The organism is Streptomyces tibetensis (assembly GCF_040647715.1).
Taxonomy (GTDB): domain Bacteria; phylum Actinomycetota; class Actinomycetes; order Streptomycetales; family Streptomycetaceae; genus Streptomyces; species Streptomyces tibetensis_A.
This window is the reverse complement of record NZ_JBEZCR010000004.1, coordinates 173,015-285,978: the sequence shown is the minus strand read 5'-3', so window position 1 is coordinate 285,978 and position 112,964 is coordinate 173,015. Positions and strand designations below refer to the sequence as shown.

Below are 112,964 nucleotides of genomic sequence, written 5' to 3'. Positions count from 1 at the left end.
ACCACGTGCGGGACCCGCAGCAGAGCGGCGATGGCGACATGGCGGCGGGTCTGCTCCACCACTCCCTTGCGGGCATCGACGAGGACGACGGCCAGGTCGGCGGTGGAGGTGCCGGTGACCATGTTCCTGGTGTACTGCTCGTGGCCCGGGGAGTCGGCCAGGATGAACCGGCGCCGCTTGGTGGCGAAGTAGCGGTACGCCACGTCGATGGTGATGCCCTGCTCGCGCTCGGCGCGCAGACCGTCGGTCAGCAGTGCGAGGTCCGGGGTGTCCCGGCCGCGGTTGCGTGATGCCTGCTCGAGGGCCTCCAGCTGGTCGGCCAGCACGCTCTTGGAGTCGTACAGAAGCCGTCCGACCAGCGTGGACTTGCCGTCGTCGACGGAGCCCGCGGTGGCGAAGCGCAGCAGAGTGGTGGTGCCCGCCGGCCCTTCGGCCGTCTGCTCGATGGTCGTCCCCATGGCTAGAAGTACCCTTCGCGCTTGCGGTCTTCCATCGCCGCTTCGGAGAGCTTGTCGTCGGCGCGCGTGGCGCCCCGTTCGGTCAGCCGGGTCGCGACGATCTCCGTGATGACCTGCTCGACGGTCCTGGCGTCCGAGTCCACCGCGCCGGTGCAGGACATGTCCCCGACCGTCCGGTAGCGGACCAGGCGCTTCTCCACCGGTTCCGACACGGTGGGTCCGCCCCACTCCCCCGCTGTCAGCCACATCGAGGAGCGCCGGAACACCTCCCGTTCGTGGGCGAAGTAGATCTCCGGCAGCCCGATCCGTTCGCGCTGGACGTACTGCCAGACATCGAGTTCGGTCCAGTTGGACAGCGGGAAGACCCGTACGTGCTCGCCGGGAGCGTGGCGGCCGTTGTAGAGCTGCCACAGCTCGGGGCGCTGACGGCGCGGATCCCACTGCGAGAACTCGTCCCGCAGGGAGAACACGCGCTCCTTGGCCCGCGCCTTCTCCTCGTCCCTGCGTGCGCCGCCGAACACCGCGTCGAAGCGGTGCTGCCGGATCGCCTCGGTCAGCGGGAGGGTCTGGAGCGGGTTCCGGGTCCCGTCGGGTCGTTCGCGCAGGACTCCGCGGTCGATGTAGCCCTGCACGTCGGCCACGAGCAGCCGCAGGCCGTACCGGGCCACCGTCCGGTCCCGGTAGGCGATCACCTCCGGGAAGTTGTGCCCGGTGTCCACGTGCAGCAGCGGGAACGGGACCGGCGCGGGGGCGAACGCCTTCAGCGCCAGGTGCAGCATGACGATGGAGTCCTTGCCGCCGGAGAACAGCAGCACCGGGTTCTCCAGCTCGCCCGCCACCTCACGGATGATGTGCACCGCCTCCGACTCCAGCGCGTCCAGGTGGCTCCAGATCCGCGACACCGGCATGTGCGAGTGCGCTGCGGTCGCCCGCGTCACAACAACCCCCTCACGATCAGCAATGCGTGGAGCATCACGGCGGACTCCTGCACGGTCTGGTTCTGGGTCTCGATGCGCAGGTCCGGGGACTCGGGCACCTCGTAGGGGTCGTCCACCCCTGTCAGACCGGTCAGTTCGCCCGCGGCCTGCCTGGCGTAGAGCCCCTTCACGTCACGCTTCGCGCACACCTCCACGGGTGTGGCGACGTGGACCTCCAGAAACGGCGTCCCGCTCTGTTCGTGGCGCTTGCGCACGGCCTCACGGCTGTCCCGGTACGGGGCGATCACGGGGACCAGGGCGATGATCCGGTTCCGGGCGAGGATCTCGGCGACCAGCCCGATGCGCTGCACGTTCGTGTAGCGGTCCTCGCGGCTGAAGCCGAGGCCGGCGGAGAGGAACGAGCGGATCACGTCACCGTCGAGCACCTCGACGCGGTGTCCGTCGCCGCGTAGCCGTTCGGCGAGCGCGGCGGCGATGGTGGTCTTGCCGGAGCTCGGCAGTCCGGTCAGCCAGACCGTACAACCCTGGTGCAGGACGGCCGTCATACGCCCGCGCCCTCCTCGGCGACCGGCCAGTCGGGGCAGACCCGGGCGAACGCCGCCCGGAACGGCTCGTGCAGCTCCGGTGCACAGACGGCCAGGTCGGGCAGCATCGGATCCGCCCGGTTGTAGCGGGGCACGCTGCCGTCGAGCCTGAGTACGGTGCAGCCGTAGTGGGCGGCGACCGCCGCGGGTGCCGCCGAGTCCCACTCGTACTGGCCGCCGGCGTGCACGTAGAGATCCGCCTCGCCGAGCACGACGGAGGCCGTCTTCGCGCCTGCCGACCCCTGGGGTACGAGGTCTGCGCCCAGTTCCTCGGCCAGACGTGTGACGAACTCAGGCGGCCGGGTGCGGCTGACCAGCATCCTCGGACGCCGCCGGACGGCCGCCCTGGGCGGCACCGGATCGTCGGTGCACAGCACGGTGCCGCGTGCGGGGAGCGCGACGGCTCCCGCCCTCAACCGGCCTTCCTCCCACAGGGCCACGTGCACGGCCCAGTCCTCGCGGCGAGGCTCGGCGAACTCCCGGGTGCCGTCGAGCGGATCGATGATCCAGACCCGGCGCGCGTGCAGACGGCTGCGGTCGTCGGCCGCCTCCTCCGACAGGATCGCGTCGTACGGCCGGTGCCGCTTGAGCAGGTCGGCGAGGACGGACTGGGCACCACGGTCCCCGGCGGCCTTGAGCTCGCGCGGGTCGGTGTCCGGGCCGGCCGCTGCTCTGATCTCCCGCAGCCGCGCACCCGCTTCCTGCGCGCAGGAGCGCGCGAAGGCGTGGTCGTCCTGATGCGCCTCACCCGTGTCGTGTGTGTCAGTGGAACTCATGTGTTCTCCCCGTGCTGGTCGAGCCCGGCCCCGGTTCCGCAAGGCCCTGCGGTCCGAGAACTCGTTGGAGGAAGGTGCGCGTGCGTTCGTGGCGGGGATCGTCGATGACCTGTGACGGCGGGCCCTCCTCGACGATCACCCCGGCGTCCATGAAGACGACACGGTCGGCCACGTCCCGGGCGAAAGCCATCTCGTGAGTGACGACGAGCATCGTCATGCCGTCCTGTCCGAGGTCGCGCATGACGGCGAGTACCTCGCCGACGAGCTCGGGATCCAGGGCGGAGGTCGGCTCGTCGAAGAGCATCACGCTCGGGTTCATCGCCAGCGCCCGGGCGATGGCCACGCGCTGCTGCTGCCCGCCCGACAACTGCGCCGGGTAGGCGTCGGCCTTCTCCGCGACGCCGACGCGGGCCAGGCACTCACGCCCGAGGCGTTCCGACTCGGCCCGGTCCCTCTTCAGGACGCGCCGCTGGGCGATGGTCACGTTTCCCAGCACCGTCAGGTGCGGGAAGAGATGGAACATCTGGAAGACCATCCCCATGCGCCGCCGGGCCGCGTCCAGGTCGGTGTCGGGGTGGTTCAAGCGGACCCCGTCGACCGTGACGACTCCCGATGTGGGCTCCTCGAGCATGTTCACGCAGCGCAGCAGCGTGGACTTGCCCGACCCGGAGGGGCCGATGACGCACACGACCTCGCCCGGCGCGACGCGCAGGTCGACTCCCCTGATGACGTCGAGCCCTCCGTACGACTTGTGCAGTCCGACCACTTCGACGGCTGGTTGAGCCGTGGCCATGCGTCAGCCCCTTTCGGCGCGGCGGCTCTCCAGCCGACGCACAAGGATCCCGAGCGGGACGGTGATGAGGAGGTAGCCGAGGCCGGCCACCACGAGCGGGGTGGAGTCGGCCTGGTCGGCCGCCACGTCGGAGCCGAACTTGGCGAGTTCGGTGGTGGTTGCCGTGACCCCGAGGACGAACGCCAAGGAGGAGTCCTTGAAGAGCAGGACGAGTTCATTGGTCAGTGGCGGCACGACGATGCGCAGGGCCTGCGGCACCACGATCGAGAACATGGCCCGGCTGTGCGACATGCCCAGGCAACGGGCGCTCTCCATCTGCCCCTTGGGCACGGCCTGGATGCCGGCCCGGAAGGTCTCGGCCATGTACGCCGCCGAGACCAGGCCCAGTGCCAGCGCCACCTGCCCGTAGATGTCCCCGGGCAGTGCGAATCCGGGGAAGGCGACGGGGATACCGAAGCCGATGATCAGGAAGATCACCAGCGCCGGCAGTCCCCGGAAGATCTCGATGTAGAGCAGGGCGGTCCAGCGGTGCAGCGGTACGGACGACAGGCGCATCAGGGCCAGCACGAGCCCGAGCAGGAAGCCGAGGACGTAGCCGGAGAGCGTGTAGAGGACGGTGTTGCGCAGCGCCACCGTGAGCAGGTCGGGGAAGGTCTCGCGGGCGACGCCCAGGTCGAGGAAGTGCTCCTGGACGGCGGCCCAGTCGACCTGGAGTCCCACCACGACGACGACGATCACGAACAGGGCGTACTGCACGGTCAGGCTGACGCGTCTGCGGCGGCGCGGGCTGGAACCGGCTGTCGCGGAGGGTGAGGGAGCGGGGTCGAGGGGCAAGGGAGCTGCGGACGTCTTGGCCATGGCTCCCTCAGGAAGTCGCGCTCTGCTCGGGTGGGACACCGAGCCACTTCTGGTGGAGCCGGGCGTAGCTTCCGTCCTGCTTCGCGTCGGCGATCACCTCGTTGATCACCTTGAGCAAGTGCTCACTGCCCTTCTTCTTCACCACGAAGCCGTAGTGCGCTCCGGTGCTGATGGGCTGTCCGGTGGTGAACTGACCGGCCAGTTCGGGCTTCTTGAGCCAGCTGGTGACCACGGGGAGGTCCTGCACGATGACGTCGACGCTCCCCGAGCGCAGGGCGGTGAGCTGCTTGCCGGAGTCCTTGTACTCCTGCGGCTCGATGCCCTTGTCCACCGCGGCCTTCATACTCGTGGTGCCGGTCAGCACGCCGACGCGCAGTTTGCCGGCCTTGGCCTCGTCGAGCGTGCTCACCGGCTTGCCCTTGGGGCTCATCAGGCTGAGTGCCTCGTCGAAGTACGAGTCCGAGAAGGCGACGTTCTTCTTGCGCTCCTCAGTAATGGTGATGCCGGCCGCGGCGACGTCGCACCTGCCGGAGTTGAGCGCCGCGCCGCTGCGGATCGGGTCGAAGTCGATGTCGACGATCTCCTGCTTCACCCCGAGCCGTCGGGCCACCTTGTCCATGAGCGCGATGTCGAAGCCGACGACCTCGCCGTTGCGGGAGAAGGAGAACGGCTCGTAGGGCACGTTGGTGCACACCACGATCTTCCCGGACTTCACCAGTGTGACGTTCTTGACCAGGGGTGCCGCGGTCTTCTCGGTGGCGGTGTCGCCGCAGGAGGCGGTGAGGAGGGCCACCGGCAGCATCGCGCCGACGACGGCCCGGCGGCGTCTGTGGTGAGCCGACGCCGTCACGGCGTCTTCTGCCCTTGCGTGTCGTCGGCATCGACGACTTCCACGTCGAGCTTCTCCGCGAGGGCGCGGGCCACGTCGTGGACGACGGCCGGGTCCTGGCCGGGCTGCCAGGGGTGCCACACGGACAGCAGGCCGGTGAAGTCGAAGCCCTTCTCGCCGGAGACGACGTGCGTGCCGGGCTTGGCCACCGGGAAGTAGGTGCGGAAGTACGGCGAGTGCATGGCCTCGCCCACGCTGTTGCGCACGACACGTCCGTTGCGGTAGACGACCTTGGCGCACACGGTCATCCGGGGTGGCTGCTTCTGGTTCTCCTGGGCGAGGATGTCCTCGACACTCTCGCCGCACGCCGCGCGCAGGAACATGCGCACGAAGTCGATGGCGTAGACGTCCTTGATGTGCCGGTAGACATGGCCGCCGGAGACGCGGATCGAGAACTCGACGACCCGGTAGCGGCCTTCGGCGTCCTGCCGCATCTCGGCGTTGAACAGGCCGTGCTTCACGCCGAGTGCACGGGTGATGCGCGCGGCGATGCCGGCGACCTCGGCCTCGTGCTCCGGGGTCCTGAACGGCAGCGTGTACAGGTCCTCTTCGAAGTGCGGGCCGGTCGAGTGCTTCTTGTTGTGGACGCCGCCGAGGACGAACTGCCCGTCGAGTACGACGCCGTCGAGGGTGATCTCCTCACCCGGCAGGTACTCCTCGAGGACCGCCCAGGACTCCGGGGCGCCGGAGAAGTAGAAGTTGCGGCCGCTCTCGATGTAGCCCTGGATCACCTTGAGGGAGGCCCGCAACCGGTCCACGTCATGGACGAGTTCGACACAGTCGCTGGCGGCGGCCCGGGTCGGCTTGACCATGAGCGGCAGTCCTCGGCCGGTGGCTGCCTCGACGGCCGACTCGATGTCGGTGACAGGGTGGAACCAGACCGACGGGATGTCGTGCTCGGCCAGGAACGTCCGCTGCCGCAGCTTGTCGCGGCAGATGCGGGCGGCCTCCGGGATCGCCCAGTCGAGGCCGAGCTCCGCGTTGGCCTCCTCGACGATCTCGATGTCCGGCTCGATGAAGGTGACGACGGCGGAGGCGCCGCGTTCCCGGGCGGTCTCGACGGCAGCCTTCACGAAGTCACGCTGGTCGGAGTCGTGGGGGAGCCGGCGTACGGAGGCGAAGCGGGGATCGTTCGCCCAGGGCTCCGTGTCGACGGTGAGGAGGTGGGTCCGTATGTCCAGGTCGAGCATGGTCTGAACGTGGTCCGGAGACGTGCTCAGCCCGCGTCTCATGACGAGTACGAGGGTACGTGGCCGACGGGTGACCTTTGTCATGCGGTTTCGGAGCTCCTTGGTTCGGCGTGCGAGGGAACAAGGTGCGCGGGCGGCAGCCCGGGGCGGGGCTCAGGCCGGGTAGCCGTACAGCTGCAGGGCCTTGGCCAGGCGCTCGTGCGCCAGCTGCTCGACCCGGGGGGTGAACGCCTCCCGCCAGCTGCCGATCTGGCCCTTGAAGAAGGAGAACGAGTCCCTGCGGAAGATCCCGTCAGCGGTCTTCTCGGGGTCCGCGTCGGCACCGACGAACTCGATCACACGCCGTACCACGTCGAGCTGGGCATCGGCCGAGCCACCGCCCTGCGGCCCCACCATCTCCTCGAACGATATGTTGCAGACCTTGGGGTGGTTCAGGAGCCAGAGCATCCGCTCATGGTCACCGCTGGCCGGGAAGGCCGGATCCGACAGGGCGTAAAGAAGACGCTCTTCCAGGGAGCCCTTGGCGGCCAGAATGTTGTTGAAGATTTGAAATTCGCTGAAGTTGCCGAACCCCTGGGCGGTCCTCCCGAGCAAGAAGTTCACCATCGACAGGACCATGTCGCGGGGATCGCGGTACATGAAGAGGATCCGCGGTTCTCCGGTTCGGGACCATTCCTCGATGAATTTCCCGTCAACCTTCTTGATGTCCAGTTCCGGAACGATCCAGCAGGTGTTCTCCGGAGTCCAGGAGAAAGGCGTGTCGGAGGTGCGCCGAAAGGCCCGATCGACGGCTTCGGTATGGGTGAGCTGAGCGCCGTAGCGGTTGACCAGAGGCATTCCCAGACGCTGCTGCCAGGCCCAGCCGAGCGCCTCCCACGCCTGGTCGGCGCCGGCCCGGAAGGCCTCTTCACCCTGCCCCTTGAGGGCGTCGGCGGCCTGGTCACCGTGGACCATACGTACGATTCGATCACGCGTCTCGGCACCCAGGACCGGCCGGATTTCCTGCGGAATCCTTGACTGGCCGTAAATCTTGTAGCCGAGAGCCAGCATGAGTTCCTGCACGAGATGGGTGCCGGATTTCATCAGCGAGACAACGACAACTCTTTCCGCCCGCGTGCCGCTGACATCCGGAACCTGTTGCTGCACAGCCATCCCCTCACTTGTCCGCCGATACCCTTGCCTTTTGGCAATCAGCGGACAACTTTGACTCTAATGTTGATCAAATCGTTGCAAGTGCTTGACATCAATGTCAACCAAAGAAACTTCTGCCCCATCCGTCCAGAGCGCCTTTCAGCCAAAGCCGTTTCCCCCCCGACACCCCCTCCAGCCACGCCGCACAGATAAACGCTCGTTATGACGAAAACGGGGCGAACGGGGCAATGGCCTCGGTTCTTGTCGCCGCAGCACCCCCGCGGACGGGCGCAGCTCATAGAATTTACTTTCACTTGGCTGCAGCAAATAAAGGGAAGAGGCAAGTTCCGGGCGGCGGAGAACGGTGCACACTGCAGCTTGCTCGAGCCCTTCGAATGTCCGAGAAGCCTCCGTGCAGGCACATCGGGGAACTCGCAAGGCCGCACGCATGAACAGGAACACCACATGACCAGCCGTGCAGCGGATGTCGTCAAGCAAGTCCCAAGTGCTGACGGGGAGTTCCTCTTGAGCGCACGACTGGCGGGTGAGTACGCTGAGGCGACCGGGGCAGCATGCTCCTGCTCACCCATCTGTGGCCGGACACCGGTCAGGCACCTGCCGTGAGCACAGCCGCCCGGGCCTTCAGGGGCCGACGAGTGGCGCGCCGCGTTCCGGCCCTCCGGCTCGTGTTCCCGCGGCCGCCTCCCCTCTTTCTCCCGGATCCCCACCCGACCTCAAGGACCCCGCCATGCGCCTTGCCCCGTTACCGTCAGTGCCCCTGACCCGGCTGGTCGCAGCAGCGGTGGCCTTGACCGTCGCACTGAGCCTGCTGGCGGGGTGCGGATACGGAAAGAACCGGCCGGTCACGGCCGGCGCGGCGGGAGCTCCCGCCCGGGGCCCCGAACTCTCCGTCGGCACCGTGCGCGTCGGCTATCTGCCCAACCTCACCCATGCCACGGCGCTCGTCGGCCTCGAACGGGGCTTCTTCGCCCGGGAGCTGAAGGGGACGGCCCTCGCTCCCCGCACCTTCAACGCCGGCCCGGCCGTGATCGAGGCCCTCAACGCCGGTTCCCTGGACATCGCGTGGATCGGACCGTCGCCCGCGATCAACGGATACCTGCGGTCGGACGGGGACGCGCTGAGGATCGTGGCGGGCTCCGCCTCCGGCGGCGTTCGGCTCGTGGTGAACCCCGACCGCATTCGCTCCCTGAACGAGGTGAAGGGCAAACGGATCGCCACGCCGCAACTGGGCAACACCCAGGACGTGGCGTTCCTGCACTGGGCGGCGAGCCGGGGATGGAAGATCGACCCGGTGACCGGCCGGGGCGACGTGTCCCTGGTCCGCGCCGACAACCGGGTGACGGTGGACGCCTTCCGCTCCGGCTCCCTGGACGGCGCCTGGGTTCCCGAGCCGACCGCCTCGATCCTGGTCTCGGAGGGGGCGCGCGTGCTGCTGGACGAGGCGGATCTGTGGCCCGGTCGCCGGTTCGTCACGACGAACGTCATCGTCTCGCCGTCATTCCTGGCGAAACACCCGGACGTGGTCGACGCGGTCGTACGGGCGTCCGTCGCCGCCAACACCTGGATCGCCGCCCACCCCGAGGAAGCCAGGGCCGCGGCCGGTGCCCACCTCGAGCGCTTGACGGGGCAGGCGCTTCCCGCATCCGTGCTCGAGGCCGCCTGGCAGGGCATCACGTTCACGAACGACCCGCTGGCCCCGACCCTGCGCGCCCAGGCCCGGCATGCCGCGCGGTTGCACCTGCTCACATCATCGGACTTGACGGGGATCTACGATCTGGGACCGCTCAGGAGGGCGTTGCGCTCGGCGGGGCTTGCGCCGGTCACGGAAGACGCTCCGTGACCCTGAAAAGACCTCCCCGCTTCCCGGGCGGCGCAGCACCGACGGATCACTTCTCGCCCGCGAGGTCGAGACCGTCCGCAACGGCCGGTGCGGACGCCGCTGCGGGCCCGGCGCCCGGCGCGCCGGCCCCCCTCGTGGTGTGGCGCCACGGGCGGGCGACGGGTTGGGACACCGCCTGCCACCACGGCTCCCCGGGGAGCTTTCCGGCCGGCTCGAAGGGCTCGCCCGGCCGGGGGAACGCCACCGCTTGACCGGCCTCCTCGGCGGCGTCCTTCGTCCACTCCCCCGGCTCCGCCCAGGCATGGGTGGCGAGGTTGAAGGTGCCCCAGTGGATCGGCAGCAGCACGCCGTGCGGTGTGCCTCCCTGGAGGTCCAGATGCGCCTGGAGCCCCTCCGCGGGCGTCATGTGGATGTCGGGCCAGAAGTCGGAGTACGCGCCGAGCTGGATCATCGTGGCGTCGAACGGCCCGTGCCCGGCGCCGATCTCCTTGAAGCCCTCGAAGTAGCCCGTGTCGCCGCTGTGGTAGATCCGGTGCCGCTCACCGGCGACGACCCAGGAGGCCCACAGGGTGTGCTGGGTGTTGCGCAGCCCCCGGCCGCAGAAGTGCCGGGCGGGAGTGGCGGTCAGGGTGAGGCCGCCGATCTTCGTCGACTCGTGCCAGTCCAGTTCGCGAAGGCGGCTCTCGGACACGCCCCAGTGCTCCAGGTGCGCGCCGACGCCGAGCGGCACGGCGAACAGCGTGTCCGTGCCCGCGAGTGCCTTGATGGTGGGCATGTCCAGGTGGTCGTAGTGGTCGTGCGAGATGACCACGACGTCGACCGGGCCGAGCGCGGCCAGCGGCAGGGGCACCGGGTGCAGCCGCCTGGGGCCCGCGAAGGAGTACGGGGAGCAGCGCTCGCCCCACACCGGGTCGAACAGGACGCGTGTCCCGTCTATCTCCGCGAGCACGCTGGAGTGCCCCATCCAGGTCAGCCGCAGCCCCGTGGCCGGGGGCCGGGCGATGTCGGCGAGCGTGGTGGCGTGCACCGGCACGGGGCCCCTCGGTCTGCGCCGGGGACGGGTGTCCTTGTCGAAGAAGACCTTCGCGAAGTCCAGGGTCGAACCCGAGGGCCGGATCCGCGCGGGGCCGCCGGGATTCTGGAAGACCCCGTCCCTGAAATGGGGCGATCTGCGGATGCGCGCCATGCGCTCACCGCTCGGATCCGCGCCGAACGCCCCGGGCTGCAGCGCACGGAGCCCGGAGCTCAGGGAACGGAAACCGGCCACGGTACCTCCAGGTGGAGTCGGTCAGGCTTTCCATTATGGTCGGCCCCTCCGACAACAGTGGGGCGCAGGTGTCCCTCCGAACGCCATACTGACCGGTGATTCAGTAACCCGGCGAAGGAGCCCGCATGGCCGCCCCCCTGCTGTCCCTCACCTGGACCGACCACGTCACCGGCCATCAGGGCTTTCTGGTCGTCGACCGGCTGGTGCGCGGCGTCGCCAGCGGCGGTCTGCGGATGCGGGCCGGCTGCACCCTGGAAGAGGTCACCGGCCTGGCTCGCGGCATGACCATGAAGGAGGCGCTGCACTACGACCCCGGCAGCCGCTACGTCCCGCTCGGCGGCGCCAAGGGCGGCATCGACTGCGACCCCAGGGACCCCGGGGCGTACCCGCTGCTGGTGCGGTACCTGCGCGCGATGCGGCCGTACATAGAGAGCTGCTGGACGACGGGCGAGGACCTGGGACTCACCCAGGACCTGGTCGACCGGGCGGCGGCCGAGGCGGGGCTGGTGTCCTCGATCCAGGCCGTGTACCCCCTGCTCGACGACGAGGCCGAGGCCCGGCGGCGGCTCCGGGACGCGTTCGCGGTCGAGGTCGACGGCATCGGTCTGGACGAGCTGGCCGGCGGCTGCGGTGTGGCCGAGGCGACCCTGGCCGCCCTGGACCGAGCGGGTGTGCCGACCACCGGGACCCGGGTCGCCCTCCAGGGCTTCGGCACCATGGGCGGGGCCACCGCGCGTTTCCTCGCGCGCGCCGGGCTGACGGTCGTGGCCGTCGCCGACCTCAAGGGCACGATCGCCGATCCGGGGGGCCTGGACGTCGAGGCGCTGCTCGCGGCCCGGGACGCCCACGGCACGGTGGACCGTTCGGCGTTGCGACCCGGCGACCGCGAACTGCCGGGCGACGCCTGGCTGGCGGCCGACGCGGACGTACTGGTTCCGGCCGCCGTGTCGTACGCGATCGACCCCGGGAACCAGGAGCGGATCAGCGCCCGCTGGGTCGTGGAGGCGGCCAACATGCCCGTACGTCCGGAGGCTGAGCTGCTGCTGGCCGCGCGCGGAGTGACCGTGCTGCCGGACGTCGTGGTGAACTCGGGCACGAACGCCTGGTGGTGGTGGACGCTGTTCGGGGACATCGGCGCCGACGCCGAGGAGGCGCTCGCATACATCCGCCGCTCCATGCGGACGCTGGTCGAGCGGACGCTGGCCCGCGCGCAGGCCGACGGGACGACTCCGCGGTCCGCCGCACACGCGATCGCGGCCGACCGGCTGCCGCTGATCGCGGAGCGGTTCGGCTGGTACCGGTGAGGTGAGGTGCTGTGAGGTGCCCGCCCCGGCCCGACCGGGCCGACTCCCGGCGAGACACCCGCCACCTCCTCGACGGCCGCCGTCGCGGCCCTGCCGGGCAGGCCGAAACGCTCCGTCGAGAGGCTGCCCGGCCGTGGGTAGGGTGACGGCGTGACGAGAGTCCGGTTGAGTGTGGCTCAGCGGCGCGGAGATCTGTTGCGGGCCGCCATCGAGCAGATCGAGTCGAGGGGCGTGGCGGCGGTCCGGATCGCCGACGTGGCCTCGGCGCTCGGCGTGAGCAACGCGCTGGTCCTCTACCACTTCTCTTCGAAGGAGCAGTTGGTCGCCGCCGCGTTCCGGCATGCGGCGGAGGCCGACCTGACGCATCTGCGCAAGCTGCTCGGCCGTCGTTCGCCGGCGCTGCGCCGGCTGCGGTCGGCCGTGCGGTGGTACGCCCCGACCGGGCAGGCCAAGGGCTGGCGGCTGTGGATCGAGGGCTGGGCGGTGGCGCTGCGCGACCCGGCGCTGCGAGAGGTGGCCCAGGATCTCGACCGGCAATGGAAGGCGGCCCTGGCCGAGGTCATCGCGGAGGGCGTGGCCGCCGGTGAGTTCCGCTGCCCCGACCCGGCCGGCACGGCCCTGCGTCTGACCGCCCTCCTCGACGGCCTCGCCGTCCAGCTGACCTCCTACGCCGGTGCGGTACCGCGCGTACGGGCCCAGGAGTGGGTGGAGGAGGCCCTGACCCGCGAGTTGGGCCTGCCCGCAGAGCCGCCGACGCCTTAGTCGGTGCTTTTCGGATCACTCCGGGGGCACGGGCTCACCGGCACCGGCTCTGCGAGCGGCGCAGAGCCGGAAGACCCACACCAGCAGCCACGGCTCCTGTGCGTGCGGGTCGCGCCGGGGCCCCGCCCGGAACGGCCCGCACGTGCAGGAGCCGCACTCACGCCACCGAGGCGATCCGCATCCTGATGTCGTCCGGTGACAGCGCCCCCTTGGCCGTCACGTGGTCGCCCGAGGACTCCCCGCGCAGCCGGCGCCCGATCCACGGCACCAGGAACTCCCGCGCCCAGGCGACGTTGTCACGCCGCATGTCGAAAGCGCCGCGCGGGGGCAGCGGAGGCCACGCCTGCTCGGGGTCGGCCGGCACGTCGAGGCCGAGCACCTGGCCCGCGCGCAGCGCCACGCGCGTGTGCCCCTCGGGCGACAGGTGCAACCGGTCGGCGTCCCAGGCCCGGCGGTCCTGCACGCTGCGCAGGGACCACAGGTCGAGCACCGGGCATCCGTACCGGTCGGCGATGGCCCGGACGTGCCCGTTGTACGTGGCGATCTTGCCGCGCAGATGCTTGAGCACGGGCACGCCTCGGGTGTCGAAACCGGTCGTCACCATCACCGTGCCGGACACGGCGGTGAGTTGGGCCAGAGCCCGCTCGAAGCGCTCGGCCACCTCGTCCGGGTCGGTGCCGGGCCGGATGATGTCGTTGCCCCCGGCGCAGAACGAGACGAGGTCCGGGGCCATGCCGACGGCCCGCGGAACCTGGTCCGCCACGATCTGGTCGAGGAGCTTTCCGCGTACGGCGAGATTGGTGTACTGGAAGTCGCCCTCGGGCCTGCGGTCGGCGAGCAGGACGGCGAACCGGTCGGCCCAGCCGACGAACGCCCCGTCGGGGCCGGGGTCGCCGACGCCCTCGGTGAAGCTGTCCCCCACCGCCACGTACGACCCGATCACTGCTTTGCTGTCACTCTTCGAATCGTCTGCCACAGCGGTCCATGATTCACCTTCGAATGTGACCTACGCGACCGTAGGAAAGGGTTGACGGGCGGTGAGATAAGCCACTCCTAAAGTGTTCGCCAACTCCGGAATACCCCGCTTGTCAGGGATGTTTCGGGGTGAGCCGCCAGACCCGGAACCCGTTGATCCGGAAATGGCTCCAGACGGTCCGGAAGGCGAAGTGGCCGCCGGTGTAGGGCTGCGGATCGGTGTGGTCGAAGACGAGCCGTCCGTTGTTCCACCATCGGACCGTGGAACCGTCGGACACGATCCGCACCCGGTTGGGCTCGTTCGGCACCAGCAGCGGTTCGGTGTAGTCGAAGACCAGGGGGCGGACGCCGGGTTCGCCGACGTAGCGGCGCAGCCGGGTCGTGGTGTTGTAGTTGGCGCCGTAGCCCGCGTAATACGTCGTGAGGTGGTCGTACTCGTCGAGGGCTCCGCCGCGCGGTGTGGCGAAGAGGTCGCCCGGGGAGCGGACGTCGGTCGCGTTCCAGAAGTTGTTGAGGTCCGAGACCCGGTCGTTGGCGCCGCCCTCGGATATGGGAGTGGCGGTGTACTCGAGCACGTAGGGCCCTTCGAGCCGCTGCCTGAACCACACGGTCGCACCGCTGGGCACGTCGATCTCCAGTGTGCCGCGTGAGGCGGCGACGGTGCCGCCGTCCTGGAGTTCGGTCGCCCATCGCCCGAGGCCGTGGCGGAAGTCGTCGTGTGCGATGAGACGGCGGTGCGGGGACGCGGCGTGCGCGGTGGCCGTGGGGGCGAGGGCTCCCAGGGCGGCTCCGGCGGCCAGGGTTCCGAACGCTCTGCGGGTGGTCGGCACGGTGACACAACTCCTCGGGATCCGCCGGGAAGGCTCTGGAAAGCGCTTGCACTCCGGCCGTGATCACTGTGTACCAACTGCCGCCGCCTGTCGATCCCTTGGGGCGAGCGAGGGCGTATCGCACACACCGAAGGCCGGACCCGGGGATCGGGGTCCGGCCTTCGGTCGCGTGTCAGGCAGGTGGTCGTGCGGTGGGTCAGCCGACGGAGACGCCGTGCGAGCGCAGGAAGGCGACCGGGTCCACGTCCGAGCCGTAGTCCGGCGTGGTGCGGATCTCGAAGTGCAGGTGCGGTCCGGTCACGTTGCCGGTCGCGCCCGAGAGGCCGACCTGCTGCCCCGCGGTCACGGTCTGGCCGGCCGAGACGGAGAGCTGGGACAGGTGGGCGTACTGGGCGTAGTAGCCGTCGTCGAGCTTGATGACGACCTGGTTGCCGTACGCGCCGCCCCAGCCGGCGGAGACGACCGTGCCCGCGCCGACGGCCTTGAGGGAGGTGCCGGTCGGAACGACGAAGTCGACACCGGTGTGGTAGCCGCTGGACCACATGCTGCCGGACATGTGGTACGGGGTGCCGATGGTGGCACCGGTCACCGGGAGGGTGAAGCCGCCGGCGTTGCTCTCGGCGGCGGCCGGCTTCGCGGCGGTCTCCGTCTTCGGGGCCGCATCGGCGGCGGACGGCTTCGGGGCCGAGGCCTTCGGCGTGGACGGGGCCGAGGCCTTCGGGGCACTCGCCGCCTTCTTGCCGATCGACAGCTTCAGGCCCGGGTGGATCAGCGACGGGTCGGAGCCGACGGCGTCCCGGTTGTCCGCGTAGAGCTTCTTCCAGCCGCCGCTGACGTGCTGCTCGTCGGCGATCTTCGCGAGGTAGTCGCCGGCCCTCACGGTGTACGTGCGGACACCGTCGGCCTTTTCGGCGGCCTTGTGCGCGGTGGCCGGAGCGGACTGGACGGCCTTTTCCGGAGCCGACTGCGGGGTGGCGGCGTGAGCGCCGGCGGCCCCCATGAGCGGCAGGGCGAGCGCGGCCCCACCGGTTCCGGCGACGGCTATGGAGCGGGTGAAACGCTGGGTCTTGGGGCGGCGGTGCTTACCCTTCGCGGGCATGGCGAATTCCTCTCCGTCGCCTGCGAGGTGAGCTGTCGGGTGCGGGCTGGAGATGCCCGGCCGTGCCGTGGCGCGGCTGAACCCCAAGCCGTTCCGGGAACCGGAACAGGCGTCTTACCTGTGGGTCCCCCGCTCCTGCCGTGCTTCGGGTCAGTGTGTGCGGGCTCCGGGCGGCGGCAGGATTAGGCGTCCGTCCGGATTGGTGTGGAACGTAAGCGACCACGACGCAATAGGACAAGCTTGCGGTTGCCCGTGACGGTGTTTTCCTTGACGCGTCGCCACATCCGCCGTCACCGAGCGTGGATTACCGATCTCCCGGACGGTTCAATAGCCTAGGAAATTGCGGGGATTACGTGAACATGGCGACAGCATATCGTCACGAATATGACGATGGTCACGCACCCCGACCCCATCTCCTGCGCGATCGGGGCACGTTATCCCGAAGCGGCTAAAAGTGCCTATTCGGACAGAATGGCTACTTCCGCTTAAGGCGGACGATGGCGGCGTCCAGATCCCCGCGCAAGCCGACCCGCAGCCCGTGATGAAGCAGTACGGCCCCTCGGTGAACTTCTCCCGTTTCGGGGCATTCATACGCTTCCGTCGGTTCGAGGCCGTGCAACCGGAGCGCCGGAACGGGCTCGCCGTAGCGCTGCGCCTGGAGCCAGGCGAAGACGACGACCTCCTCGCCGAGGACGTACTGCACGGCGCTCAGCCCACCCTCCGGAGGCCGCAGCCGGTACTGGTCGCCGCGCTGCACCACGGGCCGGATCTTCTTGTAGAGCCCCACCCACTCCGCCGCCTCGGCGAGCTCCTCCGGCGTCCACTTCGTGAGGTCGCCGCCGACCCCGAGCACCCCGGCCATGGCACTGACGAACCGGAACCGCAGCGAGCTGGCCCGGTGGTTGAGCATGGCGTTCGGGCTGTCGGTGACCCAGGCGGCCATGACCCGGGCCGGATGGAGCTGGCTGAAGCCGTGCTGGATGGCGAGCCGGTCGAGGGGGTCGGTGTTGTCGGAGGTCCACACCTGGTCCGTGCGGCTCAGCACCCCGAGGTCGATCCGCCCGCCGCCGCCCGAGCAGGACTCGAAGGCCACCCCCGGGTGGGCGGTCCGCAGCCGGTCCAGCAGGGCGTACAGGCCGTGCACGTGGTCGACCCACAGCCGCTGCGGGTAGGTGTCGTCCGGCCAGCCGGCGTCGGTGAAGCAGCGGTTGAAGTCCCACTTCACGTAGTCGATCGGAGCACTGGAGAGAAGCCCGTCGAGCTGCTCCCACAGATACTCCCGGACGTCCTCACGGGCGAGGTTGAGGACCAGCTGGTTGCGGAACTCCGTCCGCTGTCGTCCTGATTGGTACTGCACCCAGTCCGGGTGCGCGCGGTACAGGTCGCTGTCCGGGTTGACCATCTCGGGCTCCACCCAGATCCCGAACTGCATGCCGAGGCCGTGCACATGGTCGGCGAGCGGCTTCAGTCCGCCCGGGAAGCGGTCGGGGTTCGGGGTCCAGTCGCCGAGCCCGGCCCGGTCGCTGGTGCGCGCACCGAACCAGCCGTCGTCGACGACGAACAGCTCGACACCCATGGCGGCGGCCCGCGCGGCGAGCTCCCGCTGCTGCTCCTCGGAGATGTCGAACTCGGTGGCCTCCCAGGAGTTGAACAGCACCGGCCGGTCCCGGTCGGCGTCCGGGATCACGTACGCCCGCTGGTAGGCGTGCCAGGCCCGACTCGCCCCGCCGAACCCGCCGTCGCACCAGAGTCCGGCGAAGACGGGGGTCGTGTACGACTCCCCGGTGCCGAGCATCAGCAGGCCGGAGTCGTCGTAGCCGGCGCCGCCGGTGATCTGCACCCGCGCGTCCGGGAGCTGGGCCACGGCGATGCGCCAGGACCCGGACCAGCCCAGGGCGCAGCTGTAGACCTCGCCGCGCTCCTCGGTGGCGTCGGTGTCGAGGGCGACCCAGGGCAGGTGCTGGTGGGAGGTGTGGCCGCGGCGGCTGCCGATGACCTTCTCGCCGTGGGTGAGGGCGGAGCGGGTCAGCCGGGACTCGGCGCCCCAGCGGCCGTGCAGCTGGGACAGACGCCAGTGGTCGCGGTCGGGCAGGGTCCAGGTGGCGGAGTCGGCGCGCAGCAGCTCGACGGCCGGCCCCTGGTTGTCCAGGGTCACCCAGCGCTCGACGACGTCCGCCGAGGGGCGCATCCGGTAGTGCAGGGTGACGGCGAGGTCGCCGTCGCGGAACCGGAGCCGCAGCTCGCCGTCCTCGGCGTCGTGTCCCTCGTAGGCCCACTCGGTGCCGCGCCGCTCAGCCGTGCGTACGGACAGGGCGGGGCGGACGAAGCGGGGGCCGCCTTCGACCGGGTACTCCTCGCGTCCGTCGAGCGGGGACTCGAAGGGCCAGTAGTCCGGCAGCGGCCGGACGGTGAGGGCCTCGGCGTCGGCCAGGCCGATACGGGGGCCCCAGTGCACATGCAGCAGCTCGTCCCGGCCCGTGACATGGACGGCATAGCTGCTGGCCGGCCCGGAGAGGACCCATGTACGACCGTCTTCGGAGATGTCCAGCATCATGCCCTCACATATTCGAACAAGCCCGACCAGGTGCGACCAGGCGGCAACATCATGGGCGGCCGTGGGGCTTCCGGGCAACGCCTGTGGACAACTCATTGCCCCAGGCAGGCATGTCGTATCGTCGAGAGACGCCCGTCGACGAGCCGCGCCGGCGGCGCCGAAGGGGAGGAGCCCTCGTGACACAGCAGGTCCCGTCGACCGAGCCCGAGCTGGCCGGAGTGCGCAACTTCCGTGATGTGGGCGGACTTCCGACCGTGGACGGGCGGCGGGTGCGCCAGGGCGTGCTGTTCCGCAGTGGCCACCTCGCCCACGCGACCGGGGAGGACGCCGCCTTCCTGACGACTCTGGGCCTGCACACGATCTTCGACTTCCGCAACGCGGCCGACCAGAAGCTGGAGGGGCCGGACGTCGAGCTGCCGGGCGTGCGCAACGTGAACCTGCCGCTGAGCGACCCGGCCGACGGCGCCGAGTTCTGGAAGATGGTCCGCGACGGCGACCTGGACCAGCTGCGAGAGATCCTTTCGGACGGCAAGGGCGCGGGCCGCATGATCGCCTCGTACCGCACGATCATCAAGCACCGCACCGACGAGCACTCCCGGGTGCTGCACGCGCTCGCCGAGGACAGTGTTCCCGCGCTGATGCACTGCGCGGCGGGCAAGGACCGCGCCGGGCTGTCGGTGGCGGTGACGCTGCTCGCCGTGGGCGTCGAGCGCGAGGCGATCGTCGAGGACTACCTGAAGTCGAACGCCAAGCACCGCCGCTACAAGGTGCACCGCTCCAGCTCCGCCGCCTCGGCCTACTCCCCCGAGGTCATGGAGCTGCTCAGCCCCCTCTTCGACGCGCGCGCCGAGTACCTGACGGCGGCCTTCGACACCATCGAGGAGACGTGGGGCGGCGTCGACACCTACCTGGAGAAGGGGCTGGGGCTCTCCGCGGAGACCCGGGAGCGGCTGCGCGAGCGGCTCCTCGACTGAGGTCCGCGGACGGGGGCTACTTCGCCCCGACCTCGAACAGCAGGTACACGAAAGCGGCGAAGACGTGGCCGGCGATGAGGTAGACGAACAGCCTCACCCACAGGGCCCGGGGGAACTTCTCCTCCATGTTGCTCATGACACGTCTCCGGGGGTCGGGCCGAGGCACAGGGCGGCCGTGGGGCTCTGCAGCAGGGTGTGGACGAAGAGCAGGTCGACGCCGTCGTGGTCCTCGGCTGCGATCCGGTGCGGGGTGAGCGAGTCGAAGTGGGCGCTGTCACCGGCCGCCAGCCGGTGCGTGGTGTCCCCGAGGCGCAGCCGCAATCGGCCGCGCAGCACATGGAGCCACTCCTCGCCGGGGTGGACGCGCACGATGTCACCCTGGGAGCCGTGCGGGACGTGGACCCGCAAGGCCTGCATCCCGCGGCCGGGGGCGCCGGCCTGCCAGTAGGTCCAGCCGCCCGCCGCGGTGGGTTCCATGTCGGCGGCGCGGATGACGGCGTCCCGTTCGGCGACCGTCTCGCCGAGCAGTTCGGAGACGGTCGTACCGTAGATGCGGGCCAGTGCGAGCAGCATCGGCAGCGAGGGCTGGCGCTGCCCGGTCTCCAGCCGGGAGAGGTGGGCGGGCGACAGCCCGGCGGAGCGGGCCGCGGCCTCCAGTGTCAGGGAGGCCTGGCGGCGCAGCGCCCGCAGCTGGGGCGCCACCACGGGCGGTAGCGCACCGGCCGCCGGGCCGGCCGACGAGTCGGCCCCGGGGGGCCGCTCGGTATCGGGGAGCCGCTCGGTATCGGGGAGCCGCTCGGTCTCGGGAGGCCGCTCGGCCTCGGAGGAGTTCATGCCTCCATTCAGCCGGAGCCTTGCCTCAGCGGCAAATTTCTTGCCTCCTAGGCAAAAGCCCCCGGTTCAGCGGTTGGCCACGGCCTGCTTCACCAGCGTCTTGCCGAAATCCCACATCAGTCCGCCGTTGTGCGCGTCGTCCATCACGGCCGTGAAGGCGTCCACGAACCGGTCCACCTCGCGCTCGCCGATGATCAACGGCGGGATCAGCTTGATCACCTCCATGTGGTCGCCGGAGACCTGGGTGAGGATCCGGTGCTTGCGCAGCAGCGGCACCACGACCATCTGCGCGAACAGTCCCTTGCGTGCCGCCTGGAGCATGGTCCAGCGGCTGCGCAGCTTCAGCGACTGCGGCCGGCCGAACTCGATGCCGATCATCAACCCCCGGCCGCGCACCTCGGCGAGCATCTCGTACCGGTCCGTCAGCGCCGCGAGCCGGGACCTGAGCCGCTCACCCGTGGCCCGGACGTTCGCGACGATCTGCTCGTTCTCCATCACCGCCAGCACCGCGAGGCCCGCCGCCATGGCCTGCGCGTTGGACCCGAAGCTCGCCGAGTGGACGAGGACCCGGTCCATCGACGAGTAGACCTTCTTGAAGATCCAGTCCTTGCCGATCGTGGCGCCGACGGGCACATAGCCACCGGAGAGCGCCTTGGCCACGCAGACCAGGTCCGGCTCCACGCCGTCCTCGTGCTGGTAGCCGTAGAAGTCGCCGGTGCGGCCGAGGCCCGTCTGCACCTCGTCGGCGATGAGCAGCGCCTTGTGCCGGTGCAGCAGCTCCTGCGCGGCCCGCAGCCAGCCGGGCGGGCCCGTGAGCACGCCCTTGCCCTGGATCGGCTCGACGATCAGCGCGGCGACGTCCCCCTTCTTCAGCTCCCTCTCCAGTGCGTCGAGGTCGCCGAGCGGGACGGCCGTGTCGGGCAGCAGCGGGGCGAACCCGTCACGGAAGCCGGATTCGCCGTTGACGGACAGGGAGCCGGTGGTCAGCCCGTGGAAGGCGTGCGCGCAGTAGAGGATCCTGGGCCTGCCGGTGACGAACCGGGCGAACTTCAGCGCGCCCTCGACGGCCTCGGTGCCGCTGTTGCCGAAGAACACCCGGTCCAGGTGCGGGCTGTGCGCGAGCAGCTTCTCGGCCAGCAGGCCCGGCAGCGGCTGGCAGTCGAACCGGGTGAGATCGGCGAGAGAGGCGTCCAGGACGTCGTGCAGCGTCTTGCGGATCACGGGGTGGTGGCGGCCGAGACCCATCACCCCGAACCCCGCGAGCATGTCCAGGTAGTCGTTGCCGTCCGCGTCGTAGAAGTAGGCGCCCTCGGCGCGCTCGTAGACCTTGTCGAAGCCGATGGTGTGCAGCATGCGCGGGAGCTGATGGTTGAGGTACCGGGTGTGCAGCTCGTAGCGCTCGGCTCCGCGCTCGGCCAGCAGCTTGCCGAGGTCGAACTCCCCGGCCTGCGACGACTCCGACGCGGACTCGGCGGTGGTCATTCCTGTGACTCCTTGGACAGCTCATCCTTGACGGCCAGGCTCGCGCCGATCCGTCCGGCGACCTCGACGGGTGTCAGGCCGATGTCGGCGAGCACCTCACCGCGCTTGGCGTGCGCGAGGAACTGCTCCGGGATGCCGAACCGCCGGACCGGTACGTCGACCTCGGCGTCGCCCAGGGCGAGCGCCACGGCCGAACCGACCCCGGCCGCCCGGCTGTTGTCCTCGACCACGGCGACCAGCCGGTGCTGGGCGGCGAGTCCCGGGAGCGCCGGGTCGACGGGCTTGACCCAGCGGGGGTCGACGACGGTGCAGCCGATGCCGCGGGCTTCGAGCAGCTCGGCGGCCTGGAGGCAGACCGGCGCCATCACACCGACGGCCACCAGGAGGACCTGCGGCGCGGGGGAACGGTGCAGTACGTCCAGCCCGCCCACCCGGTCGACCGCCGGGATCGACGGGCCGACGGACTCCTTCGGGAAGCGCACGAGGGTCGGCGCGTCGTCCACGGCGACGGCCTCGCGCAGCTGGGCCCGCATCTGGTCGGCGTCGCGCGGCGCGGCGATGCGCAGTCCGGGCACGACCTGGAGGACGGACATGTCCCACATGCCGTTGTGGGAGGCACCGTCGACGCCGGTGACCCCGGCCCGGTCGAGCACGAAGGTCACCCCGCAGCGGTGCAGGGCCACGTCCATCAGGAGCTGGTCGAAGGCGCGGTTGAGGAAGGTGGCGTAGACGGCGACGACCGGGTGCAGCCCGCCCGTCGCCAGGCCCGCCGCGGACACGGCCGCGTGCTGCTCGGCGATGCCCACGTCCCACACCCGGTCCGGGAACCGCTCGGCGAAGGCGCCGAGTCCGACCGGGTGCAGCATGGCGGCGGTGATCGCCACCACGTCGTCCCGCTCCTCGCCGATCCTGACGATCTCCTCGCCGAACACCGAGGTCCAGGAGGGGCCGCCCGACGGCGAGAGCGGGGCGCAGGTCAGCGGGTCCATCACGCCGACGGTGTGGAAGTGGTCCTCCTCGTGGGCGAGGGCGGGCTCGTAGCCGCGGCCCTTCTCCGTGAGGCAGTGGACGAGAACCGGCCCGTGGAAGCGTTTCGCGCGTCGCAGCGCGGACTCCACGGCCCCGGTGTCGTGCCCGTCGATCGGCCCCACGTACTTCAGGCCCAGGTCCTCGAAGAGGCCTTGTGGGGCGAACGCGTCCTTGAAGCCCTTCTTCGCGCCGTGCAGGGCCTCGTAGAGGGTGTTGCCGACCAGGGGCGTGCCCTGGAGGACGTCCTTGCCCCAGGCCAGGACCCGCTCATAGCCGTCGGTCGTGCGCAGGGTCGCGAGGTGGTTGGCGAGGCCGCCGATGGTGGGCGCGTAGGAGCGTTCGTTGTCGTTGACGACGATGATCAGCGGACGGTCCTTGGCCGCCGCGATGTTGTTGAGGGCCTCCCAGGCCATGCCGCCGGTGAGGGCCCCGTCGCCGATGACCGCGACGACATGGCCCTTCTCCCCCTGCACCTGGCGGGCCTTGGCGAGTCCGTCGGCCCAGCCGAGCGCCGTGGAGGCGTGGCTGTTCTCGATGACGTCGTGCTCGGACTCCTCGCGCGAGGGGTAGCCGGACAGGCCGCCCTTGCCGCGCAGCTTGGAGAAGTCCTGGCGGCCGGTCAGCAGTTTGTGGACGTAGCTCTGGTGGCCGGTGTCCCAAAGGATGCGGTCGGCCGGCGACTCGAAGACCCGGTGCAGGGCGATGGTCAGCTCCACCACGCCCAGGTTGGGTCCCAGGTGCCCGCCGGTCCTGGCGACCGCGTGCACCAGGAACTCCCGGATCTCTTCAGCCAGTTCCCCCAGTTCCGCCTCGGACAGCGCCTTCAGGTCGCGTGGTCCCCGGATGTTCTCCAGTATCGTCACGCTCGGGCCCCCTTCGGATCCGTGCTGCTCAGCTCACGGTGACGGCCGGCTCCCCCGGCCCCACGCCGTCCTGCTCCATCTGCTCGGCGATCTTCATCGCCTCTTCGATCAGCGTCTCGACGATCTTGGACTCGGGGACGGTCTTGATGACCTCGCCCTTGACGAAGATCTGCCCCTTGCCGTTGCCGGAGGCGACGCCGAGGTCGGCCTCCCGCGCCTCACCGGGGCCGTTGACCACACAGCCCATCACGGCGACGCGCAGCGGCACCTCCATGCCGTCGAGGCCGGCCGTGACCTCCTCGGCGAGCTTGTAGACGTCGACCTGGGCTCGGCCGCAGGACGGACACGACACGATCTCCAGCCGGCGCTCCTTCAGTCCCAGGGACTGCAGGATCTGGATGCCGACCTTGACCTCCTCGGCCGGCGGTGCGGACAGCGACACCCGGATCGTGTCGCCGATGCCCCGGGAGAGGAGCGCGCCGAACGCCACCGCCGACTTGATCGTGCCCTGGAACGCCGGTCCGGCCTCCGTCACGCCCAGGTGCAGCGGGTAGTCGCACTGTTCGGCCAGCTGGCGGTACGCCTCGATCATCACGACCGGGTCGTTGTGCTTGACGGAGATCTTGATGTCCCGGAAGCCGTGCTCCTCGAACAGGGACGCCTCCCACAGGGCGCTCTCCACGAGCGCCTCCGGGGTCGCCCTGCCGTACTTCTGGAGCAGCCGCCGGTCCAGCGACCCGGCGTTGACGCCGATCCGGATGGGCGTGCCGTGATCCTTCGCCGTCTGGGCGATCTCCTTGACCCGGTCGTCGAACTGCTTGATGTTGCCGGGGTTGACGCGGACCGCCGCGCAGCCCGCCTCGATCGCGGCGAACACGTACTTCGGCTGGAAGTGGATGTCCGCGATCACCGGGATCTGCGACTTGCGCGCGATGGTCGCCAGCGCGTCCGCGTCGTCCTGCGTGGGGCAGGCGACCCGGACGATCTGGCAGCCGGAGGCGGTCAGCTCCGCGATCTGCTGCAGCGTGGCGCCGACGTCCGAGGTACGGGTCGTCGTCATCGACTGCACCGACACCGGGGCCCCGCCCCCGACCGCCACCGGACCGACCTGGATCCGGCGCGAGACGCGCCGCTCGGCGACCGGCCGGGCCGGCACCTCGGGGACACCCAGCGAGACAGCGGTCATGACGTCACTCCCGGTTCCCGGAGACCGTCTCGCGCATGGCGCGCAGGGACTCCTTCAGCGATCCCATGGTGGCGAGGACGGCGGTGGGCTCGTAGCCGCAGTGCGCCATGCAGTTGGCGCAGCGGGGGTCCTTGCCGCGGCCGTACTTGTCCCAGTCGGTGTCCTCGACCAGCTCCCGGTACGTCGGCACGTACCCGTCGCTCATCAGGTAGCAGGGGCGCTGCCAGCCGAAGAGCGAGTAGTTGGGGATGGCCCACGCGGTGCACGGGAAGTCGACCTTGCCCTCCAGGAAGTCCAGGAAGAGCGGCGAGTGGTTGAGCCGCCAGCGCCGCCGGTTGCCGCCGGCGAAGGCCTTCTTGAACAGCTCGCGGGTCTGCTCCACGCCGAGGAAGTGCTCCTGGTCGGGGGCCTTCTCGTAGGCGTAGGCGGGCGAGATCATCATCTCGTCGACCTGGAGGTCGTCGTTGAGGAAGTTCAGCACCTCGATGATGGTCTGCGGCGTGTCGGTGTTGAAGAAGGTCGAGTTGGTGGTGACCCGGAAGCCGCGCCGCTTGGCCTCCTTGATCGCCTCCACGGCCTCGTCGAACACGCCTTCCTTGGCGACCGACTCGTCGTGCCGCTCCCGCAGGCCGTCGATGTGCACCGCGAAGGCGAAATAGGGCGACGGCGTGAACTTGTCCATCTTCTTGCGCAGCAGCATCGCGTTGGTGCAGAGGAAAACGTACTTCCGCTTGGCCACCAGCTGGCGGACGATCTCGTCGATCTGCGGGTGCATCAGCGGCTCGCCGCCGGCGATGGACACCATCGGGGCACCGGACTCCACGACCGCCCCCACGGCCTGGGCGACCGGCATCCGCTGCTTGAGCACCCCGGCCGGATGCTGGATCTTGCCGCACCCCTCGCATTTGAGATTGCAGGCGAACAGCGGTTCCAGCTCCACGATCAGCGGAAACTTGTCCCGTCGGCGGATCTTCTGTTCAGCCAAATACGTAGCGACCTTGATGGACTGTCGGAGCGGCATGGCCATCTGGCTCACCTCCTGGGGAGCAGCAAGGAACGGTGCCATTCGAAGAAAGCGGGAAGGACGGAACGAAGGACACGGAAAGCTGATATTCCACCGCGCACCGTGCCGATCCGGACGAGTTCATGTTCAGGAGCGTCCACGACCACCCGGACGGCCGCAACCGGGCGCTCGCCCGCACGCACGGCGCTCAGGAGCGTGACGGCGGACTCCATGTCGACCGCGATCGCTCCCGTCGCGCGCAGGGCGGACCGTTCGGGGCCGCGTACGACGTGGTCGGAGCCGGTCAGCGGCCCGGTGTGCACGGTCCGCCCGGGCAGCGCGCGGGCCAGTTCCTTCACGAGCAGCTCGGTCCCGACGCAGGGTGTCGTGCCGCGCGGGTCGCGGGTCTCCTCGGCGACGACCAGATCGCCGGGGTGCATGCCCGGCGCCAGGCCCGCGCAGAAGCCGGTGGCCAGGACGGCGGCGTCGCGCAGAGCCGGGTCGGCCAGCACGCGGGTGACGGCCCGCTCGGCGGCCGCCGGCCCCATGCCCGTCCGCAGCACCGTGACCGGCCCGCCGGCCCCGCCCCGGCCGCCCGCACGCAGGGCGAACTGCTCGATGCCGAGCGCGCAGGCGATCAGCAGCGGGACCGGGGCGGGCTGTACGCTCATCAGCTCCCCTCGACCTCGGCGAGCGGCGTGCCGGCGTCATCTGCGCGGTGTCGCCCGGCCTCGGCGAGCGGCGTGCCGGGCCCGCTCCTGCGGTGCTTCCCGGTCTCACCGCTCCCCCGGAGCTTCTCGGCGAAGGGCTCTCCGTGCAGATAGCGTCCGAGCGCGGTGAGTGGGAAGACCTGTCGGTAGAGGTGGTAGTTGATCGAGAAGTCCCACGGGAAGCCCGTCCCCGTGAAGTACGGCTCGTCCCAGGAGCCGTCCTCCCGCTGTGTGGCGGCGAGCCACTCGACTCCGCGTTCGACGGCCTTGGAGTCGCGCTCCCCCGCCGCGAGCAGGGCCATCAGCGCCCACGCCGTCTGCGAGGCGGTCGAGGCGCCCTTGCCGCTCCACTCCCGGACGTACTTGTAGGAGCGCAGGTCCTCGCCCCACCCGCCGTCGTCGTTCTGTACGGACTCCAGCCAGGCCACGGCCCGCCGGATCGCCGGGTGCGCGGCGGGGATGCCGGCGGCGGTCAGCGCGGGCACGACGGACCCCGTGCCGTATACGTAGTTGACACCCCAGCGTCCGAACCACGAACCGTCCGGTTCCTGCTCGGCGAGCAGCCACTCGATGCCGCGCCGGGTGCGCGGATCGTGGGCGAGGCCCTCCACCGCGAGCATCTCCACGACGTGCGCGGTGACGTCGGCGGAGGGCGGGTCGATGACCTCGCCGAAGTCGCAGAAGGGCAGCCGGTTCGGGAACGGGCTGGTGTTGTCGACGTCGAACGCGGCCCAGGCGCCGTTCTTCGACTGCATGCCGAGTGTCCAGCGCATGCCGCGCTCGACGGCCCTCTCCAGCCGCTCCGGGTCGTGGTGGGTGATCCGGCGCAGTGCGAGGATCACCTCGGCGGTGTCGTCGATGTCGGGGTAGTTGTCGTTGTGGAACTCGAACGCCCAGCCGCCGGGCGGCAGTCCGGGCCGCTTCACGGACCAGTCACCGGGCCGGACGATCTCCTCTCCCAGCATCCAGTCGGCCGCCTTCACCAACTGCGGGTGATCGGTGGGCAGTCCGGCGTCGACGAGGGCGATGGCCGCCAGGCAGGTGTCCCACACCGGTGACTGGCAGGCCTCGATCATCCGGGCCCCGTCCTCGCGCCACACGGCGAACCGGTCCAGGGACGCGAGCCCCTCGCGCATCACGGGGTGTTCGAGGTCGTAGCCGAGCAGGTGCAGGGCGATGATCGAGTACACGGCCGGGGGCTGGATGCCGCCCCAGCAGCCGTCGTTCTCCTGCCGCTCGATGATCCAGCGGGCGGCGCTGTTCACGGCGGCTCGGCGCAGTCGGCGCGGCGCGACCTTCCGCAGGGCGTGCAGGCCCTTGTCCATCCGCTGGAACGCCCCGTCCCAACTGAACGGGGACGCCAGGGGTCTGGGCGGATTGGGGCGGTCCGGGTCGGTGTGCAGCTCGTCGAGCGGGAAGGGTGCGGGGCGTACCGGCCGCTTCGCGGAGACGATCGTCAGCGGGACGATGGTCTGCCGCGCCCAGCAGCCGAAGTCGTAGATGTTGAGCGGCACCCACTTCGGGAAGAAGACCAGCTCCGGCGGGAGTTCGGGCAGGTCCTCCCACTTCCACCAGCCGAACAGGGCCAGCCAGATCCGGGTGAAGACCCGGGCGGCCGCGATGCCGCCCCGCGCGCGGATCCAGGCGGAGGCCTTCGCCATGTGAGGGGCGTCGGGCGCGTCACCGGCCAGGCGGAGGGCGACGTACGCCTCGATGGTGGCGGACAGTTCGCCCGGTCCGCCGTAGAAGGTGGCCCAGGTGCCGTCCTCGCCCTGCTCGCCGCGGATGAAGAGGGCGGCTGCCTGCGTGGTCTTCTCGTCGCGGATACCCAGGAACTGACGGAGCAGCAGGTCCTCGGCGTCCATGGTGACGTTGGTCTCGAGGTCGCCCTTCCACCAGCCCTCGGCGTCCTGGAGCGAGAGCAGGAAGTCGATGGCACGCCGGGCGGCGCGTGCGGCGGCTTCCGGTACCCCGGCCGCCCCGGGGATGTGCGTGTCGGTGTCGCTGGCCGCGGCGGCGCGGGGTGGCAGGGCCCCGGTGCTTCCGTCGGTCGTCGCTGTCATGGCTTCCCCTTCGTGCAGTGGTGCAAGGTGTGCAGCTGCTGTGGGTCCGCCGTCGGCCGGTGCACCGTGATCACTCACGGCACCGGCCGGCGACTACGCGAGGGCTATTCGGCCGATAGTGATCATCTCTTTCGTACGACGACGAAGTCCGCGAGGGCCGTGAACTGGGCCCGCACCCGGTCGGGCATGTCGACGGCGTCGAGGGCTTCGATGGCGATGGTGTGCTGACGGCGTGCCTCGCCGGCGGTCCACTCGCGACCGCCGGCCTCCTCGATGAGGGCGGCGCGGGCCGCGAACTCCTCCTCCGAGAAGTTCTCGACGTCGCTGGCCTTGGCGTCGGCGGCGAGGATCTCGCCGAGCCGCTCCGAGGCGGAGCCGCCCGCGGCGAGGGCGGCCACGACGGGCAGGGACTTCTTGCGCTGGCGCAGGTCGCTCCAGGTCTGCTTGCCGGTGGAGACCGGGTCGCCCCAGATGCCGAGCAGGTCGTCGACGGCCTGGAAGGCGAGGCCCAGGTGGTAGCCGTACTTCTCGAGGGTGTCGGCGGTGTGGTCGTCGGCGCCGCCGAGGACCGCGCCGATGGAGCTGGCGCAGGCGAGCAGGGCGCCGGTCTTGTTGCCCTCCATCTCCAGGCACTCGTCGACGCTGACGCGGTCGCGGTGCTCGTAGGAGATGTCCTGGGCCTGGCCGTCGATCAGGGCGCGGGTGGCGGTGGTCAGGCGGCGGGTGGCGCGGCCGGCCTCGACGGTGCCGAGTTCGAGGAGCACCTCGTTGGCGAGGGCGAACAGGGCGTCGCCGACCAGGATGGCCTGGGCGGGACCGTGCACCTTCCAGACCGTGTCGCGGTGACGGCGCTGCTCGTCGCCGTCCATGAGGTCGTCGTGGAGGAGGGAGAAGTTGTGGACGAGTTCCACGGCGACAGCGCCGGGGATGCCCGTCTCGGGTGCGGCGGACATGACCTCGGCGGACAGCACCGCGAGGGCGGGACGCACGGCCTTGCCGCCGTCCCCCTCCGAGGGCCTGCCCTGGGCGTCGATCCAGCCGAAGTGGTAGGCGGCAACAGTGTCCATGGGAGGTGCCAGGCGGTCGACGGCCGCCCGCAGTACCGGAGTGGCCAGGGTCCGGCCGCGCTCCAGGAGCGCGGTCACGTCCACCGCCTCGGCAGTCTTCGAGGCCGGGGGCACAGTGGGCACAGTCTCTCCTCTTGTTGCGGTACCGGGGGTGCGGGGGCTGCCCGCCGCGCCGGCCTGGGCCGGCATCATGCCGCCTCCTCGAACTCGAAGAGGTGGCGGGGGCGGGGCCGGCCCAGGGCGCCCAGCACGGCGTCCGCCGCGCTCACACCACTGCGGACCGCACTCTCCATGGTCGCGGGCCACCCGGTGGCGGTCCACGCTCCGGCCAGGTACAGGCCGGATGCCTTGGTGCGGGCGCCGGGCCTGAGGTGCCCGACGCCGGGGGCGGGAGCGAACGTCGCCGTGCGCTCCCGGGTGACGAAGAAGTCCTTCACACGGGCGCCGCGGGTCAGCGGCAGCAGTCGCTCCAGCTCGGGCAGGTACCGCTCGCGCAGCACGGCCACGGGCTCGTCGATCTCGCCCTGGGCGGCCGACTGGGACAGCGCGAGGTACTGGCCCTGGCGCAGCCCGGACGCCTCGGTGCGGTCGAAGACCCACTGCACGGGGCTGCCGAGGGCGGTGAAGAAGGGCCGGCCGAAAACCTTGCGGTCGTAGACCACATGGACGTTGAGGATGGGCGCGGTGCCGATCTCCAGGAGCCGCTCGGGCGCGTCCAGGGCGCCCGCGGGCAGCAGGTCGTGCGCCTCGCGCTGCGGTACGGCGAGGATCACGGCGTCGGCCTGAAGTGTCTCGCCCGGGACCTCGACGCTCCACTGCCCGTCCCCGTTCGCGCAGACGGAGGTGACGCGGGTGCGGACCTCGGTGCGCACGCCCGCCGAGTCGAGCGCCTTGCGGGCCAGCCGGTCGTGCAGGTCGCCCAGCGGGACCCGCGCCCAGCCGATGTCGGCGGCGCCCGGGTCGGACAGCAGTCCGGTCTTGAACACCATCGCGGCCAGCGCCAGCGAGGCGTCGGAGGCGACCGCGTTGAGGGTGGCGACCCCGACCAGGTCCCACAGGGCCTCCACGGCGCGCGCCGACTGGCCGTGCGCGGCGAGCCAGCTGCCGAAGTCCTGCGTGTCCAGTGCCGCATCGGTGAGGTCGAGTCCCTTGAGCGCGAGCGCGGCCCGGCCCACCCTGGCACGATCGGCGAGCGACAGGTGCGGATAGGCGGCGAGGCTGCGCCCCAGGTGCAGCGGCACGGGCAGGGCGTCCCGCCGCAGTCGGCCGAGCCGCCGCCCCTCGGGCCGGGCGAGGTCCAGGACGGGAACGTCGAGCCGCTCCTGCAACGGGGCCAGCGCCGCGCCCTCGATGCGGTCGAGGAACCAGCGGTAGGCGGTGCAGCAACGCAGGTAGACGTGCTGGCCGTTGTCGACGGTGAGTTCGCCGCGCCGGAAGGAGAAGGCGAGCCCGCCGAGCCGCGGCCTGCCCTCCAGCAGCGTGACGCGCACCCCGGCGTCGGCGAGCGCGAGCGCCGTGGTGACACCGGCGAGTCCGCCGCCCACCACGACGGCGTGCCGCCGTGGTGCGACCGGTCCCCCGGACCGTGTTCCCTGGGTCATCGCGCACCCTCCCCCGCGGCCCGGACGTGCTGCTCGAACGGTGCACGACCGGCCGTCTCCGTCAGGGACGCCGCCCCGGGCCGGAGGGTTGCCCGCCGCTTCTCACCGACGGCGGTCTCCGTGTCCGTCACGCCCGCCTCCTGACGGTCCGCCGGGTCACGTGCCGGGCGTCGAGTCCGGACAGCCCGCGCACGGCGACGTAGGCCTTCTCCCGGCCGGGCAGGGAGACCCGGCCGCGCAGCACGGCCTGCGGGTCGCGCTCGATGCGGTCGAGCAGGCGGCGGTAGATGCCGGCCATGGCGGCGACGCAGGCGCCGCTGCGCCGATCGAGCATGGGGAGCAGCCGGTAGCCCTCGGCGAACAGGGCGCGGGCCCGTCGCACTTCGAAGTGCACGAGGCCCGCGAAGTCGGAGCCCTCCGGTGGCCGCGGCCCGCTGAAGCCGGCCGAGCAGCCGAACTTGGCGAGGTCGTCGGCGGGCAGATAGGTCCGCCCGCCCACGGCGTCCTCGCGGACGTCTCTGAGGATGTTGGTGAGCTGGAGCGCGAGCCCGAGCGTGTCGGCATACTCCGGCGCGCGGTCCACCCCGCGCGCCCCGGGCTCGGTGCCGAAGACGCCGAGCGAGAGCCGCCCGATCGCACCGGCGACGCAGCGGCAGTAGACCTTCAGGTCGTCCCAGGTCTCGTACGTCTCGCCGCGGACGTCCATCAGGACGCCGTCGATGAGCTCGTCCAGGCCGCCGAGCGGGATCGGGAAGGCCCCGGCGGCGTGCGCGAGGGCGACCGCGACCGGGTCGGTGTCGTCCTCGTCGACCCGGTGCTCGCGGATCCGGGTCAGCAGCGCCCGGGTCTCCTCCAGCCTGGCCACCTTGACGTCGTCGGCCAGCGCGCCGTCGCCGATGTCGTCGACCCGCCGCGAGAACGCGTACAGCGCCGACATCGCCCGGCGCTGGGGCGTCGGCAGCAGCCGGATGCCGTAGGCGAAGTTACGGGCCTGCCGCCCGGTGACGGCCTCGCAGTAGCTGTAGGCGGCGAGTACCGGCGGGGACGTGTGTGGTTCCGACTCCACGGTCCGGATCACCCCTCTCCTCGCAGAGTCACGCCCACCTCACGCAGCAACCGGACCTTGCCGGGCTTGGGCGGGCCGGGAAGTACGTCGTGTTCGGCGGCGGCGATCGCGTGGAGGGCCGCCCTTCCCCCCGCCACGAACCCTGCGAGCAGCAGCTTCAGCCTGCCGTGGACGCTACCCACCAACGGGGCGCCTTCATTCAGGAGATCCCGCGCCCTTTGCGCTTCGTACGCAATCAGCGCACGGACCGACGCATCGGCGGATTGCGTGGCGAGATCCGCTTCCTGGACGTGGAAGCGTTTCATGTCGGCCGCAGGCAGGTAGACCCGGTCGCGAGCGAGGTCCTCGGCGACGTCCTGGAGGTGCTCGACGATCTGGAGGGCCGTGCAGATCATGTCGGAGCGGCGGATGCGCTCGGGAGTCGAGGTGCCGGTGAGGGCGAGGACGAGACGGCCGACGGGGTTGGCGGACAGCTCGCAGTAGGCGAGCAGGTCGTCGTAGGTCTCGTAGCGGCTGACCAGCTGGTCCTGACGGTTGGCGGCGATCAGGCCGAGGAACGGCTCGGGGGTCAGGGAGCAGCGGCGCACCGTCGGCTGGAGGCGGCGCAGCAGGGGGTGGCGCGGGGTGGAGTCGAAGACCCTGCGCAGGTCGGCCTCGAAGGCGTCGAGCAGCACCAGCCGGTCCTCGGCCTCCCGCGGGGAGAGGCCGAGCAGCCGGGCGTCGGCGCCGCCGGGGGCGAGGTCGCCGTCGCCGATGTCGTCGACCAGGCGGGCGAAGCCGTAGACGGCCATGAGGTCGGTGCGCCAGGCCCGGGGCAGGAAGAAGGGGGCCACCGGGAAGTTCTCGCCGGCGGCCTTGTCGAGCGTGCCGCGCTCCGGATCGAGGGAGCGCGCCGTGCCGGTTCCCGTCACCGCCGGCTGCCCGGCGCGGGGACGGCACGTGCTGCGTGGAGCTGGGGAGTTTCCGTAGCCATCGCCGTCACATCTCCCGTTCTACACTGCCGACCCAATACACACTATTTCGGACACGCCGCCTCGCCGTCCGCACGGTGGCCCGACGGGCGGTGACGCGCATTATCGCCCAGATTGCCGTGTTTCGGGACCGGTACAGCTTACGTTGTACAACGCGACACGGTTCGCCAGGGTGTCCCGCACATCACGAGAACACACCGATTGGCCCCAAGATTCCTGAGATGGGCCGGAGTTGACGTTTCCTTTGCAGACGCGGGGCCCCGCCGGAACAGTTCCGTCGGGGCCCTGTCCGAAAACGGCCTACTTGCCCGTGAACTTTTCGTACTCCTTGAGCACCTCGTCCGTGGGGCCGTCCATGCGCAGCTCGCCGCGTTCCAGCCACAGGACGCGGTTGCAGGTGTCGCGGATGGACTTGTTGTTGTGGCTGACCAGAAACACCGTGCCCGCTTCCTTGCGCAGCTCCCGGATGCGGTCCTCGGAGCGCTTCTGGAACTTGCGGTCGCCGGTCGCCAGGGCCTCGTCGATCATCAGGACGTCGTGGTCCTTGGCCGCCGCGATGGAGAAGCGCAGCCGGGCCGCCATGCCGGAGGAGTAGGTGCGCATGGGCAGGGTGATGAAGTCGCCCTTCTCGTTGATGCCGGAGAAGTCGACGATGTCCTGGTAGCGCTCCTTGATCTCCTCCCGGGACATGCCCATGGCCAGCCCGCCCAATATGACGTTGCGTTCGCCGGTGAGGTCGTTCATCAGGGCCGCGTTGACGCCCAGCAGCGAGGGCTGGCCGTCGGTGTAGACCTTGCCCTGCTCGGCGGGGAGCAGACCGGCGATGGCGCGCAGCAGGGTCGATTTGCCGGAGCCGTTGGAACCGATCAGGCCGATGGCCTCGCCGCGGTACGCCACGAAGGAGACGCCGCGCACGGCGTGCACCTTGCGCACGCCCCGCGCCGCGTCGTCGGAGCCCCGCTTGAGGATGCGGCTGAGGGCGGCGGTGGCGCTGCCCTTGCCGGTCTTGGCGCCGTTGACGCGGTAGACGATGTGCAGGTCGTCCGCGATGACGGTGGGGACGCGTGCGTCCTGCTGCTCAGCCACGGCCGTACCTTTCCTCCGCCTTCCAGAAGTACACGAAGCCGCCGATGGCGAACAGCACGGCCCAGGCACCCGCGGCCGCCCAGACGTGGTCGGGCATGTACGTCGAGTCGTACTCGTCGATGAGCGCGAAGCGCATCAGGTCCATGTAGATCGCGGCGGGGTTCCACTGGAGGATGTTCGCGATCCACTGCGGCTTGTCCGCCAGGAAGATCGGGATGGAGAACATCACGCCGGACGCGTACATCCAGGTCCGCATCACGAACGGCATGAGCTGCGCGAGGTCGGGGGTCTTGGCGCCCGCCCGGGCCATGATCAGCGCGAGACCGGTGTTGAAGCAGAACTGCAGCACCAGCACCGGCACGATCAGCAGCCAGGACAGGTCCGGGTAGTGGCCGAAGCCGATCGTGACGGCGAACAGCACGATCATCGAGAACAGCAGCTGCTGGAGCTGCTGCAGCGCGAAGGAGATCGGCAGCGAGGCGCGTGGGAAGTGCAGGGCGCGGACCAGGCCGAGGTTGCCGGAGATCGCGCGCACGCCCGCCATGACCGAGCTCTGCGTGAAGGTGAACACGAACACGCCCGTGACGAGGAACGGGATGTACACCTCGCGGGGCAGACCCCGGTCGGCCTCCAGGAGCAGGCCGAAGATGAAGAAGTACACGGCCGCGTTCAGCAGCGGAGTGGCCACCTGCCACAGCTGGCCCAGCTTGGCCTGGCTGTACTGGGCGGTCAGCTTCGCGCGGGAGAAGGCGAGGATGAAGTGCCGCCGGTCCCAGAGCTGACGGACGTACTCGATGAGGGAGGGACGGGCGCCGCTCACGGTCAGCCCGTGCTTGGCGGCGAGTTCCCTCGCCGTGAGGCCCTCGTCGGGCGCCGCGGGCGGGGTCACCGCGACCGTGGCGTCGTGCGTTGTCTCACTCACTAGTGGAAACTTTCGTCTTCGAGATGCTCGGCCTGTGCCGGTCCGGCACGAGCCGGGGCCAGGGTACGGCCCGGGGGCTGCCGGGTGTCTCCCGGATACGAGCTTGTCAGATGACGGGGGGCCGGCCCAGCCGGGTCAGCCGCCACACCGTACGCCACTTCATGGGCCGGCGGGGGCCGCACGCGGTGGTCCAGCCTTCGCGGAATCCACCGAACCAGGCCCGCAGCGCACTGCGGGAGGGGCGGCGCAGCAGAGTGAGCAGCAGCCACACGCCGAGGTAGACCGGGACGAGCGGCGCGGGCAGGTTGCGGCGGGCCAGCCAGACGCGGTTGCGGGCGACCATGCGGTGGTAGACCGCGTGCCGCGAGGGGGCGGTCGTCGGGTGGTACAGCACCATGTCGGACCGGTAGTCGATCATCCAGCCCGCGTCCAGGGCCCGCCATGCCAGGTCGGTTTCCTCGTGGGCGTAGAAGAACTCGTCCGGGAGGCCGCCGACGTCGGCGAAGACGCGGGTGCGGACGGCGTTGGCGCCGCCGAGGAAGGTGGTGACACGTGAGGAGCGCATCGGGTCGGCGGCACGCAGCCGGGGGACGTGGCGGCGCTGGGTGACGCCGGTCTCCGGGTCGGCTATGCGGAAGCTCACGATGCCCAGCTTCGGGTCGGCCTCGAAGGCCTTGCGGCACAGCTCGGCGGTGTCGTGACCCGCGAGCAGTCCGTCGTCGTCGAGGAAGAGCAGGACGTCCACGTCCCGGCCGGAGGGACCGAAGGCCTCGATGCCGACGTTGCGGCCGCCGGGGATGCCCAGGTTCTCGGGCAGCTCGATGGTGCGCACGCCCTCGGGGACGTCCGGGACGGGCGAGCCGTTACCGACCACGACCACCTCGACCGGGTCGCCGTCCTGCTTGGCGACGGAGTCGAGCAGGGCGCGCAGCTCCTCGGGCCGGTTGCCCATGGTGATGATGACGGCGCCGACCTTCATGCCGCTCACTTCAGCCTGCTGGAGGCGAGGATGGACACGAGGTGCAGCAGGGTCTGCACGAGCGCGATGCCGGCCAGCACCGCGACGCCGAGCCGGGAGAAGAACAGGTCGCCGCGGACCTGGTCGACGATCGCCAGCACGAGGATCAGCAGGGACGCCTCGATGCCGAGGATGAGGCGGTGGAAGTTCAGGGCGGCGGCTGCCTTGCGGGCCAGCGCCATGCCGGAGGAGCGCATCTCGGCGGCGGCCTCCTTGACCGGCGGCTTGCCGGCCTGGTGCCGGGCGACACCGACGAGGTCGGTCTCGGCCTTGATCAGGATGGCGCCGAGGGCGGCCAGGGTGCCGAGGAAGGCCCACAGCCAGTCGATGCGGCCGCTGCCCCACAGGTCGGCGGCGCGCAGGCCGAAGCCGGTGAGCACGGCGGCGTCGGTGAGGTAGGCGCCGACGCGGTCCAGGTAGACGCCGTTGAGCGAGTACTGCTTCTTCCAGCGCGCGATCTCGCCGTCGACGCAGTCCAGCAGCAGGTACATCTGGACGCACACCACGCCGAGGACGGCGCCCGGGATCCCCGGCACGAGCAGTGCCGGGGCCGCGAGCACACCGAAGACGGTCATCAGGTACGTGAGCTGGTTGGGTGTGACCCTGGTGTTCACCAGGTAGCGGTCCACCCGCAGGGACACCTCACGCATGTAGAGGCGTCCCATCCAGTGCTCACCGCTGCGCCGGTCCTTCACCCCGGCGGGGTGAACGACGGGGCGTAGTTCAGCTACCGATGGCCTTGACATAGTCGGTGTAGGTGTCCTTGATCTGTTCGGGGTTCAGGTCGAGGTGTTCGAGGATGGTGTAGCGGCCGGGGCGGGTCTCCGGGGCGAACTCGACGGCCTTGACGAACTCGTCCGTCGTGAAGCCGATCTCGTCCGGCAGCACGGGCAGACCGTGCCGGCGCAGGACCTCCGCCATGTACGCCGACTCCTCGTGCGCCCCGCGCAGCCACATCGCGAAGGCCGCGCCGAGACCGCACTGCTCTCCGTGGGCGGCGGCCCGCTTCGGGTAGAGCAGGTCGAAGGCGTGGTTGATCTCGTGGCACGACCCCGAGGCCGGCCGTGAGTCGCCGGAGATCGACATCGCGACGCCGGTGAGGACGAGCGCCTCGGCGAGTACCTGGAGGAAGCCGTTGTCGCCGACCCCGGCCGGGTGCCGGAGCACCGCCTCGCCCGCCTGGCGGGCCATGGCGGCGGCGAGTCCGTCGATCTTCTCGCCCTTGACGCGGTTGGCCAGTTCCCAGTCGGCGATCGAGTTGATGTTGGAGATCGCGTCCCCGATGCCCGCGCGCACGAAACGCACCGGGGCCTCACGGATGACGTCCAGGTCGATGACGACCGCGATCGGGTTGGGCACCCCGTAGGAGCCGCGGCCCGCGTCGTTGTCGAGGGTGGCGACCGGCGAGCACAGGCCGTCGTGCGCGAGGTTCGTCGGCACGGCGACCAGGGGCAGGCCGACGCGTGCCGCGGCGAACTTGGCGCAGTCGATGATCTTGCCGCCGCCGAGGCCGACGACCGCGTCGAAGTGGCCGGCCTTTATGTCGCCGGCCAGCCGGACCGCGTCGTCGAGGGTGCCGCCGCCGACCTCGTACCAGGTGGCGCCGGGCATGCTCGGCGCGATGCGCTCGCGCAGCTTGGCGCCGGAGCCGCCGCTGACCGCGACGGCGAGGCGGCCGGAGTGCGAGATGCGCTCGTCGGCGAGGACGCACGCCAGGTCGTCGAGGGCACCCGGGCGGATGTCCACGACCAGCGGTGAGGGGATGAGCCGGGTCAGTACTGGCATGCGATCTCCCGTCCCCGGGCGAGATCGTCGTGGTTGTCGATCTCCACCCACTTGACGTCGCCGATCGGCGCCACGTCGATGCGGAAGCCGCGGTTGACCAGTTCCTGGTAGCCGTGCTCGTAGAACTGCTGCGGGTCGGTCTCCCAGACGGCCTTGAGGGCGTCGGCCAGCTCGGAGGCGGCGTCGCCCTCGATGAGGGTGACGCCGATGTACTCGCCGGTGGCCTCGGCGGGGTCCATCAGCTTGGTGATCTTCGTCATGCCCTTCTCGGGGTCGACGACGACCTTCATCTCCTCGTCCGCGAGGTCCTTGACCGTGTCGAGGGCGAGGATGATCTTCTTGCCGTCACCGCGGGCGGCGAGCAGCGTCTTCTCGACGGAGACCGGGTGGACGGTGTCGCCGTTGGCGAGGATCACCCCGTCCTTGAGGGCGTCACGCCCGCACCACAGGGAGTAGGCGTTGTTCCACTCCTCGGCCTTGTCGTTGTCGATCAGGGTGAGCTTGAGGCCGTACTTCTGCTCGAGGGCTTCCTTGCGCGCGTACACGGCCTCCTTGCGGTAGCCGACGATGATCGCGACCTCGGTGAGACCGATCTCGGCGAAGTTGCCGAGGGTGAGGTCGAGAACCGTGGGTTCGCCTTCTATGCCCGCGGGGCCCACCGGCACCAGTGCCTTGGGGAGGCTGTCGGTGTAGGGGCGCAGACGCCGTCCGGCGCCGGCCGCGAGCACGAGGCCGATCATGCGGTTTCTCCTTCATCGTGTACGGCGGGTGCGCCGCCCTGGTGGGCGCCGACCCAAAAGCGGATGCTCTCGACGAGCACCACGAGAGCCACGGCCACGGCCAGTGCCGTGAGCGCGACCTTGAACTGCGAGGCGGTGAGCAGCGCGGCGAGGACGGTGACGAGCAGCGTCCGCCCTTCGTGCCCCCCGATGGAGCGCACCAGCCAGGCCGGGGGTGCTCCGGCGTCGCCGCGGATGCGGTAGACCGTGTCGTAGTGATGGTAGGCGACCGCGGCCACCAGCCCGAAGGCCGCGGGGAGGGCCCCGTTCACGTCCGCCTTGGCCGCGAGGACCAGGGCCGTGCCGTATTCGGCGGCACGCAGGAACGGGGGGACCAGCCAGTCGAGGGCGCCCTTGAGCGGGCGGGCGACGGCGAGGCCCGCGGTGAGGGCGTGGACAAGGGCCGCGACGATCGGCCAGGGGCCGCCGAAGTCCGTCAGCGCCGCGGTGAGGACGACGGCGAGGGCGCCGCACAGGGCGACGACGGGGGCGGTGAAGGCCGGCAGCGTGCGGGCGGGCTTCTTGAGCGCCCCGGCGAAGCCCTGTGCGAGGGGGCCGCTGTCGGCGAGGTCGGCCAGGGCGGCGGCCGCCCGGTCGGTCCGCCTGGCCTTGCGGGTCAGGGAGCGCAGCACGCGCCCGGCCGTGGTGTACGTCGCGGCGAAGGCACAGCCGATGAGCAGCGCGTAGAACGTGATGCGGGGCGTGGTGAGCGCCGTCAGCACCGCGATCATCGCCCAGCGCTCGCCGATGGGCAGGACGATCATCCGGCGGACCCAGACCGTCCAGCCGACGCTGTCGAGCTTGTCGGAGAGGGCGGCGGTGGGGCTGGTGTTGGCGGTGGCGTCGTGGTTGGCCTCGTTGAAGGAGAAGTCCACGACGTGCCGGCAGGTCTGCAGGACCATGGCGCCAAGGGCGAGGGCCCATACGTCGTCGCCGCCGCGGGCGGCCCCGAGGGCGAGGCCGGCGTAGTAGGCGTACTCCTTGGCCCGGTCGAAGGTGGCGTCCAGCCAGGCACCGAGTGTGGAGTACTGCAGGGAGTAGCGGGCGAGCTGGCCGTCGGTGCAGTCCAGCACGAACGACGCGATCAGCAGGACGCCGGCCGCGACGAAGCCGCCGCGGGTGCCCGTGGCCGCGCAGGCCGCCGCTATGAGGGCGGTGAGCAGCGAGGCGGTGGTGACCTGGTTCGGGGTCAGGCCGCGGCGGGCGCACCAGCGGGCGATGTAACGGGAGTAGGGGCTGATGCAGTAGGTGGTGAAGAAGCCGTCGCGGGCCTTCACTGCCGACTTCAGGCGTACGGCCTCGTCGTCGACGTCGCTCACCGCCTGCCGTGCCTCGTTGCGGGCCTGGGGGTCGACGGGGACGGCGGCGACGAGACTGCCCAGCTCCGGGCGGTGCACGGCGGTGCCGTCGGCGTCGAGGGCGGTGAGGATGCGGTCGGCGAGGCTGTCGACGAGGGTGGTGCCGCCACCGGCGGAGTTCTCGCGGGCCATCGCCCGGGTCAGCGCCTGGCGGCCGGCGGGCTGGGCGGTGACGGCGCCGGGGATCGCGGCGAGCGGGAAGCGGGGGTCGGTGAGGCCGAGGCGCAGCGCGTGCACGTGGCCGACGAAGCGGGCGTCGACCAGGGCGACCCTCTGGTCGCCGGGCACCTCGGCGAGGAGGGTCTCGGCCTCGGCGGCGTCGGTCGCGGTCCGGAGGTCGAACCCGAGGGACCGCAGGTCGGCCTCGATCGACGATCCGGGGACCGGCTGGCCGGTGAGGATGGCGGTCGACAACCGAATTCACTCCCTGGGTACCGGCACGTCGGTGCCGGTGACGTACATGATGGGGGCGCCTTCTCCGGTGGCTCCCGGGCGGCGTGTCGGCAGAGGCTATCGGATGCCGGGAGGGCCACGTTCACCGCCTGTTCGGCGGATGGATCGACGCGGTTCGCACGAGCCCTTGCCGCGATCATCATCGTGGATCCGGGGCCCGCCCCACAAACCGCGCCCCCCTTAAGCGGACATCGAGGACAAAGCGCGGGCGGTGTCCCTGTCCGCATAGGGTGGGCGACCATGACGTGGCTGATCACCGGCGGTGCCGGCTATATCGGAGCACATGTGGCGAGGGCCATGACCGAGGCCGGGGAGAGCGTCCTCGCCCTGGACGACCTGTCGGCCGGGGTCCCCGCGCGGCTCCCGGGCGAGGTCCCGCTCGTGCGGGGCTCCTCGCTGGACGGGGAGCTGCTGAAGCGGGTCTTCGCCGAGCACGGCGTGACGGGTGTGGTGCATCTCGCGGCGCGCAAGCAGGTCGCCGAGTCCGTCGCGCAGCCGACGCGCTACTACCGGGAGAACGTCGGCGGTCTGGTGACCCTGCTGGACGCGGTCGCCGAGGCCGGGATCGAGCGCTTCGTGTTCTCCTCGTCGGCCGCCGTGTACGGCGACCCGGGTGTGGACCTCATCACGGAGGACACTCCCTGCGCGCCGGTGAACCCCTACGGCGAGACCAAGCTGGCCGGGGAGTGGCTGGTGCGGGCGGCGGGAAAGGCGCACGGGATCTCCACCGTATGTCTGCGCTATTTCAACGTGGCGGGCGCCGCCGCGCCGGAGCTGGCGGACACGGGCGTCTTCAACATCGTCCCGATGGTCTTCGACCGGCTGACGCGCGACGAGGCGCCCCGGATCTTCGGCGACGACTACGCGACCCCGGACGGCACCTGTGTCCGTGACTACATTCACGTCGCCGACCTCGCCGAGGCCCATCTGGCGGCGGCCCGGCGACTGGCCGGAGGCGGCGGCAAGGGTGATCTGACGGTCAACATCGGCCGCGGCGAGGGTGTCTCCGTCCGCGAACTCGTCACGGTCATCGGCGAGGTCACCGGCGACCGCCGGCCTCCGCTCGTCGAGGAGCGCCGCCCCGGAGACGCCCCCCGCGCGGTGGCCTCGGCCGCCCGGGCAGCCGCCGAGCTCGGCTGGACCGCCCGGCGCGGGGTGCGCGAGATGACCGAGTCGGCCTGGCGGGGCTGGCGGCTGCACCACGCCTGCTGACGGCGGGCAGCGCCCTGACCTGCGCATCGTTTCCGCAGGTCAGGGCACATGACAACGGTGTTCAGTGCCGCGTTGCACATACCCCCTCCCCGTAGTTCACTGGGGTCCCCGAACACGATCAGGCGAACGCAGGGAGGCGGACTTCTCATGGGGGCTGGGCACGATCACGGGCACGCGCACGGCGCGGGGGCCGGCGGTACGACGACCTCGGCGTACCGCGGCAGGCTGCGCGCCGCGCTGGCGATCACGCTCGGCATCGTGGTCGTGCAGGTCGTCGGCGGCGCCCTGGCGGACTCCCTGGCGCTCGTCGCGGACTCCGCGCACATGGCGACGGACGCCCTCGGTCTCGGCATGGCACTGCTCGCGATCCACTTCGCGAACCGGCCGCCCAGCGACCGGGCCACCTTCGGCTACGCCCGGGCCGAGATCCTCGCCGCCCTGGCCAACTGTCTGCTGCTGCTCGGGGCCGGCGGCTACGTCGTGTACGAGTCGGTCCAGCGCTTCATCACGCCGGCGGAGACCGAGGGCCGGCTGGCTCTGCTGTTCGGTGCGATCGGCCTGGTGGCGAACCTCGTCTCGCTGTCGCTGCTGATGCGCGGGCAGAAGGAGAGCCTGAATGTGCGCGGCGCGTTCCTGGAGGTGGCGGCCGATGCCCTGGGCTCGGTCACGGTGATCGTGTCGTCCGTGGTGATCATGCTCACGGGCTGGCAGCCCGCCGACCCGATCGCCTCGCTCGTCATCGCGCTGATGATCGCCCCCCGGACGTGGAAACTGCTGAGCGAGACGCTCTCCGTGCTGCTGGAGGCCGCCCCCAAGGGCGTCGACATGGCGGAGGTGCGGTCGCACATCCTCGCCACCGACGGTGTGGAGGACGTGCACGACCTGCACGCCTGGACGATCACCTCCGGTATGCCGGTGCTGTCGGCGCACGTCGTCGTCAGCTCGGAGGCCCTCAACGCGATCGGCCACGAGAAGATGCTCCACGAGCTGCAGGGCTGCCTCGGCGACCACTTCGACGTGGAGCACTGCACCTTCCAGCTGGAACCGGTCGGGCACGCGGAGCATGAGGCGCGTCTCTGCCACTGAGGTTGCTCGGCGTGTGCATCGGGTGGGGCAGGGGTGCGAGCCAGCCGGGGCGGGTGGGAGGGGTTGGGGCGCACGTCGGGTGCGTGTGCGCCGGAGGACGCAACCTTGCGCCACGCGAACGCGCCCTGAGCCCCACAGCCCCGGCAGGGACGAATTTCCGCCTGCCCGGCCGGGCACGATCATCTACCGGGTCCCCTTTCCCGGCTTTCCCGGCTTTCCCGGCGTCCGAGCGGCGCCGCCCGCGGTCCGCGCCACCGCGCGGGACATGCGGGCGTGCCGTGAAGTGCCGGGAGTGCCGGATTCGTACGGCAGACTTGGGGCGCGAAGACCGATGTGAAGGATGGGTATGCCGATCACACCTGCCACCGCGACGCACAACCCGTCGAACGGCACCGCAGACGCGATTTTGCTGGAACTGGTCGACGAGGACGGCGTGACGATCGGCACCGCGGAGAAGCTCGCCGCCCACCAGGCTCCCGGACAGCTGCACCGCGCGTTCTCGGTGTTCCTCTTCGACGAGTACGGCCGGCTGCTCCTCCAGCAGCGCGCGCTGGGCAAGTACCACTCCCCGGGTGTGTGGTCCAACACGTGCTGCGGCCACCCCTACCCCGGCGAGGCGCCCTTCGCGGCGGCGGCGCGGCGCACCTTCGAGGAACTCGGCGCGTCCCCCTCCCTGCTGGCCGAGGCGGGCACCGTCCGCTACAACCACCCGGACCCTGAGTCCGGCCTGGTGGAGCAGGAGTACAACCACCTCTTCGTCGGCATGGTGCAGGCCGTGGTGCGGCCGGACCCGGAGGAGGTGGCGTCGACGGTGTTCGTGACCCCGCCGGAGCTGGCGGAGCGGCACGCCAAGGACGCCTTCTCGTCCTGGTTCATGACCGTCCTGGACGCGGCCCGGCCTGCGATCAGGGAGCTGACGGGTCCGTCGGCCGGCTGGTGATCCCGGCCCCCGGCGGGCGTCAGGCCAGGCGCGCGGTTTTGAGCGGCAGGGCGGCCCAGACCACCTTGCCGCCGCTGGCGGTGTGCTCGACCTCGCACACGCCGCCCGCCTCGCGGGTGACCTCGCGGACCAGGAGCAGCCCGCGCCCCCCGGTACGGCCGTGGTCCGTCTCCAGGGCGGTGGGCCGGTACGGATGGTTGTCCTCCACGGACACCCGGAGCCACTCGGCGCCGACGGCCAGCTCGACGGCGATCGTCGGGGACAGCACGGCCGCGTGCTTCACGGCGTTCGTCACCAGCTCCGAGACGATCAGCAGCAGGCCCTGCGCCAAGTCGTCCGAGACGGGCACCCCCTGCCGCAGCAGCAGGTCCCGCACGGCGTGCCGTGCCTGGGGGACCGAGGCCTCGACCGCCGGTGCGGTGAACCTCCAGACCCCTTCGTACGGCAGCGGTTCCGCGGGCCCCGGGCCGAAGGGCGCCGCGCCGCCCTCCGGGCGCGGACCGAACCCACGCCCGTCGTCGTCCATAGTCCGGTCGCCACCCTCGCGCTCGATTGTCGCCACACACCGAGTGTTGGTAACGATGCGCCTCGCGCCCCGGGACTGAACAGAAGTCAGCACGTATCGAGCGCTTCTGACCGTTGGCGTATGACACGGTCAGTTGTGGGACTGCTCCTGTCCCTGTTGTGCCGTCTCGGCGAACTATTCGGGTTGTACGGGTTTGGCATCCGGATAGCATCCGGCGCATGGAGCCGCATCTGGAGCACCGTGTGACCGACTCGGTCGCGACGGTCGTCATACGTCATCCCGAGAAGCGCAACGCCATGACGGCCGCGATGTGGCGCTCCCTTCCCACTCTGCTGGAGAAGCTCGCGCAGGACCCTGCCGTACGGGCGCTGGTGCTGACCGGTGAGGGCGGTACGTTCTGCGCCGGGGCCGACATCTCGACGCTGCGGGGCTCCCCCGAGGAGGCTCAGGGGCTGGCCGTGCGGGCCGAGGAGGCGCTGGCCGCGTTCCCGAAGCCGACGCTGGCCTCGATCCGGGGGCACTGCGTGGGCGGCGGATCGCAGCTGGCGGCGGCCTGTGACCTGCGGTTCGCCGAGGAAGGTGCGCTGTTCGGTGTGACACCCGCGAAGCTCGGCATCGTGTATGCGGCGTCCTCGACCCGGCGGCTGGTGTCCCTGGTGGGTCCGGCCACCGCCAAGTACCTGCTGTTCTCCGGGGAGTTGATCGACGCACAGCGGGCGCTGCGCACCGGGCTGGTGGACGAGGTGCTGCCCGGGGGCGAACTCGGCAAGAGGGTCGCCGAGTTCACCCGGATCCTGGCGTCCCGTTCGCAGCTGACGCAGGCGGCGGCCAAGGAGTTCGCGGACGGTCGTACGGACCGGGACGCGCACTGGGCCGGGCAGGCGCGGGCGAGCGGCGACGCCGCGGAGGGGGTCGCCGCCTTCCTGGAGCGCCGGCAGCCGCGGTTCGGCTGGAGCGCGCCTACGTCAGGATGACGCCGGAGTGCGTGCGGAGCAGTTCGACGAGGTGCGCGGGGGCCTTCTCGGGTGAACCGGCGTCGTAGGGCGGCTGCGGGTCGTACTCGGCGGCGAGCTGGACGAGCTGCGCGTGCTCGTCGCCCGCGATCCGGCCGAGCAGGGTGAGGCCCATGTCGATGCCGGAGGAGACGCCGGCCGCGGTGACGTACTTGCCGTCGGTGACGACCCGCTCCCCCGTGGGTTCGGCGCCGTGACGCTTCAGCTCCTCCAGGGCCAGCCAGTGGGACGTGGCGCGGCGGCCCCGCAGGAGTCCGGCGGCGGCGAGCAACAGGGAGCCGGTGCACACGGACGTCGTCCAGGTGCTGGTGGCGTCGGCGGTGCGCAGCCAGGTGAGCAGGGCGCCGTCCGCCGCCAGCGGGAGCGGCCCCGGGCCGCCGGGGACCACGATGATGTCGGGGCGGGGTACGTCGGCCAGGGTGCGGTCGGCGGTGATCGCGAGGTTCCCCGAGTCGTTCCGCACGGGGCCGGCCTCCTCGGCGACGAAGACGGTCTCCGCGTCCGGGAGCCGGCCGAGGGTCTCGTAGGGGCCGACGGCGTCGAGGGCGGTGAAGCGGTCGTAGAGGACGATGGCGATCTGCATGGAGGTCCTTCCGTCGGCAGCTGGGATGGGTGTTCAGGGCGTGGTCGCGGGGCGGAAGCGACGGCGGTATTCGGCCGGGGGCGTCCCGAGCGTCCGAACGAACGCACGGCGCATGGCCTCGGGCGTGCCGTAGCCGCTGGTGCGGGCGATCTCCTCGATGCCGTCGGCGGTGTCCTCCAGCAGGCGCCGGGCGTGTTCGAGGCGGACCCGGTCCACGTAGCGGCCCGGTGTCATGCCGGTCTCGGCACGGAAGGCCCGGGCGAAGTGGCGGGGTGAGAGACGGGCGCGGGCGGCGAGGGTCTCGACGCAGAGGTCCGCGTCCGGGTGGTCGGTGATCCAGCGCTGGACGTCCCGCAGGGGCTCGCGCTGTGCCGTCTGGGCCGCGAGCTGGGCGCTGAACTGGGCCTGGTTGCCGGGGCGGCGCAGGAACACCACCAGGTGGCGGGCGATGGTGAGGGCGGCGTCCCGGCCCAGGTCCTCCTCGACCAGGGCGAGGGCGAGATCGATGCCGGCGGTGACACCAGCGGAGGTGGCGATGTGCCCGTCGCGCACGTAGACGGGGTCGGGGTCGATCTCGACGGCCGGGTGGGCGCGGGCGAGCCGGTCGCAGTAGGCCCAGTGGGTCGTGGCGCGGCGGCCGTCCAGCAGGCCCGCCTCGGCGAGCACGGCGGCACCGGTGCACACCGAGACCAGGCGCCCGGCGCGTGGTCCGCGCTCGCGCACCCAGTCGACCAGGCGCGGGTCGGGCCGCAGGCTGCCCGTGCCGCCGGGGACCAGGAGGAGGTCCGGGTCGGGCGCGGAGACCAGCGACTGGTCGGGGACGAGCGTGAGGCCGCTGGTGGTCCGCACGGGCGCCCCGTCGAGCGAGGCCGTGCGGATCCGGTACGCGCCCGGGGCGAGCAGGTCCGCGCCCGCGAAGACCTCCAGGGGTCCGGTGACGTCGAGACTCTGCAGGCCGTCGAAGAGGACGGCGAGAACCGTGCGGGGGGCCATGCCGTCGATTCTTCGCGGGGCGGCGCGTGGCGGCAAGGACGAGTACCCCACCTTTCCTGCCATGCGGTGCCTGCCCGTGGGGTACATACCAAGCGGTTGGTAACCTGCCGGGCATGACGACTGCCGCTCTGGAGCCGCGCGCCGGCCGACGCTGCCACACCGTGCTCAACTCCCTGCACGCGACGCACTACTTCTCCCCCGACCTCGGGCGCGAACTGGGCGCCATCGGGCTCACCGACCCGCGTGCCGTGAACTTCGCCGTGCGGGCCGCCGCCTTCGGGCCGGTCGGGGCCGGTGCCGTGACGGCCGCCTTCTACAACTACAAGTACGAGCTCGTGGCCCGGTACGTGCCGGCGGTGTGGGAGACCGCCACCCCGGGACAGGTCCTGGCCGCACGCACCCGCGCGGTCGACGCGACACTGCGCCGCCTGCTCGGCGAGAAGGCCGTGGCGTCGGCGGAGATGGCCGAGGCCGCACGGCTGGCACTGCGCGCCGCCGAGGCCTGCTCGCGCGGCGCCCGGCCGCTGTACTCGGCACACGCCGACCTGCCCGTCCCCGAGGAGCCGCACCTCGCCTACTGGCACGCGGCTACCCTGCTGCGCGAGCACCGCGGTGACGGGCACCTGGCCGCCCTGATGTCCGCGGGTCTCGACGGCCTGGAGGCGATGGTGACCCACACGGCGACGGGCAAGGGCATGGCCCCGAAGTGGGTGTGCGCCACCCGGGGCTGGAGCCGGGAGGAATGGGACGCGGCGACGGACCGGCTGCGGGGGCGCGGACTGCTGGACGCCTCCGGCGACCTCACGGAAGGCGGCGCGGCCCTGCGCGGGGAGATCGAGGACGAGACGGACCGCCTGGACCGCGCCCCGTACGAGCATCTCGGCCCGCAGGGAGTGGCCCGGCTGACCGAGCTGGGCGGGGTGTTCGCGCAGGCGGCGCTCGGGGCGGGGGCCTTCCCGGCGGATCTGATCGGCAGAGGTGACGCATAGTGACGCGTCTGCGAGGTACCCGCACTCCACCGGCCGGCGCGGCCGGGAGTGGAGAAAGGGGAATTCCGTGTTCCGTGCTATCGCAGACGTGCTGCGCCAGATCGGCGGTGCCATCGCCACCGTCGTGACCCTGCCCTTCCGGGCGCTGGCCCGGCTCTTCGGCGGGGCCTCGTCCTCCACCCGCAGGGCCTGATCCGGACACGGACCTGCCGGGTGCCGCCCTGATCCCCATGTGCCGGTGCCACCTGCCACAATTGCCGCGCAACCTCAGCGGAGAAGGCGGTACGGGATCGTGACGACACCCGGGTCCAACGGGTCCATCAACGCAGTGTCCATCGAAGGCAGGATCGCCGAGGAGCTCGGCGTACGGGAGCGGCAGGTCAGGGCCGCCGTGGAACTGCTCGACGGCGGTTCCACGGTGCCCTTCATCGCCCGCTACCGCAAGGAAGCGACCGAGATGCTCGACGACGCGCAACTGCGCACCGTCGAGGAGCGACTGCGCTATCTGCGGGAGCTGGAGGAGCGGCGGACGGCGATCCTGGAGTCGGTGCGCGAGCAGGGCAAGCTCACCGAGGAGCTGGAGGCGAGCATCCGGGGCGCCGAGACGAAGGCGCGCCTGGAGGACATCTATCTGCCCTACAAGCCCAAGCGGCGCACCAAGGCGCAGATCGCCCGCGAGGCGGGCCTCGAGCCGCTGGCGGAGGGGCTGCTCGGCGATCCCACCGTGGACCCCCTCGCCGCGGCCGCCGCGTTCGTCGACGCCGACAAGGGCGTCGCCGACCCGCAGGCGGCCCTCGACGGCGCCCGGGCCATCCTCACCGAGCGGTTCTCGGAGGACGCCGACCTGATCGGCGAGCTGCGCGAGCGCATGTGGGTGCGCGGGCGGCTCACCGCCAAGGTACGGGAGGGCAAGGAGGAGGCGGGCGCGAAGTTCGCCGACTACTTCGACTTCGCCGAGCCGTTCACGGAGCTGCCCTCGCACCGCGTCCTCGCGATGCTCCGCGGCGAGAAGGAAGAGGTCCTCGACCTCGTCCTGGAGCCCGAGGAGCAGACGGACGGGCCCTCCTCGTACGAGGGGATCGTCGCGCACAAGTTCGGGATCTACGACCGGGGCCGCCCCGGGGACAAGTGGCTGAAGGACACGGTCCGCTGGGCGTGGCGCACGCGCATCCTCGTCCACCTCGGCATCGACCTGCGGCTGCGGCTGCGTACGGCAGCCGAGGACGAGGCGGTGCGGGTCTTCGCGGCGAACCTGCGTGACCTGCTGCTCGCCGCCCCGGCCGGCACCCGCGCGACACTCGGCCTGGACCCCGGCTTCCGCACGGGCGTGAAGGTCGCCGTGGTCGACGCGACCGGCAAGGTCGTCGCCACGGACGTCATCCACCCCCACGTCCCGGCCAACCGGTGGGACGAGGCCATCGCCAAGCTGGCCCGCCTCGCGAAGGAGCACGCGGTCGAGCTGATCGCCATCGGCAACGGCACGGCGTCCCGGGAGACCGACAAGCTCGCCGGGGAACTGATCAGCAAGCACCCTGAGCTGAACCTGACGAAGGTGATGGTGTCCGAGGCCGGCGCGTCCGTGTACTCGGCGTCCGCCTTCGCCTCGCAGGAGCTGCCCGACATGGACGTGTCGCTGCGCGGCGCCGTGTCGATCGCCCGGCGTCTGCAGGACCCGCTGGCCGAGCTGGTGAAGATCGACCCGAAGTCGATCGGCGTCGGCCAGTACCAGCACGACCTGTCCGAGGTGAAGCTGTCGCGTTCGCTGGACGCGGTGGTGGAGGACTGTGTGAACGGCGTCGGCGTGGACGTCAACACGGCGTCGGCCCCGCTGCTCGCCCGGGTCTCCGGCATCACCTCCGGGCTCGCCGAGAACATCGTGGCGCACCGGGACCACAACGGGCCCTTCAAGGCCCGCGGCGAGCTGAAGAAGGTGGCGCGGCTCGGTCCGAAGGCGTACGAGCAGTGCGCGGGCTTCCTGCGGATCCGTGGCGGTGAGGACCCGCTGGACGCGTCGAGCGTGCACCCGGAGGCGTACCCGGTGGTCCGGCGCATGGTGAAGACCGCGGGGCAGGAGGTCGCCTCGCTGGTCGGCAACACCGGCGTGCTGCGCTCGCTGAAGCCGCAGGACTTCGTGGACGAGAAGTTCGGTCTGCCCACCGTCACCGACATCCTGAAGGAGCTGGAGAAGCCCGGGCGCGACCCGCGCCCGGCCTTCAAGACGGCCGCCTTCAAGGAGGGCGTGGAGAAGATCTCCGACCTGTCGTCCGGGATGATCCTGGAGGGCGTCGTGACGAACGTCGCCGCGTTCGGGGCGTTCGTCGACGTCGGTGTCCACCAGGACGGCCTGGTGCACGTCTCCGCCATGTCGAAGACGTTCGTGAAGGACCCGCGGGACGTGGTGAAGCCCGGCGACATCGTCAAGGTGAAGGTGCTCGACGTCGACATCCCGCGCAAGCGGATTTCACTGACGCTGCGTCTGGAGGACGAGGCGGCCCAGCAGGGACAGCAGGGCGGCGGCCCGGGTGAGCGCCGGCAGCGCGGCGGGCGTCCGCCGCAGCAGCGGCAGGGCGGCCGGGGCGGTGGCGGAGGTTCGCGTCAGGCGCCCCCTCCCGCCAACAGCGCGATGGCCGACGCGCTGCGTCGGGCGGGGCTTGCCGATCCCAAGGGCGGGCGTCGCTGACGGCTTCGTCGCGGCTTTTGGGGTGGTGGGGAGCTGCGGGTTCGTGGTGGCTGGTCGCGTCCACGCGGCGGTAGGTCGCACATGGAACGCAGCCCCGCGCCCCTGAAAGGGGAGCTTCGCTCCCCTTTCAGACCTAGAGTGAGGGCATGTCCGCCATCACCTGGGAAGTGTTCGCGAGCAGGGGGTTCGAGACCGCCTGGCCGGAGCTCGGGGAAGGCGTGCTGCGGGCGCGTGGGCGGGCTGTCGGGACCGATCCCGAGCCCTACTGGGTCACGTACGAACTCGACACAACCGACCGCTTCGTGACCCGTCGGCTCCGGGTGACCGTCGAGTCCGCCGACGGCAGCCGCACGCTCGATCTGCTCCATGACGGTGGGGGCGGCTGGACCGCGAACGGCGAGCCGCTCCCGGACGTCGGCGGTGCCGTCGACTGCGATCTCGGGCTGTGTCCGCTCACCAACACCATGCCGGTGCTGCGGCACGGGCTCCACCGGGAGCCCGGTGAGCGGGAGTTCCGGATGGCCTGGGTGTCGGTTCCGGACCTGGCCGTGCGGCCGTCCCGGCAGACCTACACCCATCTGCGACCGGGGCGCGTCCGCTTCGCCTCGGGCGACTTCCGCAGCGATCTGGAGTTCGACGAGGAGGGGTACGTCGTCGACTATCCGCAGCTGGCCTCGCGCCTGACGGCCCGTTAGCGCTCGGTCACCTTGCCCTCCGCCACCTCCAGGCGGCGGGTGACGTGCACCGCGTCCAGCATGCGGCGGTCGTGGGTGACCAGCAGGAGGGTGCCCTCGTAGGCGTCGAGAGCGGCCTCCAGTTGCTCGATGGCCGGCAGGTCGAGGTGGTTGGTCGGCTCGTCGAGGACCAGGAGGTTCACGCCCCGGCCCTGGAGCAGCGCCAACGCGGCCCGGGTGCGTTCGCCCGGGGAGAGGCTCGCCGCCGGGCGCAGCACGTGATCGGTCTTGAGGCCGAACTTGGCCAGGAGAGTGCGGATCTCGACCGGTTCGGTGTCCGGGACGGCCGTGCGGAAGGCGTCGAGCAGCGATTCCTCGCCGTGGAACAGCTTGCGGGCCTGGTCGACCTCGCCGAGCAGGACGCCCGAGCCGAGTGCGGCGTGCCCGGCGTCCAGCGGGACACGGCCGAGGAGGGCGGCGAGCAGCGTGGACTTGCCGGCACCGTTCGCGCCCGTCACCGCCACCCGGTCCGCCCAGTCGATCTGCAGGGAGACGGGCCCCAGAACGAACCCGCCGGAGCCGCCGCGGCGCACCTCGGCATCGCGCAGGGTCGCGACGACGGCGCCCGAGCGCGGGGCCGACGCGATCTCCATGCGCAGCTCCCACTCCTTGCGGGGCTCCTCGACGACGTCCAGGCGCTCGATCATGCGCTGCGTCTGGCGGGCCTTCGCGGCCTGCTTCTCGCTGGCCTCGCTGCGGAACTTGCGGCCGATCTTGTCGTTGTCGTTGCCCGCCTTGCGGCGCGCGTTCTTCACGCCCTTGTCCATCCAGGAGCGCTGCGTCTGCGCGCGGTCCTGGAGGGCCGCCTTCTTGTCGGCGTACTCCTCGAACTCGTCGCGGGCGTGCCGGCGGGCCACCTCGCGCTCCTCCAGGTAGGCCTCGTAGCCGCCGCCGAAGAGGTTGATCTGTCGCTGGGCGAGGTCGAGTTCGAGGACCTTGGTGACGGTGCGGGTGAGGAACTCGCGGTCGTGGCTGACGACCACCGTGCCGGCACGCAGGCCGCTGACGAAGCGTTCGAGGCGCTCCAGGCCGTCCAGGTCGAGGTCGTTGGTCGGCTCGTCGAGGAGGAAGACGTCGTAGCGGGACAGGAGCAGGGAGGCGAGGCCGGCGCGGGCCGCCTGGCCGCCGGACAGGGACGTCATCGGCTGGTCCAGGCCCACCGCGAGACCGAGGCCGTCGGCGACCTCCTCGGCGCGTTCGTCGAGGTCGGCACCGCCGAGCCCGAGCCAGCGCTCCAGGCTTGTGGCGTAGGCGTCGTCGGCTCCGGGCGCCCCGTCGACCAGGGCTTGGGTCGCCTCGTCCATGGTCCGCTGGGCCTCGGCGACGCCGGTGCGGCGGGCCAGGAACGCCCGTACGGTCTCGTCGGGCCGGCGATCCGGTTCCTGCGGGAGGTGGCCGACGGTGGCGGTCGGCGGGGACAGTCGCAGCTCACCCTGCTCGGGAGCGGTGAGTCCGGCGAGCATCCTGAGCAGGGTGGACTTGCCCGCGCCGTTGGCCCCGACCAGGCCGATCACATCGCCGGGTGCGACGACCAGGTCGAGTCCGGTGAACAGGGAGCGGTCGCCGTGGCCGGCGGCGAGGTTCTTGGCGACGAGGGTGGCAGTCATCAGGGCGCCGATCCTAGCCGCCGGGCCGCTCACTGCCGCACGGCCGCCACCACGACGCTTCCGGAGGTGCGCGCCACGACGAACGAGCGGCCCCTGGCCGCCTTCGCGTCGAGGACGAGCCGGTGGCGGCCCGCTTCGAGGACGCCGTCGAAGACCTCGTGGGTGTGGGTGCGGGAGAGACGGTCGAGGCGGTACGCGGTCAGGGTGACCCGGCAGGGGGAGGTGACCTCGACGTGCGCGCCGCCGTCGGTCACGGTCAGGCCGGTGAGGCGGCGTTGCTCGGCCGGGCTGCGGTCCAGCGCGTGTTCGATCTGGGCGACGAGGAGCGGCACGATCGGGGCGAGGCCGTCGACGTGGGCGACCGGGACCCCGGCGCGCTCGAAGGCGCGGCGGACGGCGGCACGTTCCTGCTCCCCGGCCGTGTGACCGAAGGCGACGGCGCCGTAGCCGCGGAGTTCGTCGGCGGATACGCCGTCGGCGTCCTGGGCGATGTCGGCGCCGACGCCGATGGTGCGCAAGGCGGCGGCCAGCTTGGCGAGGACGGCGACGCGGGTGCCGATCAGCAGGACGCGGCGCCGGGGATCGGGCGCGGAGCCGTTCAGCAGGGCGCTCAGCGCCGTCCGGTACTCGGCGCCGCGGAAGCGGAACGGGCCGATGCCGTGGTAGCCGTTGAGCTCCAGGTCGGCGTGTTCGTCGGTCTGCCAGGCGAAGTCCCGCCAGACGAAGTCCTCGCCGTCGCCGCGGATCACCGCGGTGACGGCGCCGCAGGCCAGGTCCTCGCACTCGGGGCAGCCGTAGACGACGTAGCGGCCGCCGGGCAGGGGGGCCGGGCTTTGCAGGAGCAGGCTGCGGACCTGCGCGGTGAAGATCGCGGGCGGGACGTCGGAGGCGAGCGGGGAGACCGCGTCGAGGTCGGAGAGCCGGAACAGCAGGGGGCGTCCGTCGACGATGAAGTCCACGAAGTCCCGGTGGACCTGGTAACCACCGTCGTTGCGTACTCCCCCGGCCCGCATCGCGGGCGCCAGGCCGAACGTCGCATACTCGGCACACATACGGTGAGTATCCCCACACCGAGTGTGATGTGAGCACGGCATGACGGATTCCGCTACGGTCCGGGGCATGACGCGTGAACCGAATGGCGAGATCGTGGTGGTCGGCGGCGGAGTCATCGGGCTGACGACCGCCCTTGTTCTCGCGGAGCGGGGCCGGCGGGTGCGGGTGTGGACGCGGGACGCCGTCGAGGCGACCACCTCTGCCGTCGCGGGCGCGCTGTGGTGGCCGTACCGGATCGAGCCGGTCGCGACGGCGCGCGCGTGGGCGCTGCGGTCGCTGGAGGTGTACGAGGAGCTGGCGGAAGGGACCGAACCGGCCGGCGTACGCATGGTCGAGGGCGTGCAGGGAGAGGTCCGCCTGGACGAGGCCGACGCGTGGCTGGAGGGCCGGGTGCCGGGACTGCGGGCGGCCACGGCCGACGAGTACGCGGGGACGGGCCTGTGGGCGCGGCTGCCGCTCATCGACATGCCGGCCCATCTGCCGTGGCTGCGGGAGCGGTTCACCGCGGCGGGCGGTGTGGTCGAGACGCGTTCGGTGTCCTCCTTCGCGGAGGTGGACGCGCCCGTCGTGGTCAACTGCACGGGTCTCGCCGCGCGGGAGCTCGTGCCGGACCCGTCCGTGCGGCCCGTGCGCGGGCAGTTGGTCGTCGTGGAGAACCCGGGGATCGACACCTGGCTGGTCTCCACCGACGCGGCCGGGGAGCACGCGTACCTGTTCCCGCAGCCGGGCGGGCTCGTCCTCGGCGGTACCTCCGAGGAGGACGCGTGGTCGCTGGAGCCGGATCCCGCGAAGGCGGAGGCGATCGTCCGCCGCTGTGCGGCCCTCCGGCCGGAGGTCGCCGGTGCCCGTATGCTGGGGCACCGGGTGGGGTTGCGGCCCACCCGGCCGGCGGTCCGGCTCGAGCGTGAGACCCTCCCGGACGGGCGGCTCCTGGTGCACAACTACGGCCACGGCGGCGGGGGCGTCACCGTGGCCTGGGGCTGCGCGGAGGATGCCGCGCGGCTGGTCCCGGGCTGAGACGGCCGGCGCGGGCCGAGGGCCACAACGCGAAGGCGGCCCGGGTTCCAGGAACCCGGGCCGCCTCACGCCGTGCGGATCAGTGCTTGCCGATGGGGTCTCCCTCCACGTCCGGGCCGCGGCCCGGGCCGACGCGGAACTCGAACTCGCCGTCGTACTTCTTGTGGCCTTCCATGACGGCCATCTCGACGGCCTCGGAGCCCATCTGCTCGCGCACGATCACCGGGTCCCGGCGCAGGTCGCGCATGAGGGCGACGCACATGAAGATCATCACGACGACGAACGGCGCGGCCGCGAGGATCGTGAGGTTCTGCAGACCGGTCAGGGCGTCGCCCTGACCGCTGCCGACCAGCAGCATGATCGCGGCCACCGCGCCGGTGACCACGCCCCAGAACACGACCACGAAGCGGCCGGGTTCGAGGGCGCCCTTCTGCGACAGGGTGCCCATGACGATGGAGGCCGCGTCGGCGCCGGAGACGAAGAAGATGCCGACGAGGACCATCACGAGCAGGCTCGTGACGGTGGCGACGGGGAACTGCTGGAGCACGCCGAAGAGCTGGCCCTCCGGGGTCGCCTCCTTGCCGAGTTGGCCCTCCTCCTGCATCTTCATCGCCGAGCCGCCGAAGATCGCGAACCAGATCAGGCTGACCGTGCTGGGCACGAGGATCACACCGCCGACGAACTGGCGGATGGTGCGGCCCCGGCTGATGCGGGCGATGAACATGCCGACGAACGGCGTCCAGGAGATCCACCACGCCCAGTAGAAGACCGTCCAGCTGCCCAGCCAGTCGGCGACGCCCTTGCCGCCGCTCGCCTCGGTCCGGCCGGCCAGCTGGGGCAGGTCGCCGAGGTAGGCGAAGACCGAGGTGGGCAGCAGGTCGAGGACGACGATGGTCGGGCCCGCCACGAACACGAACAGGGCGAGGATCAGCGCCAGCACCATGTTGGTGTTGGACAGCCACTGGATGCCCTTCTCCACACCGGAGACCGCGGACGCGACGAAGGCCAGGGTCAGCACCGCGATGATCGTGACGAGCAGCCCGGTGCTCACCTTGTCCATCCACTTCAGCTCCTGCACACCGGAGCCGATCTGGAGCGCGCCCAGGCCCAGGGAGGCGGCTGAGCCGAAGACGGTCGCGATGATCGCGAGGACGTCGATGGCCCGGCCGATGCCGCCGTTGGCGTTCTTCTTCCCGATGAGCGGGGTGAAGACGGCGCTGATGGTCTGCCGCCGGCGCCTGCGGAAGGTGCTGTAGGCGATGGCCAGACCCACCACGGCGTAGATCGCCCACGGGTGGAGCGTCCAGTGGAACAGGGTGGTGGCCATGGCCGTCTCCATGCGGTCGCCGGAGTCGGCCGGGTTCGTGCCCGGCGGGGGCGTGCCGTAGTGCGAGAGCGGCTCACTCACGCCGTAGAACATCAGGCCGATGCCCATGCCCGCGCTGAACATCATCGCGACCCACGACACGGTGCGGAACTCGGGTTCCTCGCCCTCCGCGCCGAGGTGGATCCGGCCGTAGCGGCTGATCGCGAGCCAGAGGGCGAAGACGACGAAGCCGGAGGCGGCGAGCATGAACGCCCAGCCGCCGTTGTGCAGCAGGCCGCCGAGCATGCTGGTGGAGACGCTCTCGAGCGAGTCGGTCGCCGTCGCGCCCCAGATCACGAAGGCGAGGGTGAGGGCCGCCGTGACGCCGAAGACGATGCGGTCGGTCTGCGGCCGGTCCTGACCGGGCAGGCCCGCTTCCGACCCCGGCAGCGCGGCTCCCTCCGGGGAGTCCTTGTCGGTTGGTCGTTCTTGCGTCACAGGCGGAACCTTTCATCGGGACAGCGGGGGAGGATGTAGGCCCTCCGTAAACGCTGCTACCACGACTGGCGGAATCTCATCCCTCTCAACATGCGGTTTCGTATGAACCTCCCGTCAGGTGGTACTCGGCCCGGTCGTCGAGCAGCAGGGGCACGAGCGCCCGCAGGGGCTGGCGCAGCGGGACGAGCACACCCTCGCCGTCCTTGCGCACCCGCACGCCGTGCAGGGCGAGTTCGTCACCCACCTCGGCGTACTGGGCGGCGGTGAGCCGATAACCGCAGGGTGGGTTCGGGATGATGTCGTCCGGTTCGGGGGCCTCGTTGTCGGCGCCGCCGACGTAGACGGGGCCGGTGTCGAGGTAGCCCTCGATCCGGGCCCGTGCCGTCGCCGCCTCGATGCGCGCGCGGCGCTGCTCGGTGTATCCGAACATGCCCTTGAGCGCGTCCAGTTGGGAGGCGACCCGGCGCCGGTTGTTGAGCGCCTCGTCCGCCTTCTCCGCCTCGGTGAGCGGATCGACGCGGCTTTCGATGAGTAGCCCGACGGAGTGCTTCACACCGGACATGTTGCGCAGAATGCGCTCCTGTCCGTCTCCGGCGACCTGCTTGACCGGATCACCGGTCTCGGGGTCGGTCCAGATGCCGTAGGTGCCCGTCGAGTGGCCGGCCCGCCGGGCGGCGGGGCGGACGTACGCCTCGGAGAGGGTCCGCGCCTCGTCGTGGACCGCCTCGTGGGTGTTGAGGTTGCGTGGCCACAGGTCGAAGAGGTCCTTGTCGTAGAACCGGGGGGTGGCGCCGTACTCGTGCAGGTCGTAGACGATGTCGGGGCGCTGGTCGCGGATGAGGGCGGCCAGGGCGCGGCCCTCGGCGGTCTTGAGGGCGAGGTGGTCGCGGTTGATGTCGACGCCGTCGCTGTTGCCTCGGGTGTTCGCGGCCCGGCCGTCCGGGTTGGCGGTGGGCACGACCAGGACCGTGGTGCGGTCCAGGAACCTGCGGGTGCGGCTGTCGCGTGCGTGGGCGAGGTCGCGGACGGTGGTCAGGCAGGCCTCGCGGCCGGAGGGCTCGTCGCCGTGCTGGCTGCACACGAGCAGGACCTTGCTGGGGCTCGGGCGGTTTCCGATCCGCACCACCTGGAGCGGGCGGTTCTGCTTCGTCGTGCCGAAGCGGGTCACGAAGACGCGGCTGCCCGACCGCTCGACGGCCCGGAGGAAGTCCTGCTCCTCGGGCTGGGTGGTCCAGCGGGCTCCGTCCGACTGCTCGAAACCGGTGCGCGGCGGGGAGTCGCCGGCCGCCTGGGCCGGTGCGGCGACCAGGGAGGCCATGAGGGCCGCGGTGGTCGCTGTCAGGGCGCCTGCACGGATCACTGGCTCGCCTCCGGGACACGGTGGGTGGTGCGCGGCTCCCTCACGCCGTCCAGGAGCGTGGCGTCGGGTGCGCCGGCGGTGCCCGTGGTGGCACGGGCGAAGGCGGCCGCTCCGCCGGCGAACGGGACCCGCGCCGAGGTGCGGGCCAGGTCGAGCGTGAGCTTCGGCTTGTCCGAGGGAGGGTCGATGAGGCCCTGGTCGGTACCCGCGACGATCAGCGCCAGGCGGTGGCCCGTGCGGACGACGTGGTCGGTCGCCGCGAGGTCGAGGGTGATCGTGTACCGCTTGCCCGGGGTCAGCGGGGAGCCCTTGTGGTCCGAGGCGTGGTTGCCGAGGTCGGCCCAGCCGCGGCTGACGACCGTGAAGCCGACGTCGGTGGTCTTGGCCTTCGTCTCCTTGAAGCAGGAACTGTCGCCGGTGGTGCTCGCGCCCCAGCAGGTCCGGTCCGTGAGGGTCGTGATGCCCTCGCCCCCGTCGGCGTAGTCGCGGATCGTGGCGGGGCCGACGTCCACGAGGACGGCGGAGAGGTGGGCCGTCGGGGTGGAGGGCGTGGCGGTGACGGTGACCCGGGAGGAGCCGGCCAGGCGCAGGTCCCGGGTGAGCGGTCCGGTGCTGAAGCCGGCCTTGTCCGGTGTCGGCTCGTCGAGCTGCGCGGCCCAGTCGGTCTCGCCCCGCTGCGGGTCGTCGGTGAAGGTCTCGGTGCCGTGACCGCGGTGCAGGCCGAGGGTGCCGACGCCGGCCCGGTGGCCGCGGTCGGGGCGCAGGGTGGCGGCCCGGGTGCCGCTCGGCGGCCAGGTCCTGGAGGTCTCCCACCGGTCGGGTGCGCGTTCGATGTCGGCCATGGGCTCGCGGTCGATGCCGTTGTCGTAGCCCATGAGTTCGTGGTCGAACCAGCGGTGCAGGGTGTCGACCCAGGCGCCGCGGCGGAAGTCGAAGGGGTCGACGTGGCCGGTCTGGGAGAGCCAGATCTTGCGCTCGACGCCGTTCTCGGCGAGGGCGTTCCACCAGGGGCCGACGTGCTTCATGCGGACGTTGAGGTCCTGCATACCGTGCACGAGGAAGACACTGGCCGTGACCTTGCGCGCGGCCTTCACGTAGTCGCGCTCGCTCCACAGGGGGGTCCGGTCGCCGGTGCGCGGGGCGCCGTCGACGAGCTTGTGCTGGACGGCCTGGCACTTGGCGCGCGCGTCGGGGCTGTCGACGTAGTCCGACAGCCACTCGGGGCCGGAGTCGTAGAGCGGGGCGCCCTGCTGGAAGTAGTAGTCGTACCAGGAGGAGATGGCGCTGATCGGGACGATGGTCTTCAGGCCCTTGACGCCGGTGGCGGCGACGCCGTTGGCGATGGTGCCGTCCCAGCTCTTGCCGATCATGCCGGTGCGGCCGTTGGTCCAGCCCGCTCGGGCGCGGGTGGTGCCGGTGCGGCTCGTGTAGGCCTTGGCGCGGCCGTTCAGCCAGTCGACGACGGCCTTCGCGGACTGGATGTCGGAGCGGCCGCCGACGTCGACGCAACCGTCGGAGCGATTGGTTCCGGCCAGGTCCACGCCGACGAAGGCGTAGCCGCGCGGGACGAAGTAGTTGTCGTAGTACAGGGGCGTCTGGACGACGCGGCCCTGTGCGTCGTAGGTCTTCTTCTGGCTCTCGTTGCCACGCCCGCAGCAGGAGTAGTACGGGCTGGCGTCCATGATGACGGGGACCTTGCGGCCCTGCCGGGCGGTCTCGCGGGGGCGGACGATGTCGACGGCGACCCGGTCGGCCCTCCCGTCGCGGTCGCCGTCGAGCCCGGTGTCCACCCAGACGGCCTCGCGGACGGCGTTCTCGTAGGAGTAGACGGGTTCGCTCCCGCGTGGGGCGGCCGGTGCGGCCTGTGCGGCCGCGGGGGTGAGCAAGGTGGCCAAGAGGGTGGCCGTGGCCGCCGTCGCGAGCGGTCTCCAGGTCGTGAAGCGCGTGCGTTTCGGCATGTGCCGGACGGTACATCGGTGAACTCCTGTCCAGAAGAGGGCAGCTGACGGACCGGCGTGTCCGGGGCGCGCGTTCGTGTCTCATGTCGGCCGAATGGCGATCGTGTGACAGCAGGAGCCATGGACATGATCACAGGCGCAGGGAGTCAATAGGCTCCGGACAGACCCCGGAAGACCTCGGGACCCTACGACTTGGAGCCTTGCGTGCACCGCAGAATCATCGCGCCGGGAGCCCTGGCGGCGGCCGTTCTCCTGCTGGCGACCCCGGCATCGGCCGCCCCCCTCTCCCCCGGCGCGCCGGGTATCGGCGACCCCTACTACCCGGCCTACGGCAACGGCGGATACGACGTCTCCCACTACGACCTCCGGCTGAAGTACCAGCCGGCCACGGACGAACTGGAGGGCACGGCCACCCTCGTGGCCCGCACCACCCAGGACCTGACGAGCTTCAACCTGGACTTCCTGCTGGACGTCGGCGAGGTGCGGGTGAACGGGGCGAAGGCCTCGTTCCGGACCTCGGGCGAGCAGGAGCTGGAGATCACGCCGAAGAGCCCGTTGGCCAAGGGTGCGCCCGTCACGATCGTCGTGCGCTACCGCGGGGTGCCGTCTTCGAAGCGCGCCCACGGTTTCACCAGCTGGCACCGCACCCCGGACGGGGGCGTCGCGGCGAACGAGCCCGAGGCGGCGGCCTGGTGGTTCCCTGGCAACGACCATCCGCTGGACAAGGCGACCTACGACGTGTCCGTGCTGGTCCCGGACGGCACCCAGGCCATCTCCAACGGCACACTGCAGTCGACGAGTTCGAAGCTCGGCTGGACCCGCTGGAACTGGCGGTCCGACAAACCGCAGGCCACGTACCTGGCCACGCTCGCGGTCGGGAAGTTCGACATCACGACCGGCACGACCGAGGGCGGTGTCCCGGTCCTCAACGCCTACAGCAAGGACCTCGGAGCGAACGCCGGGGCGGCGCGGGCGAGCCTCGAACGGACCGGGGAGATCGCGGACTGGCTGGCCGGGTACTTCGGGCCGTACCCCTACAGCGCGCTCGGCGGGTACGTGCCGAACACGAACACCGGGTACGCGCTGGAGACCCAGACCCGGCCGTTCTACAGCCCGCGGCAGTTCGCGAACGGGTCGAACGTGTCGGTCGTCGTCCATGAACTGGCCCACCAGTGGTACGGCGACGAGGTGTCGGTCAAGGGCTGGAAGGACATCTGGATCAACGAGGGGTTCGCGCGGTACGCGCAGTGGCTGTGGTCCGAGCACGAGGGCGAGGGCACGGCGCAGGAACTCGCCGACTACGTGTACGCCTCGCACCCCGCCGACGACCCGTTCTGGACGGTGAAGCCCGGGGATCCCGGCCCGGAGAACCAGTTCGACATCGCGGTCTACGACCGTGGCGCACTGGCCGTCCAGGCGCTGCGCAACCGGATCGGCGACGAGGCGTTCTTCGCGATCCTCAAGGGCTGGCCGTCGAAGTACGCCCACGGCAACGCGTCGGTGGCGGACTTCCAGCGGTACGCGGAAGAGGTGTCGGGCAAGCCGCTGGCGGCGCTGTTCGACACGTGGCTGTTCCAGCCGGCCAAGCCGGGGGCACCGGCGGCGCGGGCCGCTGCGGTGGCCAAGGCGGCGAAGGGCGTTCCGCAGCCCAGGTCGTGGAAGCGGATCGCGGCGACGAACGGGGCGCACGGCCGGCACTGACGTCGTCGTCGCGCAGGCGTGCCCGGCGCGCACCCGGCCGGGGCGGCTCGCCGCGCGCGGGTGTCGGCGCGCTGAGGCCTCGCCGCGCGCGGGCGTCGACGCACTGGGGCCTCGGCGCGCTGAGGTCTCGGCGCACTGGGGCCTCGGCGCACTGGGGCCTCGGCGAGAACCCGGCGTACCGGGCGCGGCCCGGATCCGCAGTGCCAGGGCTTCAGCGCTCCACCCCCTCAGGACGCACCCGGCCTGCCGGAGGTGGCCCGGATCGCTACGGTGGGCCCATGCGCCCTGCCGTGTGAGGCCACGGCTGCCGACGAGGGAGCCTGCGTTGCGGAAACCGGCGATCATCGAGGCCCCGTCCGTGCTCGGGCTGCGCCCCACCGGTGTGGAGGACCTGCCGGCGGCGCTGCTCGGGGCGGGGCTGGCCGAGGGGCTCGGGGCGGTGCACGCGGGCCGGGTCGAGCCGCCCGCGTACGACCCGGAGCGGGACCCGGACACCGGGGTCCTGAACGCCGGGGGCATCGCCGCGTACTCCGTCGCGCTGGCCGGCGCTGTGGGCGACGTCCTCGACGACGGCCGGTTCCCCGTCGTGCTCGGCGGCGACTGCAGCGTGCTGCTCGGCACCCTGCTCGCGCTGCGCCGCCGTGACCGGCACGGTCTGCTCTTCCTGGACGGCCACACCGACTTCTACCAGCCCTCTGCCGAGCCGGCCGGCGAGGTGGCCTCCATGGAACTCGCCCTGGCCACCGGGCGCGGCCCGCGCGTGCTGGCCGACCTGGAGGGCCGGGGCCCGCTCGTGCGGGACGAGGACGTCGTCGCCCTGGGGTTCCGGGACGCGGAAGAGTCCGCGGCTCACGGGATGCAGCCGCTGCCGCCCGCACTGCACGCATGGGAACTGGGCACCGTGCGCGCGCTGGGGGCGGCCGAGGCGGCCCGCCGCGCGGTCGGGCTGCTGAGCGGCGGCGGCGCCGACGCCGGGTACTGGGTCCATCTCGACATCGACGTGCTGGACGACGCGCTCATGCCCGCCGTCGACTACCGGCAGCCCGACGGCCTGACCTGGCAGGAGCTGGAGACCGTCCTGCGCACGGCCCTGTCCGGCGCCGCCGCCGGCCTCACCGTCACGGTCTTCAACCCCCGCCTGGACCCCGACGGCACCCTCGCACAGCGCCTCGGCGACTGCCTGGTGCGGGCCTTCGACAGCCAGGGCTGAGCCCGGCGGCGGCCGGTTTAGCCCGAGCCGGGGGAAGGGCCCGCAGGCGGCGGGCCCGGGCGGCGGGCCCGGGCGGTTACTTCGTCAACTGCGACAGCTCCTGGTCCGCCGTCTGCGACACCCGGCGGCGGACGCCGAACCAGCCGGCGACCAGCATGACCGCGATCACCGGGACGAGCAGGAGGGTCTTGCGGCCGACCTCGGGGTCGTTCCACATCATGCCGAGGCAGGCCAGCAGGAACGCGATCGTGGCGATCTCCGTGACCGGGGTGCCCGGGAGACGGAAGGAGGGGCGGCTGATCAGCCCCGCCTTGGCGCGGCGGACGAAGACCAGGTGACAGACCATGATGATCACCCAGGTGCTGATGATGCCGAGGGAGGCCACGTTCAGCACGATCTCGAACGCCTGGGCCGGCACGAGGAAGTTCAGGCCTACGCCGAGCACACACACCCCGCAGGTCAGCAGGATGCCGCCGTAGGGCACCTGGCTGCGGTTCATGCGGGCGGTGAACTTCGGCGCGGAGCCGGCCATCGCCATGGAGCGCAGGATCCGGCCCGTGGAGTACAGGCCGGAGTTGAGGGAGGACATGGCGGCCGTGAGGACCACCAGGTTCATCACGTCACCGGCGGCCGGGATACCGATCTTCGACAGCACCGTGACGAACGGGCTCTGGTCGGCCGAGTAGACCGAACCCGGCAGGAGCAGGGCCAGCAGGACGACCGAGCCGACATAGAAGAGACCCACGCGCCACATGATCGAGTTCACCGCGCGCGGGACGACCTTCTCCGGTTCGGCGGTCTCGCCCGCGGCGACACCGACCAGCTCCAGCGCGGCGTACGCGAAGATCACGCCCTGCATGACCAGGACGACCGGCATCATGCCGTGCGGGAAGACGCCGCCGTTGTCGGTGATGACGCTCAGGCCCGGCGTCCCACCGCCGACCTTCTGCTGGGTGGCGAGCAGGAAGATGCCGATGAGCATGAAGCCGACGAGCGTCGCGACCTTGATGATCGAGAACCAGAACTCCATCTCGCCGAAGATCTTCACCGAGATCAGGTTCACCACCAGGACCACCGCGAGGGCGACCAGCGCGAGCACCCACTGCGGGATGTCGGTGAACAGGCTCCAGTAGTGCGTGTAGAGCGCGATCGCGGTGATGTCGGCGATGCCGGTGGTCGACCAGTTCAGGAAGTACATCCAGCCGGCGACGTACGCGCCCTTCTCACCGAGGAACTCGCGTGCGTACGACACGAAGGACCCCGAGGAGGGGCGGTAGAGCACGAGCTCGCCGAGGGCCTTCACCACGAAGAAGGCGAAGATGCCGCAGACCAGGTAGGCGATGGCCAGGGCCGGGCCCGCGTTGTGCAGGCGGCCGCCCGCTCCCAGGAAGAGCCCGGTGCCGATCGCGCCTCCGATGGCGATCATGTTGACGTGGCGGGGCTTGAGGTCCTTGCTGTAGCCGGCGTCGCCCGCGTCCGCGGGCACCTGGGCCGCGTCACTGCGGGATGCGGCTGCTGCCGTGTTCACGGCGTCCTTGCTCACGGTGGATCCACTCTCTGGTGTTCCCGAGCGGGTCGCGCTCGGCTTTCCGGACGTACATAAGGTCCGCGCCCTCGGTAAAGGCACAGACCAAGGGGCCACCTTCCCCCACCCTCCGCGGCTCACGCGGTGGTGCACGTCACAGAGCGCGACTTCTCACACCACCTTCACCTGGGACACCGGAGGTTTCACAGCACCGGTGAGACAGCGATACTGCTGCACATGACGACCGACACCGAGGAGCCGACCCTCACGATCGACGAGCTGGCGGCCCGGGCCGGAGTCACGGTGCGCACGGTCCGCTTCTACGGCACGAAGGGGCTGCTGCCCCCGCCGGTGCTCGGGCCGCGGCGGGTGGGGCACTACGGGCGCGAGCACCTGACCCGGCTGGCGCTGATCGAGGAGTTGCAGCAGCAGGGCATGACGCTGGCCGGCATCGAGCGCTACCTGCGGCAACTGCCGCCGGACCTGAGCGCGCACGACCTCGCCATCCACCGGGCCGTGGTGGCGTCCTGGTCGCCGGAGACCGTCGAGACGGTCACGCGGGCGGAGCTGGAGCGGCGGGCCGGACGGCCGTTGGCAGACGAGGACATCGAGCGGCTGGCCGCCATGGGCGTGGCCCGGCCCGTGGACGGCGGGTACGAGGCCGACCTCGGTCTGCTCCGGCTCGGCGCCGGGCTGCTGGACGTGCCGCTGTCCCAGCGGGCGATCTCCACGGCGCGCACCGTCCTCATCGAGCACGCGTGCGCCGCGGCCCGGGAGCTGTCCCAGCTCTTCCGCGGTGAGGTGGCGGAGCGTGACGCGCGGGACGTGCGGTCCCTGTCGGCGCACATGCACCCGCTGGTGGTGCAGGCGCTCCTCACCGCTTTTCAGCGGTCGCTGAAGGAAGAGCTGGGCGAGTGGCTCACCGGGCCGTCGGGGTCCGGCGGGTCAGACGCGGGCTGAGTCGCTGAACCGCTCCCCCTTCTCCGCCTTCTCCACCAGCAGGGCGGGCGGGGCGAAGCGCTCCCCGTACTGCTCGGCGAGTTCGCGCGCGCGTGCCACGAAGCCGGGCAGGCCTCCCTCGTAGCCGTTGATGTACTGGAGCACGCCGCCGGTCCAGCCCGGGAAGCCGATGCCGAAGATGGAGCCGATGTTGGCGTCGGCGACGGAGGTCAGCACGCCCTCCTCCAGCAGCCGGACGGTGTCCAGAGCCTCGGAGAACAGCATGCGTTCCTGCATGTCCCGGAACGGGATCCGGTACCCCGGCTTGGTGTAGTGCTCGCGCAGGCCGGGCCACAGGCCGGTGCGCTTGCCGTCGTCGCCGTAGTCGTAGAAGCCGGCGCCGCCGCTGCGGCCGGTGCGGCCGAACTCGTCGACCATGCGGTCGATGACGGCCTCGGCGGGGTGGGCCGTCCAGGTGCCGCCGGCCTCCTCGACCGCCCGCTTCGTCTCGGCCCGGATCTTGCGGGGCAGGGTCAGCGTCAGTTCGTCCATGAGGGACAGCACCTTGGCCGGGTAGCCGGCCTGGGCGGCGGCCTGTTCGACGGAGGCGGGCTCGATGCCCTCGCCGACCATGGCGACACCCTCGTTGATGAAGTGGCCGATGACGCGGGAGGTGAAGAAGCCGCGCGAGTCGTTGACGACGATGGGCGTCTTGCTGATCTGCCGGACCAGGTCGAAGGCCCGGGCCAGGGCCTCCTCACCGGTGCGCTCGCCCTTGATGATCTCGACGAGCGGCATCTTGTCGACGGGCGAGAAGAAGTGCAGACCGATGAAGTCGCCCTGGCGCTCCACGCCTTCGGCGAGGGCGGTGATGGGCAGGGTGGAGGTGTTGGAGCACAGCAGCGCGTCCGGCTCGACGACGTGCTGGATCTCCTGGAACACCTTGTGCTTGAGGGAGGTGTCCTCGAAGACGGCCTCGATCACGGCGTCGCAACCGGCCAGGTCCTGGACCTCGGCGGTCGGGGTGATGCGGGCGAGCAGGGCGTCCGCCTTCTCCTGGGTGGTACGGCCCTTGGCGACGGCCTTGGCGCACAGCTTCTCGGAGTAGGCCTTGCCCTTGAGGGCCGCCTCCAGGGAGACGTCCTTCAGGACGACGTCGATGCCGGCGCGGGCGCAGGAGTAGGCGATGCCGGCGCCCATCATCCCGGCACCGAGCACGGCGGCCCTGCGGACCTTGCGGGGCTCGACGCCCTTGGGGCGGTTGGCGCCGGAGTTGACGGCCTGGAGGTCGAAGAAGAACGCCTGGATCATGTTCTTCGAGGTCTGGCCGGCCGCGAGGTCCACGAAGTAGCGGGCCTCGATGACCTGCGCGGTCTCGAAGTCGACCTGGGAGCCCTCGACGGCGGCGGCCAGGATGTTGCGGGGGGCCGGGTAGGGGGCGCCGTTCGTCTGCTTGCGCAGCGTGGCCGGGAAGGCGGGCAGGTTCGCGGCGAACTTGGGGCTGGCGGGGGTGCCTCCCGGGATGCGGTAGCCCGGCTTGTCCCAGGGCTGCTGGGACTCGGGGTTGGCGTCGATGAAGGCCCGGGCCTTGGCGAGCATGTCCTCGGGGCTGTCGGCCACCTCGTCGACGAGGCCGTTGTCCAGGGCGCGGCGCGGGTTGTACTGGGTGCCCTGGAGGAGGACCTTCAGCAGGGCGTCGGCGATACCGAGCATCCGGACCGTGCGGACGACGCCTCCACCGCCGGGGAGCAGGCCGAGGGTGACCTCGGGGCAGCCGATCTTGGAGCCGGGTGCGTCAAGGGCGACGCGGTGGTGGCAGGCCAGGGCGATCTCGTAGCCGCCGCCGAGGGCCGCGCCGTTGAGGGCGGCGACGACGGGCTTGCCGAGGGTCTCGATGCGGCGCAGGTTCCGCTTGATGGCCATGCCGCCGTCGAACAGCTCCTGGGCCGTCTCGGGCGTCACGCGGATGAGGTCGCGCAGGTCGCCGCCGGCGAAGAAGGTCTTCTTCGCGGAGGTGATGATGACGCCCCGGATGGAGTCCCTCTCGGCCTCCAGGCGGTCGGTGACGGCGGCGAGGGAGTCGCGGAACGCCTGGTTCATGGTGTTCGCGGACTGGTTCGGGTCGTCGATGACCAGGGTGACGAGGCCGGTGCGGTCCTGTTCCCAGCGGATGGTGGTGGCTTCAGTGCTCATGTGGAGGTGCTCCGTGTGATCCGTCGGGAGGGGGTCAGATGCGCTCGACGATGGTGGCGACGCCCATGCCGCCGCCGACGCACAGCGTGGCGAGGCCGTAGCGCTTGTCCTGGCGCTCCAGTTCGTCGACGAGGGTGCCGAGGATCATCGCGCCGGTCGCGCCGAGGGGGTGGCCGAGCGCGATCGCGCCGCCGTTGACGTTGACCTTGTCCAGGGACAGGCCCATGTCCTTCACGAAGCGCAGCACGACCGCCGCGAACGCCTCGTTGATCTCCACGAGGTCGATGTCGTCGACGGTCAGTCCCGCCTTGGCGAGGGCCTTGCGGGTGGCTGGGGCAGGGCCGGTGAGCATGATGGTCGGCTCGGAGCCGGAGACGGCGGCGGAGACGATCCGGGCGCGGGGCGTGAGGCCGTAGCGCTCGCCGACCTCCTTGGAGCCGATCGCGACGAGCGAGGCGCCGTCGACGATGCCGGAGGAGTTGCCCGCGTGGTGGACGTGGTCGATCTTCTCGATCCAGTGGTACTGCTGGAGGGCCACGGCGTCGAAGCCGCCCAGTTCGCCGATGTCCGCGAAGGACGGCTTGAGCTTGGCCAGGGAGTCGGCGGTGGTGCCGGGGCGGGGGAACTCGTCGTGGTCGAGGACGACCAGGCCGCTGCGGTCCTTCACCGGGACGACGGACCGCTCGAAGCGGCCGTCCTTCATGGCGGTGGCGGCCCGCTCCTGGGAGAGGGCCGCGTACTCGTCGACGTCGCGCCGGGAGAAGCCCTCGATGGTGGCGATGAGGTCGGCGCCGATGCCCTGCGGTACGAAGTTGACCTGGAGGTTGGTCATCGGGTCGTTGAACCAGGCGCCACCGTCGGAGGCCATCGGCACCCGGGACATCGATTCGACGCCACCCGCGAGGACGAGGTCCTCCCAGCCGGAACGCACCTTGGCGGCGGCCAGGTTGACGGCCTCCAGACCCGAGGCACAGAAGCGGTTCTCCTGCACACCGGCGACCGTGTCGGGCAGGCCCGCGGCGATGGCGGCGATCCGGGCGATGTCGGAGCCCTGGTCGCCGACCGGGCCGACGACGCCGAGGACGATGTCGTCGACGGCGGCCGGGTCGAGGTCCGGGAAGCGGGCGCGGATCTCGTGGATGAGTCCCACGACCAGGTCGATGGGCTTGGTGCCGTGCAGGGCGCCATTGGCCTTGCCGCGGCCGCGCGGGGTGCGGATCGCGTCGTACACGTACGCTTCGGTGCTCACGAGGGGGCCTTTCACTGAGGGTTTCGGGACGACGGGAGGAGCCCGGGGACGTCCCAGTCCCGGGCGACGTCCGCCGTGCCGGCGCCCGGCCGCGCCGGGCCGGTGCGGACGGAGGTCGGGGTCGCGGAGAAGCGGGGGGCCGGGGCGGGCTGGGTGATGCCGCCGTGGTCGGTGAAGGTGCCGCGGGCGGCCAGGTGCGGGTGGTGCGGGGCCTCGCGCAGCGACAGCACGGGCGCCACACAGGCGTCGGAGCCGTCGAACACGGCCGTCCACTCGTCCCTCGTCCGGGTCTTGAAGCGGGCGGCGATCTGTTCGCGCAGTTCGTCCCAGCGGGTGACGTCCTTGCGGGCGTCGCCCCGGTCGCCGACGCCGAGGAGGCCGAGGAACTCGGCGTAGAACTGCGGTTCCAGGGCGCCGACGGCCATGTACCCGCCGTCGGCCGTCTCGTACGTGCCGTAGTAGGGGCAGCCGCCGTCCAGGAGGTTGCCGCCGCGGCGGTCCTGCCAGCCCCCGGCGGCGAGCATGCCGTGGATCATCGTGGTGAGGTGGGCGGTCCCGTCGACGATGGCGGCGTCGACGACCTGGCCGGTGCCGGTCGCGCGGGCGTGGTGCAGGGCGGCGAGGACGCCGACGACGAGGTAGAGGGAGCCGCCCGCGTAGTCGCCGAGCAGGTTGGCCGGGGCCGGCGGCGCCTCTCCCGGCCGGCCGATCATGCCGAGCGCACCGGTGGGGGCGATGTACGCGATGTCGTGCCCGGCACGTCGGGAGAGCGGGCCGTCCTGGCCCCAGCCGGTCATCCGGCCGTAGACGAGGCGCGGGTTGCGGGCGAGGCAGGGCTCGGGGCCCACGCCGAGGCGTTCGGCGACGCCGGGGCGGTAGGCCTCGACCAGGACATCGGCGCGGGCCGCGAGGTCGAGGGCCTGTTCCCGGCCGTCGGGTGACTTCAGGTCGACGATCACCGAGCGCTTGTTGCGGTTGGTGACGTCGTACGCCGGGTCGATCCCGAGCCCGGGGCTGCCCGGGCGGTCCACGCGCACGACGTCGGCCCCGAGGTCGGCCAGGAGCATGGCGGCGAACGGGCCGGGCCCGATGCCGGCCAGCTCGACGACGCGCACGCCGCTGAGCGGGCCGTGTCCTGGCGTCCTTGCCGTGGTCATGCAGCCCCCAGCGCTGTGACACATCTGATGTAACACCAGTGATGCTAAGAACGTGTTCCAGTCGGCACAAGACCTGAACGAGCAAGCGCTTAGCAATCTGCCGGACGAGGTCAGGTCCCGTCCAGCACCACTATCAGCCGCTTCGGGGCGATGGCCCGGTAGCTGTCCTCCACCCAGTCGCAGAGCACCTCGGCCGACGGGGCGCCCTGCCGCTCCAGGGGGATGCTCACCCAGCCCGCCTTGCCCAGGCCGTACCCGGCGGGCTCGGCGCCCGGGCAGGCCAGCGCATGGGCGTGCGCGGTCTCGTCGGTGAGCTTCACCGTCACTCCCAGGGGGTAACTGCCGTCCTGGACTCCGAGGAAGACGAACACCTTCTTGTTGACCTTGGCGACGGACTCGCCCCAGGGGAACTCCTCGACGGCGTCCGGCAGTGCCAGTGCGAACGCGCGCGCTTTCTCCCACTTCTTCAGGGCATTCCTGGGCACGGCCATCGTCGTCCTCCGGGCTCGTCGTCGGGCTCCGCACTCCTCACGCTAGCCTCGGCCACCGACAGCGGCACGGGCTGCACGACCGAGGGGTGTCATGAGCAGGCAAAGCAGGACGGACCGTCCGTACGACATCGTGCTCTTCGGAGCGACCAGTTTCGCCGGGGCGCTCACCGCGGGGTATCTGGCCGCCCACGCGCCCGAGGGGCTGCGCTGGGCGATCGCGGGCCGCAACGCGCAGAAGCTGGAGCGGCTTCGGGATCGGCTGCCCGCCGACGCGGAGATCGGCGTGCTGCGGGCGGACGTCTGCGACCCCGCCTCGCTGCGCGACCTCGCCGGGCAGGCGCGCGTGGTGGCCACGACCGTCGGCCCGTACGTGATGTACGGCGAGGAACTCGTCGCGGCCTGCGCGGACGCCGGGACCGACTACCTGGACCTGTGCGGCGAGCCCGAGTTCGTGGACCTGATGTACGTCCGGCACGACGCCCGCGCGCGGGAGACCGGGGCGCGGCTGGTGCACGCCGCCGGGTTCGACTCGATCCCCTACGACCTGGGCGTGTACTTCACCGTGCAGCAGCTGCCCGAGGACGTGCCGCTGACCGTGGAGGGCTTCGTCACCGCGGACGCGGCGTTCTCGGGTGGGACCTTCGCCTCCGCGCTCGGCCAGTTCGCGCGGCAGCGGGAGATGGCGGCGGCCGCGCGGGACCGGCGGCGGCACGAGCCGCGGCTGGTGGGCCGGCGGACGTCGGCGCCGTTGGGCGGGCCGCGGTTCGCCAGGGAGGTCGGCGCGTGGGCGCTGCCGATGCCGACCATCGACCCGCAGATCGTGCGGCGCTCCGCGTCGGCCCTCGAACGGTACGGCCCCGACTTCCGCTACCGGCAGTACGCGGCCGTCCGGCGTCTGCCCGTCGCCGTCGGCGGGGTCGCGGCGGTCGGCGCGCTGGCCGCGGCGGCTCAGGTGCCGCCCGCCCGGCGCTGGTTGTCGGACCGGCTCAAGCCCGGGGACGGGCCGAGCCCCGAGAAGCGGGCGAAGAGCTGGTTCTCCGTGCGCTTCGTGGGCGAAGGCGGCGGCTCGCGGGTGTACACGGAGGTCTCGGGCGGCGATCCCGGCTACGACGAGACGGCCAAGATGCTCGCCGAGTCGGCGCTGTGCCTGGCCCTGGACGACCTTCCGAAGACGGCGGGTCAGGTCACCACGGCGGTGGCGATGGGCGACGCGCTGATCGGCCGGCTGCGCGCGGCGGGCATCCGCTTCCGCGTCGCGGCGGCCCGCTGAGGGCCCGCCGGAGGGCCTACAGCGGCCACTCGGCGAGGGTGTAGATCATCCCGGCGATCCAGCCGAGCCCGGCCAGGACGGCGAGGATCAGGCCTATGGTGACGGCCCGCTCGACGGTCTGGGTCGGGGCGGCAACAGGCTTGGGGGCGCGGTGCGTTGTCATGCGCCCCAGCCTGTCGGCCCCGGCCGCCGCCGGGCATCCGTACGGGTACTCAGAACCGGTACTCAGATGCGCTCGCCCCGCCCGGCCCATGCCTCTCCTCCCACTTGCGACTTCTCGGCGCTCCCCCTGCGGCGACGGCGCGAAAGTACCAACAAGGAGTTCAATGAAACCCTTGAAGGTATGAGATTCCTTCTGGAAGTGTCCCTGGACGACGCGGCCTCGACGAAAGACCCGGCGGGCGAACTGGGCCGGATCCTCAGGTACTGGGCCGGCAATCTGCGCCACTACGCACTCGTCCCCGGGGACGAGTCGGCGGTCTACGACTCGGACCATCGCGAGGTGGGCCGCTGGCGGGTGGAGGATCAGGCCGAGTAGGCCTTCCTCAGCGCCTCGCGGCACAGCGCGTCCGCCCTGCGGGTGGTTTCCGGGAGACGGTAGGCGGGGGTCAGCGCGAGGGTGTGGGCGCAGGCGCCGTCCAGCGTCACCCGGTGGCCCACGGAGACGAAGACCGGCTTGACGCCGTCGCGGGTGCGCAGGGCCCGGCCGACCTCCTCGGAGCCCGCGAACAGTGGGGCGGTGCTGCCGCGCGGGGTGCCCGGATCGTCGTAGGAGAAGGTGAACGGGTTCTTCGCGACGCCGATGGTGGGCAGGCCGGTCAGGACGCCGAGGTGGCTGGCCAGACCGAAGCGGCGGGGGTGGGCGAGGCCGTAGCCGTCGCAGACGACCAGGCCGGGCGGGCAGGGCAGGGCCTCCAGGGCGGCGAGAACCGTGGGGATCTCGCGGAAGGCGAGCAGCCCGGGCACGTAGGGGAAGGAGACCCGGCCCACCGCGGTGGCCTGCGCGACGACGTCGAGACTCGACGCGTCCAGGACGACCGCCGCCGCCGCGACGACGTCCCGTTCGTCGTCGTACGCGACGTCCACCCCCGTCACATGGCCTGTCCGGGGAGGCGGTCCGGGTTCGTCGAGGATCACACGGGCGCGCAGCGCGTCCTGGACGGCGCGGGCCTGGTCCTCGGTGGCGGGCCAGTCCTCGGGAATGCGTACGGTCGTCATGATGGCCCTGAGCCTACGGGCCGCCCGGCGGCCGGACAGGGGGCCGGGGGTAGGCTCCCGGTCATGTTCGTGCTGGAGTTGACGTACACAGCCCCGCTGGAAGCCGTCGACGCTGTGCTGCAGAAGCATGTCGCCTGGCTCGACGAGCAGTACGGGCAGGGGGTGTTCCTCGCGTCCGGGCGCAAGAACCCCCGCGACGGCGGAGTGATCATCGCCGTCGCGGGGGATCGCGCGCGGATCGAGGAGATCACCGCGGAGGACCCGTTCGTCATCGCGGGCGTGTGCGCGTACCGCGTCACCGAGTTCACGGCGACGAAGACGGCACCCGCGCTGGAGGCCTACCGGGAGACCCTCTGAGGCGTCCGCCTCACTTGCCCAGCGCGCGCTGCAACTGGCTCTTGTTCATGCTGGACCGGCCCTCGACGCCCTTGCGCTTGGCCTCCTGGTACAGCTGGTCGTACGTGGGGCCCTGGGAGCCCTGTCCCGACCGCTGACCGCCCCGCTTGCCGGAGGACATGTCCTTGGTGGAGGTGCGGCTGGCGGTCTTGGACTCGCCGGAGCGGGCGCGTTCCTTGTTCACCGTCCGCGCGGCGATCTCCTTGGCGCGGCCGGTGCTTTCGCCCCGGTCCTCCGCACTTTCCTTGATGTGCTCGTACTGGCGCTCCCGCTTGGGGCTCGAACCGCGTGGCATGTCCGCTCACTTCCTTTCCCGATCAGTGAACGAGTACCCACACTGCCAACGATCAGGGCACCCCGCATGCTCAGTGCTCCAGGCGGGCCACCCGGCCCTGCTCACCGGCGGCCCAGCACCCGTGGTCCGGGGCGCAGTCGACGGTGTCGTAGGAGCCCGTGTCCACGGTCCGCCAGGTCCGGCCGGCGTCCGCGGTGAGGTCCGTGCCGGTGGGGCCTACGGCGAGGGCGGCGGTGCGGCTGTGCGGGAGCCAGGCGACGCCGGAGCGGTAGGCGGGCGGGGGTGCGGCGGCCGGGCGCCAGGTGCGGCCGCTGTCGGAGGAGCGGGCGGCGGCCTGCGGTGAGGGCCGGCCGGGGCGGAAGTCGCCGCCGACGGCGAGACCGTGGGTGCGGTCGCGGAAGGCGAGCGCGAAGACGCCCCGAGCGGGGTCGCCCGCCGGCAGGGGCGAGTCGGTGGCGGTCCAGGTGCGTCCGCGGTCAGAGGAGTGCAGGACCCGCGCGCGTGCCGCCCCGCCGGTGGCCAGCCAGACGTCCCCCGTCCCGGCCGTCACCAGGCACTGGCCGCTCGCCGCGAATCCGGCCTCGCCCTCCTGCGCGGCCGGCATGCCCCGCTCCGGCAGCACCTTCCAGGTACGGCCGCCGTCGCCGGTCGACAGGATGCGGAACCTCCCGTCCACCGGGTCGCTCATCGCCAGACCGTTGCGGCGGTCGAAGAAGGCGAGACAGTCGTAGAACGCCTTGGGGTCGGGGTTGCGGAAGGACTCCGTCCAGGTCGCTCCGCCGTCGTCGGTGCGGTAGACCCGGGACGCCTCCCCCTCGCCGATGGCCAGTACCACGGCCCGGCGGGCGTCGAACCCCTCGACGTCCCGGAACTGCAACTCCCCGGCGCCGGGTGGTGACACGTCGCGCCAGCTCCTGCCGCCGTCGGTGGTGCGCAGCACGGTGCCGCCGGTGCCGGCGACCCAGGCGGTGTTCCGGCTGACGGCGGCGAGGCCCCGGAAGCGTGCCTGCGGGGTGCCGGTGTCCTTGAGTTCCCAGTGCGGCGGCCGGTGCTCCGGCCCGTGCGCCTGCGCCGGTACGGCGGTCAGGGCGGCCAGTGCCGCCGCGCAGGCCGCCATCGCGGTCGCCCTGCCCCGTGTTCGTCCCGTCCGTCGCGTGCTCCCCATGCGCCTCATGGCGGGGGAAGCTAGCCCACCGTCCGGGTGCCGTCCAGATGGCCTCGCGGGTGCCGCCGGAGGTGCGGTGGGCGCCACAAGTGCCGTGTGAGGCACACAAGGAGAGCCACGTCACTCTGGTGCATGAACGCGGTGACAGAGGTCACTCGCACTTCGTGTGCACGGATTGGCTGATTCCGTCGTCTCTTCCAGTGCCCGGCCTCATCCGCCCGGAAGTGTCCGTCCAGCCGTCACAAGGGAGCAAGGCGTTGTCCATCGTCATCGAGCAGCCCGTGGAGGCCCGCCTCGTCGCCGCCGCGCCGCGTATGCCGAGCATTCCCGCGACGCTGCACTACGACCGGCGTGATCCTTTCGCGGTCCGCATGACCTTCCCCGCCCCGGCCACGCTGGAGGGCGTCGAGGTCTGCTGGACCTTCTCCCGTGAGCTGCTCGCCGCGGGCCAGAAGAGCGCGGAGGGGCACGGGGACGTGCGCGTGCGCCCCTACGGCTACGACCGCACGGTGCTGGAGTTCCACGCCCCCGAGGGCACGGCCGTGGTCCATGTGCGCTCCAGCGAGATCCGCCGGTTCCTCGAGGCCACGAGCGAACTGGTGCCGGTCGGTCTGGAGCACCTCCAGCTGGATCTGGACCACGGTCTGGCGGAGCTGATGCGGGACGCGTGCTGAACTGACGGGCTCGTCCCGGCAGGCGCCCCTGTCGCGTCGCGGCCGGCCCTCGCGCCACCGGGCGCGGGGGATCACCCTCGGGCCGCTGCCTGCCCCGATGACCTCCCCGCGGTGACCGCCGCGGTCACCTCTCGGACGATGCTCCCCGGTCCGCGCGTCGCCGCTCCGGCCCGTTCGGTCAGTTCCCGGGTGCGCTGTTCGGGCGCGCTCTCGCCGAAGAGGTCCGCGGCCTCGGCGAGGAGGGCGACCGCCGCGTCGCGCCCGGAGATCCCGGCGGCGGGCAGCGGCCCACGCAGCACCTGCCGGATCTCCTCCCGCAGCGCCGCCACGACGGTCGCACGCACCAGCACGTACTCCACGGACGGGAACACCCCGAGTACCCGGCGCTTCTCCGCCCGCAGGTATCCCTCGGCCACCAGCTGCTCCCGCACGGCGTCGGAGGTCACCCGCGCCCGCAGCGTCACCCATGTCCGCCAGGGGTGCGGGCACGACTCCCGGACGAGGTCCAGCAGCCCGTCGAGGACCGGGTCACCCGCGCACGCGTCCAGGTCGGCCGGCGTGGCGATACCGTCCACGTCGGTCAGCAGCCCGCGCTGGGCCAGCTCGACGAGGGCACCGGCCCGCACCAGGCCGGGTCGCAGGGCGGAGCGGCCGGCCGCTGGTCGTGCGGCGTCCCAGGCCAGCAGGCAGAGCCTGGCCGGCAGCGACAACGGGCCGTGCGGCACGGGAGGCCTCCTCGGAACGGGAAGATCGGGTCGGCACGTCATGCGTCGACAGGCCCACAGGACCTTCGTAATGGCGTTGACAGGCCTACAGGGCCTTCGTAGCGTGTACCGCGTCCTGTTGCCGCCGATTGGAGAAGGACGTTGCTCGTCTGAGGTCCTGAGACACCGCGTCACATCCCTCTGTGGTGTGCGCTGCGTGCGACCTCGGCGTTCGAGCCGTCCTCCCGGTGCAGGGTGTTCTTCACGTCCGTGACGTGCCCATGGAGCCTCCTCCCCCTGGTCGCAGGTGTCTCGACACGCGTTTGCCCCTGACCGCTTCGAGCAACCGCGAGCGAGGCTCCCATGTCTGCTTCCCTCACCCTTACGTCCCTTGCGTTCGCCTGGCCCGACGGCAGTGCCGTCTTCGAGGGCCTGGACGTCGCGTTCGGCCCCGGCCGGACCGGCCTGGTCGGCGTCAACGGGTCCGGAAAATCGACCCTGTTGAAGCTGATCGCCGGTGAACTGAAACCGGCCGACGGCACCGTCCGCGTGGCCGGCGAGGTCGGTTACCTCCCGCAGAACGTCACGCTCGACACCGCCCTGCGCGTCGACGAGGCCCTCGGCATCGCCGCTCGGCGCGCCGCCCTGCACGCCATCGAGTCGGGCGACGTCTCCGAGGCGCATTTCGAGACCGTCGGCGACGACTGGGACGTCGAGGAGCGCGCCCTCGCCACGCTCGGCGAACTCGGCCTGGGCCACGTCGAGCTGGACCGCACCATCGGCGAGGTGTCCGGCGGCGAGTCCGTCCTGCTTCGGCTGGCCGCACTGCTGCTGCGCCGGCCCGACGTGCTGCTGCTGGACGAGCCGACCAACAACCTGGACCTGTACGCCCGTCGGCGGCTGTACGCGGCCGTCCAGTCCTGGCCGGGCGTGATGGTCGTCGTCAGCCACGACCGCGAACTGCTGGACCTCGTCGACCAGATCGCCGATCTGCGTTCCGGCGAGATCACCTGGTACGGCGGCAACTACTCCGACTACGAGGAGGCACTGGAGATCGAACAGGAAGCGGCGGAGCGCATGGTGCGCGTCGCCGAGTCCGACTTCCGCAAACAGAAGCGCGAACTGGCCGACGCCCAGGTCAAGCTGGCCCGCCGCAAGCGGTACGGGCAGAAGATGTGGGACAGCAAGCGCGAGCCGAAGATCGTCATGGGGGCGCGCAAGCGCGCGGCGCAGGAGTCCGCGGGCAAGCACCGCATCATGCACGAGGAGAAGCTCGCCGAGGCCCGGGAGCGGCTCGACGAGGCGGTGGAGGCCGTACGGGACGACGACGAGATCCGCGTCGACCTGCCGTACACGGCCGTGCCGCCGGGGCGGACCGTGCTCACCCTCCAGGACCTCGGGCTCCGCTACGGCGCCCGGGTGCAGGGCGGTTTCGACCTGCGCGGGCCCGAGCGGGTCGCGTTGATCGGACGCAACGGCTCGGGCAAGACGACGCTGCTGCGCACGATCACCGGCGAGCTCCGGCCGGAGTCGGGCGAGGTGCGCACGCACGTCCCGCTGCGGTTCCTGCCACAGCGGCTCGACGTCCTCGACGGGGAGCTCTCCGTCGCCGAGAACGTGGCCCGTTACGCGCCGGACGCCACCAACAACCGGGTCCGGGCGCGGCTGGCGCGCTTCCTGTTCCGGGGCGCCCGCGCCGACCAGAAGGCGGCGACGCTGTCCGGCGGCGAACGCTTCCGGGCCGCGCTGGCCGCGCTGATGCTGGCCGAGCCCGCGCCGCAGCTGCTCCTGCTGGACGAGCCGACCAACAACCTGGACATGGCTAGCGTCCGGCAGCTCACGACGGCCCTGGAGTCGTACGAGGGAGCGCTGGTCGTGGCCAGTCACGACCTGCCGTTCCTGGAGTCGATCGGCATCACGCGCTGGCTGCTGCTGGAGGAAGGAGAACTGAAGGAAACCACGCCAGAGGATGTCGGGATTTCCTCCTAGCGTCGGCGGCATGACCGACTTCGCGCACGATGCCATCACCCTGACCGGAGCACGCGAGAACAATCTCAAGGACGTCACCCTCCGCATCCCGAAAGGCCGGCTGACCGTGTTCACCGGCGTTTCGGGATCGGGTAAGTCGTCCGTCGTCTTCGACACGATCGCGGTGGAGTCGCAGCGCCAGCTGAACGAGACCTACCCCTGGTTCGTCCGCAACCGGCTGCCCAAGTTCGAGCGGCCGCGTGCGGACGGCCTGGAGGACCTCACCCCCGCGATCGTCGTCGACCAGCGGCCGATCGGCGGCCACTCCCGGTCGACCGTGGGCACCATGACGGACGTCTACTCGGTGATCCGGGTGCTGTTCTCCCGGCACGGTACGCCGAGCGCCGGACCGGCCGCAGCGTACTCGTTCAACGACCCGTCGGGCATGTGTCCCGAGTGCGACGGCCTCGGCCGGACGGTGCGGCCCGACTGGGACCGGATCCTCGACCCGGGCCGCTCCCTCGCGGACGGGGCGGTCCGTTTCCCGCCGTTCGCCGCCGGTACCTGGCAGGGGCAGACGTACACCAACAGCACCGACCTCGACCCGCACAAGCCGGTGGGGCGGTTCACCGCCGCCGAACGCGAGTTCCTGATGCGCGGGCGGCCCGGCAGCAAGGTCACGGTCAACGGCAGCGGCGGCACCTGGACCACCGAGTACGAGGGGCTGGCCGTCCGCTTCGAGCGGCTGTACCTGAAGCGGGACCTGTCGGGCATGAGCCAGAAGACCCGGGACCTGGTCCGCGCGTTCCTGGTGGAGGGCGCCTGCCCGGCCTGCCGTGGGGCACGTCTGAACGCCGCGGCGCTCGCGACCCGCGTCAACGGCCGGTCGATCGCGGACTGCGTCCGCATGCAGGTCACGGATCTGATCACCGTGCTGAAGGAGATCGACGACCCCGTGGCCCGGCCGATCTCCTCGGCCGCCGTGGCCGCGCTGGAGCGCATCGAGGCGATCGGCCTCGGCTATCTCAGCCTCGACCGGGAGACCGCCACGCTCAGCGGCGGGGAGGGGCAGCGGCTGAAGACGGTGCGGCACCTCGGCTCCAGCCTGACCGGCATGACGTACATCTTCGACGAGCCGAGCGTCGGCCTGCACCCGCGTGACGTGGGCCGTCTCGGTGACCTGCTGCTGCGGCTGCGGGACAAGGGCAACACGGTGCTGGTCGTCGAACACGACCCGGACGTCATCGCACTGGCCGACCATGTCGTCGACATGGGGCCGGACGCCGGCGCCGGGGGCGGCACAGTGGTGTTCGAGGGGACACCGAAGGACCTGGCGGCGTCCGGCACGCTCACCGGGCGGTGTCTGCGCCGCCGTACGGAGGTCAAGCGCGAAGAGCGGCGGCCCGTGGGCGAACTCTGGGTCAAGGGCGCCGGCCGGCACAACCTGCGGGACGTGACCGTACGGTTCCCGGCCGGTGTGCTCACGGCGGTGACCGGGGTCGCCGGGTCCGGGAAGAGCACCCTGGCCGGGGAGTTCATCGCGGCGCACGACGACGCCGTGGTCGTCGACCAGTCGTCGATCGGCATCTCCGGCCGTTCCACCCCGGCGACCTACCTGGGGATCATGGACACCGTCCGCAAGACCTTCGCCCGTGAGACGGGGGCCGAGGCCGGTCTCTTCAGCTTCAACTCCGACGGCGCCTGCGGCACCTGCGAGGGCCGGGGCCTCATCTACACGGACCTGGCTTTCATGGACCCGGTGACCACGACCTGCCACGCCTGCGAGGGGCGGCGTTTCAAGGAGGAGGTGCTGCGGCTGACCGTCCGGGGCCGTTCCGTCGCGGACGTCCTGGAGATGACGGCCGAGCAGGCGCTCGGCTTCTTCGACGACCCGGGCGTACGGCGGCGGCTGGGCGCCCTGCGGGACGTAGGCCTCACGTACCTCACGCTCGGCCGCCCCCTCTCCACGCTCTCCGGGGGCGAGCGGCAGCGCATCAAGCTGGCCACGCGGCTGCACCGGACCGGGGCCGTCTACGTGCTCGACGAACCGACGACCGGCCTGCACATGGCGGACGTGGAGGGGCTCGTCGCCCTGCTGGACCGGCTGGTCGACTCGGGCAACACGGTCGTCGTGGTCGAGCACAACCTGGACGTGATCGCCCGGGCGGACTGGGTGATCGACCTCGGCCCGGACGGCGGCCGGGACGGCGGCGAGATCGTCTTCGAGGGGACGCCCCGGCAACTGCTGGCAGCGGAGGGCTCCTTCACCGGGGAGCATCTGCGGCGGGCGGTGCGGCACCGCCGGTGAGCCGGGGCGTGCCGATCGTCGATGAGCGGTCGCGTGGGTGGTTCGGGCCGATCGTCAACGCGCGGACTCGGGCGTTTAACCGATGGAGTGGTTTGCCCCGGCTGCGGCCGATCCTGCGTGCGGGGCCCGCGAACACTGGAAGGGGGTGGCGCGGGCCACCGTGGAGGGGGGGACGGCATGGCCGACGGCACGGTACTGGTGGCGGTGGCGGAGCACCCGGACGACGGGGGTGTCGGCGCGGAGCAGTTGGCGTGCGTCGCTGAAGGAATCCGGGCGCGCGGCTTACAGGTCCGCTGGGTGATGAGCGTCGCCGACGCCGAGGCGGTGCTGCGGACCGAGGCCGGGCTGGCCGCCGCGGTGGTCGCCTGGGACCTTCCGTCCGGAGCGGGGGGCGCAGCCAGGGGGCGGGGCGCAGCCCTCCCCCAGGCCGGGGGCGGGGGCGGGGGCGACGCGGGAACCGGTGACGGACCCGGCGGTGCGGCGGTGCTGCGCCGGATCGGGCGCCGGTTCCAGAACCTGCCGGTGTTCCTGGTCATGGCGGACGAAGGGCTGCGCGAGTTGCCGCTGTGGGTGTCCCAGTCGGTGGTGGGCTATGTGTGGCCGCTGGAGGACACGCCGGCGTTCATCGCCGGGCGGATCACGACCGCCGCACGCGCCTACCAGGACGCACTGCTCCCGCCGTTCTTCAAGGCGCTGCGGCGCTTCGACGACGCGCACGAGTACTCGTGGCACACTCCCGCGCACTCCGGCGGTGTCGCCTTCCTCAAGTCACCCGTGGGCCGGGCGTTCCACGCGTACTTCGGGGAGCGGCTGCTGCGCAGCGACCTGTCGATCTCCGTTGAGGAGCTCGGCTCGCTGTTCGAGCACACCGGGCCGATCGGTGAGGCGGAGCGCAACGCCGCGCGGGTCTTCGGCTCCGCACACACCTACTTCGTGCTGCACGGCGACTCCACCTGCAACCGCCTGGTCGGGCACTTCAGCGTGACCCACGACGAGATCGCCCTGGTCGACCGCAACTGCCACAAGTCCGTCCTGCACGGCCTGGTCGTGTCCGGCGCGCGCCCCGTGTACCTGGTCCCCACCCGCAACGGCTACGGCCTCGCCGGACCCTTGCCGCCCGCCGAGATCGCGGCGGACGCGGTGGCCGCGCGGATCGCCGCGAATCCGCTGACGCCGGACGCCGTCTCCTCGCGCGCCCAGTACGCGGTGTTCACCAACTCCACGTACGACGGGCTGTGTTACGACGCCGTGGCGGCGGCCCGGGCATTCGCCACGGCCACGCCCCGGCTGCACTTCGACGAGGCGTGGTTCGCCTACGCCCGCTTCCATCCGCTCTACGCCGGGCGCTACGGCATGTCGGTGGACGAGGAGGCCTTCCCCGGCCCCGACCGGCCGACGGTCTTCGCGACCCAGTCCACCCACAAACTGCTGGCGGCCCTGTCACAGGCGGCCATGGTGCACGTCAGGCCGGCGCCGCGGGCACCGGTCGAGCACGACCGGTTCAACGAGGCACTGATGATGCACGGGACCACGTCACCGCTGTACCCGATGATCGCCTCGCTGGACGTGGCGACGGCCATGATGGACGGCCCGCAGGGACAGTGGCTGGTCGACGAAGCGGTGACCGAGGCGATCCGGTTCCGCCAGGAGGTGGTGCGGATCGGCCGGCGGATCGAGGCGGCGGGCGACCGGCCGCCGTGGTTCTTCGGCGTGTGGCAGCCGGACGAGGTGACGGACCCCGCGAGCGGGAAACGACTGCCCTTCGACGAGGCACCGGCCGACCTGCTGCGCACCGAGCCGTCCTGCTGGCACCTCGCGCCCGACGCGGACTGGCACGGCTTCCCCGGGCTGACCGACGGTTACTGCATGCTCGACCCGATCAAGGTCACCCTGACCTGCCCGGGGCTCGACGCGACCGGGGAGATGTCCGAGCAGGGCATCCCGGCCCGGGTGCTCACCGCCTATCTGACGACGCGCGGCATCGTCGTCGAGAAGACCGACAGCTACACCACGCTGGTGCTGTTCTCCATGGGCATCACCAAGGGCAAGTGGGGCACCCTGCTGGACGCCCTCATGGACTTCAAGGACCTCTACGACGGTGACGCCCCGCTCGACCGTGTGCTGCCCGCGCTGGTGGCGGAGCACCCGCGCCGCTACGGCGGGCTGACGCTGCGCGGCCTGTGCCAGGAGATGCACGACCATCTGCGGGGGGCCCGCCTGGTCGAGCTGCTCGACAGCGCCTTCCAGCACCTGCCCGAGCCGGTCGCCCCGCCCCAGCTGTGCTACCAGCGCCTGATCCGCGGCGGCACGGAACGGATCCGCCTGACGGACGCGCCGGGACGGGTGGCCGCGGCGATGGTCACGGTGACCCCGCCCGGCATCCCGGTCCTCATGCCGGGCGAGAGCACCGGCGAGGCGGACGGTCCCCTCCTGCGCTACCTCGGCGCCCTGGAGTCCTTCGACCGCCACTTCCCCGGCTTCGGCAGCGAGACCCACGGCGTGACCCGTGACCCCGACACGGGCGACTACCTGATCGAGTGCCTGCGTCCGGACGAGCAGGGGCAAAATGCCCCCGGTGCGGTGACGCCGGCGCAGCGGCGAGGGCTGGAGGGGGCCGGGTCGCCGGGCTGAGCGGAGGGACGCGGTCGGGGGCGGCAGAGCGAGGACCTGGGGCCGGGTCGGTGCGTCGAGTTGGAGAAGCGCTCCGCGGGTACCCGGCGGGCAGTGGTCGGCCCCTCCACCCGCTCCGCCCCTCCCCGGGGCTGTCCTCGCCCTCGTCCGCCCTGCATGATGGTCGGCCGACGCCCGATGGGTTCCGGTCGATCCCGGAGGCTCCGTCGGTGCGGTCCCGACCGTCCCATCCGATACGGAGTCACGCTCGTGCCCAGCAAGAAGGCCCTCGTCCGCCGCCCCAGCCCACGTCTCGCCGAAGGGCTGGTGACGCACATCGAACGGGAGAAGGTCGACGCCGACCTCGCCGTCGAGCAGTGGGAGGCGTACGTGGAGGCCCTGCGCACGCACGGCTGGGAGACCATCGAGGTGGACCCGGCCGACGACTGCCCGGACTCGGTGTTCGTCGAGGACACGGTCGTGATGTACAAGAACGTGGCCCTGATCACGCGTCCCGGCGCCGACTCCCGGCGGGAGGAGACCGCCGGGGTGGAGGAGGCCGTGGCCGGTCTGGGCTGCTCGGTGAACTGGATCTGGGAGCCGGGCACCCTGGAGGGCGGTGACGTGCTGAAGATCGGCGACACGGTCTACGTGGGGCGGGGCGGCCGTACCAACGCCGCCGGTGTCCGGCAGCTGCGCGCCGCGTTCGAGCCTCTCGGCGCGCGGGTCGTCTCCGCGCCGGTGAGCAAGGTGCTGCACCTGAAGTCGGCGGTCACGGCGCTCCCCGACGGCACGGTCATCGGGCACATCCCGAAGATGGACACGCCGTCGCTGTTCGCGCGCTTCCTGCCGGTCCCGGAGGAGGCGGGCTCGCACGTGGTCCTGCTCGGCGGCGACAAGCTGCTGATGGCGGCGAGCGCGCCGAAGACCGCCGAACTGTTCGCCGATCTCGGGTACGAACCGGTCGTCGTGGACATCAGCGAGTTCGAGAAGCTCGAGGGATGTGTGACGTGCCTCTCGGTGCGGCTGCGGGACCTGTACGTCTGAGGGCCCGCGCGTCCCCCGTCCGGGCCTTTCGACCTGCGAGTCCGGGGAGCTGACCGATCACCGGGCGACCCCTGCTGATCAGCGGTGTTTACAGCACCCTTAACCTACGGCATCGTAACCTACGGATACGTAGCCTACGATGCCGTAGGTTACCGCTCACCGCTCGTACGCTTGTCCCCCTGGAGAGTCCATGACGATCACCACTCCCCACCTCGGCAGCCCGGCCGGCGCCTGGACCGACGCTCAGCTGCTGTACGCCTTGGAGGAAGTGGTCGAGAAGGAGCTCAACCGGCATCTGAAGGTCGCCAAGGACTGGATGCCGCACGAGTACGTGCCCTGGACCGACGGCCGCAACTTCCCCGGTGTCTTCGAGGACGGCGAGGCCTGGGAGAAGGAGCAGTCCAAGGTCACCGAGATCGGACGCATCGCGCTCGTCGTCAACCTTCTCACCGAGGACAACCTGCCCAGCTACCACCACGAGATCGCCTCGCTGTTCGGCCGCGACGGCGCCTGGGGCACCTGGGTGCACCGCTGGACCGCGGAGGAGGGCCGGCACGGCATCGTGATGCGCGACTACCTGCTCACCTCGCGCGCGGTGGACCCGGACAAGCTGGAGGAGTTCCGGATGTCCCACATGAGCGAGGGCTTCGAGTCGGACAACCGGCACTCGATGCTGCACTCGGTCGCCTACGTGGCCTTCCAGGAGCTCGCGACCCGCGTCTCGCACCGCAACACCGGCCACCAGTCCGGGGACCCGGTCTGCGACCGCATGCTGGCGCGCATCGCCACCGACGAGAACCTGCACATGGTCTTCTACCGGAACCTGCTCAAGGCGGCCTTCGAGCTGGCGCCCGACCTGACGATGATGGCGGTGCGCGACGTCATCGTGAACTTCCGGATGCCCGGCCACGGCATGCCCGGCTTCGAGCGGGCCGCCGCGCAGATGGCGATCGGCGAGATCTACAACATGCGCATCCACCACGACGACGTGCTCCAGCCGGTGCTGCGCTTCCTGAAGGTCATGGAGATCGACGGCCTGGGCCCCGAGGGCCGCAAGGCGCAGGAGGAGCTCGGCCTGTTCATGGGCGGTCTGGACTCCGAGGCGTCGAAGTTCGACGAGAAGCTGGCCGCCCGCAAGGCGCGCATGGCCGCCCGGGCCGGCGCCTGACGCCGACCCGCCCGCACGTCCACGAGGCCCCGGCCGCCCCGGGCGGCCGGGGCCTCGTGCGATACCGGCCGCGGACAGCGCAGGGCCGGGAGGCCCCCGCCCCCGTGCCGGCTACCGCGGCAGCCGTCGCAGCTCCAGCCGCTCCTTCTCCGACAGACCGCCCCAGACGCCGAAGCGCTCGTCGTGCTCCAGCGCGTACGCCAGGCAGGCCGCCCGGATCGGGCACATACCGCAGATCCGTTTCGCCTCCCGCACCGAACTGCCCGGCTCGGGGAAGAAGAAGTCCGCCCCCGTCTGCGCGCACAACGCCTCTTGCTGCCATTCGAGTTCGGGCGAAGTGATCGTGTCGATGTGCATGTCCGGCAGCGTCGCGGACAGCGAAAAACGTTCGATCAACGCGGGATCAACACCGCGTTCACGGGCCCCGGCCGCCTCGATGGTGACCCGCCGGGCGGGGCCGGCGCACGGCGGCGCGCGGACACGTCCGCAACCACGCCGCGGCCGCGCCCCGGCGGCGGTCGGCACCGCGCGGTGAAAGACTCGGCAGTGCAGACGACGGGCCCCTGCGCGAGGAGGGCGACGATGCTCACCACCCGTTTTGTCACCGGCGCTCCGAACTGGATCGATCTCGGCACTCCCGACATCGACGGCGCCGCCGCCTTCTACGGCGGACTGTTCGGCTGGCGGTTCCAGCCGGGCGGCCCGGAGGTCGGAGGGTACGGCCTGTTCCAGCTCGGCGGCAGGACGGCCGCCGGAGGCATGCAGACCACGCCGGAGCAGGGCCCGCCGTCCTGGACGGTGTACTTCCAGGCGCCGGACGCGGACGCCACGGCGCGGGCGGCCGAGCAGGCGCACGGTGCGGTGCGGGTGCAGCCGATGGACGTCCAGGACCTGGGCCGGATGGCGATCCTCGCCGACCAGGCCGGGGTGCCCTTCGGGCTGTGGCAGCCGGGCCGCAACAAGGGCCTGGAGGTCGTCCAGGAGCACGGGTCGCTGTGCTGGGTCGAGCTGTGCACGGCGGACGTCCCGGCCGCGGCGGCCTTCTACCACTCCGTGCTCGGTCTGGAGACCTTCGGCGCCGACTTCGCCGGCGGCACGTACACCGCGTTCAACCCGGGCGGGCTGGGCGAGGACGCCATGTTCGGCGGTGTCGTCCCCCTGGCCGACGACCCGGCGGAGAACGAGGCGTACTGGCTGCCGTACTTCGAGGTCGGCGACACGGACGCGATCGTCGCCAGGGCCGAGGAGCTCGGCGGCACGGTCCGCCTCCCGGCCACCGACCTGCCGTCCGTCGGCCGTCTCGCCAAACTCGCCGACCCCTACGGAGCCCGCTTCGCGGTGATCCACAGCGAACCACGGCAGGGCTGAGACCGAGACCGCGTCGCTTTCTCCGCAGCGCAGCGGCGCGCAACAGGGCGTGCCCGCCCCGGGCACGCCGTCCGGATCCCCCGGCGACGCGGCCCCTCCCCCTCGTCCGAGGGCCGCTCACGGCGTGTCGCCGGTCACCGACGTCCCGGGACGGCGCACCTAGGCCGACTCTCGCCGTACCAGCGTCGTCGGCAGCACCACGCTCGACGGGGGCGCCCCGACGCCCTCCCGCGGGGCGTCCCGGTCGAGGCCGCGCAGCAGCAGGCGGGCCATCAGGCGGCCCATCTCCTCGATGTCCTGACGGACCGTCGTGAGCGGCGGGTCGGTCTGCTCCGCGACGGGCAGCATGTCGTCGAAGCCGATCACGGCCACGTCGTCGGGGACGCGGCGGCCGGAGGCGCGCAGGACGCGCAACGCGCCCACGGCCGTGAGGTCGTTGGCGGCGAACACCGCGTCCACGTCCGGGCAGCGCTCCAGGAGTTCGCGCATCGCCCGTTCGCCGCCGGCCGGGGTGAAGTCGGCCTCGGCGATCAGCCCCGGGCCGGCGTCCACCATGACGTCCCGGTAGCCGTCGAGACGGTCCGCGGCGGAGGTCTGGTCGAGGGCGCCGGTGATGTGCGCGATCCGGGTACGGCCGAGCCCCGCCAGGTGCCGGACGGCGTCACGGGCGCCGCCGCGGTTGTCGCTGTCGACGTAGACCACGTCGCGCCGGTCGCCGCTCCAGCCCGGGCGTCCGCCGAAGACGGTGGGGACACCGGCCCGCTGGATCAGCTCCGGCAGCGGGTCGTCCAGGTGCAGGGAGAAGACGAGGGCGCCGTCGACGTGCCCGCCGGCGAGGTAGCGGCCGACCCGGGCGTGATCGTCCCTGCCCTCGGTGAGCAGCAGCACGAGCTGGTTGTCGTGGGCGGTGAGCTCCTTGCTGATGCCACGCAGCTGGAGCGCGAAGAACGGGTCGGCGAAGACCCGGGTCTCCGGTTCGGCGACGACGACCGCGACCGCGTCGTGGCGCCGGGTGACCAGCGAGCGGGCGGCCTGGTTGGGCACGTACCCGAGTTCGTCCACGGCCTTGCGGACCCGCTCCACGAGGACGTCCCGCACCCCGTCCCCGCCGTTGACCACGCGGGACACGGTCGCCCGCGAGACACCGGCCCGGGCGGCCACGGCCTCCAGGGTGGGACGCGGCGCTGTGTCGGTCACTTCGGGCTCCTCACCTGCGGCTGCGGATCAGGATAGCCCCGGGACGCAGCATGGTGAGAGCGCTCTCGTGCGCACGGGTGAGCGACCCCGCCCGTCAGTGCCCGTGACCGCCGCCCGCGGACTCGTCGCCGTGCCTCTGAGCGCCGCCCCCAGGCTCCTCGCCGTGCTCGTGACCGCCGCCCGCGGGTTCCTCGCCGTGCTCGTGCGGCTCGTACCCCGGAATGGTCCCGTCCGGCTTCTTCACCAGGAACAGTCCGACCATCCCCATGTCGGAGTGGCTCTGGACGTGGCAGTGGTACATCCAGGCACCCGCGCCGACCCCCTCCCCCGCGATCACCTGGAACCCGAAGGAGTCGGCCGGTCCGGTGATCTTGTTGTCGATGACCTGGCTGGGGTCCTCGGGGCCCGTCAGCATGCCGGTGCGGTTGTCCGCCCAGCGGTGACCGTGCATGTGGAACGTGTGGTAGAACTCGCCGTGCGTGATCACGACGAACTCGACGCGATCCCCCACCGTGGCTTCGAAGTCCGGCCCCGAGTGCGGCGGCTTGTTGTTGATGCGCATGTCGTTGAAGACGACCGTGTGCGTGCGGTCGGGCAGGACGTCGCCCTTTCGACGGACGATGACGGCGCCGAACAGGCCTTTCTGCAGCCCCACGGTGCCGTGTTCCGTGCCGACGACGTGGTCGTGGTAGTGCCAGTAGCCCGCACTTCCCGAGCGCCAGGTGCCGTCCTTGCGGCGGCCCGGGGCATGGGTGCGCCAGGTGTAGGTGCGGGTACCGCCCGGCTCGACGTGACTGCGGTTCAGTTTCGTGCCGTCGCTGGTGATCTCGTAGTCCAGGCCGTGGACGTGCAGGCTCACGGCCACGTCCATGGTGTTCTCGAACTCGACGTGCAGCGTGTCGCCTTCGTTGAGTTCGATCAGCGGGCCCGGAATGCTCGCCTTGCCCCTCTCCAGGCCGTAGCCCATCTGCCCGTCGGGGAGCTTCTCGGCGTACAGCCTGATGCGCTTCACCTCGCCCCCGGCGGGCGCCGTTTTCACCGGTCCGGCAGCGCTCACGGCCTCCGGCGCCACGGACAACGATGTCGCGACGGCCGCGCCGCCCAGCAGGACCCGCCGGTTGAAACTGCGTCTGTCCATGCGGAACTCCCCACCTGGTATGGCTTTCACGGAGGCGTACCTGTGATGAGTCTGTGCGACGGTACCGGCCGTGCCCCCGTTTATCCACACTCGGGACAAAGTTGACGCCATGCCGGTCATAGGTATTGGCGGGACATGCAAAGGGGTTTAGCTTCCTTGGCGGTGTTGCTGTGACCGAGGAGGTGCCCATGCACTTACGAGGGTGGAGCAAGTCAAGACGCGTCTGGGCGGCGTCCGTCGCCGCAGGGGTCGTGACCGCCGGGCTGCTGTCGGGCCCCGCCGCGCACGCGCGTCCTTTCCCCGAACCCCCGCTGACAACGATGTCGATCAAGTCGCCGCCGGGCGGCGCGAACGTGCGAGTGCTGATCTTCCACGGTTCCGCGGCGGCCGGGGCGGAGTCGCCGGTGGTGAACGCCGGGATCGAGGCCATCGAGGACATCGGTCTCACGGGCCCGGCGAACCGGCGATTCAAGGTGCAGGCCACCGGTGACGCCTCGGTCTTCACCGACCAGACGAAGCTCGGCCGCTTCAACGCGATCGTGTTCCTGACCGGCGGGGGCGATGTCCTCGACGCGGAGCAGGAGGCGGGCCTGGAGGCGTACATGGAGGCCGGCGGCGGGTTCGTCGGCATTCATGACGCGGCGCGCGCGGAGCCCTACTCGAACTGGTTCACCGGGCTGGTGGGTGCCCGTCCGGCCGCCTCGAGCCCGACGGCCGTGCAGCGCGCGACCGTCGAGGTCGGCGACCGCAGGCACCCCGCCACCAAGGATCTGCCGGTGCAGTGGAAGCGCCCGGACCAGTGGCTGAACTGGGTGAAGAACCCCTCGGGCGAGGTGCACACGGTGGCCCGGGTCCGCGAGTCGACGTACCAGCCCGGCTCGGGCTCCAACGGCTGGGACCATCCGGTCAGCTGGTGCCGTGACTACGACGGCGGCCGTTCCTTCTACACGGGCATGGGCGGGACGGCGTCGTCGTACGACGAGACCGACTTCCGCGATCATCTGCGCGGCGCCCTGATGTGGACGACCCGGCTGGAGCAGGCCGACTGCAAGGCGACCATCAACGCCAACTACGCGGCGGAGCGCCTGACCGAGCCCAACCAGCCGGGGCGAAACGACCAGATCGGCGAGCCGCACGGGATGGTCACCGCGCCCGACGGCCGGGTCTTCTACATCGGCCGGGGCGGCGCGGACTCCTCGCAGCCCGTGATCACGGACTGGAACAACCCCGACATCGGCAAGGGCAGGGGCGAGATCCACGTCTACGACCCGAAGACCGAGCAGGTCACCCTGGCCGGGGCGCTCACCGTCTTCGGCAACAAGGGCGGCGGCGACGAACTGGTCAAGGTCGAGGAGGGGCTGCTCGGCATCGAGCTGGATCCCGGTTTCGCGCAGAACGGCTGGGTGTATCTGCACTACACGCCGCACGAGCGGATCAACCGCGAGACGCGGATGGCGGAACGGCGGGTCTCCCGGTTCACGCTCGACCGGGCCACGAACAAGCTGGACCTGTCCAGCGAGAAGGTGCTGCTGAAGTGGCCGGTGCAGATCCACAGCTGCTGTCACGCGGGTGGCGGGATGGCCTGGGACTCCAAGGGCAACCTGTACATCGCCACCGGTGACAACAACTCCAGCGGCTTCAGCTCCGGTTACTCGGGCAACAACCCGGAGCCGAACTACAAGGGGGTGTCCTTCGCGGACGCCCGCCGCACCGCCGGCAACACCAACAACCTCAACGGCAAGATCCTGCGCATCCACCCGGAGCCGGACGGGACGTACACACTCCCCCGGGGCAACCTCTTCACCGGGAAGGAGCCCGACGAGGGCGGCGGCAAGACGCGCGGCGAGATCTATGTGATGGGCGTCCGCAACCCGGCGCGCATCTTCGTCGACAAGTCCACCGACGTGCTCTACGCGGGCTGGGTCGGGCCGGACGCGAGCACGCCCTCGACGACCTGGGGCCCGGCCAAGTACGACACGTTCGCCGCCATCACCGAGGCGGGCAACCGGGGGTGGCCGTACTGCATGGGCAACAAGCAGCCCTACCGGGACCGCAATCTGCCGGACCCGTCCAAGCCGCTGGGCTGGTACGACTGCGACCACCCGAAGAACGAGTCGCCGAACAACGACGGTCTGGTCAACCTGCCGCCGGTGACCGGCAACAACATCTGGTACTCGCCCTCGGGCGGCGGCCCGGACTACCCGCGCGACGCGAACGGCGTCCCGTCGTACAAGCCGGGCGAGGCCACCTACCGGCTGCCCTGGCTGAAGGGCGGCGGGCAGGCCGCGATGAACGGGCCGGTCTACCGGTACGACAGGGTCGCGGACGACAGCGCCGTGAAGTGGCCGGCGTACTGGGACGGCAAGTGGTTCGTCGGTGACTTCTACGACGCCGACCAGCCGCGCAACGCGGTGCTCATGGACCCGAAGACGCAAGGAGACGGCGGTCTGCCGGTGCACGCGGAGTCGCTGAAGAAGATCGTGCCGATCGGCAACGACGGCATCAAGAACCTGATGGACTGGAAGTTCGGTCCGGACGGCGCGCTGTACGTCCTCGACTACGGGCGCGGCTTCTTCACCTCCGACTCCAAGTCGGCGCTGTGGCGGGTCACCTACAAGGGCGGCGGGCCCACCCCGGCCGTCGGCCGGTTGGCGAGGGGGACCGAGTGATACGGCAACGAAGAGTGTGGGCCGCCCTGCTGGCCGCCCTGCTGATGCTGCTCGGCGTGCAGGCACTGCCCGCCGCCGGGCAGCCGGAGACGAAGGCGGCCGCCGACCAGGTGCTCACCTGGACGGCCGGCGACGACATCGCCACGTACCTCTCGGTGCCGAAGACGGCGGTCGCCGGCACGGCCACGATCGTGTTCGAGAACAGCGCGGCCACGGGCAACACCACCGGCATGCCGCACACGCTGACGTTCGTGACCAGCGACCCCGAGTTCAACAGCGACGTGCAGCTCAACATCCTGGCCAACCCCAACGACGCACAGGGCGGCAAGCACACGGCCCAGGTGACGCTCACGCCCGGCCGGTACTTCTACCACTGCACGATCCCCGGCCACGGCCAGATGCAGGGCATCCTCACGGTGACCGAGGGCACCGGCGAGGACACCACGGCGCCCGAGGCGTCGGCGCACGTCAGCGGCACGCAGAACGCGCAGGGCGAGTACGTCGGCTCGGCGAGTGTGGCGCTGCACGCCACCGACGAGGGTGGCTCCGGTGTCGAGCGGATCGAGTACGCGATCGGCGACGCGGGTGCCTGGCAGCCGTACACCGCGCCCGTCGTCGTCGACCAGGTCGGCAGCCACACGGTCCGCTACCGGGCCTTCGACAAGGCGGGGAACGTCTCCGCCGAGAAGAGCGCCGCGTTCACGGTCGTCGCTGCGCAGTCGGACGACACCATCGCCCCGGAGACCTCGGTGACGGTGAGCGGTGAGCGTGACGCCGCCGGGGCGTACATCGACATGGCGACGGTCACCGTCTCGGCCTCCGACACGGGGTCCGGGGTCAACACGATCGAGTACGCGGTCGGGTCGGGCGCCTGGCAGCCGTACACCGGGCCCGTGATGGTCCACCAGGTGGGTGAGCACACCGTCCGCTACCGGGCCACCGACAAGGCGGGCAACGCGGCGGCGGTGAAGAGCGTGACGTTCACGGTCGTCGCGGCGCCACCCGCGGACACCACCCCGCCGGTGACGGGCGTGACCGTGGAGGGCACGAGGAACTCCGCCGGGGCGTACGTCAACAGCGCCCGGGTGACGGTCACGGCGACCGACGCGCACGGCTCGGGCGTCGAGAGGATCGAGTACTCACTCGACGGCGGGCCCTACCTCGCCTACGCGGCGCCGGTGGTGGTCGACCGGGCGGGTGCGCACACCGTGGCCTACCGGGCGACGGACAAGGCGGGCAACACCGCCGCGGCCCGCACGGTGACCTTCACGGTCGTCTCCGGGCAGGTCCCGGCGCCCGACTGCCCGGAGTACGACGAGCGCTTGACGGTGATCGTCGGCACGGTCGACTCGGGTGTGCGCAACCGGGTCACGGACAATCGCTGCCGGATCGGCGAGCTGATCGAGGACGAGAAGGAGTGGACGTCCCAGGCGCTGTTCCTCAAGCACGTGGACTCCGTCCTGGGCGCGCTGCTGAAGGAAGGGGTGGTCGACGAGCGGGAGTCCAAGGCGATCCGGAAGGCGGCCCGCGAGTCGGGCATCGGCAAGCCGGGGCAGACCGAGGGCTACCGCTCGCTCTTCGACGGCACCGCGGAGTCCCTCGCCCGGTGGCAGCAGGTGGGCGGCGGTTCCTTCGGGCTGAACCCGGACGGGACGATCACCTCCGGCACCACCACGCCCGGGATGGGCATGCTGTGGTTCCCGCAGCGCAAGTACGGCGACTTCTCGCTGAAGCTCCAGTGGCGCGATGACGCCCCGGGCACCGGCAACGCCAACTCCGGTGTGTTCGTGCGCTTCCCCTGGGTCCACGACCACCCGGAGGAGTCACGCCCGGAGTGGGTGGCCATCAAGTACGGGCACGAGGTGCAGGTGCTCGACCGGCCCGACGGCGACATGTACAAGACCGGCTCGGTCTACGGCTTCGACCGCGTCGGTCTCGCCGGTGCCGGCGTGACGCAGAAGGGCACCTGGAACGACTACGAGATCCGCGTGGAGGGCCAGCACTACTCGGTCTTCCGCAACGGCGTGCCGATCAACGAGTTCGACAACACCGGCGGCCAGGAGTTCAGCCCGCCGCGCTCGGACGACCCGGGCACGGACGGACGTCGGTTCGCCTCCGGTTACATCGGGCTCCAGGTGCACGGCACGACGGACGTGGTCTCGTACCGCGACATCCGGATCAAGGAGCTGTAGGGGGTTCCTTCCCCTTGCGGGCCCTGCTCGGCTGTACCCGTCTGGGCTCTCCCGGCATCTTCGGATACTCGGGCGGGTACGGCAGATCGCCCAGTCCGTGGTCGTGTTCGTCGCGGCGGGCGAGGTCGAGCAGGGCTTCCAGCGAGTAGTGCCTGTCGTCCATGTCCGCGTGCACGTCGCCGAGTTCGGCGAAGCGCGCGGGCATGGTCGCGATGTCGAAGTCCTGGGGGTGTGCGATACCGACCTCGTCCCAGCGCAGGGGCGCGGAGACGGGGGCGTGGGGGCGGGGGCGTACGGAGTAGGCGGAGGCGATCGTGCGGTCGCGGGCCGTCTGGTTGTAGTCGATGAAGATGCGTCTGCCGCGCTCCTCCTTCCACCACTTGATGGTGACCTGCTCCGGCATCCGCCGTTCCATCTCCCGGCCGACGGCGATGGCGGCGCGCCGGACCTGGGTGAAGGTCCAGCGCGGCTCGATGGGCACGAACACGTGCAGGCCGCGGCCGCCCGAGGTCTTGGGAAAGCCCCGCAGCCCGCCGAACTCGTCGAGCACCTGCCGCAGTTCGTGGGCGGCGCGGGCGGCGTCGTCGTAGTCGGTGCCGGGCTGCGGGTCGAGGTCGATGCGGAGCTCGTCCGGGTGGTCGACGTCGTCGCGGCGCACCGGCCAGGGGTGGAAGGTGAGGGTGCCGAACTGGGCGGCCCACACCACCGCTCCGGCCTCGGTGGGGCACATCTCGTCGGCGCTGCGGCCGCTGGGGAAGGTGATGTGCGCGGTCGGGATCCAGCCGGGCATGTTCTTCGGTGCCCGCTTCTGGAAGAAGTTCTCGCCGTTCACGCCCTCCGGGTAGCGCTCCAGGGTGGTCGGCCGGTCGCGCAGGGCGCGCAGGATGCCGGGGCCGACGGCGATGTAGTAGCGGGCGAGGTCCAGCTTGGTGAAGCCGCGCTCCGGGAAGAACATCTTGTCCGGGCTGGACAGCCGTACGGTCCGGCCGTCGACCTCCAGTTCCACCGCGTCTCCCATGCCCGCCACGGTAGGCGCAGCCCGCCCACCTCGCATATCGGGCGCCGTGCGGTATATCAGAGCAGAATCGACCCATGGATCTGCCGGTGATGCCCCCCGTCCTGCCGATGCTCGCCAAGTCGGTGGCGGCGATCCCCGCGGGCATGCAGTACGAGGCGAAGTGGGACGGCTTCCGGGCCATCGTGTTCCGCGACGGGGACGAGGTCGAGCTGGGCAGCCGTACCGGGAAGCCTCTGACCAGGTATTTCCCCGAGCTGGTCACGGCCGTGCGCGAGCGGTTGCCCGAGCGGTGCGTGGTGGACGGGGAGATCGTGATCGCGCGGGAGGGGCATCTGGACTTCGACGCGCTGACGGAGCGGATCCATCCGGCGGACTCCCGGGTGCGGATGCTTGCGGAGCGGACGCCGGCCTCGCTCGTCGTGTTCGACGTGCTGGCACTGGGCGACGCGTCGTTGATGGGCGTGCCGCTGACCGAGCGGCGGGAGCGGCTGGCCGCTGAGCTGTCGGGGGTGCGGGCGCCGGTGCATCTGGCCCCGGCGACCACCGACATCGACGTGGCGCGGCAGTGGTTCGAGGAGTACGAGGGAGCCGGGCTCGACGGTGTCATCGCCAAGCCGCTGACCGTGCGCTACCGGCCGGACGAACGCGCCATGTTCAAGATCAAGCACGAGCGGACGGCGGACGTCGTGGTCGCCGGGTACCGCCTGCACAAGAGCGGCCCGGTGGTGGGTTCGCTGCTGCTCGGCCTGTACGACGAGCGGGGAACCCTCCAGCACGTGGGGGTCTCCGCCGCCTTCACGATGAAGCGGCGCGCGGAACTCGTGGAGGAGCTGGAACCGCTGCGCCTGGACGACGTGTCGGGGCATCCGTGGGCGGCGTGGTCCGAGGAGGCCGCCCACGAGACGGCCCGGCTGCCGGGGGCGCCGAGCCGCTGGTCCGGCCGCAAGGACCTGTCCTGGGTGCCGCTCCGGCCCGACCGGGTGGCCGAGGTGGCGTACGACCACATGGAGAACGGGCAGCGCTTCCGGCACACTGCCCGTTTCCGCCGCTGGCGCCCGGACCGGACTCCCGAGAGCTGCACCTACGCGCAGCTGGAGGAGCCGGTCCGCTACGACCTGACGGAGATTCTCGGCGCCTAGCGACGCCGGTGGCCCTCACGGCTGCATGATGACCTTCACCGCGCCGTCCTGCTTGCGCTGGAACATCTCGTACGCGTGCGCGGCCTCCGACAGCGGCACCCGATGGGTGGCGAAGTCGTCCACGCCGAGGGGGTCCTCGTCCGTCAGGTACGGGATGATGTCGTCGGTCCAGCGGCGGACGTTGGCCTGCCCCATGCGCATCTGGATCTGCTTGTCGAACAGGGTGAGCAGGGGCAGCGGGTCCGCCATGCCGCCGTAGACGCCGGACAGCGAGATGGTTCCGCCGCGGCGCACCAGTTCGATGGCGGTGTGCAGCGCGGCGAGACGGTCGACGCTGAAGCGCTCGGCGATCGGGCCGCCCAGCTTGCGGGGCAGGACGGCGGCGGCGTTCTGCACCAGGCGCGCGGCCGCACTGCCGTGGGCCTCGGTGCCGACCGCGTCGATCACGGCGTCCGGGCCGCGGCCGTCGGTCTGGTCGCGGATCGCTTCGACGAGTTCCTTCTCGTCGTCGAAGGACCTCAGGTCGAAGGTCTCCACGCCCCGCGCCTTCGCCCGGCGCAGCCGGTCCGGGACCAGGTCCACGCCGAACACCCTCCCGGCCCCCTGCACCTGTGCGACCCGGCACGCCATGTCGCCGATGGGTCCGAGACCGAGCACGGCGACGCTGCCGCCCTCGGGGACAGCGGCGTAGGCGACCGCCTGCCAGGCGGTGGGCAGGACGTCGGAGAGGTAGACGAAACGGTCGTCGGCCGGGCCCTCGGGGACCTTGATCGGGCCGAACTGCGCCTGGGGGACGCGCAGGTACTCGGCCTGGGCGCCCGGCACCGAGCCGTACAGGCGGGTGTAGCCGAACAGGGCGGCGCCCATGCCCTCGCCCTGCACCTGAGTGGTCTCGCACTGGGTGGGCAGGCCGGTCAGGCACATCCAGCAGTTGCCGCAGGCGATCTGGAACGGCACCACGACCCTGTCGCCCACCTGGAGGTCCTGGACGCCCGCTCCGACCTCCTCGACGATGCCCATGGGTTCATGGCCGAGGATGTCGCCCGGGGTCATGAACGGGGTGAGCACCTCGTACAGGTGCAGGTCGGACCCGCACAACCCGGTGGAGGTGATGCGGATGATCGCGTCCGTCGGCTCCTGGATCGTCGGATCGGGCACGTTCTCCACCCGGACGTCCCGCTTGCCCTGCCAGGTCACTGCCCTCATCGCCTCGCGCTCCCTCCGTCAGCGTGCGCGTCGGTCGTACGGCGCCGTCCGGGTACCCGGACGCCCCGCGCTGAACCTTGAGCCGATCGACGGACGCGGCGAAGACACCTCCCCGGCCGGAACGATCGGCGGTGGCCATCGATGTTCAGATAAGCGCACAATCAAGACAGGCCGAGGACATGGGGCGCGATGGCGACGGTGAGACGGAGACGAGGGGCGCGCGGGCGACGCGCCAGGATGGCGGCGCTGCTGGCCGCCGCGGTCACCGCCGCCCTGGCGGCGGGCTGCACCGCCACCGACGGACCGGGCGACGACGGCCGGGGCTCCCCGAAGGAGTCGAAACAGGGGGCGTCCCCGTCGGCGGCCCGCCCCTCCGCACTCGTCGTCAAGATCGACAACGCGGCCGCGGCCCGACCGCACACGGGCGTCGACGCGGCCGACGTGGTCTATGCGGAGCAGGTGGAGGGCGGGATGAGCCGGCTGATGGCGGTGTACGCGACCCGGCTGCCGGAGGCTGTGGGGCCGGTGCGCAGCGCGCGCGAGTCGGACCTGGAGCTGCTGCGCCAGTTCGAACGGCCCACGCTCGCCTTCTCCGGTGCGCAGAGGAAGCTCCTGCCGCTGATCGACAAGGCGCCGCTGCGGGCGGAGACACCGGGCAACGCGTCCGACGCCTACTTCCGTGGCTCCGGCAGGCCCGCCCCGCACAACCTCTACCTGCGACCGGAGCGCATTGTGCCGAAGCCCCCGGGTGAGGCGGCCCTGACCACCGGTTTCCACTACGGAGCGGCGCCCGCGGGCGGCACGGCGACGCATTCCCGGACCGTGCGGTACCCGGCGGCCCGCTTCACCTTCACCTGGTCGGACTCCCGCGACCGTTGGCTGGTCGGCATGGACGGCACGGCCGCGACGACGGCCGACGGTGAGCGGATGACGGCCGCGACGGTCGTCGTCCAGAACGTGAGGGTGCGCGAGTCCTCCTTCCGGGACTTCCTCGGCAACAACACGCCGTACACCGAGACGGTCGGCTCGGGCACGGCGCAGGTGCTGCGCGACGGACGTGCCTGGGACGTGGACTGGAAGCGGGAGAAGGCCACGGACGGCACCGCGTTCACCACGGGTGACGGGACGCCGGTGAACTTCGCCGAGGGCCCGGTGTGGGTGGTGTTCGCCAAGGCGCCCTGACCGGCCCTGGTCCCCTCGTACCGCCCGGCAGGGCTCCCTCAGCGGGGCGCCGCCAAGGGTTCCTCGGGGTTGCGGAGCCCCTCGGCCGCGTCCGCGACCCGCCGGATGAGGTCGAAGAACACCGTCCGCTCGTCGGCGGTCAGCGGGGCGAGGAACACCTGGTTCATCCGGGCGGTGCGTACGGTCAGCTTGCGATGCGTGCGCACCCCCTCGTCCGTCGGACGCAGCAGGGAGCGACGGCCGTCCTGGGGGTCACGCACCTTGTCGAGCAGTCCGCGCCGGCTGAGCCGGCTGATCACCTCGGCGATGGTGGACCGGTCGAGCCCCACCCGCTCCCCCACCGTCCGCTGGTCCAGGCCGGGCTCGGCGACGAGGGTGTTGAGGACCGCGTACTGGGGCGAGGTGATCTCCTCGGAGACCATCGCGTTCCACAGCAGGTAGTGCGCCTGCTGCAGCCGCCGGGCCAGGTGCCCGGGGTGGGTGGTGAGGTCCGCAGCCGCCATGTGCACCCCTCGCTCGTTCGTCGGTGCACTGAACAATACTCAACGCGACGCCCACTGTCTGCCGGCCCTTCAGAGGTGCAACGGCGCATTCACCGGGCTCTTGACGTCCTTCCGGCTCAGTGGCAGCGTGAGGGCCAGCTCGCAGAAATACTCAGTGCCCTGATTAATTAGGCGGGTCGCTTTGATCGGGTCGCTTGGAAGAGATGGGGCTTCTCGGATGGACAAGGTGGTCGCCACAGCCCTGGAGGCGGTGGCCGACGTGCCGGACGGCGCGTCGCTCGCGGTGGGCGGTTTCGGGCTGAGCGGTGTGCCGAACGTGCTGATCGAGGCGCTGTACGAGCGCGGCGTGACAGGGTTGTCGGTGGTCTCCAACAACTGCGGCGCGATGGAGTCGGGCCTGGCGGTGCTGCTGGCCGCCGGCCGGATCGCCCGCGTCACGGGTTCCTACATCGGCGCCAACAAGGAGTTCGCCCGGCAGTATTTGGCCGGGGAACTGGAGGTCGAGCTGATCCCGCAGGGCACGCTGGCCGAGCGGCTGCGGGCCGGCGGCGCCGGGATCCCCGCCTTCTACACCCCGGCCGGTGTCGGCACGCAGGTCGCCGACGGCGGACTGCCCTGGCGCTACGACGGTCAGGGCGGGGTGGCGCTCGCCTCGCCGCCGAAGGAGGTCCGGGAGTTCGACGGAACCGAGTACGTGCTGGAGCGGGGCATCCGCACCGACTTCGCCCTGGTGCGGGCCGCCCGCGGCGACCGGCACGGCAACCTCGTCTTCAACAAGTCCTCCCGGAACTTCAACCCCCTGGCCGCGATGGCCGGCAAGGTCGCGATCGCCGAGGTGGAGGAGCTGGTGGAGCCCGGCGAGATCGACCCGGACGCGGTGCACCTGCCGGGCATCTTCGTGCAGCGGGTGCTCGCGCTCACCCCGGAACAGGCGGCGGACAAGAAGATCGAGCAGCGGACGGTGAGGTCCTGATGGCCTGGACGCGTGAGGAGATGGCCGCGCGGGCGGCCCGGGAGCTGCGGGACGGCCAGTACGTCAATCTCGGCATCGGCCTGCCCACGCTCATCCCCAACCACCTCCCCCCGGGCGTCGAGGTGGTGCTCGAGTCGGAGAACGGCATCCTGGGCACCGGCCCCTACCCCACCGAGGACGCCGTCGACCCGGACCTGATCAACGCCGGGAAGGAGACGGTGACCGTCCTGCCGGGCGCCTCCTTCTTCGACTCGGCGCTGTCATTCTCGATGATCCGGGGCGGACACATCGACGTGGCCGTGCTCGGCGCGATGCAGGTGTCCGAGCGGGGCGACCTGGCCAACTGGGCCGTTCCCGGCAAGCTGATCACCGGCATCGGCGGGGCGATGGACCTGGTGCACGGCGCCCGTACGGTCGTCGTCGTCATGACCCACACCGCCAAGGACGGCTCGCCGAAGATCCTCGCCGAGTGCTCCCTGCCGCTGACCGGCAAGGGGTGCGTGAACCGGATCATCACCGACCTCGGCGTCCTGGACGTCACCGACGACGGGCTCGTGCTGGTGGAGACCGCGCCGGGCGTGACCGCCGAGGAGATCGCCGCAAGGACGGACGCCGAACTGCACCTGCCGGAGGGACGGAAGTGAAGGACGTCTACATCGTCGACGCCGTCCGCACGCCGGTCGGCCGCTACAACGGCGCCCTCGCGAGCGTGCGCCCGGACGACCTGGCCGCGCACGCCGTCCGCGAACTCCTCGCCCGCACGCCGCAGCTGGATCCGGCCCGGGTCGAGGACGTGTACTTCGGCAACGCGAACGGGGCCGGTGAGGAGAACCGCAACGTGGGCCGGATGGCCGCGCTGCTCGCGGGCCTGCCCACGTCCGTTCCGGGCGTGACGGTCAACCGGCTGTGCGCGTCCGGCCTGGAGGCCGTGATCCAGGCGGCCAGGGCCATCGCGCTCGGTGACGCGTCCATCGCACTGGCCGGGGGCGTCGAGTCCATGACCCGGGCGCCGTACGTGCTGCCGAAGAACGACAAGCCCTTCCCGGCCGGGCACACCGAGCTGTACTCGACGACGCTCGGCTGGCGGATGGTCAACCCGCGGATGGAGCCGCAGTGGACGATCCCGCTGGGCGAGTCGGCCGAACTCATCGCGGACAAGCACAGGATCGGCCGGGAACAGCAGGACGAGTTCGCGCTGCGCAGTCACGAAAAGGCGGCGCGGGCGCAGGCCGAGGGCCTGTTCGACGGTGAACTGGCGCCGGTGAGTATCCCGCAGCGCAAGGGTGAGCCGGTGGTCTTCGCCGCCGACGAGGGTGTCCGCGCGGACGCCTCCCTGGCGGCGATGTCCAAGCTGAAGCCGTCGTTCCGCCAGGAGGGCGGCACGGTGACGGCGGGCAACGCCTCCCCGCTGAACGACGGTGCGGCGGCGTTGCTGCTCGTCGACGAGGAAGGGCTGAGGGCGACGGGCCGCGAACCGCTGGCCCGGGTCCGCGCGACGGGTGTCTCCGCGACCGACCCGCAGTACTTCGGGCTGGCGCCCGTGGAGGCGGTCAACCGTGCGCTGGCCAAGGCGGGCAGGGGGTTCGCAGACCTGTCCGTGCTGGAGCTGAACGAGGCGTTCGCCGCGCAGGTGCTGGGGTGTGTGGCCGAGTGGCCCGAGTTCGATCCGGCGATCCTCAATCCGCAGGGTGGTGCGATCGCGCTGGGGCATCCGCTGGGTGCGTCGGGAGCGCGGCTCGCCGGGACGGTGGCCCATCAGCTGGCCCGGCGTGGCAGTGGTGTGGGTGTGGCCACGTTGTGTATCGGGGTGGGGCAAGGGCTCGCCCTCGTTCTGGAACGCTAGCCCCTCTTCCGGCTGCGGGCCGTCTGTGGCTGGTCGCGCCCGCGCGGCGAAGCCGTACATCGATCCAGTCCCGCGCCCCTGAGGGGCGCGATCCTCGCCCCCTTCGACGAGTACGGTACAAACCTCAGGGATCCCCTATGACTCTCACGCAGCACGACATCGATCAGGAGATCGCGGCCGAGCGCGCCGCGTACGAGAAGCGGCTCGCCGACGGGGGACCCGTCGAGCACCAGCCGCGTCGCGACTACGCGCCGTACCGGTCCTCGGTGCTCCGGCACCCCAAGCAGCCGCCGGTGACCATCGACGTCAGCAAGGACCCGGAGCTGGTGGAGCTGTTCTCCCCCGCCTTCGGGGAGCGGGACATCACCGAGATCGACAACGACCTCACCCGGCAGCACGACGGCGAGCCGATCGGTGAGCGCATCACCGTCTCCGGACGGCTGCTGGACCGTGACGGCCGCCCGGTGCGCGGTCAGCTCGTGGAGATCTGGCAGGCCAACTCCGCGGGCCGCTACGCCCATCAGCGCGAACAGCACGACGCCCCGCTCGACCCCAACTTCACCGGTGTGGGCCGCACCCTCACCGACGACGACGGCCACTACCGCTTCACCACCGTCCAGCCGGGCCCCTATCCCTGGCGTCAGCACGTCAACGCCTGGCGGCCGGCGCACATCCACTTCTCACTCTTCGGCACGGCGTTCACCCAGCGGCTCGTGACCCAGATGTACTTCCCGAACGACCCCCTGTTCCCCTACGACCCGATCATCCAGTCCGTGACGGACGACGCCGCCCGGCAGCGGCTGGTCGCGACGTACGACCACAGCCTGTCCGTGCCGGAGTTCTCCATGGGCTACCACTGGGACATCGTGCTGGACGGCCCGCAGGCCACCTGGATCGAAGAAGGGCGCTGACCGGCCATGACGAAGATCGACACCAGCGGGCCCGACCGTGTGCCGCCCACCCCCTCGCACACCGTCGGACCCTTCTACGGCCACGCCCTGCCGTTCCGCGGTGGCGAGGACATCGCGCCCCTCGGGCACCCCGACACCGTCACGGTGCACGGCTACGTCACCGACGGCGAGGGCGACCCGCTGCCGGACGCCCTGATCGAGCTGTGGGGACCGGATCCCGACGGCAACCTGCCGACCGCCGACGGCTCCATGCGGCGCGACCCGGCCTCCGGAGGCTTCCTCGGTCGCAACGGCGTGGAGTTCACGGGCTGGGGACGCATCCAGACCGATGCGAACGGCCACTGGTACGCGCGCACGCTGCGGCCGGGCGCCCGAGGACGCAGCGCCCCGTACCTCAGCGTGTGCGTGTTCGCGCGCGGGCTGCTCGTGCACCTGTACACCCGGATCTACCTGCCGGGCGACGCGGCGGTACTCGCGGCCGACCCGCTGCTGTCCGGGCTGGAGGACGCTCGCCGCGACACGCTGATCGCCGCGGAGGAGGGCAACGCCACGTACCGTTTCGACATCCGCCTTCAGGGCGAAGGCGAGACGGTTTTCCTGGAGTTCACGTGACAGCGCACCCCGGTGACACCGGCCTGCTCGCCCCCGGATGGGCCGATTCGGCGGCCTCCTCCGCCACCGGCGACGAGGCGTATCTGCGGGCCCTGCTCGACGCGGAGGCCGCGCTGACCCGCGCCCAGGCCGCCATGGGGCTCGCCCCGGCCGAGGCGGCGACGGCGGTCACGGAGGCGGCCGGGGCGGGTGCCTTCGACGTACGGTCCCTCGCCGAGCGCGCCCGCGCGGGCGGCAACCCCGTCATCCCCCTGGTCGCGGATCTGACCCGGGCCGTGGGCGAGGCGTACGGGCCCTACGTCCACCGGGGCGCGACCAGCCAGGACATCATGGACACGGCGACGATGCTGGTCGCCGCGCGGACCCTCGACGTGGTCCTCGCCGACCTCGGCCGAACCGAACGGGCGCTGTCCCGGCTGGCCGCCGAGCACCGCGACACCGCGATGCCGGGGCGGACCCTCACCCAGCACGCGGTACCGACCACTTTCGGGCTGAAGGCTGCCGGATGGCGGTCACTGGTCCTGGACGCGCGGGACCGGCTGCGGACCGTCCACGAGTCGCTGCCCGCCCAACTCGGCGGTGCGGCAGGAACACTGGCGGCTTTCGGGGCGTACGGAGCGAGCGATCCGGCCGGGCTGCCGGAGGCGTACGCCCGGGAACTCGGCCTGCGGGCACCCGGCCTGCCCTGGCACGCCCTGCGCACACCGGTCGCCGACCTCGCCGGATGCCTGGCCTTCACGGCGGGCGCGCTCGGCAAGCTCGCCGTGGACGTCCTCACCCTGTCGCGCACCGAGATCGCCGAGGTCGCGGAGGGCAGCGGCGGGGGGTCGTCCGCCATGCCGCACAAGTCCAACCCCGTACGGTCCACCCTGATCGCCTCCGCCGCGCGGCGGGCACCCCAGCTCGCGGCGACCCTGTACGGGGCGATGGCCGCGGAGGACGAACGCCCGGCCGGGGCCTGGCACGCCGAGTGGGAACCACTGCGGGATCTGCTGCGGCTGGTCGGCGGTGCCGCCCGGGACGCCGCCGAACTGGCCGAGGGGCTGTGGGTCAGGCCCGAGACCATGCGCGAACACCTGGACCTGACCCAGGGGTTGATCGTCTCGGAGCGGCTGTCCGCCGAACTGGCCCCGGTGCTGGGCCGCGCCGGCGCCAAGGAGCTCCTCACGCGGCTGGCCTCGGCAGGACGACCGCTGGCCGGGGCACCCGAGTTGGCCGACGTCGATCTCGAGCCGTCCCATTACACGGGCTCCGCCGGAGTCCTCACCGATCGTGCTCTGGAGCGACCTTGACACTGCTGAACCACCATGTGGAAGGACCCGCCTCCGCTCCCCCGCTGCTGCTCGGCCCCTCGCTCGGCACCTCGTACGCCCTGTGGGACGACGTGGCGCCCGAGCTGTCGATCACCCATCGGGTGGTGCGCTGGGACCTGCCCGGGCACGGCGGTTCGGCGGCCGGTCTCATCCGGGCGGGCGCGAGCGTCGGTGACCTCGCCGGGCGGGTGCTGGCGCTCGCCGACTCGCTCGGCATCGAGCGGTTCGCATACGCGGGTGTGTCGCTGGGCGGGGCCGTGGGGCTGCATCTCGCGGTGCACCATCCGGAGCGCCTGACGTCGCTCGCCGCGATCTGCTCGTCGGCGCACTTCAACGGGTCCAAGCCCTGGGAGGAGCGGGCCGCGCTGGTACGGCGGGAGGGGCTGGCCGGGCTGGCGGACAACGCCGGCGCGCGCTGGTTCGCCGGGGACTTCACCGTGCCGCGCCTGGTCCGGGACCACCGGGACGCCGACCCGGAGGCGTACGCCGCCTGCTGTGACGCGCTCGCCGGGTTCGACCTGCGCGAGCGGCTGCCGGAGATCGCCGTGCCGACCCTGCTGGTCGCCGGCCGTGAGGACCCCGCGACACCGCCGGCGCATCTGCGGGAGATCGCCGACGCCGTGCCGGGCGCGACGCTGGTGGAGCTGCCGGGCGCGTCGCACCTGGCGCCCGCCCAGTGCCCGAAGGCGGTGCTGACCGCCCTGCGCGCCCACTTCGGCCAGGGCGCCCTGCTGGGGATGGCGGTACGGCGCGAGGTGCTCGGCGACCAGCACGTCGACCGGGCGCAGACCCGCCAGACCCCGTTCACGGCCCGGTTCCAGGACTTCATCTCGCGCTACGCCTGGGGCGAGATCTGGACCGACCCGACGCTGTCCCGCCGGGAGCGCAGCATGATCACCCTCACCGCGCTGGTCGCACACGGCCACTACGACGAGCTGGCCATGCACGTCCGCGCGGCCCGCCGCAACGGCCTCACCCCCGAGGAGATCGGCGCGGTGCTCCTCCAGACGGCCGTGTACTGCGGGGTGCCGGCGGCGAACTCGGCGTTCGCGACGGCCCAGCGGGTACTGGCGGAAGAGGACGGCACCTCGTGAGGGCCGGCGGGCGGCCCCGCGGGACGTGCCCGGCCGGGTTTTGCGTACGCCTGCCTCGCGGGTCTGCCGTGGGGCAGGTGCATGGTCCGGCCCGTTGCTCCGCGCGTGACTACACCGTGCCCACACCTGCCCTGAGGGCGGCACGCGCCCGCTCCGCCAGTCCGTCGGCCCCGCACGAGTCCGCCAGGTCCAGGCCGCGGTGCAGGTCGGCCGTCGAGCGGGCGGCGATGCCGAACTCGATACGGGCCGCCGCGTGTTCGTACTGGCAGGGCGAAGCCTCCAGGTACGTGACGGCCTGGCCGTAGAGCCGGACCGCTCGCTGGCCCGTCTCCAGGTCGGCGGCGCAGCGCAGAGCTTCCCCTATCGCCGTGTCCGTGCCGAAGCGCTCGGCCTGGCGGCGGACGTCGACGGCGAGCCGCGCGGCCCGGGCCGGGTCCTCGGTGCGCAGGGCGCGGGCGAGGTCGGCCGCCCAGGGGACGAGCACCGGGTTGTGGTGCCCGCGGGCCGCCGCCGCCTTCTCGGCGGCCTCCAGTTCGTTGATGCCGTCCTTGGTGCGGCCGACCGCCAGCAGCAGCCGTCCGCGCACCGAGCGGGGATCGGGCAGGACGATGGTGGACGGGTAGGGCGGGCCGAAGCCGTGCCGTTCGGCGACCTCCCACGCCTGCTCGACCTGGCCGCGGGCGAGCAGGGTGTCGACCAGGCTGCAGGTCGCGGACCAGTACAGGGGCAGGCCGCGGCCGACCCGCTCGGCCAGGCGCAGTGCCTCGCGCAGGGACGCCTCTGCCTCCCTCAGCCGGCCTCGTCTGCGGTGGCCGATCCCGACGTAGGCGTGGGCCAGGGCGAGGTGGCCGCCGCTCCAGCCGGCCGTCTCGTAGGCGCGCAGCGCTTCGTTGTAGAGGGTCTCGGCGCGGTCCAGGCGGTCGGTGAAGCCGTACGCGTTGGCCAGCATCAGCAGCAGTTCGATGCCCCACTCGGTGTCGGTCCAGCCGAGTCCGGGTGCGAGGCGGCCGTTGACGAGGGCGCGGTCGCACAACTCGGCGACCTCCTCGGCGTTCTCGCCGTGCATCAGGGCGTCGAAGCCGCGCAGGATGAGCAGGGCGCGTTCGGAGTTGTCCCGGCCGGTGCAGGGACGGGCGAGGTCGGCGAGCCGCTGCGAGCGGCCGGGTGAGGCGGCCTCGCCTGCGTGCAGCCCCTCCCACATGAACTGCGCGGCCTGCAGCCGCATCCGTTCGGGCCCCGGCTGGAGCCGGGCGGCCTCCGCCTCGACCGTGCGGACGGCTTCCTCCAGCTGGTCGTTGTGGAGCAGTGCCTGGGAGAGCCGGAAGACGGCGTCGACCCGCTGGCCGCCTTGGAGGCCGGGCATGCCCAGCGCGGCACGCAGATGGCCGATGGTGCGGGCGGGCGCGGTGAGGAAGGTGGCCTCGGCCAGTTCATACAGCACCTGCGGGTGCGAATCGGGCCGGGGCGGTTCCTCCAGGGCGCGTTCCAGGCAGCGGCGGGCCGCGTCGGGGGCGCCGACGGCGAGGTGCTCACGGGCGGCCTCGCGCAGTTGCGTGACAAGTTCCTCGTCGTCGTCCGGGTGGACCTCCAGGAGGTGGCGGGCGGCCGCCGCGGCGCCGTGTCCCTCGTCGGAGACGATCCGGGCGGCGATGCCGTGCATGGCGGTGCGCAGGGCGTCGGGGATGGAGTTGTAGACGGCGGTGGCGATCAGCGGATGGACGAACTCCAGGTCGCCGTCGGCGCTGCGGCCGGTCGCGGGGTCGGGCGCGGTGAGGATACGGGCGGTGCGCAGCAGTTCGGCGCAGCGCCGGGCGTCGTCCGGGCGCAGGGTGGCGAGCTTGGCGACCAGGTCGATGGAGATGCCGGTGCCGAGAATGGCGGCGGCCCAGGCGAACCTGGTGGCGTCGATGCCCAGTTCCTCCAGGCGGGCGACGAGGCCGCCGCCGCGGGCCGAGCGGTTCAGGTCGCGCAGTTCGCCCGCCCGGGCCTCGACCGGTTCGAGCTCGCTGTCCTGCACTCGGGCGAGGAGTTCCACGGTGTCGTAGGGGTTGCCCGCCGTGACGGCCCAGACCTCGCGGCAGAAGGCGGCGTCGGCGTGTTCACCGAGGGTCGCGCGGGTGAGTCCGGCCGTCGCGTCCGGGGTGAGGGCGCTCAGGGTCGTGGCGGGGCCGTGCGCGGCGGCGACGACGGTGTCGAGGTGGCGGGCGCTCGCACCGGAGACCTCTTCGGGGCGGCGCGTGACGACGACCAGGACGGATATCTCGTCGAGGCGCTCGGCGAGTCCCGCGAGCCAGTGCAGGGTCTCCTGGTCCGCCCAGTGGGCGTCGTCGATCAGCAGCACCAGCGGCCAGTCGCGGCGGGAGAGCCGGCGCACGGCCGCGACCAGGCCGTCGCAGACGCCCTGCGGGTCGGCCTGCCGGTCGCCGGGCTCCGCGATGCCGAGGGCGGGGCCGGCGATGTCGTACCAGTCGCCGAGGTACTCGCGGGCCTCCTCGGGCAGCATCGACACCAGCGCCGGCTGCAGCAACTGCCGTACCACGTTGAAGGGGACCGACCTGAGGGTCTCGCCGCCGCGCGCGGACCAGACCGTGCAGCCGCGGGCCTCGGCGATGCGGCGGGTTTCGGCCAGCAGGGCGGTCTTGCCGAGTCCGGCCTCGCCACGGAAGACCAGCAGTCCGCCGGACGAGGAACGGTCCGCGCACAGGCTGTCGACCGCCCGCTCGACGGCGGCGACCTCCTCGTCGCGCTCCCACAGGGAAGCCGAGGCGGCGGCCGTGGGCCGTACCTCCGTCATCCCGCTACCTCCCCAAGTCGCCCGAACGACCTACAGACATCGAGCGTAGCCGTCCGATTGCCCGAGTGGAGGGTGGTCGGGGCACCTCTTGCCGTGACGGGTGACACCGGGTGCGGCCGGGCGACGCACTTGTCGCGTCACCAGCCGCCTTCAGGTCAACGGCTCGCAAAGTCAGGCGAGGTGACGCTCATTCAGTTTGTCGGCGCTGCTTTGCCTACCGGGTACCGAACCGGCGAGCACGGGGCACGGCACCCCCGTGCGCCAGGGTCGGTGCCCCCGGGGTCGGGGCGGGCTGCGGCTTCCGCCGCGGGCGGCCCCGGGCGGCCGACGCGGCTGCCGCCGGAACAGCCGGTTCCGACTCCTCTCATGCCTCTTTCACCGACGCCTCATACGGTGGGGGCATGACGCAGGAGACTCCTCCCGGGTGGTACGCCGATCCCGGACAGACAACTGACGGGCCCGCCACCGAGCGCTGGTGGGACGGCCGGGCCTGGACGGACCGCATCCGCCCGGCCCAGCCGCCCGCGGCCTGGGGTCCCCCGACGGGCCCGGCGTCCGCCGGCTCCGCATCGACACAACAGACGGCACCCGACGTGCCGCCCGCCGAGACCCGGGCACCGTCGGAGCGTCCGGCTGCCGCCGATGACCGGAACGGGGCCGAGGGGCCGAAAACCGGGCAGACCGCAGATGCCTCAGCCCCGACCGCCCCCGGAACACCGGAGTCCGGCCCACCCGACACGGCGCCACCGGCTGCCGCCGGGCAGCCGGACACCACTGGTCAGACGGCCGACGGCGGCACACCGGCAGCCGCCGCGGGGCAGGGAGCCGGACAGCCGGCCGGAGCCGGAGCCCTGGGAATAGCCGGGCACCCGGACGCCGGTGGGCAGGCGGGAGCCGGGCAGCACACGGGCGGCTGGGGTTCCGGAGCGGCCGGGGATCCGGGGGTCGCCGGACAACCCGGGAGCGGCACCTGTCCGGGAGCTGCCGGACACCCCGGGAGCGGCGCCTGTCCGGGGCCTGCCGGGTATGCCGCCTACCCCGCGTATCCCGCAGTGCCTCCCAGCGGGAAGGGGCGGCGGCTGCGGACAGGTGCCGCAGTCGCCGCTGCCGTGGTCGTCCTCACCTGCATCGGCGTGGGTGTCTACGCGTTGACGGACAACGGCGGCGGTGGCGGTTCGCCCACCTCGCAGGGGCCGGGCGGGCCTGGCGCCCCCGGAGGCCAGGGCGGCCCGTTCGGCGGACCGGGCGGGTCCGGAGGGCAGGGCGGTTCGGGCGGCTCCGGAGACTCGGGCGGGTCGGGTGGACCCGGGGGGTCTGGAGGCAACGGCGGGTCCGGTGGGCAGAGTCCGCGGCCCGAGCAGTCCGAGCCACCGAAGATCAGGAGCGGGTCGGTGACCGACGCGGTCAGCGGCATCAGCCTGCCGATCCCGAAGGGCTGGTACGGCCAGCAGGCCCGGGCCGGTGCCCAGATGACGTCCGACGACTCCTACAAGTGCCCCGGCGACACGTCCGCGACCTGCACGAAGGGCGGTGCCTACTCGGCCCCGGCCCTGCTGCTCGGCACGAAGGGCGCCACCGCCGAGGAGATCGCGAAGGCGGACATCGCGAAGAACGCCGAGGAGTCCTACGGCGGCAAGTCCTACGGTGGGATCACCTCCCACGACGTGCTCGACTCCAAGGCCGTGACCGTGGCCGGGCAGCAGGGCTACCTGGTCCGCTGGAAGGCCGTCACGAGCAAGGGCGCCGACGGCATCGTGGAGTCGCTCGCGTTCCCCTCCCCCGCGAACGCGAAGCAGATGGTGGTCGTGCGCTTCGGCGTCGACGCCGACCAGAAGGAGGCCGTGCTGGACGACATCACCAAGGGCATCAAGGTGTCGACGGGCAGCGGCAACGGCCAGGACGTCTGAAGCACGGCGCCCCGCACACCGGTCGGCCGGGTGGGGCGCCCCCGCCGCTCACAGGGGCACCCCACCCGGCCGGGGGGTGCGCGCCGCCCCCGTCCCCACGGGTCGGCGCGGTCGGGTCGCCGTCCGGTCATCCCGCGGACGGCGGCCCGGGTCTCAGGTGAGGCCCAGAGCCGGCAACACGGCGGCCTCCACGAAGCGGACCAAGTAGTCCGGGTCCGCGTACTGGCCCTCCAGGACGGGCCGGATGCGCAGGACGCCGAACATCTGCGCCGGGATGTACTCCAGCGCCGGGTGGTCGGCGGGCACTTCTCCCCGTTCGACCCCACGCCGGATGATCTCCTTCAGCGCGGCGATCTCCGGTTCGACCAGCGCCTCGCGCAAGGCGCGCTGCAGCTCCGGGTCCTGAGGGGCCGCGTGCACGAGCGCCTGGAGGAGCTTGGTGTCCCGGCCCGACAGCTCTCCCGCCGCCCGGGCCGCCTCGCGCAGGTCGTCCGCGAGCGAGCCGGTGTCGATGCAGCGCGTCCGCCGGTGCGAGCGCAGCGCAGCCGCGACGAACTGGGGCTTGGTCTTCCACTGGCGGTAGAGCGTGGACTTGCTGCACCGGGTGCTGGCGGCGATCCCCTCCATGGTGACGGAGTCGTAGCCGCACTCCCGCAGTTGCTCCAGCACGGCGTCGTAGAACTCCTGCTCACGCTCGGGCGTGATCTTGGAGCGGCGCGTGGCACCGAGCGGCTCGGGCCGGTCCGCGGCCTGGGACGTCATGGGCGGTGCTCCTGAGTCTCGTCGGGCGGCCGGAAAATTCCCGGTCGGCGGTGTGTCCTACGTCTACCGATACGCCAGTGTACCGGTACGCGGCCGTATCGGTACACTGACGTATCGGTACGCTCTCGTACCGATAAGAGCACCACCGTCACCGAAGGGGCCGGGGGATGAATGCCCGCACCGAGCCTGCGCCGGCGGAGTCCGACGCGATAGCGCGACCGCCGCTCGTCCGGGAGTTCCTGCTCGTCGCAGGGCTCTTCCTCGTCTACAAGTTCGGCCGGCAGCTGGCCACCGGCCACACCGGCGAGGCCTTCCACGACGCACACCGCGTGTGGGACTTCGAGCGAGCGGTCCATCTCCCCGGCGAGGGGGCGGTGCAGTCGCTCCTGCTGCACGGCGACGCCCTGGCGCACATCGCGAACATCTACTACGCGGCCGTCCACTTCCCCGCCACCACAGCCTTCCTGATCTGGCTCTACCTGCGACGCCCGGCCCACTACGTGTGGGCCCGCCGGGTCCTGGCCGCCGTCACGGCCGCCGCTCTGGTGCTGCACCTGCTGTTCCCGCTCGCCCCGCCGCGCATGCTGGCGGCGACCGGCCTGGTCGACACGGCCCGGGTGTACGGGCCGTCGGTGTACGGCGATCCCGCGACGGACTCCCTGTCGAACCAGTTCGCGGCCATGCCGTCACTGCACTTCGGCTGGGCGCTGATGGTGGCCGTCGGACTCATCGTCGCGACCCGCTCGCGATGGCGCTGGCTCTGGCTGGCTCATCCGCTGCTGACGCTGCTGGTGATCGTCGGTACGGCGAACCACTACTGGCTGGACGCGATCGTCGCGGCTGCCCTGCTCGTCCTGGCACTCGCGGTGATCCGGCCCCAGACCCCGTCCGGGAGGACCCCCGTCTCGCTTCGCCCACCGCACCGCACGACGAGCACGGCCGGGCGTGCGCAGGGCAGCCCCGTGCCGGCCCAGCGGGACGAGCAGGCACTCGTGGGAGCGGGCCGATGAACGCCGTCCTGATCGCCGTCGTCCTGTCCCTCGTCTCCGCCGTCGCCTACGCCGCCGCCGCGGTCGCCCAGGAGCGGCTCGCCTCCCGTTCCCCGGGAGCGGGCACGCTGCGGCTGCTCGGCAGCGGTGCCTGGTGGTGGTCGGTCGGGCTGAACGCGTCGGCCGCGTTGCTGCACGTCGTCGCCCTCCGGTACGGCCCGCTGACCGTGGTCCAGCCGCTCGGCGCGCTCACCCTGGTCGCGGCGGTGCCCATGGGGGCGCGGATGGCGGGACGGCGAGTGAGGGCGGTCGAGTGGAAGGGCACCGCGCTGACGCTGCTCGGCCTGGGCGCGATCCTGGTCACGGCGTCGGGTCCGGAGCCGGACGATGTGCTCAGCGTCCCCGAGGCGCTGGCGGTGGCGGGCGCCACCGCGGCCCTCATCGGGGTGCTGTCCCGGCCGGGCGCCCGCCCCGGGTTGCGGCACGCCTCCGCGTCGGGTCTGGCGTCCGGGGTCGCCTCGGCCCTCACGCAGACCGTGACGGTGTCCGCGACGGACCGCTCCGGCACGGTGCTGAGCGTCCAGGTGGTGGGCGTGGCCCTGATCGTGGCGGCCTTCGCGGCCGGGGGGCTGGTGTTGTCGCAGACGGCGTACCGGGGCGGCCTGGGCGGGCCCCTCGCGATGGTGACCCTGTCCAACCCGCTGGCCGCCGGCGTGATCGGCCTGTCGTTGCTGGGCGAACGCCTTCAGGGCGGGTCGGCGGGTGTGCTGCTCGCGCTCGCGGGGGCGGGCC

General features: G+C 71.6%; 100 protein-coding genes, 1 pseudogene and 1 riboswitch (2 of these 102 running past the window's edge). Of the genes and pseudogenes, 41 read left to right on the top strand and 60 right to left on the bottom strand.

Annotated elements, in window-relative coordinates:
- From AB0B29_RS12925 to AB0B29_RS12885, 9 genes are all read right to left on the bottom strand, one after another.
- On the bottom strand, positions 1 to 458 hold the 5' end (the start) of the coding sequence (locus AB0B29_RS12925) for a sulfate adenylyltransferase subunit 1 (RefSeq protein WP_362237864.1). Its footprint begins 865 nt before the window's first position; only the first 458 of its 1,323 coding nucleotides appear in the window; it begins with the start codon at positions 456 to 458; the stop codon falls past the left edge of the window.
- Between the two features lie 2 nt (positions 459 to 460).
- Positions 461 to 1,366, bottom strand: a complete 906-nt coding sequence (gene cysD / locus AB0B29_RS12920) for a sulfate adenylyltransferase subunit CysD (protein WP_362238687.1) — start codon at positions 1,364 to 1,366, stop codon at positions 461 to 463.
- Between the two features lie 26 nt (positions 1,367 to 1,392).
- Positions 1,393 to 1,941, bottom strand: coding sequence for an adenylyl-sulfate kinase (gene cysC, locus AB0B29_RS12915; RefSeq protein WP_362237861.1), 549 nt, complete (start codon positions 1,939 to 1,941; stop codon positions 1,393 to 1,395).
- On the bottom strand, positions 1,938 to 2,756 hold the full coding sequence (locus AB0B29_RS12910) for a 3'(2'),5'-bisphosphate nucleotidase CysQ (protein ID WP_362237858.1): 819 nt from the start codon (positions 2,754 to 2,756) through the stop codon (positions 1,938 to 1,940). The genes cysC and AB0B29_RS12910 overlap by 4 nt, the downstream gene beginning before the upstream one ends.
- Complete coding sequence (locus tag AB0B29_RS12905; RefSeq protein WP_362237856.1) at positions 2,743 to 3,549, bottom strand: amino acid ABC transporter ATP-binding protein; 807 nt, start codon at positions 3,547 to 3,549, stop codon at positions 2,743 to 2,745. Before AB0B29_RS12905 ends, AB0B29_RS12910 begins: the two co-directional genes overlap by 14 nt.
- A 3-nt stretch (positions 3,550 to 3,552) precedes the next feature.
- The gene (locus AB0B29_RS12900) at positions 3,553 to 4,407 is read right to left on the bottom strand and encodes an amino acid ABC transporter permease (RefSeq protein ID WP_362237853.1); all 855 of its coding nucleotides are present in this window, start codon (positions 4,405 to 4,407) and stop codon (positions 3,553 to 3,555) included.
- Between the two features lie 7 nt (positions 4,408 to 4,414).
- The gene (locus AB0B29_RS12895) at positions 4,415 to 5,257 is read right to left on the bottom strand and encodes an ABC transporter substrate-binding protein (RefSeq protein WP_362237851.1); all 843 of its coding nucleotides are present in this window, start codon (positions 5,255 to 5,257) and stop codon (positions 4,415 to 4,417) included.
- Positions 5,254 to 6,486, bottom strand: a complete 1,233-nt coding sequence (locus AB0B29_RS12890) for an ATP-grasp domain-containing protein (protein ID WP_362237848.1) — start codon at positions 6,484 to 6,486, stop codon at positions 5,254 to 5,256. Before AB0B29_RS12890 ends, AB0B29_RS12895 begins: the two co-directional genes overlap by 4 nt.
- Before the next feature lie 153 nt (positions 6,487 to 6,639).
- Positions 6,640 to 7,638, bottom strand: coding sequence for a hypothetical protein (locus AB0B29_RS12885; RefSeq protein WP_362237845.1), 999 nt, complete (start codon positions 7,636 to 7,638; stop codon positions 6,640 to 6,642).
- A gap of 727 nt (positions 7,639 to 8,365) precedes the next feature.
- Between AB0B29_RS12885 and AB0B29_RS12880 the strand changes: the two genes are divergently transcribed.
- Complete coding sequence (locus tag AB0B29_RS12880; RefSeq protein WP_362237842.1) at positions 8,366 to 9,478, top strand: ABC transporter substrate-binding protein; 1,113 nt, start codon at positions 8,366 to 8,368, stop codon at positions 9,476 to 9,478.
- 46 nt (positions 9,479 to 9,524) lie between these two features.
- Here the strand turns inward: AB0B29_RS12880 and AB0B29_RS12875 are convergent, their stop codons facing one another.
- Positions 9,525 to 10,745: an MBL fold metallo-hydrolase gene (locus AB0B29_RS12875; RefSeq protein WP_362237838.1), complete on the bottom strand. Its 1,221-nt coding sequence runs from the start codon at positions 10,743 to 10,745 to the stop codon at positions 9,525 to 9,527.
- Between the two features lie 125 nt (positions 10,746 to 10,870).
- Here AB0B29_RS12875 and AB0B29_RS12870 point away from each other — a divergent pair, with 125 nt between their 5' ends.
- Together AB0B29_RS12870 and AB0B29_RS12865 are read left to right on the top strand one after the other, a co-directional pair.
- Complete coding sequence (locus AB0B29_RS12870) at positions 10,871 to 12,049, top strand: glutamate dehydrogenase (protein WP_362237836.1); 1,179 nt, start codon at positions 10,871 to 10,873, stop codon at positions 12,047 to 12,049.
- 150 nt (positions 12,050 to 12,199) lie between these two features.
- On the top strand, positions 12,200 to 12,811 hold the full coding sequence (locus AB0B29_RS12865; protein WP_362237833.1) for a TetR/AcrR family transcriptional regulator: 612 nt from the start codon (positions 12,200 to 12,202) through the stop codon (positions 12,809 to 12,811).
- Positions 12,812 to 12,968: 157 nt separating this feature from the next.
- On the opposite strand, the gene AB0B29_RS12860 is transcribed toward AB0B29_RS12865, so the two are convergent.
- From AB0B29_RS12860 to AB0B29_RS12845, 4 genes are all read right to left on the bottom strand, one after another.
- On the bottom strand, positions 12,969 to 13,754 hold the full coding sequence (locus AB0B29_RS12860) for an SGNH/GDSL hydrolase family protein (protein ID WP_362238684.1): 786 nt from the start codon (positions 13,752 to 13,754) through the stop codon (positions 12,969 to 12,971).
- A gap of 145 nt (positions 13,755 to 13,899) precedes the next feature.
- The gene (locus AB0B29_RS12855) at positions 13,900 to 14,616 is read right to left on the bottom strand and encodes a DUF6250 domain-containing protein (RefSeq protein ID WP_362237830.1); all 717 of its coding nucleotides are present in this window, start codon (positions 14,614 to 14,616) and stop codon (positions 13,900 to 13,902) included.
- Positions 14,617 to 14,812: 196 nt separating this feature from the next.
- Complete coding sequence (locus AB0B29_RS12850; protein ID WP_362237827.1) at positions 14,813 to 15,715, bottom strand: M23 family metallopeptidase; 903 nt, start codon at positions 15,713 to 15,715, stop codon at positions 14,813 to 14,815.
- A gap of 4 nt (positions 15,716 to 15,719) precedes the next feature.
- A riboswitch (cyclic di-AMP (ydaO/yuaA leader) is annotated at positions 15,720 to 15,874 on the bottom strand.
- A gap of 316 nt (positions 15,875 to 16,190) precedes the next feature.
- Positions 16,191 to 18,266: an alpha-galactosidase gene (locus tag AB0B29_RS12845; protein ID WP_362238682.1), complete on the bottom strand. Its 2,076-nt coding sequence runs from the start codon at positions 18,264 to 18,266 to the stop codon at positions 16,191 to 16,193.
- Positions 18,267 to 18,445: 179 nt separating this feature from the next.
- On the opposite strand from AB0B29_RS12845, the gene AB0B29_RS12840 reads away from it, so the two are divergent.
- Complete coding sequence (locus AB0B29_RS12840) at positions 18,446 to 19,243, top strand: tyrosine-protein phosphatase (protein ID WP_351634966.1); 798 nt, start codon at positions 18,446 to 18,448, stop codon at positions 19,241 to 19,243.
- A gap of 16 nt (positions 19,244 to 19,259) precedes the next feature.
- On the opposite strand, the gene AB0B29_RS12835 is transcribed toward AB0B29_RS12840, so the two are convergent.
- From AB0B29_RS12835 to AB0B29_RS12740, 20 genes are all read right to left on the bottom strand, one after another.
- Positions 19,260 to 19,379, bottom strand: a complete 120-nt coding sequence (locus tag AB0B29_RS12835; RefSeq protein WP_344465409.1) for a DUF6126 family protein — start codon at positions 19,377 to 19,379, stop codon at positions 19,260 to 19,262.
- Positions 19,376 to 20,077 (bottom strand): helix-turn-helix domain-containing protein, encoded by a 702-nt coding sequence (locus AB0B29_RS12830; protein WP_362237823.1) that lies wholly within the window; start codon positions 20,075 to 20,077, stop codon positions 19,376 to 19,378. The genes AB0B29_RS12835 and AB0B29_RS12830 overlap by 4 nt, the downstream gene beginning before the upstream one ends.
- 66 nt (positions 20,078 to 20,143) lie before the next feature.
- The gene (locus AB0B29_RS12825; protein WP_362237820.1) at positions 20,144 to 21,559 is read right to left on the bottom strand and encodes an aspartate aminotransferase family protein; all 1,416 of its coding nucleotides are present in this window, start codon (positions 21,557 to 21,559) and stop codon (positions 20,144 to 20,146) included.
- Positions 21,556 to 23,451 carry a 1-deoxy-D-xylulose-5-phosphate synthase gene (gene dxs, locus AB0B29_RS12820; protein ID WP_362237818.1) on the bottom strand — a complete coding sequence of 632 codons (1,896 nt, stop codon included), beginning with the start codon at positions 23,449 to 23,451 and terminating at the stop codon, positions 21,556 to 21,558. Before dxs ends, AB0B29_RS12825 begins: the two co-directional genes overlap by 4 nt.
- A gap of 28 nt (positions 23,452 to 23,479) precedes the next feature.
- Positions 23,480 to 24,637, bottom strand: coding sequence for a flavodoxin-dependent (E)-4-hydroxy-3-methylbut-2-enyl-diphosphate synthase (gene ispG / locus AB0B29_RS12815; protein ID WP_362237815.1), 1,158 nt, complete (start codon positions 24,635 to 24,637; stop codon positions 23,480 to 23,482).
- A 4-nt stretch (positions 24,638 to 24,641) separates the two neighbouring features.
- Positions 24,642 to 25,664, bottom strand: coding sequence for an adenosyl-hopene transferase HpnH (hpnH, locus tag AB0B29_RS12810; RefSeq protein WP_362237813.1), 1,023 nt, complete (start codon positions 25,662 to 25,664; stop codon positions 24,642 to 24,644).
- 5 nt (positions 25,665 to 25,669) lie between these two features.
- On the bottom strand, positions 25,670 to 26,311 hold the full coding sequence (locus tag AB0B29_RS12805; RefSeq protein WP_362237810.1) for a phosphorylase family protein: 642 nt from the start codon (positions 26,309 to 26,311) through the stop codon (positions 25,670 to 25,672).
- A complete protein-coding gene (gene shc / locus AB0B29_RS12800; RefSeq protein WP_362237807.1) occupies positions 26,311 to 28,413 on the bottom strand; it encodes a squalene--hopene cyclase in 2,103 nt (700 codons plus the stop codon). Before shc ends, AB0B29_RS12805 begins: the two co-directional genes overlap by 1 nt.
- Before the next feature lie 122 nt (positions 28,414 to 28,535).
- A complete protein-coding gene (locus AB0B29_RS12795) occupies positions 28,536 to 29,603 on the bottom strand; it encodes a polyprenyl synthetase family protein (RefSeq protein ID WP_362237804.1) in 1,068 nt (355 codons plus the stop codon).
- A 65-nt stretch (positions 29,604 to 29,668) separates the two neighbouring features.
- Positions 29,669 to 31,081: a hydroxysqualene dehydroxylase HpnE gene (gene hpnE, locus AB0B29_RS12790; RefSeq protein WP_362237801.1), complete on the bottom strand. Its 1,413-nt coding sequence runs from the start codon at positions 31,079 to 31,081 to the stop codon at positions 29,669 to 29,671.
- Complete coding sequence (locus AB0B29_RS12785) at positions 31,078 to 31,212, bottom strand: DUF6380 family protein (protein WP_362237798.1); 135 nt, start codon at positions 31,210 to 31,212, stop codon at positions 31,078 to 31,080. The genes hpnE and AB0B29_RS12785 overlap by 4 nt, the downstream gene beginning before the upstream one ends.
- Positions 31,209 to 32,159 carry a presqualene diphosphate synthase HpnD gene (hpnD, locus tag AB0B29_RS12780; protein ID WP_362237795.1) on the bottom strand — a complete coding sequence of 317 codons (951 nt, stop codon included), beginning with the start codon at positions 32,157 to 32,159 and terminating at the stop codon, positions 31,209 to 31,211. The genes AB0B29_RS12785 and hpnD overlap by 4 nt, the downstream gene beginning before the upstream one ends.
- Positions 32,156 to 33,058: a squalene synthase HpnC gene (gene hpnC, locus AB0B29_RS12775; RefSeq protein ID WP_362237792.1), complete on the bottom strand. Its 903-nt coding sequence runs from the start codon at positions 33,056 to 33,058 to the stop codon at positions 32,156 to 32,158. Before hpnC ends, hpnD begins: the two co-directional genes overlap by 4 nt.
- A gap of 360 nt (positions 33,059 to 33,418) precedes the next feature.
- Entirely contained in the window at positions 33,419 to 34,204 is a 786-nt protein-coding gene (locus tag AB0B29_RS12770; protein WP_362237789.1) for an ABC transporter ATP-binding protein, read from the bottom strand.
- Complete coding sequence (locus tag AB0B29_RS12765; RefSeq protein WP_362237786.1) at positions 34,197 to 35,126, bottom strand: ABC transporter permease; 930 nt, start codon at positions 35,124 to 35,126, stop codon at positions 34,197 to 34,199. The genes AB0B29_RS12770 and AB0B29_RS12765 overlap by 8 nt, the downstream gene beginning before the upstream one ends.
- Before the next feature lie 106 nt (positions 35,127 to 35,232).
- A complete protein-coding gene (locus AB0B29_RS12760) occupies positions 35,233 to 36,105 on the bottom strand; it encodes a glycosyltransferase family 2 protein (RefSeq protein ID WP_362238680.1) in 873 nt (290 codons plus the stop codon).
- A 5-nt stretch (positions 36,106 to 36,110) separates the two neighbouring features.
- Positions 36,111 to 36,890: a CDP-alcohol phosphatidyltransferase family protein gene (locus AB0B29_RS12755; protein WP_362237783.1), complete on the bottom strand. Its 780-nt coding sequence runs from the start codon at positions 36,888 to 36,890 to the stop codon at positions 36,111 to 36,113.
- Positions 36,868 to 37,929 (bottom strand): iron-containing alcohol dehydrogenase family protein, encoded by a 1,062-nt coding sequence (locus tag AB0B29_RS12750; protein ID WP_362237780.1) that lies wholly within the window; start codon positions 37,927 to 37,929, stop codon positions 36,868 to 36,870. Before AB0B29_RS12750 ends, AB0B29_RS12755 begins: the two co-directional genes overlap by 23 nt.
- Positions 37,917 to 38,669 (bottom strand): phosphocholine cytidylyltransferase family protein, encoded by a 753-nt coding sequence (locus AB0B29_RS12745; protein ID WP_362237778.1) that lies wholly within the window; start codon positions 38,667 to 38,669, stop codon positions 37,917 to 37,919. Before AB0B29_RS12745 ends, AB0B29_RS12750 begins: the two co-directional genes overlap by 13 nt.
- Positions 38,666 to 40,480: a DUF5941 domain-containing protein gene (locus tag AB0B29_RS12740; RefSeq protein ID WP_362237775.1), complete on the bottom strand. Its 1,815-nt coding sequence runs from the start codon at positions 40,478 to 40,480 to the stop codon at positions 38,666 to 38,668. The genes AB0B29_RS12745 and AB0B29_RS12740 overlap by 4 nt, the downstream gene beginning before the upstream one ends.
- 279 nt (positions 40,481 to 40,759) lie before the next feature.
- Between AB0B29_RS12740 and galE the strand changes: the two genes are divergently transcribed.
- The 3 genes from galE to idi all read left to right on the top strand — a co-directional run bounded on the left by galE (position 40,760) and on the right by idi (position 43,757).
- Positions 40,760 to 41,731: a UDP-glucose 4-epimerase GalE gene (gene galE, locus AB0B29_RS12735; protein ID WP_362237772.1), complete on the top strand. Its 972-nt coding sequence runs from the start codon at positions 40,760 to 40,762 to the stop codon at positions 41,729 to 41,731.
- Positions 41,732 to 41,878: 147 nt separating this feature from the next.
- The gene (locus AB0B29_RS12730) at positions 41,879 to 42,817 is read left to right on the top strand and encodes a cation diffusion facilitator family transporter (protein ID WP_362237769.1); all 939 of its coding nucleotides are present in this window, start codon (positions 41,879 to 41,881) and stop codon (positions 42,815 to 42,817) included.
- 346 nt (positions 42,818 to 43,163) lie between these two features.
- The gene (gene idi / locus AB0B29_RS12725; protein WP_362237766.1) at positions 43,164 to 43,757 is read left to right on the top strand and encodes an isopentenyl-diphosphate Delta-isomerase; all 594 of its coding nucleotides are present in this window, start codon (positions 43,164 to 43,166) and stop codon (positions 43,755 to 43,757) included.
- A 19-nt stretch (positions 43,758 to 43,776) separates the two neighbouring features.
- Here idi and AB0B29_RS12720 read toward each other — a convergent pair whose 3' ends face one another.
- A complete protein-coding gene (locus AB0B29_RS12720) occupies positions 43,777 to 44,283 on the bottom strand; it encodes an ATP-binding protein (protein ID WP_362238677.1) in 507 nt (168 codons plus the stop codon).
- 218 nt (positions 44,284 to 44,501) lie between these two features.
- Between AB0B29_RS12720 and AB0B29_RS12715 the strand changes: the two genes are divergently transcribed.
- Positions 44,502 to 45,257, top strand: a complete 756-nt coding sequence (locus tag AB0B29_RS12715) for an enoyl-CoA hydratase/isomerase family protein (protein ID WP_362237764.1) — start codon at positions 44,502 to 44,504, stop codon at positions 45,255 to 45,257.
- Here AB0B29_RS12715 and AB0B29_RS12710 read toward each other — a convergent pair.
- Positions 45,244 to 45,879, bottom strand: coding sequence for a DJ-1/PfpI family protein (locus AB0B29_RS12710; protein ID WP_362237761.1), 636 nt, complete (start codon positions 45,877 to 45,879; stop codon positions 45,244 to 45,246). The genes AB0B29_RS12715 and AB0B29_RS12710 overlap by 14 nt on opposite strands.
- Before the next feature lie 33 nt (positions 45,880 to 45,912).
- Positions 45,913 to 46,872, bottom strand: a complete 960-nt coding sequence (locus AB0B29_RS12705) for a GlxA family transcriptional regulator (RefSeq protein ID WP_362237758.1) — start codon at positions 46,870 to 46,872, stop codon at positions 45,913 to 45,915.
- A 113-nt stretch (positions 46,873 to 46,985) separates the two neighbouring features.
- On the opposite strand from AB0B29_RS12705, the gene AB0B29_RS12700 reads away from it, so the two are divergent.
- From AB0B29_RS12700 to AB0B29_RS12685, 4 genes are all read left to right on the top strand, one after another.
- Positions 46,986 to 47,861: an SCO6745 family protein gene (locus AB0B29_RS12700; RefSeq protein WP_362237755.1), complete on the top strand. Its 876-nt coding sequence runs from the start codon at positions 46,986 to 46,988 to the stop codon at positions 47,859 to 47,861.
- 67 nt (positions 47,862 to 47,928) lie between these two features.
- Entirely contained in the window at positions 47,929 to 48,054 is a 126-nt protein-coding gene (locus AB0B29_RS12695; RefSeq protein WP_267889763.1) for an LPFR motif small protein, read from the top strand.
- A gap of 99 nt (positions 48,055 to 48,153) precedes the next feature.
- Complete coding sequence (locus AB0B29_RS12690) at positions 48,154 to 50,541, top strand: Tex family protein (RefSeq protein ID WP_362237753.1); 2,388 nt, start codon at positions 48,154 to 48,156, stop codon at positions 50,539 to 50,541.
- 146 nt (positions 50,542 to 50,687) lie between these two features.
- Positions 50,688 to 51,236, top strand: coding sequence for a putative glycolipid-binding domain-containing protein (locus tag AB0B29_RS12685; protein ID WP_362237751.1), 549 nt, complete (start codon positions 50,688 to 50,690; stop codon positions 51,234 to 51,236).
- Here the strand turns inward: AB0B29_RS12685 and AB0B29_RS12680 are convergent.
- Positions 51,233 to 52,882 (bottom strand): ABC-F family ATP-binding cassette domain-containing protein, encoded by a 1,650-nt coding sequence (locus tag AB0B29_RS12680; RefSeq protein ID WP_362237749.1) that lies wholly within the window; start codon positions 52,880 to 52,882, stop codon positions 51,233 to 51,235. The genes AB0B29_RS12685 and AB0B29_RS12680 overlap by 4 nt on opposite strands.
- A gap of 29 nt (positions 52,883 to 52,911) precedes the next feature.
- Positions 52,912 to 53,934: an oxidoreductase gene (locus AB0B29_RS12675; RefSeq protein ID WP_362237747.1), complete on the bottom strand. Its 1,023-nt coding sequence runs from the start codon at positions 53,932 to 53,934 to the stop codon at positions 52,912 to 52,914.
- A 67-nt stretch (positions 53,935 to 54,001) separates the two neighbouring features.
- Between AB0B29_RS12675 and AB0B29_RS12670 the strand changes: the two genes are divergently transcribed.
- Complete coding sequence (locus AB0B29_RS12670) at positions 54,002 to 54,952, top strand: FAD-dependent oxidoreductase (RefSeq protein ID WP_362237745.1); 951 nt, start codon at positions 54,002 to 54,004, stop codon at positions 54,950 to 54,952.
- A gap of 79 nt (positions 54,953 to 55,031) precedes the next feature.
- Here AB0B29_RS12670 and AB0B29_RS12665 read toward each other — a convergent pair whose 3' ends face one another.
- The 3 genes from AB0B29_RS12665 to AB0B29_RS12655 form a co-directional block, all read right to left on the bottom strand.
- On the bottom strand, positions 55,032 to 56,756 hold the full coding sequence (locus AB0B29_RS12665) for a BCCT family transporter (protein WP_362237742.1): 1,725 nt from the start codon (positions 56,754 to 56,756) through the stop codon (positions 55,032 to 55,034).
- Positions 56,757 to 56,841: 85 nt separating this feature from the next.
- Positions 56,842 to 58,116, bottom strand: a complete 1,275-nt coding sequence (locus AB0B29_RS12660; RefSeq protein WP_436845837.1) for a M14 family metallopeptidase — start codon at positions 58,114 to 58,116, stop codon at positions 56,842 to 56,844.
- On the bottom strand, positions 58,113 to 60,074 hold the full coding sequence (locus AB0B29_RS12655) for a Xaa-Pro dipeptidyl-peptidase (protein ID WP_362237740.1): 1,962 nt from the start codon (positions 60,072 to 60,074) through the stop codon (positions 58,113 to 58,115). Before AB0B29_RS12655 ends, AB0B29_RS12660 begins: the two co-directional genes overlap by 4 nt.
- A 204-nt stretch (positions 60,075 to 60,278) precedes the next feature.
- Here AB0B29_RS12655 and AB0B29_RS12650 point away from each other — a divergent pair, with 204 nt between their 5' ends.
- Positions 60,279 to 61,775 carry a M1 family metallopeptidase gene (locus tag AB0B29_RS12650; protein ID WP_362237737.1) on the top strand — a complete coding sequence of 499 codons (1,497 nt, stop codon included), beginning with the start codon at positions 60,279 to 60,281 and terminating at the stop codon, positions 61,773 to 61,775.
- Between the two features lie 325 nt (positions 61,776 to 62,100).
- On the top strand, positions 62,101 to 62,985 hold the full coding sequence (locus tag AB0B29_RS12645) for an arginase family protein (protein WP_362237735.1): 885 nt from the start codon (positions 62,101 to 62,103) through the stop codon (positions 62,983 to 62,985).
- Positions 62,986 to 63,061: 76 nt separating this feature from the next.
- Here AB0B29_RS12645 and AB0B29_RS12640 read toward each other — a convergent pair whose 3' ends face one another.
- On the bottom strand, positions 63,062 to 64,528 hold the full coding sequence (locus tag AB0B29_RS12640) for an amino acid permease (RefSeq protein ID WP_362237732.1): 1,467 nt from the start codon (positions 64,526 to 64,528) through the stop codon (positions 63,062 to 63,064).
- Between the two features lie 219 nt (positions 64,529 to 64,747).
- Between AB0B29_RS12640 and AB0B29_RS12635 the strand changes: the two genes are divergently transcribed.
- Positions 64,748 to 65,470, top strand: a complete 723-nt coding sequence (locus AB0B29_RS12635) for a MerR family transcriptional regulator (protein WP_362237730.1) — start codon at positions 64,748 to 64,750, stop codon at positions 65,468 to 65,470.
- Here AB0B29_RS12635 and AB0B29_RS12630 read toward each other — a convergent pair.
- The 4 genes from AB0B29_RS12630 to AB0B29_RS12615 form a co-directional block, all read right to left on the bottom strand.
- A complete protein-coding gene (locus AB0B29_RS12630) occupies positions 65,456 to 67,642 on the bottom strand; it encodes a 3-hydroxyacyl-CoA dehydrogenase NAD-binding domain-containing protein (protein WP_362237727.1) in 2,187 nt (728 codons plus the stop codon). The two genes, AB0B29_RS12635 and AB0B29_RS12630, sit on opposite strands and share 15 nt — an antisense overlap.
- Positions 67,643 to 67,676: 34 nt before the next feature.
- Positions 67,677 to 68,891, bottom strand: a complete 1,215-nt coding sequence (locus tag AB0B29_RS12625; RefSeq protein WP_362237724.1) for an acetyl-CoA C-acetyltransferase — start codon at positions 68,889 to 68,891, stop codon at positions 67,677 to 67,679.
- 11 nt (positions 68,892 to 68,902) lie between these two features.
- The gene (locus tag AB0B29_RS12620; protein ID WP_362237722.1) at positions 68,903 to 70,048 is read right to left on the bottom strand and encodes a CaiB/BaiF CoA transferase family protein; all 1,146 of its coding nucleotides are present in this window, start codon (positions 70,046 to 70,048) and stop codon (positions 68,903 to 68,905) included.
- A 110-nt stretch (positions 70,049 to 70,158) separates the two neighbouring features.
- Entirely contained in the window at positions 70,159 to 70,539 is a 381-nt protein-coding gene (locus AB0B29_RS12615; protein ID WP_362237720.1) for an MmcQ/YjbR family DNA-binding protein, read from the bottom strand.
- A 91-nt stretch (positions 70,540 to 70,630) separates the two neighbouring features.
- Here AB0B29_RS12615 and AB0B29_RS12610 point away from each other — a divergent pair, with 91 nt between their 5' ends.
- Positions 70,631 to 71,809 carry a saccharopine dehydrogenase family protein gene (locus AB0B29_RS12610; RefSeq protein WP_362237717.1) on the top strand — a complete coding sequence of 393 codons (1,179 nt, stop codon included), beginning with the start codon at positions 70,631 to 70,633 and terminating at the stop codon, positions 71,807 to 71,809.
- A gap of 16 nt (positions 71,810 to 71,825) precedes the next feature.
- Here AB0B29_RS12610 and mmpA read toward each other — a convergent pair whose 3' ends face one another.
- Positions 71,826 to 71,972, bottom strand: coding sequence for a morphogenic membrane protein MmpA (gene mmpA, locus AB0B29_RS12605; RefSeq protein WP_170320889.1), 147 nt, complete (start codon positions 71,970 to 71,972; stop codon positions 71,826 to 71,828).
- A 180-nt stretch (positions 71,973 to 72,152) separates the two neighbouring features.
- On the opposite strand from mmpA, the gene AB0B29_RS12600 reads away from it, so the two are divergent.
- The gene (locus AB0B29_RS12600; protein ID WP_362237714.1) at positions 72,153 to 72,347 is read left to right on the top strand and encodes a hypothetical protein; all 195 of its coding nucleotides are present in this window, start codon (positions 72,153 to 72,155) and stop codon (positions 72,345 to 72,347) included.
- Here the strand turns inward: AB0B29_RS12600 and AB0B29_RS12595 are convergent.
- On the bottom strand, positions 72,335 to 73,027 hold the full coding sequence (locus AB0B29_RS12595; RefSeq protein ID WP_362237712.1) for an endonuclease V: 693 nt from the start codon (positions 73,025 to 73,027) through the stop codon (positions 72,335 to 72,337). The genes AB0B29_RS12600 and AB0B29_RS12595 overlap by 13 nt on opposite strands.
- Before the next feature lie 63 nt (positions 73,028 to 73,090).
- On the opposite strand from AB0B29_RS12595, the gene AB0B29_RS12590 reads away from it, so the two are divergent.
- Positions 73,091 to 73,384: a YciI family protein gene (locus tag AB0B29_RS12590; protein WP_362237709.1), complete on the top strand. Its 294-nt coding sequence runs from the start codon at positions 73,091 to 73,093 to the stop codon at positions 73,382 to 73,384.
- 10 nt (positions 73,385 to 73,394) lie between these two features.
- Here the strand turns inward: AB0B29_RS12590 and AB0B29_RS12585 are convergent, their stop codons facing one another.
- Positions 73,395 to 73,718 (bottom strand): plasmid stabilization protein, encoded by a 324-nt coding sequence (locus AB0B29_RS12585; RefSeq protein ID WP_362237707.1) that lies wholly within the window; start codon positions 73,716 to 73,718, stop codon positions 73,395 to 73,397.
- 70 nt (positions 73,719 to 73,788) lie between these two features.
- Positions 73,789 to 74,835 (bottom strand): WD40/YVTN/BNR-like repeat-containing protein, encoded by a 1,047-nt coding sequence (locus AB0B29_RS12580; RefSeq protein WP_362237705.1) that lies wholly within the window; start codon positions 74,833 to 74,835, stop codon positions 73,789 to 73,791.
- Positions 74,836 to 75,140: 305 nt separating this feature from the next.
- Between AB0B29_RS12580 and AB0B29_RS12575 the strand changes: the two genes are divergently transcribed.
- Positions 75,141 to 75,557 carry an SsgA family sporulation/cell division regulator gene (locus AB0B29_RS12575; RefSeq protein ID WP_053674905.1) on the top strand — a complete coding sequence of 139 codons (417 nt, stop codon included), beginning with the start codon at positions 75,141 to 75,143 and terminating at the stop codon, positions 75,555 to 75,557.
- A 71-nt stretch (positions 75,558 to 75,628) separates the two neighbouring features.
- On the opposite strand, the gene AB0B29_RS12570 is transcribed toward AB0B29_RS12575, so the two are convergent.
- Positions 75,629 to 76,282, bottom strand: a complete 654-nt coding sequence (locus tag AB0B29_RS12570) for a GOLPH3/VPS74 family protein (protein ID WP_362237702.1) — start codon at positions 76,280 to 76,282, stop codon at positions 75,629 to 75,631.
- A gap of 342 nt (positions 76,283 to 76,624) precedes the next feature.
- Between AB0B29_RS12570 and AB0B29_RS12565 the strand changes: the two genes are divergently transcribed.
- The 5 genes from AB0B29_RS12565 to AB0B29_RS12545 all read left to right on the top strand — a co-directional run bounded on the left by AB0B29_RS12565 (position 76,625) and on the right by AB0B29_RS12545 (position 85,362).
- Positions 76,625 to 78,250, top strand: coding sequence for an ABC-F family ATP-binding cassette domain-containing protein (locus AB0B29_RS12565; protein WP_362237700.1), 1,626 nt, complete (start codon positions 76,625 to 76,627; stop codon positions 78,248 to 78,250).
- A 10-nt stretch (positions 78,251 to 78,260) separates the two neighbouring features.
- Positions 78,261 to 80,537: an excinuclease ABC subunit UvrA gene (locus tag AB0B29_RS12560; RefSeq protein WP_362237697.1), complete on the top strand. Its 2,277-nt coding sequence runs from the start codon at positions 78,261 to 78,263 to the stop codon at positions 80,535 to 80,537.
- A gap of 177 nt (positions 80,538 to 80,714) precedes the next feature.
- A complete protein-coding gene (locus tag AB0B29_RS12555; RefSeq protein WP_362237694.1) occupies positions 80,715 to 83,168 on the top strand; it encodes an Orn/Lys/Arg decarboxylase N-terminal domain-containing protein in 2,454 nt (817 codons plus the stop codon).
- A 249-nt stretch (positions 83,169 to 83,417) separates the two neighbouring features.
- Entirely contained in the window at positions 83,418 to 84,194 is a 777-nt protein-coding gene (gene ddaH, locus AB0B29_RS12550) for a dimethylargininase (protein WP_362237692.1), read from the top strand.
- Positions 84,195 to 84,384: 190 nt separating this feature from the next.
- Positions 84,385 to 85,362 carry an acyl-ACP desaturase gene (locus AB0B29_RS12545; protein ID WP_362237689.1) on the top strand — a complete coding sequence of 326 codons (978 nt, stop codon included), beginning with the start codon at positions 84,385 to 84,387 and terminating at the stop codon, positions 85,360 to 85,362.
- A gap of 111 nt (positions 85,363 to 85,473) precedes the next feature.
- Here AB0B29_RS12545 and AB0B29_RS12540 read toward each other — a convergent pair whose 3' ends face one another.
- Complete coding sequence (locus AB0B29_RS12540; RefSeq protein WP_362237686.1) at positions 85,474 to 85,719, bottom strand: WhiB family transcriptional regulator; 246 nt, start codon at positions 85,717 to 85,719, stop codon at positions 85,474 to 85,476.
- Between the two features lie 225 nt (positions 85,720 to 85,944).
- Between AB0B29_RS12540 and AB0B29_RS12535 the strand changes: the two genes are divergently transcribed.
- Entirely contained in the window at positions 85,945 to 86,730 is a 786-nt protein-coding gene (locus tag AB0B29_RS12535; protein ID WP_362237683.1) for a VOC family protein, read from the top strand.
- 159 nt (positions 86,731 to 86,889) lie between these two features.
- Here the strand turns inward: AB0B29_RS12535 and AB0B29_RS12530 are convergent, their stop codons facing one another.
- Together AB0B29_RS12530 and AB0B29_RS12525 are read right to left on the bottom strand one after the other, a co-directional pair.
- Entirely contained in the window at positions 86,890 to 87,927 is a 1,038-nt protein-coding gene (locus AB0B29_RS12530; RefSeq protein WP_362237681.1) for a LacI family DNA-binding transcriptional regulator, read from the bottom strand.
- Between the two features lie 94 nt (positions 87,928 to 88,021).
- Complete coding sequence (locus AB0B29_RS12525; protein ID WP_362237678.1) at positions 88,022 to 89,065, bottom strand: multicopper oxidase domain-containing protein; 1,044 nt, start codon at positions 89,063 to 89,065, stop codon at positions 88,022 to 88,024.
- 188 nt (positions 89,066 to 89,253) lie between these two features.
- On the opposite strand from AB0B29_RS12525, the gene AB0B29_RS12520 reads away from it, so the two are divergent.
- Together AB0B29_RS12520 and AB0B29_RS12515 are read left to right on the top strand one after the other, a co-directional pair.
- Positions 89,254 to 91,734, top strand: coding sequence for a ThuA domain-containing protein (locus AB0B29_RS12520; protein ID WP_362237676.1), 2,481 nt, complete (start codon positions 89,254 to 89,256; stop codon positions 91,732 to 91,734).
- 44 nt (positions 91,735 to 91,778) lie between these two features.
- The gene (locus tag AB0B29_RS12515) at positions 91,779 to 93,926 is read left to right on the top strand and encodes an OmpL47-type beta-barrel domain-containing protein (protein ID WP_362238672.1); all 2,148 of its coding nucleotides are present in this window, start codon (positions 91,779 to 91,781) and stop codon (positions 93,924 to 93,926) included.
- Here AB0B29_RS12515 and ligD read toward each other — a convergent pair.
- Positions 93,913 to 94,944 carry a non-homologous end-joining DNA ligase gene (gene ligD, locus AB0B29_RS12510; protein ID WP_362237673.1) on the bottom strand — a complete coding sequence of 344 codons (1,032 nt, stop codon included), beginning with the start codon at positions 94,942 to 94,944 and terminating at the stop codon, positions 93,913 to 93,915. The two genes, AB0B29_RS12515 and ligD, sit on opposite strands and share 14 nt — an antisense overlap.
- 74 nt (positions 94,945 to 95,018) lie before the next feature.
- Here ligD and AB0B29_RS12505 point away from each other — a divergent pair, with 74 nt between their 5' ends.
- Positions 95,019 to 96,083, top strand: coding sequence for an ATP-dependent DNA ligase (locus AB0B29_RS12505; RefSeq protein WP_362237670.1), 1,065 nt, complete (start codon positions 95,019 to 95,021; stop codon positions 96,081 to 96,083).
- Positions 96,084 to 96,098: 15 nt separating this feature from the next.
- On the opposite strand, the gene AB0B29_RS12500 is transcribed toward AB0B29_RS12505, so the two are convergent.
- Entirely contained in the window at positions 96,099 to 97,289 is a 1,191-nt protein-coding gene (locus AB0B29_RS12500) for a zinc-dependent alcohol dehydrogenase (RefSeq protein ID WP_362237668.1), read from the bottom strand.
- A 189-nt stretch (positions 97,290 to 97,478) separates the two neighbouring features.
- Here AB0B29_RS12500 and AB0B29_RS12495 point away from each other — a divergent pair, with 189 nt between their 5' ends.
- Positions 97,479 to 98,471: a DUF3048 domain-containing protein gene (locus AB0B29_RS12495; protein ID WP_362237665.1), complete on the top strand. Its 993-nt coding sequence runs from the start codon at positions 97,479 to 97,481 to the stop codon at positions 98,469 to 98,471.
- 38 nt (positions 98,472 to 98,509) lie between these two features.
- Here the strand turns inward: AB0B29_RS12495 and AB0B29_RS12490 are convergent, their stop codons facing one another.
- Positions 98,510 to 98,974, bottom strand: coding sequence for a MarR family winged helix-turn-helix transcriptional regulator (locus tag AB0B29_RS12490; protein WP_362237663.1), 465 nt, complete (start codon positions 98,972 to 98,974; stop codon positions 98,510 to 98,512).
- 217 nt (positions 98,975 to 99,191) lie between these two features.
- Between AB0B29_RS12490 and AB0B29_RS12485 the strand changes: the two genes are divergently transcribed.
- The 7 genes from AB0B29_RS12485 to pcaDC all read left to right on the top strand — a co-directional run bounded on the left by AB0B29_RS12485 (position 99,192) and on the right by pcaDC (position 105,720).
- Positions 99,192 to 99,947: a CoA transferase subunit A gene (locus AB0B29_RS12485; RefSeq protein ID WP_362237660.1), complete on the top strand. Its 756-nt coding sequence runs from the start codon at positions 99,192 to 99,194 to the stop codon at positions 99,945 to 99,947.
- Positions 99,947 to 100,591 (top strand): CoA transferase subunit B, encoded by a 645-nt coding sequence (locus AB0B29_RS12480; protein ID WP_362237657.1) that lies wholly within the window; start codon positions 99,947 to 99,949, stop codon positions 100,589 to 100,591. Before AB0B29_RS12485 ends, AB0B29_RS12480 begins: the two co-directional genes overlap by 1 nt.
- On the top strand, positions 100,588 to 101,790 hold the full coding sequence (locus AB0B29_RS12475; protein WP_362237655.1) for a thiolase family protein: 1,203 nt from the start codon (positions 100,588 to 100,590) through the stop codon (positions 101,788 to 101,790). Before AB0B29_RS12480 ends, AB0B29_RS12475 begins: the two co-directional genes overlap by 4 nt.
- 137 nt (positions 101,791 to 101,927) lie before the next feature.
- Entirely contained in the window at positions 101,928 to 102,701 is a 774-nt protein-coding gene (gene pcaH / locus AB0B29_RS12470) for a protocatechuate 3,4-dioxygenase subunit beta (protein WP_362237653.1), read from the top strand.
- A gap of 6 nt (positions 102,702 to 102,707) precedes the next feature.
- Complete coding sequence (pcaG, locus tag AB0B29_RS12465; protein ID WP_362237650.1) at positions 102,708 to 103,313, top strand: protocatechuate 3,4-dioxygenase subunit alpha; 606 nt, start codon at positions 102,708 to 102,710, stop codon at positions 103,311 to 103,313.
- A complete protein-coding gene (gene pcaB / locus AB0B29_RS12460; protein ID WP_362237647.1) occupies positions 103,310 to 104,605 on the top strand; it encodes a 3-carboxy-cis,cis-muconate cycloisomerase in 1,296 nt (431 codons plus the stop codon). Before pcaG ends, pcaB begins: the two co-directional genes overlap by 4 nt.
- Entirely contained in the window at positions 104,602 to 105,720 is a 1,119-nt protein-coding gene (pcaDC, locus tag AB0B29_RS12455) for a bifunctional 3-oxoadipate enol-lactonase/4-carboxymuconolactone decarboxylase PcaDC (protein WP_362237644.1), read from the top strand. Before pcaB ends, pcaDC begins: the two co-directional genes overlap by 4 nt.
- A 109-nt stretch (positions 105,721 to 105,829) precedes the next feature.
- Here the strand turns inward: pcaDC and AB0B29_RS12450 are convergent, their stop codons facing one another.
- Positions 105,830 to 108,514, bottom strand: coding sequence for an ATP-binding protein (locus AB0B29_RS12450; protein ID WP_362237642.1), 2,685 nt, complete (start codon positions 108,512 to 108,514; stop codon positions 105,830 to 105,832).
- Positions 108,515 to 108,915: 401 nt separating this feature from the next.
- Here AB0B29_RS12450 and AB0B29_RS12445 point away from each other — a divergent pair.
- Both AB0B29_RS12445 and AB0B29_RS12440 read left to right on the top strand, forming a co-directional pair.
- A pseudogene (locus AB0B29_RS12445) lies at positions 108,916 to 108,999 on the top strand (DUF2510 domain-containing protein); the annotation flags it as partial.
- Between the two features lie 366 nt (positions 109,000 to 109,365).
- On the top strand, positions 109,366 to 110,421 hold the full coding sequence (locus AB0B29_RS12440; RefSeq protein ID WP_362238669.1) for a hypothetical protein: 1,056 nt from the start codon (positions 109,366 to 109,368) through the stop codon (positions 110,419 to 110,421).
- A 153-nt stretch (positions 110,422 to 110,574) separates the two neighbouring features.
- On the opposite strand, the gene AB0B29_RS12435 is transcribed toward AB0B29_RS12440, so the two are convergent.
- The gene (locus AB0B29_RS12435) at positions 110,575 to 111,183 is read right to left on the bottom strand and encodes a TetR/AcrR family transcriptional regulator (protein WP_362237640.1); all 609 of its coding nucleotides are present in this window, start codon (positions 111,181 to 111,183) and stop codon (positions 110,575 to 110,577) included.
- A 167-nt stretch (positions 111,184 to 111,350) separates the two neighbouring features.
- On the opposite strand from AB0B29_RS12435, the gene AB0B29_RS12430 reads away from it, so the two are divergent.
- Together AB0B29_RS12430 and AB0B29_RS12425 are read left to right on the top strand one after the other, a co-directional pair.
- Positions 111,351 to 112,193: a phosphatase PAP2 family protein gene (locus AB0B29_RS12430; protein WP_362237637.1), complete on the top strand. Its 843-nt coding sequence runs from the start codon at positions 111,351 to 111,353 to the stop codon at positions 112,191 to 112,193.
- Positions 112,190 to 112,964, top strand: the 5' portion of a protein-coding gene (locus tag AB0B29_RS12425) for a hypothetical protein (protein ID WP_362237634.1). It continues 173 nt past the right edge of the window; only the first 775 of its 948 coding nucleotides appear in the window; the start codon lies at positions 112,190 to 112,192; its stop codon lies beyond the right edge, outside the window. Before AB0B29_RS12430 ends, AB0B29_RS12425 begins: the two co-directional genes overlap by 4 nt.

Excerpts from the sequence above, each read along its gene's own strand:
- cysD (WP_362238687.1), bottom strand. The coding sequence starts at position 1,366 with ATGCCGGTGTCGCGGATCTGGAGCCACCTGGACGCGCTGGAGTCGGAG.
- cysC (WP_362237861.1), bottom strand. The coding sequence starts at position 1,941 with ATGACGGCCGTCCTGCACCAGGGTTGTACGGTCTGGCTGACCGGACTG.
- AB0B29_RS12910 (WP_362237858.1), bottom strand. The coding sequence starts at position 2,756 with ATGAGTTCCACTGACACACACGACACGGGTGAGGCGCATCAGGACGAC.
- AB0B29_RS12905 (WP_362237856.1), bottom strand. The coding sequence starts at position 3,549 with ATGGCCACGGCTCAACCAGCCGTCGAAGTGGTCGGACTGCACAAGTCG.
- AB0B29_RS12900 (WP_362237853.1), bottom strand. The coding sequence starts at position 4,407 with ATGGCCAAGACGTCCGCAGCTCCCTTGCCCCTCGACCCCGCTCCCTCA.
- AB0B29_RS12890 (WP_362237848.1), bottom strand. The coding sequence starts at position 6,486 with ATGCTCGACCTGGACATACGGACCCACCTCCTCACCGTCGACACGGAG.
- AB0B29_RS12885 (WP_362237845.1), bottom strand. The coding sequence starts at position 7,638 with ATGGCTGTGCAGCAACAGGTTCCGGATGTCAGCGGCACGCGGGCGGAA.
- AB0B29_RS12880 (WP_362237842.1), top strand. The coding sequence starts at position 8,366 with ATGCGCCTTGCCCCGTTACCGTCAGTGCCCCTGACCCGGCTGGTCGCA.
- AB0B29_RS12870 (WP_362237836.1), top strand. The coding sequence starts at position 10,871 with ATGGCCGCCCCCCTGCTGTCCCTCACCTGGACCGACCACGTCACCGGC.
- AB0B29_RS12850 (WP_362237827.1), bottom strand. The coding sequence starts at position 15,715 with ATGCCCGCGAAGGGTAAGCACCGCCGCCCCAAGACCCAGCGTTTCACC.
- AB0B29_RS12845 (WP_362238682.1), bottom strand. The coding sequence starts at position 18,266 with ATGCTGGACATCTCCGAAGACGGTCGTACATGGGTCCTCTCCGGGCCG.
- AB0B29_RS12835 (WP_344465409.1), bottom strand. The coding sequence starts at position 19,379 with ATGAGCAACATGGAGGAGAAGTTCCCCCGGGCCCTGTGGGTGAGGCTG.
- AB0B29_RS12830 (WP_362237823.1), bottom strand. The coding sequence starts at position 20,077 with ATGAACTCCTCCGAGGCCGAGCGGCCTCCCGAGACCGAGCGGCTCCCC.
- AB0B29_RS12825 (WP_362237820.1), bottom strand. The coding sequence starts at position 21,559 with ATGACCACCGCCGAGTCCGCGTCGGAGTCGTCGCAGGCCGGGGAGTTC.
- ispG (WP_362237815.1), bottom strand. The coding sequence starts at position 24,637 with ATGACCGCTGTCTCGCTGGGTGTCCCCGAGGTGCCGGCCCGGCCGGTC.
- hpnH (WP_362237813.1), bottom strand. The coding sequence starts at position 25,664 with ATGGCCATGCCGCTCCGACAGTCCATCAAGGTCGCTACGTATTTGGCT.
- AB0B29_RS12805 (WP_362237810.1), bottom strand. The coding sequence starts at position 26,311 with ATGAGCGTACAGCCCGCCCCGGTCCCGCTGCTGATCGCCTGCGCGCTC.
- shc (WP_362237807.1), bottom strand. The coding sequence starts at position 28,413 with ATGACAGCGACGACCGACGGAAGCACCGGGGCCCTGCCACCCCGCGCC.
- hpnE (WP_362237801.1), bottom strand. The coding sequence starts at position 31,081 with ATGACCCAGGGAACACGGTCCGGGGGACCGGTCGCACCACGGCGGCAC.
- AB0B29_RS12760 (WP_362238680.1), bottom strand. The coding sequence starts at position 36,105 with ATGAAGGTCGGCGCCGTCATCATCACCATGGGCAACCGGCCCGAGGAG.
- AB0B29_RS12755 (WP_362237783.1), bottom strand. The coding sequence starts at position 36,890 with ATGTCAAGGCCATCGGTAGCTGAACTACGCCCCGTCGTTCACCCCGCC.
- AB0B29_RS12750 (WP_362237780.1), bottom strand. The coding sequence starts at position 37,929 with ATGCCAGTACTGACCCGGCTCATCCCCTCACCGCTGGTCGTGGACATC.
- AB0B29_RS12745 (WP_362237778.1), bottom strand. The coding sequence starts at position 38,669 with ATGATCGGCCTCGTGCTCGCGGCCGGCGCCGGACGGCGTCTGCGCCCC.
- galE (WP_362237772.1), top strand. The coding sequence starts at position 40,760 with ATGACGTGGCTGATCACCGGCGGTGCCGGCTATATCGGAGCACATGTG.
- AB0B29_RS12730 (WP_362237769.1), top strand. The coding sequence starts at position 41,879 with ATGGGGGCTGGGCACGATCACGGGCACGCGCACGGCGCGGGGGCCGGC.
- idi (WP_362237766.1), top strand. The coding sequence starts at position 43,164 with ATGCCGATCACACCTGCCACCGCGACGCACAACCCGTCGAACGGCACC.
- AB0B29_RS12720 (WP_362238677.1), bottom strand. The coding sequence starts at position 44,283 with ATGGACGACGACGGGCGTGGGTTCGGTCCGCGCCCGGAGGGCGGCGCG.
- AB0B29_RS12715 (WP_362237764.1), top strand. The coding sequence starts at position 44,502 with ATGGAGCCGCATCTGGAGCACCGTGTGACCGACTCGGTCGCGACGGTC.
- AB0B29_RS12710 (WP_362237761.1), bottom strand. The coding sequence starts at position 45,879 with ATGCAGATCGCCATCGTCCTCTACGACCGCTTCACCGCCCTCGACGCC.
- AB0B29_RS12705 (WP_362237758.1), bottom strand. The coding sequence starts at position 46,872 with ATGGCCCCCCGCACGGTTCTCGCCGTCCTCTTCGACGGCCTGCAGAGT.
- AB0B29_RS12700 (WP_362237755.1), top strand. The coding sequence starts at position 46,986 with ATGACGACTGCCGCTCTGGAGCCGCGCGCCGGCCGACGCTGCCACACC.
- AB0B29_RS12685 (WP_362237751.1), top strand. The coding sequence starts at position 50,688 with ATGTCCGCCATCACCTGGGAAGTGTTCGCGAGCAGGGGGTTCGAGACC.
- AB0B29_RS12680 (WP_362237749.1), bottom strand. The coding sequence starts at position 52,882 with ATGACTGCCACCCTCGTCGCCAAGAACCTCGCCGCCGGCCACGGCGAC.
- AB0B29_RS12675 (WP_362237747.1), bottom strand. The coding sequence starts at position 53,934 with ATGTGTGCCGAGTATGCGACGTTCGGCCTGGCGCCCGCGATGCGGGCC.
- AB0B29_RS12670 (WP_362237745.1), top strand. The coding sequence starts at position 54,002 with ATGACGCGTGAACCGAATGGCGAGATCGTGGTGGTCGGCGGCGGAGTC.
- AB0B29_RS12655 (WP_362237740.1), bottom strand. The coding sequence starts at position 60,074 with ATGCCGAAACGCACGCGCTTCACGACCTGGAGACCGCTCGCGACGGCG.
- AB0B29_RS12635 (WP_362237730.1), top strand. The coding sequence starts at position 64,748 with ATGACGACCGACACCGAGGAGCCGACCCTCACGATCGACGAGCTGGCG.
- AB0B29_RS12630 (WP_362237727.1), bottom strand. The coding sequence starts at position 67,642 with ATGAGCACTGAAGCCACCACCATCCGCTGGGAACAGGACCGCACCGGC.
- AB0B29_RS12620 (WP_362237722.1), bottom strand. The coding sequence starts at position 70,048 with ATGACCACGGCAAGGACGCCAGGACACGGCCCGCTCAGCGGCGTGCGC.
- AB0B29_RS12615 (WP_362237720.1), bottom strand. The coding sequence starts at position 70,539 with ATGGCCGTGCCCAGGAATGCCCTGAAGAAGTGGGAGAAAGCGCGCGCG.
- AB0B29_RS12610 (WP_362237717.1), top strand. The coding sequence starts at position 70,631 with ATGAGCAGGCAAAGCAGGACGGACCGTCCGTACGACATCGTGCTCTTC.
- mmpA (WP_170320889.1), bottom strand. The coding sequence starts at position 71,972 with ATGACAACGCACCGCGCCCCCAAGCCTGTTGCCGCCCCGACCCAGACC.
- AB0B29_RS12600 (WP_362237714.1), top strand. The coding sequence starts at position 72,153 with ATGAGATTCCTTCTGGAAGTGTCCCTGGACGACGCGGCCTCGACGAAA.
- AB0B29_RS12595 (WP_362237712.1), bottom strand. The coding sequence starts at position 73,027 with ATGACGACCGTACGCATTCCCGAGGACTGGCCCGCCACCGAGGACCAG.
- AB0B29_RS12590 (WP_362237709.1), top strand. The coding sequence starts at position 73,091 with ATGTTCGTGCTGGAGTTGACGTACACAGCCCCGCTGGAAGCCGTCGAC.
- AB0B29_RS12585 (WP_362237707.1), bottom strand. The coding sequence starts at position 73,718 with ATGCCACGCGGTTCGAGCCCCAAGCGGGAGCGCCAGTACGAGCACATC.
- AB0B29_RS12580 (WP_362237705.1), bottom strand. The coding sequence starts at position 74,835 with ATGGCGGCCTGCGCGGCGGCACTGGCCGCCCTGACCGCCGTACCGGCG.
- AB0B29_RS12565 (WP_362237700.1), top strand. The coding sequence starts at position 76,625 with ATGTCTGCTTCCCTCACCCTTACGTCCCTTGCGTTCGCCTGGCCCGAC.
- AB0B29_RS12560 (WP_362237697.1), top strand. The coding sequence starts at position 78,261 with ATGACCGACTTCGCGCACGATGCCATCACCCTGACCGGAGCACGCGAG.
- AB0B29_RS12555 (WP_362237694.1), top strand. The coding sequence starts at position 80,715 with ATGGCCGACGGCACGGTACTGGTGGCGGTGGCGGAGCACCCGGACGAC.
- AB0B29_RS12545 (WP_362237689.1), top strand. The coding sequence starts at position 84,385 with ATGACGATCACCACTCCCCACCTCGGCAGCCCGGCCGGCGCCTGGACC.
- AB0B29_RS12540 (WP_362237686.1), bottom strand. The coding sequence starts at position 85,719 with ATGCACATCGACACGATCACTTCGCCCGAACTCGAATGGCAGCAAGAG.
- AB0B29_RS12535 (WP_362237683.1), top strand. The coding sequence starts at position 85,945 with ATGCTCACCACCCGTTTTGTCACCGGCGCTCCGAACTGGATCGATCTC.
- AB0B29_RS12525 (WP_362237678.1), bottom strand. The coding sequence starts at position 89,065 with ATGGACAGACGCAGTTTCAACCGGCGGGTCCTGCTGGGCGGCGCGGCC.
- AB0B29_RS12520 (WP_362237676.1), top strand. The coding sequence starts at position 89,254 with ATGCACTTACGAGGGTGGAGCAAGTCAAGACGCGTCTGGGCGGCGTCC.
- AB0B29_RS12515 (WP_362238672.1), top strand. The coding sequence starts at position 91,779 with ATGCTGCTCGGCGTGCAGGCACTGCCCGCCGCCGGGCAGCCGGAGACG.
- ligD (WP_362237673.1), bottom strand. The coding sequence starts at position 94,944 with ATGGGAGACGCGGTGGAACTGGAGGTCGACGGCCGGACCGTACGGCTG.
- AB0B29_RS12505 (WP_362237670.1), top strand. The coding sequence starts at position 95,019 with ATGGATCTGCCGGTGATGCCCCCCGTCCTGCCGATGCTCGCCAAGTCG.
- AB0B29_RS12500 (WP_362237668.1), bottom strand. The coding sequence starts at position 97,289 with ATGAGGGCAGTGACCTGGCAGGGCAAGCGGGACGTCCGGGTGGAGAAC.
- AB0B29_RS12495 (WP_362237665.1), top strand. The coding sequence starts at position 97,479 with ATGGCGACGGTGAGACGGAGACGAGGGGCGCGCGGGCGACGCGCCAGG.
- AB0B29_RS12490 (WP_362237663.1), bottom strand. The coding sequence starts at position 98,974 with ATGGCGGCTGCGGACCTCACCACCCACCCCGGGCACCTGGCCCGGCGG.
- AB0B29_RS12485 (WP_362237660.1), top strand. The coding sequence starts at position 99,192 with ATGGACAAGGTGGTCGCCACAGCCCTGGAGGCGGTGGCCGACGTGCCG.
- AB0B29_RS12480 (WP_362237657.1), top strand. The coding sequence starts at position 99,947 with ATGGCCTGGACGCGTGAGGAGATGGCCGCGCGGGCGGCCCGGGAGCTG.
- pcaH (WP_362237653.1), top strand. The coding sequence starts at position 101,928 with ATGACTCTCACGCAGCACGACATCGATCAGGAGATCGCGGCCGAGCGC.
- pcaG (WP_362237650.1), top strand. The coding sequence starts at position 102,708 with ATGACGAAGATCGACACCAGCGGGCCCGACCGTGTGCCGCCCACCCCC.
- AB0B29_RS12450 (WP_362237642.1), bottom strand. The coding sequence starts at position 108,514 with ATGACGGAGGTACGGCCCACGGCCGCCGCCTCGGCTTCCCTGTGGGAG.
- AB0B29_RS12435 (WP_362237640.1), bottom strand. The coding sequence starts at position 111,183 with ATGACGTCCCAGGCCGCGGACCGGCCCGAGCCGCTCGGTGCCACGCGC.
- AB0B29_RS12430 (WP_362237637.1), top strand. The coding sequence starts at position 111,351 with ATGAATGCCCGCACCGAGCCTGCGCCGGCGGAGTCCGACGCGATAGCG.